This is a genomic window from Bradyrhizobium sp. JR3.5 (genome assembly GCF_054057015.1).
On record NZ_JBSRYV010000002.1, the window covers coordinates 2512400 to 2626717 of the forward strand.

92 protein-coding genes, 1 tRNA gene and 14 pseudogenes (2 of these 107 only partly in view) are annotated in these 114318 nt (G+C 64.5%); 40 read left to right on the forward strand and 67 right to left on the reverse strand.

Annotation, left to right across the window (positions count from 1 at the left end; translation table 11 throughout):
• The 5 genes from ACVWW1_RS28915 to pcaF form a co-directional block, all read right to left on the reverse strand.
• On the reverse strand, nucleotides 1-164 hold the 5' portion of the coding sequence (locus tag ACVWW1_RS28915) for an SRPBCC domain-containing protein (protein WP_456658252.1). It extends 157 nt beyond the left edge of the window; only the first 164 of its 321 coding nucleotides appear in the window; its start codon is at nucleotides 162-164; its stop codon lies beyond the left edge, outside the window.
• Between the two features lie 10 nt (nucleotides 165-174).
• Entirely contained in the window at nucleotides 175-498 is a 324-nt protein-coding gene (locus ACVWW1_RS28920; protein ID WP_207834457.1) for an ArsR/SmtB family transcription factor, read from the reverse strand.
• A 144-nt stretch (nucleotides 499-642) separates the two neighbouring features.
• Nucleotides 643-1245, reverse strand: a complete 603-nt coding sequence (gene pcaG, locus ACVWW1_RS28925) for a protocatechuate 3,4-dioxygenase subunit alpha (protein WP_456658253.1) — start codon at nucleotides 1243-1245, stop codon at nucleotides 643-645.
• A complete protein-coding gene (gene pcaH, locus ACVWW1_RS28930; protein WP_456658254.1) occupies nucleotides 1246-1947 on the reverse strand; it encodes a protocatechuate 3,4-dioxygenase subunit beta in 702 nt (233 codons plus the stop codon).
• A 106-nt stretch (nucleotides 1948-2053) separates the two neighbouring features.
• Nucleotides 2054-3262, reverse strand: a complete 1209-nt coding sequence (gene pcaF / locus ACVWW1_RS28935) for a 3-oxoadipyl-CoA thiolase (protein WP_456658255.1) — start codon at nucleotides 3260-3262, stop codon at nucleotides 2054-2056.
• Between the two features lie 214 nt (nucleotides 3263-3476).
• Here pcaF and mutS point away from each other — a divergent pair, with 214 nt between their 5' ends.
• The gene (gene mutS / locus ACVWW1_RS28940; RefSeq protein WP_456658256.1) at nucleotides 3477-6203 is read left to right on the forward strand and encodes a DNA mismatch repair protein MutS; all 2727 of its coding nucleotides are present in this window, start codon (nucleotides 3477-3479) and stop codon (nucleotides 6201-6203) included.
• Between the two features lie 99 nt (nucleotides 6204-6302).
• Here mutS and ACVWW1_RS28945 read toward each other — a convergent pair whose 3' ends face one another.
• Together ACVWW1_RS28945 and ACVWW1_RS28950 are read right to left on the reverse strand one after the other, a co-directional pair.
• The gene (locus ACVWW1_RS28945) at nucleotides 6303-7103 is read right to left on the reverse strand and encodes a hypothetical protein (protein ID WP_456658257.1); all 801 of its coding nucleotides are present in this window, start codon (nucleotides 7101-7103) and stop codon (nucleotides 6303-6305) included.
• Nucleotides 7104-7286: 183 nt separating this feature from the next.
• A complete protein-coding gene (locus tag ACVWW1_RS28950; RefSeq protein WP_456658258.1) occupies nucleotides 7287-7796 on the reverse strand; it encodes an OsmC family protein in 510 nt (169 codons plus the stop codon).
• Nucleotides 7797-8230: 434 nt separating this feature from the next.
• Between ACVWW1_RS28950 and ACVWW1_RS28955 the strand changes: the two are divergent.
• Nucleotides 8231-11028: pseudogene (locus ACVWW1_RS28955) on the forward strand ([protein-PII] uridylyltransferase).
• Between the two features lie 105 nt (nucleotides 11029-11133).
• On the opposite strand, the pseudogene ACVWW1_RS28960 reads toward ACVWW1_RS28955, so the two are convergent.
• The 3 genes and pseudogenes from ACVWW1_RS28960 to ACVWW1_RS28970 all read right to left on the reverse strand — a co-directional run bounded on the left by ACVWW1_RS28960 (nucleotide 11134) and on the right by ACVWW1_RS28970 (nucleotide 15038).
• Nucleotides 11134-13079 (reverse strand): annotated as a pseudogene (locus ACVWW1_RS28960) (glycosyltransferase).
• Nucleotides 13079-14446 carry an HlyD family secretion protein gene (locus ACVWW1_RS28965; protein WP_456658259.1) on the reverse strand — a complete coding sequence of 456 codons (1368 nt, stop codon included), beginning with the start codon at nucleotides 14444-14446 and terminating at the stop codon, nucleotides 13079-13081. Before ACVWW1_RS28965 ends, ACVWW1_RS28960 begins: the two are co-directional and overlap by 1 nt.
• Nucleotides 14447-14771: 325 nt before the next feature.
• Nucleotides 14772-15038, reverse strand: coding sequence for a hypothetical protein (locus ACVWW1_RS28970; RefSeq protein WP_456658260.1), 267 nt, complete (start codon nucleotides 15036-15038; stop codon nucleotides 14772-14774).
• Between the two features lie 386 nt (nucleotides 15039-15424).
• On the opposite strand from ACVWW1_RS28970, the gene ACVWW1_RS28975 reads away from it, so the two are divergent.
• The 4 genes from ACVWW1_RS28975 (at nucleotide 15425) to ACVWW1_RS28990 (ending at nucleotide 18836) form a co-directional block, all read left to right on the forward strand.
• Nucleotides 15425-17176 (forward strand): PAS domain-containing sensor histidine kinase, encoded by a 1752-nt coding sequence (locus ACVWW1_RS28975; protein ID WP_456658261.1) that lies wholly within the window; start codon nucleotides 15425-15427, stop codon nucleotides 17174-17176.
• Nucleotides 17170-17844 (forward strand): response regulator transcription factor, encoded by a 675-nt coding sequence (locus ACVWW1_RS28980; RefSeq protein ID WP_207834446.1) that lies wholly within the window; start codon nucleotides 17170-17172, stop codon nucleotides 17842-17844. Before ACVWW1_RS28975 ends, ACVWW1_RS28980 begins: the two co-directional genes overlap by 7 nt.
• Nucleotides 17845-17946: 102 nt before the next feature.
• Complete coding sequence (locus tag ACVWW1_RS28985) at nucleotides 17947-18321, forward strand: response regulator transcription factor (protein WP_176534787.1); 375 nt, start codon at nucleotides 17947-17949, stop codon at nucleotides 18319-18321.
• 329 nt (nucleotides 18322-18650) lie between these two features.
• Nucleotides 18651-18836 carry a hypothetical protein gene (locus tag ACVWW1_RS28990; protein ID WP_456658262.1) on the forward strand — a complete coding sequence of 62 codons (186 nt, stop codon included), beginning with the start codon at nucleotides 18651-18653 and terminating at the stop codon, nucleotides 18834-18836.
• A 243-nt stretch (nucleotides 18837-19079) separates the two neighbouring features.
• Here ACVWW1_RS28990 and ACVWW1_RS28995 read toward each other — a convergent pair whose 3' ends face one another.
• Complete coding sequence (locus ACVWW1_RS28995; RefSeq protein WP_456658263.1) at nucleotides 19080-19604, reverse strand: methylated-DNA--[protein]-cysteine S-methyltransferase; 525 nt, start codon at nucleotides 19602-19604, stop codon at nucleotides 19080-19082.
• Between the two features lie 286 nt (nucleotides 19605-19890).
• On the opposite strand from ACVWW1_RS28995, the gene ACVWW1_RS29000 reads away from it, so the two are divergent.
• Together ACVWW1_RS29000 and ACVWW1_RS29005 are read left to right on the forward strand one after the other, a co-directional pair.
• Nucleotides 19891-21111, forward strand: a complete 1221-nt coding sequence (locus tag ACVWW1_RS29000; RefSeq protein WP_173640048.1) for an ABC transporter substrate-binding protein — start codon at nucleotides 19891-19893, stop codon at nucleotides 21109-21111.
• Nucleotides 21112-21487: 376 nt separating this feature from the next.
• Entirely contained in the window at nucleotides 21488-22714 is a 1227-nt protein-coding gene (locus tag ACVWW1_RS29005; protein WP_456658264.1) for an ABC transporter substrate-binding protein, read from the forward strand.
• Between the two features lie 203 nt (nucleotides 22715-22917).
• Here the strand turns inward: ACVWW1_RS29005 and ACVWW1_RS29010 are convergent.
• A pseudogene (locus ACVWW1_RS29010) lies at nucleotides 22918-23347 on the reverse strand (DUF1330 domain-containing protein).
• A 139-nt stretch (nucleotides 23348-23486) separates the two neighbouring features.
• Between ACVWW1_RS29010 and ACVWW1_RS29015 the strand changes: the two are divergent.
• Nucleotides 23487-25721 carry a transglycosylase domain-containing protein gene (locus tag ACVWW1_RS29015; RefSeq protein WP_456658265.1) on the forward strand — a complete coding sequence of 745 codons (2235 nt, stop codon included), beginning with the start codon at nucleotides 23487-23489 and terminating at the stop codon, nucleotides 25719-25721.
• 230 nt (nucleotides 25722-25951) lie between these two features.
• On the opposite strand, the pseudogene ACVWW1_RS29020 reads toward ACVWW1_RS29015, so the two are convergent.
• From ACVWW1_RS29020 to ACVWW1_RS29035, 4 genes and pseudogenes are all read right to left on the reverse strand, one after another.
• Nucleotides 25952-26792: pseudogene (locus ACVWW1_RS29020) on the reverse strand (M48 family metallopeptidase).
• Nucleotides 26793-26990: 198 nt separating this feature from the next.
• Nucleotides 26991-28321, reverse strand: a pseudogene (locus tag ACVWW1_RS29025) (polyhydroxyalkanoate depolymerase).
• Between the two features lie 128 nt (nucleotides 28322-28449).
• Nucleotides 28450-29274, reverse strand: a complete 825-nt coding sequence (locus ACVWW1_RS29030; protein ID WP_456658266.1) for an ABC transporter permease — start codon at nucleotides 29272-29274, stop codon at nucleotides 28450-28452.
• Nucleotides 29271-30107, reverse strand: coding sequence for an ABC transporter ATP-binding protein (locus ACVWW1_RS29035; RefSeq protein WP_456658267.1), 837 nt, complete (start codon nucleotides 30105-30107; stop codon nucleotides 29271-29273). The genes ACVWW1_RS29030 and ACVWW1_RS29035 overlap by 4 nt, the downstream gene beginning before the upstream one ends.
• 106 nt (nucleotides 30108-30213) lie before the next feature.
• Here ACVWW1_RS29035 and ACVWW1_RS29040 point away from each other — a divergent pair, with 106 nt between their 5' ends.
• Both ACVWW1_RS29040 and ACVWW1_RS29045 read left to right on the forward strand, forming a co-directional pair.
• Nucleotides 30214-31533, forward strand: a complete 1320-nt coding sequence (locus ACVWW1_RS29040; protein WP_456658268.1) for an ActS/PrrB/RegB family redox-sensitive histidine kinase — start codon at nucleotides 30214-30216, stop codon at nucleotides 31531-31533.
• Between the two features lie 134 nt (nucleotides 31534-31667).
• Nucleotides 31668-32222: an ActR/PrrA/RegA family redox response regulator transcription factor gene (locus ACVWW1_RS29045; protein WP_016845514.1), complete on the forward strand. Its 555-nt coding sequence runs from the start codon at nucleotides 31668-31670 to the stop codon at nucleotides 32220-32222.
• A 282-nt stretch (nucleotides 32223-32504) separates the two neighbouring features.
• Here ACVWW1_RS29045 and ACVWW1_RS29050 read toward each other — a convergent pair whose 3' ends face one another.
• Nucleotides 32505-32987 (reverse strand): MmcB family DNA repair protein, encoded by a 483-nt coding sequence (locus ACVWW1_RS29050; protein WP_456658269.1) that lies wholly within the window; start codon nucleotides 32985-32987, stop codon nucleotides 32505-32507.
• A 130-nt stretch (nucleotides 32988-33117) separates the two neighbouring features.
• Here ACVWW1_RS29050 and ACVWW1_RS29055 point away from each other — a divergent pair, with 130 nt between their 5' ends.
• Nucleotides 33118-34809 carry an alpha-amylase family protein gene (locus tag ACVWW1_RS29055; RefSeq protein ID WP_456658270.1) on the forward strand — a complete coding sequence of 564 codons (1692 nt, stop codon included), beginning with the start codon at nucleotides 33118-33120 and terminating at the stop codon, nucleotides 34807-34809.
• Nucleotides 34810-34905: 96 nt separating this feature from the next.
• Here ACVWW1_RS29055 and ACVWW1_RS29060 read toward each other — a convergent pair whose 3' ends face one another.
• Nucleotides 34906-36513 (reverse strand): alpha-amylase family glycosyl hydrolase, encoded by a 1608-nt coding sequence (locus ACVWW1_RS29060; protein WP_456658271.1) that lies wholly within the window; start codon nucleotides 36511-36513, stop codon nucleotides 34906-34908.
• Between the two features lie 107 nt (nucleotides 36514-36620).
• Nucleotides 36621-37433: an RMD1 family protein gene (locus tag ACVWW1_RS29065; RefSeq protein ID WP_097671184.1), complete on the reverse strand. Its 813-nt coding sequence runs from the start codon at nucleotides 37431-37433 to the stop codon at nucleotides 36621-36623.
• 175 nt (nucleotides 37434-37608) lie between these two features.
• Between ACVWW1_RS29065 and ACVWW1_RS29070 the strand changes: the two genes are divergently transcribed.
• A complete protein-coding gene (locus tag ACVWW1_RS29070) occupies nucleotides 37609-38277 on the forward strand; it encodes an MBL fold metallo-hydrolase (RefSeq protein WP_176534776.1) in 669 nt (222 codons plus the stop codon).
• Between the two features lie 15 nt (nucleotides 38278-38292).
• Here the strand turns inward: ACVWW1_RS29070 and ACVWW1_RS29075 are convergent.
• Both ACVWW1_RS29075 and ACVWW1_RS29080 read right to left on the reverse strand, forming a co-directional pair.
• Nucleotides 38293-39469, reverse strand: a pseudogene (locus ACVWW1_RS29075) (extracellular catalytic domain type 1 short-chain-length polyhydroxyalkanoate depolymerase).
• Between the two features lie 210 nt (nucleotides 39470-39679).
• On the reverse strand, nucleotides 39680-41086 hold the full coding sequence (locus ACVWW1_RS29080) for an MFS transporter (protein WP_456658272.1): 1407 nt from the start codon (nucleotides 41084-41086) through the stop codon (nucleotides 39680-39682).
• A 269-nt stretch (nucleotides 41087-41355) separates the two neighbouring features.
• Here ACVWW1_RS29080 and ACVWW1_RS29085 point away from each other — a divergent pair, with 269 nt between their 5' ends.
• The gene (locus ACVWW1_RS29085) at nucleotides 41356-42597 is read left to right on the forward strand and encodes an LLM class flavin-dependent oxidoreductase (protein WP_456658273.1); all 1242 of its coding nucleotides are present in this window, start codon (nucleotides 41356-41358) and stop codon (nucleotides 42595-42597) included.
• Nucleotides 42598-42965: 368 nt separating this feature from the next.
• On the opposite strand, the gene ACVWW1_RS29090 is transcribed toward ACVWW1_RS29085, so the two are convergent.
• Nucleotides 42966-43985: an adenylate/guanylate cyclase domain-containing protein gene (locus ACVWW1_RS29090; RefSeq protein ID WP_456658274.1), complete on the reverse strand. Its 1020-nt coding sequence runs from the start codon at nucleotides 43983-43985 to the stop codon at nucleotides 42966-42968.
• A 21-nt stretch (nucleotides 43986-44006) separates the two neighbouring features.
• Nucleotides 44007-44852, reverse strand: coding sequence for an SDR family NAD(P)-dependent oxidoreductase (locus tag ACVWW1_RS29095; protein WP_456658275.1), 846 nt, complete (start codon nucleotides 44850-44852; stop codon nucleotides 44007-44009).
• A gap of 175 nt (nucleotides 44853-45027) precedes the next feature.
• Here ACVWW1_RS29095 and ACVWW1_RS29100 point away from each other — a divergent pair, with 175 nt between their 5' ends.
• Nucleotides 45028-45990 carry a sensor histidine kinase gene (locus ACVWW1_RS29100; RefSeq protein WP_456658276.1) on the forward strand — a complete coding sequence of 321 codons (963 nt, stop codon included), beginning with the start codon at nucleotides 45028-45030 and terminating at the stop codon, nucleotides 45988-45990.
• Nucleotides 45991-46203: 213 nt separating this feature from the next.
• A pseudogene (locus ACVWW1_RS29105) lies at nucleotides 46204-47977 on the forward strand (putative bifunctional diguanylate cyclase/phosphodiesterase).
• Between the two features lie 223 nt (nucleotides 47978-48200).
• On the opposite strand, the gene ACVWW1_RS29110 reads toward ACVWW1_RS29105, so the two are convergent.
• Nucleotides 48201-48839, reverse strand: a complete 639-nt coding sequence (locus ACVWW1_RS29110) for a carboxymuconolactone decarboxylase family protein (RefSeq protein ID WP_456658277.1) — start codon at nucleotides 48837-48839, stop codon at nucleotides 48201-48203.
• 264 nt (nucleotides 48840-49103) lie between these two features.
• On the opposite strand from ACVWW1_RS29110, the gene ACVWW1_RS29115 reads away from it, so the two are divergent.
• Complete coding sequence (locus ACVWW1_RS29115) at nucleotides 49104-49508, forward strand: YccF domain-containing protein (RefSeq protein WP_212312132.1); 405 nt, start codon at nucleotides 49104-49106, stop codon at nucleotides 49506-49508.
• Nucleotides 49509-49532: 24 nt separating this feature from the next.
• Here the strand turns inward: ACVWW1_RS29115 and ACVWW1_RS29120 are convergent, their stop codons facing one another.
• Nucleotides 49533-50573 (reverse strand): alpha/beta fold hydrolase, encoded by a 1041-nt coding sequence (locus ACVWW1_RS29120; RefSeq protein ID WP_456658278.1) that lies wholly within the window; start codon nucleotides 50571-50573, stop codon nucleotides 49533-49535.
• A 106-nt stretch (nucleotides 50574-50679) separates the two neighbouring features.
• The gene (locus ACVWW1_RS29125; protein WP_456658279.1) at nucleotides 50680-51759 is read right to left on the reverse strand and encodes an LLM class flavin-dependent oxidoreductase; all 1080 of its coding nucleotides are present in this window, start codon (nucleotides 51757-51759) and stop codon (nucleotides 50680-50682) included.
• 131 nt (nucleotides 51760-51890) lie between these two features.
• Between ACVWW1_RS29125 and ACVWW1_RS29130 the strand changes: the two genes are divergently transcribed.
• A tRNA-Arg gene (locus ACVWW1_RS29130) sits at nucleotides 51891-51967 on the forward strand.
• 76 nt (nucleotides 51968-52043) lie between these two features.
• Here ACVWW1_RS29130 and ACVWW1_RS29135 read toward each other — a convergent pair.
• The 7 genes and pseudogenes from ACVWW1_RS29135 to ACVWW1_RS29165 all read right to left on the reverse strand — a co-directional run bounded on the left by ACVWW1_RS29135 (nucleotide 52044) and on the right by ACVWW1_RS29165 (nucleotide 56548).
• The gene (locus tag ACVWW1_RS29135; protein WP_176534763.1) at nucleotides 52044-52463 is read right to left on the reverse strand and encodes a CBS domain-containing protein; all 420 of its coding nucleotides are present in this window, start codon (nucleotides 52461-52463) and stop codon (nucleotides 52044-52046) included.
• Nucleotides 52464-52587: 124 nt separating this feature from the next.
• The gene (locus ACVWW1_RS29140) at nucleotides 52588-53058 is read right to left on the reverse strand and encodes an aminoacyl-tRNA deacylase (protein WP_173640024.1); all 471 of its coding nucleotides are present in this window, start codon (nucleotides 53056-53058) and stop codon (nucleotides 52588-52590) included.
• A 121-nt stretch (nucleotides 53059-53179) separates the two neighbouring features.
• Complete coding sequence (locus ACVWW1_RS29145; RefSeq protein ID WP_456658280.1) at nucleotides 53180-53992, reverse strand: pentapeptide repeat-containing protein; 813 nt, start codon at nucleotides 53990-53992, stop codon at nucleotides 53180-53182.
• Between the two features lie 254 nt (nucleotides 53993-54246).
• On the reverse strand, nucleotides 54247-54594 hold the full coding sequence (locus ACVWW1_RS29150) for a PaaI family thioesterase (RefSeq protein WP_456658281.1): 348 nt from the start codon (nucleotides 54592-54594) through the stop codon (nucleotides 54247-54249).
• A 25-nt stretch (nucleotides 54595-54619) separates the two neighbouring features.
• Nucleotides 54620-55561, reverse strand: coding sequence for a CaiB/BaiF CoA transferase family protein (locus ACVWW1_RS29155; protein WP_456660699.1), 942 nt, complete (start codon nucleotides 55559-55561; stop codon nucleotides 54620-54622).
• Between the two features lie 28 nt (nucleotides 55562-55589).
• Nucleotides 55590-55859: pseudogene (locus tag ACVWW1_RS29160) on the reverse strand (CoA transferase); the annotation flags it as partial.
• Entirely contained in the window at nucleotides 55859-56548 is a 690-nt protein-coding gene (locus ACVWW1_RS29165; protein WP_456658282.1) for an HAD family hydrolase, read from the reverse strand. The gene ACVWW1_RS29165 and the pseudogene ACVWW1_RS29160, both read right to left, overlap by 1 nt.
• Before the next feature lie 96 nt (nucleotides 56549-56644).
• Between ACVWW1_RS29165 and ACVWW1_RS29170 the strand changes: the two genes are divergently transcribed.
• Nucleotides 56645-57547 carry a LysR family transcriptional regulator gene (locus ACVWW1_RS29170; protein ID WP_456658283.1) on the forward strand — a complete coding sequence of 301 codons (903 nt, stop codon included), beginning with the start codon at nucleotides 56645-56647 and terminating at the stop codon, nucleotides 57545-57547.
• On the opposite strand, the gene ACVWW1_RS29175 is transcribed toward ACVWW1_RS29170, so the two are convergent.
• Nucleotides 57544-58953, reverse strand: a complete 1410-nt coding sequence (locus ACVWW1_RS29175; RefSeq protein WP_456658284.1) for an MFS transporter — start codon at nucleotides 58951-58953, stop codon at nucleotides 57544-57546. The genes ACVWW1_RS29170 and ACVWW1_RS29175 overlap by 4 nt on opposite strands.
• 300 nt (nucleotides 58954-59253) lie before the next feature.
• Between ACVWW1_RS29175 and ACVWW1_RS29180 the strand changes: the two genes are divergently transcribed.
• On the forward strand, nucleotides 59254-60561 hold the full coding sequence (locus ACVWW1_RS29180; protein WP_456658285.1) for a hypothetical protein: 1308 nt from the start codon (nucleotides 59254-59256) through the stop codon (nucleotides 60559-60561).
• 118 nt (nucleotides 60562-60679) lie between these two features.
• Here the strand turns inward: ACVWW1_RS29180 and ACVWW1_RS29185 are convergent, their stop codons facing one another.
• The 4 genes from ACVWW1_RS29185 to bioB form a co-directional block, all read right to left on the reverse strand.
• Entirely contained in the window at nucleotides 60680-61942 is a 1263-nt protein-coding gene (locus tag ACVWW1_RS29185; protein ID WP_456658286.1) for an adenosylmethionine--8-amino-7-oxononanoate transaminase, read from the reverse strand.
• Nucleotides 61939-62571, reverse strand: coding sequence for a dethiobiotin synthase (bioD, locus tag ACVWW1_RS29190; RefSeq protein WP_456658287.1), 633 nt, complete (start codon nucleotides 62569-62571; stop codon nucleotides 61939-61941). Before bioD ends, ACVWW1_RS29185 begins: the two co-directional genes overlap by 4 nt.
• Nucleotides 62568-63722 (reverse strand): 8-amino-7-oxononanoate synthase, encoded by a 1155-nt coding sequence (locus tag ACVWW1_RS29195; protein WP_456658288.1) that lies wholly within the window; start codon nucleotides 63720-63722, stop codon nucleotides 62568-62570. The genes bioD and ACVWW1_RS29195 overlap by 4 nt, the downstream gene beginning before the upstream one ends.
• 66 nt (nucleotides 63723-63788) lie before the next feature.
• Nucleotides 63789-64784 carry a biotin synthase BioB gene (gene bioB / locus ACVWW1_RS29200; protein ID WP_456658289.1) on the reverse strand — a complete coding sequence of 332 codons (996 nt, stop codon included), beginning with the start codon at nucleotides 64782-64784 and terminating at the stop codon, nucleotides 63789-63791.
• A gap of 122 nt (nucleotides 64785-64906) precedes the next feature.
• Between bioB and ACVWW1_RS29205 the strand changes: the two genes are divergently transcribed.
• Nucleotides 64907-65545 (forward strand): GntR family transcriptional regulator, encoded by a 639-nt coding sequence (locus tag ACVWW1_RS29205; protein ID WP_456658290.1) that lies wholly within the window; start codon nucleotides 64907-64909, stop codon nucleotides 65543-65545.
• 17 nt (nucleotides 65546-65562) lie between these two features.
• On the opposite strand, the gene greA is transcribed toward ACVWW1_RS29205, so the two are convergent.
• The 4 genes from greA to ACVWW1_RS29225 form a co-directional block, all read right to left on the reverse strand.
• Complete coding sequence (greA, locus tag ACVWW1_RS29210) at nucleotides 65563-66045, reverse strand: transcription elongation factor GreA (protein ID WP_456658291.1); 483 nt, start codon at nucleotides 66043-66045, stop codon at nucleotides 65563-65565.
• Nucleotides 66046-66175: 130 nt separating this feature from the next.
• Entirely contained in the window at nucleotides 66176-69322 is a 3147-nt protein-coding gene (locus tag ACVWW1_RS29215) for an efflux RND transporter permease subunit (protein ID WP_456658292.1), read from the reverse strand.
• On the reverse strand, nucleotides 69319-70437 hold the full coding sequence (locus ACVWW1_RS29220; protein ID WP_456660700.1) for an efflux RND transporter periplasmic adaptor subunit: 1119 nt from the start codon (nucleotides 70435-70437) through the stop codon (nucleotides 69319-69321). Before ACVWW1_RS29220 ends, ACVWW1_RS29215 begins: the two co-directional genes overlap by 4 nt.
• Nucleotides 70438-70888: 451 nt before the next feature.
• Nucleotides 70889-72022, reverse strand: coding sequence for a hypothetical protein (locus ACVWW1_RS29225; protein ID WP_456658293.1), 1134 nt, complete (start codon nucleotides 72020-72022; stop codon nucleotides 70889-70891).
• 624 nt (nucleotides 72023-72646) lie between these two features.
• Here ACVWW1_RS29225 and ACVWW1_RS29230 point away from each other — a divergent pair.
• Nucleotides 72647-73759: a helix-turn-helix transcriptional regulator gene (locus ACVWW1_RS29230; RefSeq protein ID WP_456658294.1), complete on the forward strand. Its 1113-nt coding sequence runs from the start codon at nucleotides 72647-72649 to the stop codon at nucleotides 73757-73759.
• 3 nt (nucleotides 73760-73762) lie between these two features.
• Here the strand turns inward: ACVWW1_RS29230 and ACVWW1_RS29235 are convergent, their stop codons facing one another.
• The gene (locus ACVWW1_RS29235; RefSeq protein ID WP_456658295.1) at nucleotides 73763-74530 is read right to left on the reverse strand and encodes a dienelactone hydrolase family protein; all 768 of its coding nucleotides are present in this window, start codon (nucleotides 74528-74530) and stop codon (nucleotides 73763-73765) included.
• A gap of 220 nt (nucleotides 74531-74750) precedes the next feature.
• Between ACVWW1_RS29235 and ACVWW1_RS29240 the strand changes: the two genes are divergently transcribed.
• Genes ACVWW1_RS29240 through ACVWW1_RS29250 form a run of 3 tightly spaced genes read left to right on the forward strand, consistent with a single transcriptional unit; the run spans nucleotide 74751 to nucleotide 76240 of the window.
• A complete protein-coding gene (locus tag ACVWW1_RS29240; protein WP_456658296.1) occupies nucleotides 74751-75056 on the forward strand; it encodes a hypothetical protein in 306 nt (101 codons plus the stop codon).
• Between the two features lie 13 nt (nucleotides 75057-75069).
• Nucleotides 75070-75711 (forward strand): glutathione S-transferase family protein, encoded by a 642-nt coding sequence (locus ACVWW1_RS29245; RefSeq protein WP_456658297.1) that lies wholly within the window; start codon nucleotides 75070-75072, stop codon nucleotides 75709-75711.
• A gap of 7 nt (nucleotides 75712-75718) precedes the next feature.
• Entirely contained in the window at nucleotides 75719-76240 is a 522-nt protein-coding gene (locus tag ACVWW1_RS29250; protein ID WP_456658298.1) for a DUF1697 domain-containing protein, read from the forward strand.
• Between the two features lie 67 nt (nucleotides 76241-76307).
• Here ACVWW1_RS29250 and ACVWW1_RS29255 read toward each other — a convergent pair whose 3' ends face one another.
• From ACVWW1_RS29255 to ACVWW1_RS29310, 12 genes and pseudogenes are all read right to left on the reverse strand, one after another.
• The gene (locus ACVWW1_RS29255) at nucleotides 76308-77546 is read right to left on the reverse strand and encodes a threonine ammonia-lyase (protein WP_456658299.1); all 1239 of its coding nucleotides are present in this window, start codon (nucleotides 77544-77546) and stop codon (nucleotides 76308-76310) included.
• 66 nt (nucleotides 77547-77612) lie between these two features.
• A complete protein-coding gene (locus ACVWW1_RS29260; protein WP_456658300.1) occupies nucleotides 77613-77750 on the reverse strand; it encodes a hypothetical protein in 138 nt (45 codons plus the stop codon).
• A gap of 101 nt (nucleotides 77751-77851) precedes the next feature.
• On the reverse strand, nucleotides 77852-78007 hold the full coding sequence (locus tag ACVWW1_RS29265; protein WP_224943765.1) for a response regulator: 156 nt from the start codon (nucleotides 78005-78007) through the stop codon (nucleotides 77852-77854).
• A 54-nt stretch (nucleotides 78008-78061) separates the two neighbouring features.
• On the reverse strand, nucleotides 78062-78472 hold the full coding sequence (locus ACVWW1_RS29270; RefSeq protein WP_456658301.1) for an aminoacyl-tRNA deacylase: 411 nt from the start codon (nucleotides 78470-78472) through the stop codon (nucleotides 78062-78064).
• Between the two features lie 123 nt (nucleotides 78473-78595).
• Nucleotides 78596-80122 carry a magnesium-protoporphyrin IX monomethyl ester anaerobic oxidative cyclase gene (bchE, locus tag ACVWW1_RS29275; RefSeq protein ID WP_456658302.1) on the reverse strand — a complete coding sequence of 509 codons (1527 nt, stop codon included), beginning with the start codon at nucleotides 80120-80122 and terminating at the stop codon, nucleotides 78596-78598.
• A gap of 114 nt (nucleotides 80123-80236) precedes the next feature.
• Nucleotides 80237-80977 (reverse strand): di-trans,poly-cis-decaprenylcistransferase, encoded by a 741-nt coding sequence (locus ACVWW1_RS29280; RefSeq protein WP_456658303.1) that lies wholly within the window; start codon nucleotides 80975-80977, stop codon nucleotides 80237-80239.
• A 29-nt stretch (nucleotides 80978-81006) separates the two neighbouring features.
• Nucleotides 81007-81387, reverse strand: a complete 381-nt coding sequence (locus ACVWW1_RS29285) for a transcriptional regulator (RefSeq protein WP_176534737.1) — start codon at nucleotides 81385-81387, stop codon at nucleotides 81007-81009.
• Complete coding sequence (locus tag ACVWW1_RS29290; RefSeq protein WP_176534736.1) at nucleotides 81374-81991, reverse strand: hypothetical protein; 618 nt, start codon at nucleotides 81989-81991, stop codon at nucleotides 81374-81376. The genes ACVWW1_RS29285 and ACVWW1_RS29290 overlap by 14 nt, the downstream gene beginning before the upstream one ends.
• Nucleotides 81992-82119: 128 nt before the next feature.
• A pseudogene (locus tag ACVWW1_RS29295) lies at nucleotides 82120-82466 on the reverse strand (DUF1428 domain-containing protein).
• Nucleotides 82467-82577: 111 nt separating this feature from the next.
• Entirely contained in the window at nucleotides 82578-83315 is a 738-nt protein-coding gene (locus ACVWW1_RS29300; RefSeq protein ID WP_456658304.1) for a DUF899 domain-containing protein, read from the reverse strand.
• Between the two features lie 18 nt (nucleotides 83316-83333).
• Nucleotides 83334-83696, reverse strand: a pseudogene (locus ACVWW1_RS29305) (SRPBCC family protein); the annotation flags it as partial.
• Nucleotides 83681-84010 carry an ArsR/SmtB family transcription factor gene (locus tag ACVWW1_RS29310; RefSeq protein ID WP_456660701.1) on the reverse strand — a complete coding sequence of 110 codons (330 nt, stop codon included), beginning with the start codon at nucleotides 84008-84010 and terminating at the stop codon, nucleotides 83681-83683. The pseudogene ACVWW1_RS29305 and the gene ACVWW1_RS29310, both read right to left, overlap by 16 nt.
• Here ACVWW1_RS29310 and ACVWW1_RS29315 point away from each other — a divergent pair.
• On the forward strand, nucleotides 83991-84152 hold the full coding sequence (locus tag ACVWW1_RS29315) for a hypothetical protein (protein WP_456660849.1): 162 nt from the start codon (nucleotides 83991-83993) through the stop codon (nucleotides 84150-84152). The genes ACVWW1_RS29310 and ACVWW1_RS29315 overlap by 20 nt on opposite strands.
• A 117-nt stretch (nucleotides 84153-84269) precedes the next feature.
• Here the strand turns inward: ACVWW1_RS29315 and ACVWW1_RS29320 are convergent, their stop codons facing one another.
• Together ACVWW1_RS29320 and ACVWW1_RS29325 are read right to left on the reverse strand one after the other, a co-directional pair.
• Nucleotides 84270-84554, reverse strand: coding sequence for a DUF3551 domain-containing protein (locus tag ACVWW1_RS29320; RefSeq protein WP_456658305.1), 285 nt, complete (start codon nucleotides 84552-84554; stop codon nucleotides 84270-84272).
• Nucleotides 84555-84740: 186 nt separating this feature from the next.
• On the reverse strand, nucleotides 84741-85712 hold the full coding sequence (locus ACVWW1_RS29325; protein WP_456658306.1) for a Bug family tripartite tricarboxylate transporter substrate binding protein: 972 nt from the start codon (nucleotides 85710-85712) through the stop codon (nucleotides 84741-84743).
• 199 nt (nucleotides 85713-85911) lie between these two features.
• On the opposite strand from ACVWW1_RS29325, the gene ACVWW1_RS29330 reads away from it, so the two are divergent.
• Both ACVWW1_RS29330 and ACVWW1_RS29335 read left to right on the forward strand, forming a co-directional pair.
• Nucleotides 85912-86331, forward strand: a complete 420-nt coding sequence (locus ACVWW1_RS29330) for a VOC family protein (RefSeq protein ID WP_456658307.1) — start codon at nucleotides 85912-85914, stop codon at nucleotides 86329-86331.
• Nucleotides 86332-86549: 218 nt separating this feature from the next.
• A complete protein-coding gene (locus ACVWW1_RS29335; protein WP_456658308.1) occupies nucleotides 86550-88130 on the forward strand; it encodes an AMP-binding protein in 1581 nt (526 codons plus the stop codon).
• 96 nt (nucleotides 88131-88226) lie between these two features.
• On the opposite strand, the gene ACVWW1_RS29340 is transcribed toward ACVWW1_RS29335, so the two are convergent.
• The 4 genes from ACVWW1_RS29340 to ACVWW1_RS29355 all read right to left on the reverse strand — a co-directional run bounded on the left by ACVWW1_RS29340 (nucleotide 88227) and on the right by ACVWW1_RS29355 (nucleotide 93825).
• The gene (locus ACVWW1_RS29340) at nucleotides 88227-89516 is read right to left on the reverse strand and encodes a cytochrome P450 (protein ID WP_456658309.1); all 1290 of its coding nucleotides are present in this window, start codon (nucleotides 89514-89516) and stop codon (nucleotides 88227-88229) included.
• 142 nt (nucleotides 89517-89658) lie between these two features.
• Nucleotides 89659-90756, reverse strand: coding sequence for an HD domain-containing phosphohydrolase (locus ACVWW1_RS29345; protein ID WP_456658310.1), 1098 nt, complete (start codon nucleotides 90754-90756; stop codon nucleotides 89659-89661).
• A 295-nt stretch (nucleotides 90757-91051) separates the two neighbouring features.
• Nucleotides 91052-93337, reverse strand: a complete 2286-nt coding sequence (locus ACVWW1_RS29350) for a molybdopterin cofactor-binding domain-containing protein (RefSeq protein WP_456658311.1) — start codon at nucleotides 93335-93337, stop codon at nucleotides 91052-91054.
• Nucleotides 93334-93825, reverse strand: coding sequence for a (2Fe-2S)-binding protein (locus ACVWW1_RS29355; RefSeq protein WP_176534725.1), 492 nt, complete (start codon nucleotides 93823-93825; stop codon nucleotides 93334-93336). The genes ACVWW1_RS29350 and ACVWW1_RS29355 overlap by 4 nt, the downstream gene beginning before the upstream one ends.
• A 287-nt stretch (nucleotides 93826-94112) precedes the next feature.
• On the opposite strand from ACVWW1_RS29355, the gene ACVWW1_RS29360 reads away from it, so the two are divergent.
• From ACVWW1_RS29360 to ACVWW1_RS29370, 3 genes and pseudogenes are all read left to right on the forward strand, one after another.
• Nucleotides 94113-94886, forward strand: coding sequence for an alpha/beta fold hydrolase (locus ACVWW1_RS29360; protein ID WP_456658312.1), 774 nt, complete (start codon nucleotides 94113-94115; stop codon nucleotides 94884-94886).
• A gap of 23 nt (nucleotides 94887-94909) precedes the next feature.
• Nucleotides 94910-95248, forward strand: a complete 339-nt coding sequence (locus ACVWW1_RS29365) for a hypothetical protein (protein WP_456658313.1) — start codon at nucleotides 94910-94912, stop codon at nucleotides 95246-95248.
• A 48-nt stretch (nucleotides 95249-95296) separates the two neighbouring features.
• A pseudogene (locus tag ACVWW1_RS29370) lies at nucleotides 95297-95973 on the forward strand (dienelactone hydrolase family protein).
• A gap of 139 nt (nucleotides 95974-96112) precedes the next feature.
• Here the strand turns inward: ACVWW1_RS29370 and ACVWW1_RS29375 are convergent.
• The 3 genes from ACVWW1_RS29375 to ACVWW1_RS29385 form a co-directional block, all read right to left on the reverse strand.
• Nucleotides 96113-96862, reverse strand: coding sequence for a polysaccharide biosynthesis/export family protein (locus ACVWW1_RS29375; protein ID WP_176534721.1), 750 nt, complete (start codon nucleotides 96860-96862; stop codon nucleotides 96113-96115).
• A 200-nt stretch (nucleotides 96863-97062) separates the two neighbouring features.
• A complete protein-coding gene (gene msrA / locus ACVWW1_RS29380; RefSeq protein WP_456658314.1) occupies nucleotides 97063-97719 on the reverse strand; it encodes a peptide-methionine (S)-S-oxide reductase MsrA in 657 nt (218 codons plus the stop codon).
• A gap of 129 nt (nucleotides 97720-97848) precedes the next feature.
• Nucleotides 97849-98166 carry a hypothetical protein gene (locus tag ACVWW1_RS29385; RefSeq protein ID WP_092120555.1) on the reverse strand — a complete coding sequence of 106 codons (318 nt, stop codon included), beginning with the start codon at nucleotides 98164-98166 and terminating at the stop codon, nucleotides 97849-97851.
• A gap of 372 nt (nucleotides 98167-98538) precedes the next feature.
• Between ACVWW1_RS29385 and rpsT the strand changes: the two genes are divergently transcribed.
• The 8 genes and pseudogenes from rpsT to ACVWW1_RS29425 all read left to right on the forward strand — a co-directional run bounded on the left by rpsT (nucleotide 98539) and on the right by ACVWW1_RS29425 (nucleotide 110513).
• Nucleotides 98539-98805: a 30S ribosomal protein S20 gene (gene rpsT / locus ACVWW1_RS29390; protein ID WP_173639982.1), complete on the forward strand. Its 267-nt coding sequence runs from the start codon at nucleotides 98539-98541 to the stop codon at nucleotides 98803-98805.
• A 1239-nt stretch (nucleotides 98806-100044) separates the two neighbouring features.
• A complete protein-coding gene (gene dnaA, locus ACVWW1_RS29395; RefSeq protein WP_176534719.1) occupies nucleotides 100045-101475 on the forward strand; it encodes a chromosomal replication initiator protein DnaA in 1431 nt (476 codons plus the stop codon).
• Nucleotides 101476-101755: 280 nt separating this feature from the next.
• Nucleotides 101756-102874, forward strand: coding sequence for a DNA polymerase III subunit beta (gene dnaN, locus ACVWW1_RS29400; RefSeq protein WP_176534718.1), 1119 nt, complete (start codon nucleotides 101756-101758; stop codon nucleotides 102872-102874).
• A 75-nt stretch (nucleotides 102875-102949) separates the two neighbouring features.
• The gene (gene recF / locus ACVWW1_RS29405) at nucleotides 102950-104086 is read left to right on the forward strand and encodes a DNA replication/repair protein RecF (RefSeq protein WP_456658315.1); all 1137 of its coding nucleotides are present in this window, start codon (nucleotides 102950-102952) and stop codon (nucleotides 104084-104086) included.
• Between the two features lie 229 nt (nucleotides 104087-104315).
• Nucleotides 104316-106753: pseudogene (gyrB, locus tag ACVWW1_RS29410) on the forward strand (DNA topoisomerase (ATP-hydrolyzing) subunit B).
• 225 nt (nucleotides 106754-106978) lie between these two features.
• A complete protein-coding gene (murA, locus tag ACVWW1_RS29415; protein WP_207834360.1) occupies nucleotides 106979-108271 on the forward strand; it encodes a UDP-N-acetylglucosamine 1-carboxyvinyltransferase in 1293 nt (430 codons plus the stop codon).
• Between the two features lie 150 nt (nucleotides 108272-108421).
• Nucleotides 108422-109860: pseudogene (locus ACVWW1_RS29420) on the forward strand (MATE family efflux transporter).
• On the forward strand, nucleotides 109857-110513 hold the full coding sequence (locus ACVWW1_RS29425; protein ID WP_456658316.1) for a DsbA family protein: 657 nt from the start codon (nucleotides 109857-109859) through the stop codon (nucleotides 110511-110513). The pseudogene ACVWW1_RS29420 and the gene ACVWW1_RS29425 overlap by 4 nt, the downstream one beginning before the upstream one ends.
• 7 nt (nucleotides 110514-110520) lie before the next feature.
• Here the strand turns inward: ACVWW1_RS29425 and ACVWW1_RS29430 are convergent, their stop codons facing one another.
• Nucleotides 110521-111660 (reverse strand): FUSC family protein, encoded by a 1140-nt coding sequence (locus tag ACVWW1_RS29430; protein WP_456658317.1) that lies wholly within the window; start codon nucleotides 111658-111660, stop codon nucleotides 110521-110523.
• A gap of 147 nt (nucleotides 111661-111807) precedes the next feature.
• On the opposite strand from ACVWW1_RS29430, the gene ACVWW1_RS29435 reads away from it, so the two are divergent.
• The gene (locus ACVWW1_RS29435) at nucleotides 111808-113178 is read left to right on the forward strand and encodes an MmgE/PrpD family protein (RefSeq protein WP_456658318.1); all 1371 of its coding nucleotides are present in this window, start codon (nucleotides 111808-111810) and stop codon (nucleotides 113176-113178) included.
• Between the two features lie 479 nt (nucleotides 113179-113657).
• Here the strand turns inward: ACVWW1_RS29435 and ACVWW1_RS29440 are convergent, their stop codons facing one another.
• Complete coding sequence (locus ACVWW1_RS29440) at nucleotides 113658-113948, reverse strand: DUF1330 domain-containing protein (RefSeq protein WP_176534709.1); 291 nt, start codon at nucleotides 113946-113948, stop codon at nucleotides 113658-113660.
• A 128-nt stretch (nucleotides 113949-114076) separates the two neighbouring features.
• Nucleotides 114077-114318: pseudogene (locus ACVWW1_RS29445) on the reverse strand (serine hydrolase domain-containing protein) (it continues 1187 nt past the right edge of the window).

A 114318-nucleotide genomic window follows, 5' to 3' on the forward strand; every position in this document is an offset into this window, starting at 1 on the left:
TCGCTGACGCAGACCGGCATGGTCCAGCCTTCCGGGCCGAGCAGCCACTTCTGCAGCAGCTCCGGCTCGGTATGCGCGCGATACACCGCCTCGGGCGGCGCGACGAAGCGCCTGGTGACAACGATGTAGCGGTCGCCTTCGGTCTTCAGCGTCAACTTGCTCATGGGATACCCTTCACTTCTCAGGCTTCATGGCGGCCAGCACTCCGTCCAGCCGGTCGTAGTTGGTTTCCAGCGCCCGCCGCAGCATGCCGAGCCATTGATCGATCTCGGCGACCGCCGTCGGCGCCAGCCGGCACGGCCGCTTGGTGCCTTCAACGCGCCGGACGATCAGGCCCGCGCCCTCGAGCACCTTGAGATGGCGGGAGATCGCGGGCTGGGTCATCTCGAACGGCTCGACCAGCTCCATCACAGTCGCCTCGCCCAGCGCGAGACGCGCGAGGATCGCCCGGCGGGTCGGGTCGGCGAGCGCGGAGAAGGCGGCGTCGAGGCTGGCCATGCTTGACCTCATCTCAGTTATATAACTAAATTGCTATATAACCGGTTGTGCATAGTCAAGCGAAATCCGCTGCGGCGAGGGCGCGCAGCGGATTTGGGTCGTCCCTTCATGCTGGATTTGCGCGCCGCCGGGCGCGGTCAGCGGCTAGACGTCGAAGAACACCGTTTCGTTGTCGCCCTGCAGATGGACGTCGAACGTGTAGGTGTTGCCCGCGCCGGCCTTGCGTTTCGCAATCAGCGTGGCGCGGCGATCGGCCGGCACCAATGCGAGCACAGGATCGCCGGCGTTGCCGGCTTCGTCGTCGAAATAGATCCGGGTGTAGAGGTGCAGCAGCATGCCGCGCGCGAACACCGCGAGCACGATGTGCGGCGCCTGCGGCTTGCCGTCGGCGTCAGGCACCACGCCTGGCTTGATGGTTTCGAACGCATAGCCACCGCTCTTGTCGGTGCCACAGCGGCCAAAACCCTTGAAGGAGGAGTTCGGCAGCGCGCGCGCATCCTGCGGATCGGAGAAGCGGCCCTGGCTGTCGGCCTGCCAGATCTCCAGCATGCAGTCCGGGATCACGGCGCCGTCGCCATCGTAGACGGTGCCCTCGACGCGGATGCGCTTGCCCGAGACGTCAGGCGTTAGCAGATTGTTGCTGAAGGCGTCGTTCCACGCATATTCGCCGTTCGGCGTCAGGCCGTACTTGAAGTAGGGACCGACGGTCTGCGAGGGCGTGATTCCATCAGGACGCTGGTTCGACACTTACTTGGTCTCCATCGGCGTGGCGTTGCACCCGCGCAGCACGATATCGAAGCGGTAGCACAGCGCCCATTCCGGCTTGGTGTTCTCGAGATCGAACGACGAGATCATCCGCGCCCGCGCCTTCTCATCCGTCACCGAGTTGAAGATCGGATCGAACGGAAACAGCGGATCGCCGGGGAAATACATCTGCGTCACCAGACGCGAGATAAAGGAGTGGCCGAACACCGAGAAGTGGATATGCGCGGGCCGCCACGCATTGTGGTGATTGCCCCAGGGGTAGGCGCCGGGCTTGATGGTGATGAACTTGTAATAACCCTTGTCATCGCTCTGGGTGCGGCCGGCGCCGGTGAAATTGGGATCGAGCGGCGCCGGATGCTGGTCGACGACATGGATGTAGCGGCCGCAGGCATTGGCCTGCCACAGTTCGACCAGCGTGTTGGGCACGCCGCGGCCGTCCTCGTCGCGCACATGACCGTGCACGATGATGCGCTCGCCGAGCGGCTCACCCTTGGCCTGGATGGTGAGATCGTTGTCGTGCTCGCGCACCGTCTCATGGCCATAGACCGGCCCGGTCAATTCCGAGAGCGTGTGCCGCATCGGGATCAGCGGCTTCTGCGGCGAGCGCTTCACGGTGGAGCGATAGTCCGGCGACAGCCGCGCCGGATGGGCCGCAAGCGATTGCAGCGGATACAACAGGGTCATGGCGAATTTCCTCCGCGGCCCACGCGCCCGGTGAGCTCACATCAGATCATTATAATGCATAACCAAATTGGGGAAGGGCTGTTTTCAGCCCTTCCAGGTATTTGGATTAATTCAGCTTTTCGATCGCGACCGCGACGCCTTGGCCGACCCCGACGCACATAGTTGCCAAGGCAAGCTTCCCGCCCCGCTTCTCCATGCCGTGCACGGCGGTCAGCACCAGCCGCGCGCCGCTCATGCCGAGCGGGTGACCGAGCGCGATCGCGCCGCCATGCGGATTGACGAAATCGGCATCTTCCTTGACGCCGAGTTGGCGCAGGCATGCGATGCCCTGCGAGGCGAAGGCCTCGTTGAGCTCGATCAGATCGAAGTCCGACACCTTGATGCCGAGCCGCTCGACCAGCTTCCTGGTCGCGGGCACCGGGCCGATGCCCATGATGCGCGGCGGCACCGCGGCCGAGGCGAGACCGAGGATCTTTGCGCGCGGGGTCAGGCCGTGCTTCTTCACCGCTAGCTCGGAGGCGAGGATCATCGCGGCGGCACCGTCATTGACACCCGACGCGTTGCCCGCGGTCACCGTGCCCGGATTGCGCACGATCGGCTTCAGCTTGGCGAGAGCTTCGAGCGTGGTCTCCGGCCGCGGATGCTCGTCCTTGTCGACCGTGATGGGACCGGCCTTGCCGCCGGGCACCTGGATCGGCACGATCTCCTCGGCGAAATAGCCCGACGCGATCGCGGCACCGGCGCGCTGCTGCGAGCGGATCGCCATCGCGTCCTGATCGGCGCGCGAGACCTGGAATTCCTCGGCGACGTTCTCGCCGGTCTCCGGCATCGCATCGACGCCGTACTGCGCCTTCATCAAGGGATTGATGAAGCGCCAGCCGATCGTGGTGTCGTAGATCTCGGACGAGCGTGAGAAGGCTTCCGCGGCCTTGCCCATCACGAACGGCGCGCGCGTCATCGATTCGACGCCGCCTGCGATCGCGAAATCGATCTCGCCGGCGCGGATCGCGCGGCCCGCGGCACCGACCGCATCGAGGCCGGAGGCGCAGAGCCGGTTCAGGGTCTGGCCGGGAACCGATTCCGGCATGCCGGCGAGCAGGAGCGCCATGCGCGCGACGTTGCGGTTGTCCTCGCCGGCCTGGTTGGCGCAGCCGAAAAAGACCTCGTCGACCTGATTCCAGTCGAGCGTCGGGTGCTTGGCCATCAGCGCCTTGATCGGGGCCGCCGCGAGATCGTCGGCGCGCACCTTGGCGAGCGAGCCGCCGAAACGGCCGATCGGAGTCCGGACGGCATCGCAAATGAACACATCACGCATTGAATCTCTCCCTGAATGCCGCGACTTAGGCGCTGGATCGGCTGGAACTTGAGGTGAGTTTTAGGAGTGTGCCCGCGGCAGGTCAATTGACGTGGCTGCGTGGCATCAGCGCGTTCCCGTGAGGCCTCGTCATATTTCGAGCCGTGGAGAGGGTGGAAAACCCCATCCTCTTGGATAGGACCGCGCGACGAAATTTTGTAGTTTCCGCTCCCTCATGACCATTCAGCAGCCCATCCCCGTTCCGCCCGAAGCCACAGCCGCCGAGGCGCCGTCGCGCGTCACGCCGATGATGGAACAGTATCTGGAGATCAAGGCGGCCCATCCCGGCCTGTTGCTGTTCTACCGGATGGGCGATTTCTACGAGCTATTCTTCGAGGACGCGGAGATCGCCTCGAAGACGCTCGGCATCGTGCTGACCAAGCGCGGCAAGCACCAGGGCATGGACATCCCGATGTGCGGCGTGCCGGTCGAACGTTCCGAGGACTATCTGCATCGCCTGATCGGCGCCGGGCACCGCGTCGCGGTGTGCGAGCAGACCGAAAATCCCGCGGAGGCAAAGGCTCGCGGCAACAAGAGTGTGGTCCGCCGCGGCGTGGTGCGGCTGGTGACGCCGGGCACGTTGACCGAAGACACGCTGCTCGACGCCCGCACCAACAATTACCTGATCGCGATCGCTCGCGCCCGCGGCTCGGCCGGCGCGGATCGGCTTGGTCTTGCCTGGATCGACATCTCGACCTCGGAATTCATGGTGACGGAGTGCGCGACCGCGGAGCTTGCGGCAACGCTGGCGCGCATCAATCCGAACGAGGCCATCGTCACCGACGCGCTCTACAGCGACAACGAGCTCGCGCCGACCTTGCGCGAGCTGCCGTCGGTGACGCCGCTGACCCGCGACGTGTTCGACAGCGCCACCGCCGAGCGGCGGCTGTGCGACTATTTCGCGGTCGCGACCATGGACGGTCTCTCCGCGATGTCGCGGCTGGAGGCGACCGCCGCCGCCGCCGCCGTCACCTATATCGACCGCACCCAGGTCGGCAAACGTCCGCCGCTGTCGCCGCCGGCGCGCGAGGCCGCCGGCACCACGATGGCGATCGACCCGGCGACCCGGGCCAATCTCGAACTGACGCGCACGCTAGCCGGCGAGCGCCGCGGCTCGCTGCTCGATGCGATCGACTGCACCGTCACTGCGGCTGGCTCGCGCCTCCTCGCGCAGCGCCTTGCCGCACCGCTCACCGATGTTGCCGTGATCGCGCGGCGGCTCGATGCCGTGTCCGCCTTCGTCGCGGATTCCGCGGCGCGCGAGGACATCAGAACCGTGCTGCGCGCGGCACCCGATATGTCGCGCGCGTTGGCGCGGCTCTCGGTCGGCCGCGGCGGGCCGCGCGACCTCGCCAGCCTGCGTGACGGCATCCTCGCCGCCGACCAGGCGCTGGAGCTGCTGGCGCAGCTCGCTAGTCCCCCGGCCGAAATCTCGACCGTGATGGCGGCGCTACAGCGTCCGTCACGCGATCTGGCGCAGGAATTCTCCCGCGCACTCTCCGAGCAATTGCCGCTGATCAAGCGCGACGGCGGCTTCGTCCGCGAAGGTTATGAGGCCGCGCTCGACGAAAGCCGGAACCTGCGCGATGCGTCGCGCCTCGTCGTCGCCGCGATGCAGGCGCGCTACGCCGAGGACACCTGCATCAAGACGCTGAAGATCCGGCACAACAATGTGCTGGGCTATTTCGTCGAGGTCACCGCGCAGCACGGCGACAAGCTGTTCGCGCCGCCCCTCAATGCGACCTTCATCCATCGCCAGACGCTGGCCGGACAGGTTCGCTTCACCACCTCGGAACTCGGCGAGACCGAGGCCAAGATCGCCAACGCCGGCGAGCGCGCGCTCAATCTCGAGCTCGAGATCTTCGAGCGGCTGAGCGCGATGGCGCTCGCCGCCAGCGACGATCTGCGCAACGCCGCGCATGCCTTTGCGATGCTCGACGTCGCGACCTCGCTGGCGAAGCTTGCGATCGACGACAATTACGTGCGGCCCGACGTCGACGGCTCGCTCGGCTTTGCGATCGAGGGCGGCCGCCATCCGGTGGTCGAGCAGGCGCTGAAGCGCGACGGCCAGCCGTTCATTGCCAATGCCTGCGATCTGTCGCCCGCGCCCGGACAGAAATCCGGCCAGCTCTGGCTGATCACCGGTCCGAACATGGCCGGCAAATCGACCTTCCTGCGCCAGAATGCGCTGATCGCGCTGCTGGCGCAGATCGGCTCTTATGTGCCGGCGTCGCGGGCGCGGCTCGGCATCGTCGACCGGCTGTTCTCGCGCGTCGGCGCCGCCGACGATCTTGCGCGCGGACGCTCGACCTTCATGGTCGAGATGGTCGAAACCGCCGTAATCCTGAACCAGGCGAGCGAGCGATCGCTGGTGATCCTCGACGAGATCGGCCGGGGAACGGCGACCTTCGACGGCCTGTCGATCGCTTGGGCCGCGATCGAGCATCTGCACGAGAGCAACCGCTGCCGCACGCTCTTTGCCACCCACTATCACGAGCTGACCGCGCTCTCGGCCAAGCTGCCGCGGATGTTCAACGCCACGGTGCGGGTGAAGGAGTGGCAGGGCGACGTCGTGTTCCTGCACGAGGTGCTGCCGGGCTCCGCCGACCGCTCCTACGGCATCCAGGTCGCAAAACTCGCCGGCCTGCCGCCCGCCGTGATCACGCGCGCCAAATCAGTGCTGGCGAAACTCGAGGCCCAGGATCGCGGCCAGACCGCCCGCGCGCTTGCCGATGACCTGCCGCTGTTCGCCGTGCCCTCCCGCGCCGCAAGTGAGGACAAGCCGCCGAGCGAGGCGGATTTGCTGGTCGAGGCGGTGAAGGCGCTGCATCCCGACGAGATGTCACCGCGCGAAGCGCTGGATGCGCTGTATGCATTGCGGGCGAAACTGCCGAAGGGGTAGCGCTCTCCATCGTCATTGCGAGCGAAGCGAAGCAATCCATCGTTCCACATACGCGGAGAGATGGATTGCTTCGTCGCTGCGCTCCTCGCAATGACGTGGCTACGCTTTCCTGCTCTTCCTTCGCCCGATCTGCCACAGCGCCAGGTTCCACGCGATGCAGGTGGCGAGCGCGCAGCAGAGGCCGATGGGCGAGCCGAATTGCAGCACCGCGACGTGCAGCACGGCGATGCCGAGACCGAAGCCGAGCAGACCCCAGGCGCTATTGGCGAGCACGGCGGCGGTCGCGGGGCCGCCGATCCGCGGATGCAGGATCAGCATCATCGAGGAGAACACGATCGGAAATAGCGCGATCACGCCGGTAACGCGCGGACCGACCCAGGTCGACGCAGTGACGACCGTGCCGACCAGGCTTGCGACCAGCGCAGCGCGCAGCGGGATGTCGTACCAGCGCCGCGCGATGAGCGGCATCTTTGCGACGTGCCGATAAGGCCTCAGCAGCGGAATGCAGATCGCAAACGCTATGGCATTGAGGATCAGCCCGCCGGCGAGTGTCCACGCGAACTGGCGGATGATGGTGCCGAGCACGAGCCACAATGCGATCGCGCTTCCCGCGCTGATCCACATGCTGAAGCGCTGCGCCAGCACGACATAGGTGAGGCCCATGAAGATCGTCGCCGCATTGACCGGCAGGCTCGACAGCGCGCCCTCGGCGATGAAGGCGGCGTCATGGTCGAGCGCAAGGAAGGTGTAGGACGGCCCGGCCGAGATCGGCAGGGTTGCGATCAGCGCGCCGATCACCGGCCCCGAACGTTCCGTGATGATGGACGCGCTGACCACGAAGGCGGCGGCAACCGCCATGCGCAGCACAAGGAGCAGGACGAAGTGGAGTTCGGGGGACATTTCTTCTTTTCTTATCCTCCCCTGGAGGGGGAGGATCGTTTCGCATGTAGCGCAGCGAAATGCGAAACGAGGTGGGGTGATCTCTCAACACGGGTGCTGATCGGGTGGAGAGACTTTCACCCCACCCCGCCGCTCATTGCATTCGCGTCGACCCTCCCCCTCCAGGGGAGGGTAAGCGAGACATCACACCCGCTGCATCGTGACCGACACTTTCGGGCCGTTCTTGATGGTCTGGTAGACCACGCAATAACGCTCGGTGAGCTTCAGCAGCAGGTCGAGCTTGTCTTGCGGCGCGTCGGTGCCGACGTCGAAGCGCAGGCGGATCTCGCGGAAGCCGACCGGGGCCTCCTTGTCGACGCCGAGCGTGCCGCGGAAATCGAGATCGCCTTCGGCGAAGACGTTGCCGACCTTCAGCGGCACCTCGACGGCAGTCGCGACCGATTTCAGCGTGACGCCGGCGCAGGCGACCAGCGCCTCCAGCAGCATGTCGCCGGAGCAGAGCTCGAGCCCGGAGCCGCCGGTGGCGGGATGCAGGCCGGCGACCGCGAGCGCGCGGCCGGTTTCGACCTTGCAGGAAAGACTTTCGCTGTCGATCGTGCCCTTGGCCTTCAGCGTGATCACGGCGGCCGAGGGGTCGGCCTTGTAGCGCTCCTTGATCGGAGCCTGCATTGCGCGGAGTTCGGCGGAGTCCATGGACTTGTCTCCCGGCTATTCTTCTTGGTCTTCGGATGTAAGACCTTCAAGAGCGGATGTCACCACCACATCGCCTCGCTGGCGCTGGATTTAGCGGTGAGATCGCGCAAGCGGTCCGGTCAAGCCGAGATCGATCACACCGGCGTCGAGGAATTCGAGCGCCTTTGTTGGAGCTGGCCGGCTGCACCGAGATGATGCCGTCGTTGAGCTCCAAGCGCGCCGGGAAATTTCTGCATCGGCGGATCGGCTCGCGCGAACCAAGAAACAATCATTTAATTCAAGGAGTTAGACTTGCGATCATCGGGAAAATCTCTACCCTTCACCAGATGGCGCGGAAGTGGTCTTGCGCGAAGCGCCGCCACGAGAGCATGGAGCTGCTGTCCATATACTTTGGTCAGTGACAGCAACAGCTCCGTCCGATATCGGATGAACGTATGGACAGCGTCGTAGCCGAAGTCCGCCCTGAAGCGGATGGTCGTTTCGAGACCGAGCGGATCACCGCGGCGGTCAATGCACTCGCCGAACAGCATGCCGGCCGCGAGGACCAGTTCCGCGCCGCGATGGCGCAGCTGCTCAAGGCCGAGCTGATCACGGCGCGCGCCACGGCGCAGGAGCTGCTGCTGAAGGACCGCCACGGCCGCCGCTGCGCCGAACGGCTGTGCTTCGTGCAGGACGAGATCATCCGCATCCTCTACGCGGCGGCGACCCGGCATCTCTATCACTCGCCGATCCCCTCGGGCGCCGAACGCATGGCGGTGGTGAGCTCGCGACCGGCGGCTATGGCCGCGGGTTGATGGCGCCGGAATCCGACATCGATCTCTTGTTCATCCTGCCCTACAAGCAGACCGCCTGGGGCGAGCAGGTCGCCGAAGCCATCCTCTATTGCCTCTGGGACATGGGGCTGAAGGTCGGCCACGCCACGCGCTCGGTCGACGAATCGATCCGCCAGGCGCGCGGCGACATGACGATCCGCACCGCGATCCTGGAGACCCGCTTCCTGACCGGCGACCAGCCGCTCTATGACGAGCTGGTCGAACGCTTCGACAAGGAAGTGGTGCAGGGCACCGCTGCGGAATTCGTCACCGCCAAGCTCGCCGAGCGCGAGGAGCGGCATCGCCGCGCCGGCCAGTCGCGCTATCTGGTCGAGCCCAACGTCAAGGACGGCAAGGGCGGCCTGCGCGACCTGCATACGCTGTTCTGGATCGCGAAATACGTCTACCGCGTGCGCGAGACCGACGAGCTGCTGGAACGCGGCGTGTTCGACGCACAGGAGTACCGCACCTTCCGCCGCTGCGCCGACTTCCTGTGGTCGGTGCGCTGCAATTTGCACTTCTTCGCCGGACGCGCCGAGGAGCGGCTGTCGTTCGACATGCAGCGCGAGATCGCGGTGCGCCTCGGCTACACCTCGCATCCCGGCATGCAGGACGTCGAGCGCTTCATGAAGCACTACTTCCTGATCGCGAAAGACGTCGGCGACCTCACCGCGATCCTGTGCGCCAAGCTCGAGGAGGAGCATAACAAGCCGGCGCCGGTGCTGAGCCGGATGGTGGCGCGGCTGCGGCCCGGCACCAAGCGGCGGCGGGTGGCCGGCAGCGACGACTTCATCGTCGACAACAACCGCATCAACCTCGCCGCCCCTGATGTGTTCAAGCACGATCCGGTCAACCTGATCCGGATCTTCCGCCTCGCGCAGCAGAACAACCTCGCCTTCCATCCCGATGCGATGCGTACGGTGACGCGCTCGCTGAAGCTGATCAACACCCAGCTCCGCGACAACGAGGAAGCCAACCGCCTGTTCATGGAGATCCTGACCTCGAACGATGCGGAGACCGTGCTGCGGCGGATGAACGAGACCGGCGTGCTCGGCCATTTCATCCGCGCCTTCGGCAAGATCGTGTCGATGATGCAGTTCAACATGTACCACCACTATACGGTGGACGAGCATCTGCTCCGCTGCATCGGCTTCCTGCAGGACATCGAGCGCGGCGGCAACGAGGAGTTCACGGTCGCCAGCGACCTGTTCCGCAAAATTCGTCCTGAGCACCGCCCGGTGATCTATATCGCGACCCTGCTGCACGACATCGCCAAGGGCAGGCCGGAAGATCACTCGATCGCCGGCGCCAAGGTGGCGCGGCGGCTATGCCCGCGGCTCGGCCTCTCTGCCGCCGATACCGAGCTGGTGGCGTGGCTGATCGAGGAACATCTGACGATGTCGACGGTGGCGCAATCGCGCGATCTGTCGGACCGCAAGACCATCGAGAATTTCGCCGCCGTGGTGCAGTCGGTCGAGCAGATGAAGCTGCTCACGATCCTGACCACCGCCGACATCCGCGGCGTCGGCCCCGGTGTCTGGAACGGCTGGAAGGCGCAGCTCCTGCGCACGCTGTACTATGAAACAGAGCCGGTGCTGACCGGCGGCTTCTCCGAGGTCAACCGCGCCCAGCGCATCGCGGTGGCGCAGGCCGAGTTCCGCCGCGCCTTCACCGAATGGCCGGAGGTCGAGCTCAACGCCTATATCGGCCGGCACTACCCGGCGTACTGGCTCAAGGTCGAGCTGCAACGCAAGATCCGCCAGGCGCGCTTCATCCGCGCCAGCGAGCAGGCCGGCCACAAGCTCGCGATCAATGTCGGCTTCGACGAGGTCCGTGCCGTCACCGAGCTCACGATTCTGGCGACCGACCATCCCTGGCTGCTGTCGATCATCGCCGGCGCCTGCGCCTCCGCCGGCGCCAACATCGTCGACGCGCAGATCTACACCACGACCGATGGCCGCGCGCTCGACACCATCTCGATCTCGCGCGAATACGATCGCGACGATGACGAAGGCCGCCGCGCGACGCGGATCGGCGAGATGATCGAGCAGGTGCTGGAAGGCAAGCTCAGGCTGCCGGAGGCGGTGGCGAAGCGCGCGGTGCGCAGCAAGGCGCGGCCATTCGTCGTCGAGCCCGAAGTGACCATCAACAACCAGTGGTCCGACCGCTACACCGTGATCGAGGTCTCCGGCCTCGACCGCCCCGGCCTGCTCTACCAGCTGACCACCGCGATCTCGAAGCTCAACCTCAACATCGCCTCGGCGCATGTCGCGACCTTCGGCGAGCGCGCCCGCGACGTGTTCTATGTCACCGACCTGCTCGGCGCCCAGATCACCGCGCCGACCCGGCAGGCCGCGATCAAGAGCGCGCTGCTGCATCTGTTGTCGACCGAGGACCAGGCGGCGAAGCCGGCGGCTTGACGCGTCGCCTCTCTCCACTCGTCATTCCCCGTATGCGCAATTGCGCATCGGGGAATGACGACGGATGGAACTGCTGCAGGCCCACCTCATTCATACCGCTCTAGTCTAGCCGAACAGCCGCATCAGCAGGGCCTTGCCGACCGGCGCTGCGCGGACACTGCGGAAGGCGCGGACATATTCGCCGGCATAGAATGCGCGCACGACATTGATCCGCGTCGCAACCGCGTCCTCGAAACGGACGCCGAAGCCATCGCGGGTGCGGCGGACCACGAGCGCGGCCACGTTCTGTCCGTAGACATTGCACTTGATCGAGGCGCCGATTGCGGGAGGGGCGGGATCGATGAAGCGCGCGCCCGAGATCGAAATGTCGACCATCCGGACCAGCCGCGGCTCCGTACCTTCGTGAATCAGGATCGGCTCGTCACGTTCGAAGCGCTCGGCCTTGCGACGCCGCGGCTGCTCGATGCAAATGAAGCACACGATCGCGAGCACGACGCAATTATAGAGGCTCCAGGCCAGCGCCAGCCCGCCATAGGCGATGCTGTCGCCGCGCAGATGCAGGATGAATGCGTAGGCGATCGCCAGCAGCGTGATGAGCAAGGCGCTGCCATAGAGCCGCAGCAGCGGCCACTCGATGAAGCGGCGATTGCGGTCGCCGCCCTTGGCCGTCACCTTGAACTTGTGGCCTTGCGGCTTGGCGAGGCCGGTCACGACCGCCTTCAGGACCGCGGGGGCGGCGATGTATTGCGACACGTCGGTCATGATCGCGAGCGAGCGACCGCGCGAGATCCAGGCCATGGTGAAGGCGTGCCAGACATAGAACGGCATGAAGTACTTCAGAAGCTCGAACAGATCGGCGTGAACCGCCTTGATGCCGAACAGCAGATAGAGCCACGGCACGACGAGGCCGAAAACCTTGGTGCCATAGACCGCCGCCCAGCTCATGAAGGCGTCGACCAGCGACAGCCGGTCCATGAAGGCGAGCTTCGATTGCCGCGAGAACGGCCCGCTGCGACCCCTGAAGATCTGCATGAAGCCGAGACACCAGCGCCCGCGCTGCGTGATGTATTCCTTCAATCCCTCCGGCGCGAGTCCGATGGTCAGGCGCTCGTTGAGATAGACCGTGCGCAATCCCCTTTCCTTCAGGCGCAGCGTGACGAGATAATCCTCCGTCACCGAATCGGTCGGAAAGCCGCCGATCTGCATCAGGCCGGAAAAGCGGATCAGCGATGAGGTGCCGCAGCAAAATGCCGTGCCCCAGGCGTCCTTGGCCGGCATCAGGATGTCGAAGAAGAAACGCTGTTCGTCGGGCCAGACGTCGGTTGCGGCGAGATTGGTCTGGATCGGATCCGGATTGATGAAGTGCTGCGGCGTCTGCACGACGCCGACGGTGCCGTCCTGCATCAGGCTCATCGCCCGCGTCAGGAAGTCCGGCATCGGGACAAAATCCGCATCGAGGATCGAGATGAACTCCGGGCGGTCCGGCAGGGCGGATACGTGCTGGAGCGCATGATTGATGTTGCCGGCCTTTGGCGTGGCGGTTGTCCGGACGGGTCAGGTAATTGCAGCCGAGCTCCTGGGCGAGCCGGCGCAGCCAGACCCGCCGCCCGTCGTCGAGCACCCAGACGCGATAGTTGGGATAGTTCAGCCCGGTGGCGCCGATGATGGTGCGCTCGAGGATCGCTTTCTCCTCATTGTAGGTGCAGATGAAGACGTCGACGAGCGGGGCATCCGTCGGCGCCCTGGACCGGCGCAGGATGGCATTGACCTCGGGCGAGCGGTCGATGGTGCGGCTGAGGAACAGCAGCGACAGGCACACCGCGATCATCGAGGCCGCCTCGGCCGCCACGAAGGGATAGCCGACCACCGCGTCGGCGGTGAGCCCCAACGGCGGCAAGGTCTGGGTCACCCGCCAGACGAAGTAGTGCAACAGCAGCAGGAACGATATGCCGGTCATCATGACGCGCCCCAGCGTCTGCTCGCGCCGGAGCAGCGGCAGGATCGCAAGACAGGCGCCGAAGGCGACCAGCCTCGGGCGCGAATGCCGCCATCATGACTTTGCCGCGTCCGTGTTGAACACCACCCGCCCGGTGCGGCCGACTGCGCATTCCTTGCCCGTGGTATCGAGTTCCGGCATCGAGACCGTCACCCGGTACGGTTCCTTGTTCAGCGCATCCGGATTGATCGCAAGGTTCGCGGGCGCCCCCGATGCACCGGTGAGGTTGACGATCTCACCCTTGATCGAAGCGCTGCCGTCGTTCGGCTCAAAGCTCGCCTGCTCACCAAGCCTGAGGCGGTTATAGACGCCTTCGGTGACATTGGCGGTGACCACCGCACCGCTGCAATCAAGCAGCTTGAGCAGGGGCTGCCCGGCCCTGACGTCCTCGCCCGGCGACGTCATCATCTCCCAGATGCGTCCGCCGACCGGCGCCTTGATGTCGGCTTCCGCCCGGTTAATGTAGTGCAATTGCTCCGAGGCAATCTCGTGGGTGAGCCAGTCGATCTCCGCATCGGAATGCACCAGATCGGCGCGCAGATCGCTGACGCGCTGGCGCATCTCCTCTTCGCGTTGCACGGAACTCGGCCGGTCATTGTAGCTGTCGCCAAGATAGGTACCGTTCCTTGCCGCGGTGAGTTCGACCTTGGCGGCGTCGAGCCGGCGCTGCGCGCCTATCTCGGTCTGATGGGCGATCGCCTGCTCGCGCGTCAGCCGGGCCATTTCGACCGTCGAGACGCTGCCCGATTTGATCAGCGACGAGGCGCGTTCAACCGCCGCCGTCGCTTCTTCCCGTCGCGCGGCCGCGGCCTCGATCGCGGTCTGGATTTCGGCGATGCGCGCCTCGAGCTGGAGGATGCGGCCGTCGCGGAACTGGGCCGCCTGGCGCGCGAGGTCCTGTTGCGACGTCTCGGCGGCCGCAAGCTTTGCGGCGAGACTCGGGCGCTCATTCTCCATCCGGGACATCTGCCGCCGGAGATCGTCGAGCCGCACCCGATCGCCGCGCGCGTTGACGACATGAAGGATCGTATCGCCTTCGTGGACCACACTGAGCTGCGTGGAGCTCTGCGGCTTCGCACTCACGGTGCCGTCGATCGGCGAGCGCAGGGTCACGATCCTGGCATTGACCACGGCCTCGACGCTCGAGGTCTGCAGCACGGCTTTCAGCGGCAGCCATCCGAAGATCGCGACGAGGGCGAGGCCAATGCCGACCTTGAGCAGGCGTCGAACCCACCGGCCCGAGCCTGCAGGCGCTTCGGGATGGGGGGCGCTATCATTGACAGGCTCGCTGACCGGCTCGTCGTCCGCCGGCTGCAAGCGGCCCTGCAAGTCGCGCTGCAATCCCCGCGCGCCCGCTTCCTCGTCCTTGATGACGGAAATATCGCCTTCGGGAAGCGGCTTCTGCGGCTGTGCCTGATTCATGATGACCGGCCCCTGAACTGTCAGTGCGCAAACCAACGCACAACTCGGCGGAGCGATGTTGTGGCCCGACAGATCCAATAATCAGGTGCTTCAGAAGCGGCTAAAGCGAACCGGCCATCTTTCGGAAAAACTGCTGCAATTTGTCACGTTCAGGAGCTCAATGCACCTGCAGGGACTGAGCCCGGAATCCATCAGGGCCGGGGCTAGACGGGGAGTGGATTCCGGGCTCTCACGGAGGCTGTTGTCGGACCCACTTTGCGCGACCCAGGCGTGAGCAGCCAGCGCGTCGGTCCCGGCAGCCTGCCGGACTTAGATCCAGAGCGGGCTACGACCCTGGATCCGGCACGTTCAATTGCGGCTGCAGCGCCGCGAGGCTTGCCCCCAGCAAGGCCAGGTAGCTCGCCTGACAGAGCACAACGCTCAAATCGAAGACGTCGAGCAGATCGATCCACGAATTGTCAGCCTGCACGGGCGCTGCTTGCTTGCCGCCGTCGATCACGGAGGGCTGAAAGCTGCGGTTACGTCTCTGAGGCGTCGTCTCGCGCGCGACGTCGTCGGAGCAAAGGATCAGATGCAGGCGCGTGTTGGGCATTTCAATCTCCCGTCTCTGATTGGCGATTGTTGAACCCCGAAAGGCATCTACTGTCATCGAGTTACCCAATAAGCGTAGCCACCGGGAGGAAACGGGCCATTGAACGGAGGTTGATCCGGCCGTTACATTCGGATGGGGACGACATACCTTGGTTTAGCCGCAACCTGGGCCTGAGTTCGTCCGGCGATTGCGCTTTCCGCGCGATCTCACGCCACGCGAGTGGATCGCTAAAATCGCCCCCACGATCCCGTTCGGACGTCGAGAAAGCTGCTAGTATGCAGTTTGTTAGGAGGGCGACGTTGTCGCCGCTGATGGTAGCGGTCACCTAGCGACGCAGCGCGGCCCATGATGGCCAAGTGCTGAACGGCCAAGTGCTGGTGCTGCCAATGATGCGCATCCCGACCACGAGGCCCTGGTCGGCCGAGCAATGGCTGCTCGGCGGCATGGTGCTGGCTTTGGCCGCAACCTGCATCGGGCTGCTGCTTGGTCCGCAGCCTGCAGCTTCCGCCCATCTGATTGCCCTGGCGCTGCTGATCGCGTCGCTTGCCGCCGCGTTGCTGATGATGGGGGTGGTGGCGCGCACCCACAGGCAGATGGAAGCCATGTTGCGCGGCCGGGCCAGCGGCGAAGAGCGCGCGGTAGAGGCCCTGCGGAACAGCGAAGCTCAATGGAAGGAGGTGTTCGAGCACAACCCGGTCATGTACTTCATGGTCGACGCCACGGGTCTCGTGCTGTCGGTCAACACGTTCGGCGCGGCACAACTCGGCTACACCGCCGACGAATTGCTTGGACAATCCGTGCTGCGGGTCTTTGCCGCCGAAGACCATCAGACGGTCCAGCGCAACGTCGCGGCGTGCCTCGACAACATCGGCCAAACCCACAATTGGGAAATCCGGAAGGTCCGCAAGGACGGCTCAAGACTTTGGGTTCGTGAAAATGCCAAGGCCGTGCGGCGGCAGGACGATCGATTGATCGTCCTGATCGCATGCGAGGATATCACCGAGCGCAAACAAGCCGAAAACGCGCTGCAGCAGAGCGAGATGTACCTGAGCGAAGCCCAGCGATTGAGCCACACCGGCAGCTTTGGCTGGCACGTCGCCAGCGGTGAGGTGATCTGGTCGGAAGAGACGTTCAGGATCTTCGGATTCGACAGGGCTCCTTCCATCAAGCATGCCACGGTCCTTCAGCGCATCCATCCGGATGATCGCACCCGCGTGCAACGGACCGTCGACAGTGCCTCGCTCGACGGCAAGAACTTCGAGCACGGCTACCGATTGCTGATGCCGGACGGCGCGATCAAATATGTTCACGCCAGGGCGCATGCGGTGACCACCCCCTCGGGCGACACCGAATTCATCGGAGCGGTGACCGACGTGACCGCCCGCAAGCGAGCCGAGGCGGAGTTGCATGAAGCACAGACCAACCTCGCGCACGTCACGCGCGTGACGGCACTCGGCGAGCTCGCCGCATCGATCGCCCATGAAGTGAACCAGCCGCTTGCCGCCGTGGTCGCCAACGCTGCGGCATGCCTGCGCTGGCTCGACCGGGCGGCTCCCGATCTGAATGAAGCGCGCGGGGCGGTCAGGTCGATTATCAGCGACGGCAACCGGGCCGGCGAGGTCATCCAGCGCGTCCGCGCCCTGATGAACAAGACAACCGGTCAGATGGCGCCGCTCGACATCAATGAAGCCATCAACGAGGTGATCGGCCTGGTGCAGCATGAACTGCAGAGCCACCTTGTATCCCTGCAGCTGGACCTCGCTGCCGCGCTCCCGCCCGTCGTCGCCGACCGCATCCAGCTGCAGCAAGTCATCCTCAACCTCGTCGTCAATGGCATCGAGGCAATGCAGCCGGTCACGGACAGGCCACGGGAACTCGTGATCCGGACCCGCCATGACGATACCGGGCAGATCCTGGTCACGGTCACCGACTGTGGTGTCGGGGTTGCGACGGAGAATGCCGAGCGGCTGTTTGACGCCTTCTACACCACCAAAGCCAGCGGCATGGGAATGGGGTTGTCGATCTGCCGCTCGATCGTCGAAGCCCACCGAGGGCGCCTGTCCGTGTCCAGAAATATCGGCCCCGGCACGACGTTCCAGTTCACCCTGCCGCTGCGTCAGGAGGGTCATGCATGGTGATTGGACGCGCGGCATCGCCCTCCGCCCTCGCGAACGTCGAGGATCCGATCGTGTTCATCGTCGACGACGATTTGTCGGTGCGAGACTCGCTGAGCAATCTTTTCCGGTCGGTCGGCCTGCGGAACACGGCGTTCGGGTCGGCCCATGAATTTCTGCAGCAGACGCTCCCCGATGTTCCGAGCTGCCTGATCCTGGACATCAGGCTGCCTCGGCTGAGCGGCCTCGACTTCCAGGCGGAGCTGGCCAGGGCCGACATTCATATTCCGATCATCTTCATGACCGGCCATGGCGATATCCCGATGACGGTCAGAGCCATGAAGGCCGGAGCCGTCGACTTCCTGACCAAGCCGTTCCGCGATCAGGACATGCTGGATGCCGTCACGACTGCGATCGAACGCGACAGAACGCGCCGCCATGAGGCCAGGGCGGTCGCGAACCTGCGCGCAGCCTTCGCGACCCTGACCCCTCGCGAGCGCCAGATCATGAGCCTCGTCACCGCGGGGCTCATGAACAAGCAGGTCGCCGCCGAGATCGGCGTAGCCGAGATCACAGTCAAGATACACCGTGGGCACATTATGCGGAAAATGGCGGCGAAGTCGTTGCCTGATCTGGTCAGGATGGCGCAGATCCTCGGGATCAAGCAGGCATCCGGCGGCGCGCAAACCTAAGTATGATTCTCCGGCCGCGGCCGACGACGCACTGTGGCTCCGTGATCGCATGCACCAGAGGCCCCTCTGGCCGTTCCAGGAAAGCCCTTCTTGTCCAACCCGGTGATATCAATCGTCGACGATGATATGTCGGTCCGCACCGCAACCGACAATCTGGTCAGGTCGCTTGGCTACGCGGTCCAGACCTACGCGTCGGCCGAAGAATTCCTGCATTCGCCGCAACTGAACGACACCTCCTGCGTGATAGCCGATGTCAGGATGCCGGCCATGAGCGGGCTCGACCTGCAGGCGCGCCTGATTGCCGACGGCCGGCGCCTTCCGTTCATTTTCATCACGGCCTTCTCCGTCGAAGCCGATCGGGCCCGAGCCATGGAGGCGGGCGCGATCTGCTTTCTGATCAAGCCGTTCGACGGAGATGCGCTGGTCGAATGCCTCGATGCCGCTCTCGCACAGCATGGCACAGCGACGCGCGGGTGAGTTCAAATCGAGTATACGCAAGGATGATGCCGAGAAACATCTGGACAAGTTGCACATCGACGGTGGCAGCGCGAGATTTCGCGGCGCCGTCCCTCAAGAAGGCCGACGGCGACGACAGCATCAGACATTCTTGATTGGCAAATGGCAGTTCCTCGGAGGGAAGTCGCCATGCGTACGGAACCGCGCTGCGCCCAGTGTGACAGTGAAGATGCCAAGATCATCTGCTTGCGAAATCCGGCGGGTGAACGCTACTGCGGACGGCTCTGTCTTCACAAGGGTCAGGAGAACTTCATTCGCTGGCTTTGGCGAGCGAATGCGGAGGCAGCATCATGACCGGCCGTTGCGGGAATCCAGGATGCCGGCGGCCCTTCGGACTGATCCGGCACAGCTGGTATTTCGAGCAGTTCTGCTCGACGAAGTGCCGCGAGATCTACAAGCGGCAGCTGGAGCGCAACAAGGTCTATTGGAAGTGGCTCTATCCCCTCCGAGAACCGGCGGCTCATCGAAAAAGCTGATCTGACGGCGAACGCCAGATTTTGTTTGACGCGTTTTCTTCACGCGAACCGGCGGCCACTTCGTTCGAAAATGCGTGAACAACGCTCCAGGGAGCTCCGATGACGACGGTCGATGCGATGCTGGTAGGAGCGATCCTCGCGTGGGTGCCTTCGTTCGTTGTATTCCTCTACATCGTGCGTGATCTGCGCAACATGCCGCGCGAGGATCTCGATTGATCGTCTCGCTGCGGCCGAGGTCGGCCGCTATATCTCGACGCCCTCGTGGCGCAGCAGCCAGCGCTTGCGCTCCAGTCCGCCGCCATATTTGACCAGCGAGCCGTTGGCGCCGATCAGGCGGTGACAGGGCACGACGACGCTGATCGGGTTGGAGCCGTTGGCGTGGCCGACCGCGCGCATCGCATTCGGCACTTTCAGCCTCATAGCCAGCGCGCCGTAACTCATGGTGGTGCCCGGCGGAATTTTCGGCAACGCGTGCCAGACCTTCTGCTGGAACGGCGTGCCGGCGACGCGCCATTCGACATCAGTCAGGCGATCGAGATCACCGTTGAAGTAATCGCCGAGCGCCTTGCGCATCGCCGCCGGTGCGCGGCCGTCCCGTAGCGTCACGGCGCCATAGTGCAACCGCAGCAGGTCGAGCATTCGCCCCTCATAGTCGTCCCAGTCGAGCGCGCGCAGCACGCCGTCGTCATCGGTCACCAGCAGCGCGGCGCCGATCGGCGTCTTGAGGCGGTCGAGGTTGAACGTCTGTGCGGTCTTACGGTCGGCCATATCAGTCACTCTGGAACGTCATTGCTCTCGAAACAGGTCGCTCGGCATACAGTTCACCGTGCGCGTGCTAGCGTCCACCCGAATTCCGGTGAGGAGACCGCGATATGTGCAGGCGGCGCCCGCCGCACTCGCGCTGATCCTGCTCTGGCCCGCCTTGACGCGACATCGCGCGCAGGAGCATCGCCTTGCAATGCCCGCGCCCTTCCTCCATCATCCCTGATAACGGTGACATCCGCGGGTTTGAGCCTTGCGGACAAGATCACCGGCAACATGGGAGGTCACGGACATGAGGAGCGTGCAATTGCTCGCTGCGACAGCGCTTGCCATCGCGTTGTCGGTTACATCGGCCACCGCGCAGAAGAAATACGACATCGGCGCGACCGACACCGAGATCAAGATCGGCCAGACCGTCCCGTTCTCGGGCCCGGCATCCGCCTATGCCGGCATCGGCAAGACCCAGGCGGCCTACATCAAGATGATCAACGATCAGGGCGGCATCAACGGCCGCAAGCTGAACCTGATCCAGTATGACGACGCCTATTCACCGCCGAAGGCGGTCGAGCAGGTGCGCAAGCTGGTCGAGGGCGACGAGGTGCTGTTCACCTTCCAGATCATCGGCACGCCCTCAAATGCCGCCGTGCAGAAATACCTGAATGCCAAGAAGGTGCCGCAGCTGCTCGCCTCCACCGGCGCCTCGCGCTTCTCCGATCCGCAGAACGCACCCTGGACGATCGCCTTCAACCCGAACTACCAGTCCGAGGGACGCATCTACGCCAAATACATCCTGGCCAATCATCCCAACGCCAAGATCGGCATCTTCTACCAGAACGACGATCTCGGCCGCGACTACATCACCGGCCTGAAGAGCGGGCTCGGCGACAAGGCAGCGAGCATGATCGTCGCCGAGGTGTCCTACGAGCTGACCGACCCGACCGTCGATTCCCAGATCGTCAAGCTGAAGGCCGCCGGCGTCGACCTGCTCTATAACGCGTCGACGCCGAAATTCGCTGCTCAAGCGATCCGCAAGGTCGCGGACCTGGATTGGCACCCGGTGCACATCCTCGACATCAATGCGAGCCCGGTGTCGGCGACGCTGAAGCCGGCCGGCCTCGACATCTCCAAGGGCATCATCTCGACCAATTACGGCAAGGATCCCGCCGATCCGCAATGGAAGGACGATCCCGGCGTGAAGGCCTATTTCGCCTTCATGGACAAGTATTACCCGGAGGGCGACAAGCTCAACACCGTCAACACCTACGGCTATTCGACGGCCGAGCTCCTGATCCAGGTGCTCAAGCAGTGCGGCGACGACCTCACCCGCGAGAACCTGATGAAGCAGGTGACCAGCCTGAAGAAGTTCGTGCCGAGCCTGGCGCTGCCCGGCATGTCGATCACGACGGGACCGAACGACTATCGCATCAACAAGCAGATGCAGATGATGAAGTTCAACGGCGAGCGCTGGGAGCTGTTCGGCCCGATCATCGAGGACACCGGGCCGGCGGGTTAGGTCGCGGACGCGAAGAAGCTGCTTCCCCCTCTCCCGCTTGCGGGGAGGATTGGGGTGGGGGTCTATCCACGAATCATGTTGCGGAAGGAGCCCCCACCCGGATTGCATCTGCGATGCAATCCGACCTCCCCCGCAAGCGGGAGAGGTGAAGCAAGAGACAGCACTGGAGCCGGCGCAGCGCATCCCCGCTGCGCCGGTTCTTTTTGCGCCGCCCCCTACTTTCGTTGACTGAAATTGCTCGCCTTTTCGGCATCCGTCGTCTTGCGTCGCAGCAACGGTTCCTCCAGTATCCCGGCCCAGCGATGGCGACCGCGGGACCTTGAACCCGCGGACAAGATCATCGGTCAACCATCAGTCACGTGAGGGAAACAGCATTATGAGGAATGGGATTTTCCACCTGGTCACGGCAACGGCGCTCGCGATCGCGCTGTCTGCAACGTCGGCCTCCGCGCAAAAGAAATACGATCCCGGCGCGAGCGATACCGAGATCAAGATCGGCCAGACCGTCCCCTTCTCCGGACCGGCTTCCGCCTATGCCTCGATCGGCAAGACCCAGGCGGCCTATTTCAAGATGATCAACGATCAGGGGGGCATCAACGGCCGCAAGATCAACCTGATCCAGTATGACGACGCCTATTCGCCGCCCAAGGCCGTCGAGCAGGTGCGCAAGCTCGTCGAGAGCGACGAAGTGCTCTTGACCTTCCAGATCGTCGGCACGCCGTCGAACGCCGCCGTGCAGAAATATCTCAACGCCAAGAAGGTGCCGCAGCTGTTCGCCGCAACCGGCGCCTCGAAGTTCACCGATCCGAAGAACTTCCCGTGGACGCTCGGCTTCAATCCGAACTACTTCGTCGAAGGCCGCATCTACGGCCAGTACATCCTGAAGGAGCATCCGAACGCCAAGATCGGCGTGCTCTATCAGAACGACGACCTCGGCAAGGATTATCTGAACGGCATCAAGGCCGGCCTCGGCGACAAGGTGGCCAAGATGATCGTGGCCGAAGCCTCCTATGAGGTCTCCGACCCGACGATCGATTCCCAGGTGATCAAGATCAAGGACGCCGGCGCCGACCTGTTCTTCTCGGCCTCGACGCCGAAGCAAGCCGCGCAGGCGATCAAGAAGATCGCCGAGCTCGGCTGGCATCCGGTCCACATCGTCGACATCAACGCCACCTCGGTCGGCGCCGTATTGCAGCCGGCGGGCTTGGAGGCCTCCAAGGGCCTGATCTCGACCAACTACGGCAAGGATCCCGCCGATCCGCAGTGGAAGGACGATCCGGGCATGAAGCGCTATTTCGACTTCATGGCCAAGTACTATCCCGACGGCGACAAGAACTCGAACTTCAACACCTACGGCTACTCGACCGCCCAGCTGATGGTGCATGTGCTGAAGCAGTGCGGCGACGAGCTGACGCGCGAGAACGTGCTGAAGCAGGCCACCAACCTGAAGAACGTCGACCTCGACATGGCGCTGCCCGGCATCAAGGGCAACACCACGCCGAACGACTATCGCGTCAACAAGCAGCTGCAGATGATGAAGTTCAACGGCGAGCGCTGGGAGCTGTTCGGCCCGATCCTCGAGGATGCCGGCCCGGCGGGCTAGTCGTTCGAACAGAGTTGAGATGCAATCGGCGGCCTCCAGGCCGCCGATTTGTTTTTGGGCTTCGCCCGACCACTCCATCACCCTGAGGAGGCCGCGCAGCGGCCGTCTCGAAGGGTCGACGGCCACCAGCCGGGCCGTGCATCCTTCGAGACGCCGCTTCGCGGCTCCTCAGGATGACGGGATAGAAATCTCGCTTCGTGCGCTCACTCCGGAATCTCGCCGAAATTCTTCCCGACCGGCAGCACGGCATGTCGGATCAACCGCGAATCCTCCACGCCGGCCTGGCGATGCTTCACCGCCTCGCGATAGACGGGATCCCGGATCATTTCGACGAAAGCGGCAAGGCGCGCTTGGATACTCGGCGATGAAACAGTGATCCCAGCGCTCCTCTTGCGGACCGATCAGCATCAGCTCGAAGCGGCCCTGCCACACGATGCGGCCGCCGAGGCGTTCGAACACCGGCCCGCTCTCACGGCCGTAGGCGGCATAGGCCTCCGCGCCGGTCGCCTTGCGGCCGTCGGGATAGGAGGCCCATTCGCGTAAGCGCACCAGATTGAGCATGTGGATCGGGCCCGGCCGGTTGTTGTCCCGGAATTGCGCAAACACGTCCTTGGTCGGATCGATATGGCCCATGCGGTGCTCCTTTGTTTTGTTGTTCCATCTCTATTTAGCACGCGCCGCCTCACCTCCTAATCCCCCGTTAAGCTTTGCGTAACCGCCCCTTAAACCGGGAACGCTAGCGTGCGCCCCTGTCAGGGTGTGAGCGTTGCGGATGGCGTGGGGACGTAAAAAAGGCGGTGCGCGCAAGGAGCCGCTGTTCGGGCTTCCGGCCGCGCTTGCCGACCTCCGACTGTCGCCCTCCGATCGCGTTCCCGGCGGCGGCGACGATACGCCCGCCAAATCCAAACCCAAAAGCAGCGATTCCGGTAGTGAGAAACCGCGCCCGTCGCGCAGCGGCAGCAAGCGGCGGACCAAGTCGCGCGGCTTTGGGATCGGCCGGCTGTTCTATTGGACCGCGGTGCTCGGCCTGTGGGGGGGCATCGCCGCGATCGGTGTCGTGGTGTGGGTCGGCGCGCATCTACCGCCGATCCAGTCCCTGGAAATTCCCAAACGTCCGCCGACGATCCAGATCGTCGGGATCGACGGCAGCGTGCTGGCGCAGCGCGGCGAAATGGCCGGCGCCAACATCGAGTTGAAGGACCTGCCGCCCTATCTGCCGAAGGCGTTCATCGCCATTGAAGACCGCCGCTTCTATTCGCATTTCGGCGTCGACCCGCTCGGCATCTTACGCGCAGCCGTCACCAATGTGCTGCATCGCGGCGTCTCGCAGGGCGGTTCGACCTTGACCCCCCAGCAACTCGCCAAGAACCTGTTCCTGACCCAGGAACGCACCATGCAGCGCAAGCTGCAGGAGGCCGAGCTCGCGCTGTGGCTGGAGCGCAAGCATTCCAAGAACGAGATCCTCGAGCTCTATCTCAACCGCGTCTATTTCGGTTCCGGCGCCTACGGCGTCGAGGCCGCAGCCCAGCGCTATTTCGGCAAGTCGGCGAAGAACGTGACCTTGCCGGAAGCTGCGATGCTCGCGGGCCTCGTCAAGTCGCCGTCGCGGCTGGCGCCAAACCGCAACCCCGAGGGCGCCGAGCAGCGCGCGCAGGTCGTGCTCGCGGCGATGGCCGACGCCAAGTTCATCACCGAAGCGCAAGCAAAGGCCTCGATCGGCCAACCCTCGATTGCGGTGAAGCCGGCCGGCGCCGGCACCGTGAACTATGTCGCCGACTGGATCGGTGAAGTGCTCGACGATCTGGTCGGCCAGATCGACCAGGACATCGTGGTGCAGACCACGATCGATCCGAAGCTGCAGAACGTCGCCGAAGCCGCCGTGATCGACGAGCTCGCCGCCAAGAGCGTGAAGTTCAATGTCAGCCAGGGCGCGCTGGTGGCGATGACGCCCGACGGCGCGGTGCGCGCCATGGTCGGCGGCCGGAACTATGCCGAGAGTCAGTACAATCGCGCGGTCACCGCGAAGCGGCAGCCGGGCTCGTCGTTCAAGCCATTCGTCTATCTCACCGCGGTCGAATCCGGGCTGACGCCGGACACGATCCGCACCGACGCGCCGCTCGACATCAAGGGCTGGAAGCCGGAGAACTACACCCACGAATATTTCGGCTCGGTGACCTTGACCCAGGCGCTGGCGATGTCGCTGAACACGGTTGCGGTGCGGCTCGGCGTCGAGGTCGGCGCCAAGAATGTGGTGCGCACCGCGCACCGGCTCGGCATCTCCTCCAAGCTCGAACCGAACGTCTCGATCGCGCTCGGCACGTCGGAAGTATCCGTGATCGAGCTGGTCGGCGCCTATGCGCCGTTCGCCAATGGCGGCTACGCCGTGTCGCCGCATGTGGTGACCCGGATCAAGACCAGCTCCGGCAAGCTGCTCTATGACCGCCCGACGGAGCCGCCCAACCAGGTGATCGAGCCGCGCTATGATGCGATGATGAACAGCATGATGCGCGAGACGCTGATCTCGGGCACCGCGCGCAAGGCGGAGATCCCCGGCTGGACCGCCGCCGGCAAGACCGGCACCAGCCAGGATTATCGCGACGCCTGGTTCATCGGCTACACCGCCAAGCTCGTCACCGGCGTCTGGCTCGGCAATGACGACAATTCGCCCACCAAAAAGGCGACGGGTGGCGCACTGCCGGTGGAAGTGTGGACCCGCTTCATGAAGGCCGCGCATCAGGGCGTGCCGGTCGCGGCGATCCCGAACTCGCAGGGCAGCTGGGCGCCGGCGAACCTGATGCAGATCTCGTCGCAGATATCAGCACCTTCAGCACCGGCGGCGCCAATGCAGATTTCAACCGCCGATGCAGGCGCCACCGCCCGCGCCGGTCCCGCCCGGCGGCGGCTATTATCGCCAGCCACCGCCGACGCCGGCCCGCGCCTCGGCACCACCCAACCCGAACGCGCGGCCCGAAGCGGCGGCGGGGCTGGACGGCTGGCTGGCGGATAGGTTGTTTCGGTAGGCCGATATAGGCTTTAGCCGGGCCCAATTTCGGCTGTCATCCCCGCGAATGCGGGGAGATGGAGTGACGTTTGAAGTGCAACGATTGATTTGAGTTTGGAGAATGCCTCGGCGGATCCAGTACGCGCGGCTTTTCGGCTCAGTTACAATTGCCTCTGGAATACTGGATCGCCCGCTTTCGCGGGCGATGACAGCAATAACCGGGGCGAAGAGTTGGCCTACTCCTGAATCCCGTAGCGATGCAGGTCGTTGCCGTAGGTGTCGAGCCAGTTCTTGGCGCGCGTGACCGACGCGCAGACCTTGTCGACCACCCGCCAGAACCGCGCCGAGTGAATTCATCTCGACGAGATGGGCGACCTCATGCGCGGCGAGGTAGTCGAGCACGAAGGGCGGCGCCAGGATCAACCGCCACGAGAACGACAGCGAACCGGCCGAAGTGCACGAGCCCCAGCGGCTCGACTGGTCGCGGATCGTGATCCGCCGGACCCGCACCCCGAGTTCCGCGGCGTGCAACTGCGCCGCCTTCTGCAGATCCTTGCGCGCCTCGCGCTTGAGGAAGTCATGCACCCGGCGGTCCATGTGCTCGACGCCACCGGCGACGCACAGAATCTTCTCGCCGCTGTCGCGCGTCTCGGTCCAGACCGTGCCCCGCTCGCCCGAACGATGCACCAGACGATGCGGCACACCTCGCAACGGCACCACGGTGCCGGGCTGGAACGGCGCGGCCTTCGGCAAACGGCCAAGACGGGCGGCGATCCAGCCGCCATGGATATTGGCGAACTCCTTCGCCTCCACGATCGTGCCGCGCGGCGGCATGGTCAGGATCGCTTCGCGATCGGTTGGATGAATCCTGAGCGTATAGCGGCGCGCGCGCCTATGCCGGCGCAGCCTGACGGTGAAGAACTGGGAGCCGTGTCTGACCAATACGGTCGCGGGTTCGGCAGGCCGCCGATAGAGGAGCGCGCGAGTAGCCATTTCTGAGAGTCCGGGGAGCAGGAGTTCGCCCGAACTTTGCCATATCCGCCGCCAGGGAAAGCGCTCGGCGCAAAAACAAATCATTTGCCCAATATACAGGGGTTGGCCGTTAATTGACCTCTACCGGCAGGGGGCGGAACCGGATTTTTTCTGATGAATCGGAGTCACGAAAAAGGCCCAAGAGATGAAATTAAATTCATCACTTGAGCCTTGGCTGATTTGAGATTCTTTTAGTTAAATCAGCGACTTGCGCGACCGCGATAAACGCGGCCGGGGCGATACCTATTCGGCCGCGGCGACCAGGGAAAGACGCGTATTGGCGGCCGAAACCATGAAATCGGAGATCCGCGGCACGATTTCGGAGCGGAACCGCGAGCCGTTGAAGACGCCGTAGTGCCCGACGCCCTTCTGCACGTAGTGCACGCGGCGATGGTTCGGAATCGCGGTGCAGAGCGCGTGCGTTGCCTCGGTCTGGCCGAGGCCGGAGATGTCGTCCTTCTCGCCTTCCACCGTCATCAGCGCGACGCGGCGGATCTTCGACGGATCGACCGGCTTGCCGCGATGGGTCATCTCGCCCTTCGGCAGCGCGTGCTTGACGAAGACGAGGTCGACGGTCTGCAGATAATACTCGGCGGTGAGGTCCATCACCGCGAGATATTCGTCGTAGAATTCACGGTGCTTGTCGACGAGATCGCCGTCACCCTTCACCAGATTGGCGAACAACGCCTTGTGCGCGTCCATGTGCCGATCCAGGTTCATGCTGATGAAGCCGTTGAGCTGCAGGAAACCCGGATAGACGTCGCGCATCACGCCCGGATGCGGGAACGGCACCTTGGTGATGACATTGTTGCGGAACCAATTCGATGCCGCGCTCTCCCGCGAGGTTGTTGACCGCGGTCGGGTTGCGCCGCGTGTCGATCGGGCCGCCCATCAGCGTCATCGACAGCGGCACGAACGGGTCGTGGTTGGCTTCCATGACGGAGACGGCCGCAACGACCGGAACCGAGGGCTGGCACACCGCGACGACGTGCATGTTGCCGCCGAGCGCGTGCAGCATCTCGATCACGTAGTCGACATAGTCGTCGAGATCGAACCGGCCCTCCGCGAGCGGCACCATGCGCGCATCGGCCCAGTCGGTGATGTAGACTTCATGCGTCGGCAGGAACGCCTCGACCGTGCCACGCAGCAGCGTCGCATAATGGCCCGACATCGGCGCCACGATCAGCACGCGCGGCTGCGGCGAGCGCAGCGGACGCGTCAGCTTGCGATCGAAATGCAGCAGACGGCAGAACGGCTTTTCCCAGACGGTGCGAACCTCGACCGCCGTGCGGATGCCATTGACCTCGGTCGTCGGCAGGATTCCAATCCGGCTTGCCGTAGCGGCGCGTGGTGCGCTCGAACAACTCGCAGCCGGCGGCGACCGATTTGCCGAACTCGGTGTGCGTCCACGGATTGAGCGGATTCTGAAACAGGATCTTGGTGGCGTCGGTCACGGCGCGTACCGGATTGAGCGACGCATGCGCCATCTCGTACATCCAGTACAGCGGCGTCGTGAGTGCCGGGCTGCCTTCCGCCGCTAGTGGCGGGGCACCGCCAAATTCACCGATGGGCATAGTATTTTCAGACCCCTGTTTTGCGCCGCAGCATACTGACCAATGCGTAACAATGCGTCAATGCGCCGCGAGCCGAATATGGGGTCGATATCGGGCTAAAACACCGAGAATCCACGGGAAAGTGACATTTATTCACCACCCCCGAGCAGCGATCCGTTGCGCTTGGCGCTCTGCAAAAGGGCAAGGAAGACCGCAAAAGAGGCAACGAACAGGATGGCGTTGATGACCAGCGCCCAGGCCATCAGGTCGGCACGGAAGACGTGATCGATCAGGAGCGACCGCATGCCTTCGAACACATAGGTCGGCGGCAACGTCCAGGCGACATACTGTAGCCAGACCGGCAGCACGTCGACCGGATAGTAGATGCAGGCGAGCGGCATCACCGCGAACATCAGCGTCCAGACGATGCTCTCCGCGCCGAGCCCGTTGCGCAGCACGAGCCCCGAGGCGAACACGCCGACCGACCAGCTCGTGAAGATCAGATTGCAGAAGAACGCGATCAGCGGCAGCCCGATGGCGTAGAAATTGAAGCCGAAAAAGAACAGCGCCAGCAGCGTCATCGGGATCACGCCGATGGCGAGCCGGATCAGGCTCATGATCATCAGCGAGAGCAGGAATTCGATCGGCTTCAGCGGGCTCATCATCAGGTTGCCGAGATTGCGCGCCCACATCTCTTCCAGGAACGAGATGGAGAAGCCGAGCTGGCCGCGAAACAGGATGTCCCACAGGATCACGGCACCGATCAGCGTGCCGCCCGCCTTGGCGAAGAAGCCGGATGCCTGCGAGATGTAGTTCTGCAGGAAGCCCCATGTGATGATCTGCAAGGCCGGCCAGTAGACCAGTTCCAGCAGCCGCGGCCATGACGACATCAAGAGATACCAATAGCGCAGCACCATCGCGTTGATGCGTTGCAGTGAAATGCCGCGCAGCTGATGGCTGACGATCTCGCTCATGGTGTGCCCTCTGGCGCGCCCTCCCGGAGGCGGCCGCGCGCCACGTCGAGAAACACCTCTTCCAGCGTGTCACGGTTGTAGCGCGCCATGATCCCCTCGGGACTGTCGTCATCCTCGATCTTGCCGCGCTTCATGATGATGACGCGGTCACAGAGGCGCTCCACCTCCAGCATGTTGTGCGAGGCCAGCAGGATGGTCGCGTTGTGGGTCTTGCGGTAGGTCTCGAGATGCTGCCGCACCCAGTCGGCGGTATCCGGGTCGAGCGATGCGGTCGGCTCGTCGAGCAGCAGCAGGTCCGGCTCGTTGATTAGCGCCTTCGCCAGCGCGACGCGGGTCTTCTGCCCGGCGGAGAGCTTGCCGTTGGAGCGGTCGAGGAATTCGGTCAGATCGAGATCGGCCGCGAGCTGCTCGATCCGCTCGCGCAGATGCTTCACGGCATAGAGGCGGCCGAAAATGGTCAGGTTCTGCCGCACCGTGAGCCGCATCGGCATGTCGACATAGGGGCTCTCGAAATTCATCCGGCCGAGCACATCATAGCGCCGCTCGGGGATTCTTGCGCCCAGCACCGTGACGCTGCCCGAGGTCGGTAGCACCAGCCCCATGATCATCGCGATCGTCGTGGTCTTGCCGGCGCCGTTGCCGCCGAGCAGGCCGGTGATGCTGCCGCGCGCGATGCGGAAGGAAATATCGTCGACCGCGCGCGTGGTCTTGTAGACCTTGACCAGATGCGCAACGTCGATCGCGGTCGATCCGTCCCGATCGGCCGCGGGCGCCTGACTGGGCGCTTGATTGGCCGCAGGCGCTTGCGCCTGACCTGTCCCGCGCTGTTGCATATCGCCGTCATTGGGGCATTGCGACAATAAGCGCAAGGCTTGCCCGGCGTCCTTGCGCTAAGTCGCGAATTTGTGCGCCGCCCACGGCACAGCTAAAGTCCCTGAGATGACCGACTTCGCTTCCGATTTCCGCCAACCTCGCCGCTATGTCCGCCTGGATACGATCCTGCGGCTGCGCTGGCTCGCCGCGCTCGGCCAGCTCGTCGCGATCTTCATCGTGGCCCAGGGACTGGAATTCGATGTTCCGATCGTCCCCTGCGTCATCATCGTGACGTTCTCGGCGCTGCTCAACCTGGCGCTGCAGATCGCATTCAACCCGATGCAGCGGCTGGAGCCGGCCTATGCCGCGGCCCTGCTCGCGTTCAACATCGTCGAGCTCGGCGGCCTACTGTACTTCACCGGGGGCTTGCAGAACCCGTTCTCGTTCCTGTTCCTGGCGCCGGTCCTGATCTCGGCCACGGTGCTGCCGATCCGCCTGACGATCGCGCTCGGCTGCCTTGCGGTCGCCTGCGCCTCGGCGCTGTTCTTCTACCATCTGCCGCTGCCCTGGGACGGCGACGATCCGCTGGTGCTGCCGCCGATCTATCTGATCGGCGTCTGGCTTTCGATCCTGCTCGCGATCGGCGTCACCAGCCTCTACGCATTCCAGGTGACCGAGGAGGCCCGCCAGCTCTCCGATGCACTTGCCGCGACCGAGCTGATCCTGACGCGCGAGCAGCATCTGACCCAGCTCGACGGCCTCGCCGCCGCCGCCGCGCATGAACTCGGCACGCCGCTGTCGACGATCTTCCTGATCTCGCGCGAGCTCGAGAAGACGGTGCACGACCCGGCGATCGCCGACGACCTCAAGACCCTGCGCGAACAGGCGCAGCGCTGCCGCGACATCCTGAGCAAGATTGCGCAATTGTCATCGAGCGGCGCGCCGTTCGACACCATGAAGCTGTCGACCCTGATCGAGGAGGCGGTGGCGCCGCATCGCGATTTCGGCATCAACATCAAGGTGCGGCTTGCTGTCGCAGCAACGCGCGAACCGGTCGCCGCGCGCAATCCCGCGATCCTTTATGGCGTCGGAAACATCCTCGAAAATGCGGTCGATTTCGCGCACCAGACCGTCGAGGTGAACGCGTGGTGGAACGCCGAAACCATCGAGATCGTCGTCTCCGACGACGGCCCGGGCATCGCGCCCGACATGCTGAAACGGATCGGCGAGCCGTATTTGTCGCGCCGCCGGGGCGCAGACGAGGCCCAAAATGCCCGTGGCGGCCTGGGGCTGGGCGTTTTCATCGCAAGGACGCTGCTGGAACGCACCGGAGCCAAGGTGTCGTTTACCAATCGCACCTTCCCCGATCACGGCGCCGTGGTGCAGATTGTGTGGCCCCGCGAGCGCTTCGAAGAAGCCACGCCGGCCGACGAAACCGAAGCCTAAGAACGATTCTTAGTCGCAACTCTGGCATACCGGATGCATCGCTCTTTCCAGAGCTGCACGCGACTTTCGGCTGCCTTGGCAGCGCCGCAGTAGGACCCCATATAATAGGTGCCTGCCACAGGGAAAAATGGATCGTGAACGCCATCACTGAACTGAATGACCATGCCGACCGCTCGCTCCTCATCGTCGAGGACGACAAGCCGTTCCTGGAACGCCTGTCGCGCGCGATGGAGACGCGGGGTTTCGCGGTGAAGTCATGCGACACGGTGTCCGATGGTCTCGCCGAGATCGGCCGCGCCGCGCCCGCTTTTGCGGTCGTCGACCTCCGCCTCGGCGACGGCAACGGCCTCGACGTCGTCTCGGCGTTGAAACGCAAGCGCCCCGAGGCGCGCGCGATCGTGCTGACCGGCTACGGCAACATCGCGACCGCCGTGACCGCGGTGAAGATGGGCGCCGTCGACTATCTCTCGAAGCCCGCCGACGCCGATGACGTCGTCGCTGCGCTGCTCGCAACCGGCACCGAGAAGTCCGAGCTGCCGGCCAATCCGATGTCGGCGGACCGCGTGCGCTGGGAGCACATCCAGCGCATCTACGAGATGTGCAACCGCAACGTCTCGGAGACCGCGCGCCGCCTCAACATGCACCGCCGGACCCTGCAGCGCATCCTCGCCAAGCGCGCGCCGCGCTAAGCGATCGCTTCATATTGTTTTGCGATGGCCGGGCTCGTCCCGGCCATTTGCTTTTGTCCTTTCGTAGGGTGGGTAGAGCGAAGCGAAACCCATCGATTTATGCCCGCGGCGCCAATGATGGGTTTCGCTTCGCTCTACCGATCCTACAGCTCTATCACCGTCACCCTGAGGAGCGCGCTCTTGCGCGCGTCTCGAAGGGTCGACGGCCACCGGCCGGGCCGTGCATCCTTCGAGACGCCGCTTCGCGGCTCCTCAGGATGACGGATGACAATCGCGCTTGTCCTAGAATTCGTGCCCCTGCGGATCGACCAGCCGGTTGATCCGCTGCGCTGCCGCCATCGCAAAGCGCACCGTCATCACCTTGCGGGTGGCCGCCGGCAGGCGATGCTCCGGCGCCTCGCAATGCAGATGCGCGCCGTAAGCGTCGGCGATGATCAGGCCGGTGTCGGCCGGGAAGATCTCGCACGGCAGATCCTGCGTGAAGGCGAAGAACAACCGGTCGCAATGCATCCGGTAGTCCTGCCATTTCTGGTCGGCGCGCAGATCCTCGAGAGATGACTTGATCTCGACGATCCAGATCTCGCCGCGTTCATTCAGCGCGACCAGATCGGCGCGGCGGCCGGACGGCAGCGGCAATTCGCTGATGCAGGAAAATCCCAGCGACCTCAGAAGCCGCGCCGTCCCGCGCGCGATCGCCAGCGCGGTCTCCGACTGGCGTCGGTCGGGCGAGGGCACAAGCGCGATCTGGCGGGCGGGCAATTCCATCGCTGCAGAATAGCCGATTCCACGAGAGCATGATCCGGAAAAGTGGAACGGCGCTCCGGGCAGGAACCCACCGCCGCCTCGCCGCTTATTCCACGGCCGCCGCTACGGGCGGACCGATGAGGGCTGCCTGGTGATCGACGACCTCTGGTACAAGAACGGCGTGATCTACTGCCTCTCCGTCGGCACCTACATGGATGCCAATGGCGACGGCATCGGCGATTTCAGGGGTCTGCTGCGCCGTCTGGATTATCTGCATGGGCTCGGCATCACTGCGATCTGGCTGATGCCGTTTCAGCCGTCACCCTGCAAAGACGACGGCTACGACATTTCAGACTATTATGGCGTCGATCCCCGCTACGGCACGCTAGGCGATTTCGTCGAATTCGCCCATGGCTGCCGGCAACGCGGCATCCGCGTGATCATTGATCTCGTCGTCAATCACACCTCGGACCAGCACGCCTGGTTTCGATCAGCGCGCAGCGCAAAGGACTCGCCTTACCGCGACTGGTATGTCTGGTCGGACAAGAAGCCCGCCAATGCCAACACGGGCATGGTGTTTCCGGGGGTGCAGAAATCGACCTGGACGCGCGACAAGCAGGCAGGAGCCTGGTACTTCCATCGCTTCTACGATTTCCAGCCGGACCTCAACACGTCGAACCCGCACGTACAGGCCGAGATCCTCAAGATCATGGGGTTCTGGATCCAGCTCGGCGTCTCCGGCTTCCGCATGGACGCCGTGCCCTTCGTGATTGCAACCAAGGGCGCCTCCGTGCGCAAGCCGGTCGAGCAATACGACATGCTGCGATTGTTCCGCGAATTCCTGCAATGGCGCCAGGGTAACGCGATCATCCTCGCCGAAGCCAATGTCTTGCCTGAGACGGACATGGAGTATTTCGGGCGCGACGGCGACCGCATGCAGATGATGTTCAATTTCCACGTCAATCAGCATCTGTTCTACGCGCTGGCGTCAGCGGATTCGAAGCCATTGGCGAAAGCCTTGACGGCGACCAAGCCACGGCCCGCGACCGCACAATGGGGCCTGTTCCTGCGCAATCACGATGAGCTCGACCTCGGCCGCCTCACCAAGGCCCAGCGTGAGGCGGTGTTCAAGGCATTCGGTCCCGACAAGAGCATGCAGCTCTACGACCGCGGCATAAGGCGCCGCCTCGCGCCCATGCTGGGCGGCGATCGGCGGCGCCTGGAGCTCGCCTATAGCTTGATGTGCACGCTGCCCGGCACGCCCGTGATCCGCTACGGCGATGAACTCGGCATGGGCGACGATCTCGACCTGCCCGAGCGCACTTGCGCGCGCACGCCGATGCAATGGTCAACCGAGCCGCACGGCGGCTTTACCGAGAGCGATCGGCCATGCGTACCCGTGATCGACAAGGGGCCCTACGGCTATGAGCACGTCAACGCCGCCAAGCAGCGGCGCGACCCCAATTCGATGTTGAACTGGACCGAGCGCATCATCCGCATGCGCAAGGAAGTCCCCGAGGTCGGCTGGGGGGACTTCAAGATCATTGCAACCCGAAATCCTGCCGTCCTGATCATTCGTTACGACTGGCGCAACAACTCGGTGCTGTTCGTGCACAATTTCGCGGAAAAGCCACTCGAGATTTCGTTCGATGCTGGGCTGCCCGACGACGCCGGCAATCACCTCGTCAACCTTCTGACCGAGGATCACAGCCGCGCCGACGATAGCGGCCGTCACAAGCTTCTGATCGAAGCCTACGGCTATCGCTGGTACAGGGTCGGTGGGCTCGATTACCTGCTCAAGCGTAGCGATATCGACACCAAGGAACCCCGCACGTCGCGTTAGGCATGATCCGGAAAAGTGTGAAGCGGTTTTCCGAAAGGATCATGCCCAAACACGAAGCTAAAGCGCGACGATGATTCAACCTGATCTCATCGCGCTTTAGTCGTCCTGATGCGGCCCGAGGATCACGCCCTCATTGCCGCGCAGATCGAGTACGCCTTCGACCTTCTCGCCCTGCCGGTCCATGAAGGTCGAGAGCAGAACCTCGTTGCTGAAGCCGATCGCGCTGGAGGAGACCGATGCGGGCGCCGCGCCGAAGTTCAGCGCGATCACGGCCACGCCCTCGGCGCTGCGCCGCCGGTAGAGCAGGACATCGCCGTGCGCCGTCACCGGCTCATAGCTGCCATGGACGAGCTGCGGCAGCTTTCGCCGCAACGAGATCAGCGCCTTGTAAAGGTTGAGGATCGACGCTCGCTCCGCCTCCAGGCTTGCGACATTGTCGCTTACGAAATCCTGCGCAAGCGGCAGCCACGGCCTTGCGGTCGAGAAACCGGCATAGCGCTCGGCGCTCCATTGCATCGGGGTGCGGCAGCCGTCGCGGCCGACGCCGATATCAGGCACGTTCTTCTCGAAGGGATCACGCACCTCGTCCGGCGCAACCGCAACCTGGTGCATGCCGATCTCGTCGCCGTAATACAGCGTCGGCGTGCCGCGCAGCGTCAGCAGCAGCATCGCGGCGACCGGTGCCTGTGCAGGCCCCACCCGGCTCGCCACCCGCGGCCGGTCGTGATTGCCGAGCACCCAGTTCGGCCATGCGCCCGGCGGCAGCGCCTTTTCGTAATCGGCAATGATCTGCTCGACCGAGCGCGCGCTCCACAAGGTCGACAGCAGCGCGAAATTGAACGGCATCTGCGCGCCGCGCAGATCGTTGCCGTAATAGGCGACCAGCCGGTGCAGCGGCAGATAGACCTCGCCGATCAGCACGCGGTTGTCGAACTCCTCGGTGACGCGGCGCATCTCGGTGATGACCTCATGCACTTCGAGTTGATCAGTCGAATATTGCGTCAGCACCTTCTCGTGCGGCGGCCGGCCCTCACGATAATGCGGGTTCGGCGGATTGTCGCGGAATTCGGCATCCTTGATCAGGTGCCAGATCACGTCGACACGAAAACCGTCGACGCCCTTGCGCAACCAGAAGCGCATCACGTCATAGATCGCGGCCCTGACCTCGCGATTGCGCCAGTTCAGATCGGGCTGCTGGGTCAGGAACGCGTGATAGTAGTACTGGCCGGAAGCCTCGTCATACGCCCAGGCGCTGCCGCCGAACTCCGACAGCCAATTGTTGGGTGGGCCGCCATCCGGCGCCGGGTCGCGCCAGATGTACCAGTCGCGCTTCGGGTTATCGCGCGAGCTCTTCGCTTCGATGAACCACGGATGCTGATCGGATGTATGGTTCGGCACCAGGTCGAGGATCAGCTTGAGGCCGGAATCGTGCGCCGCCGCGACCAGCGCGTCGAAATCCTCCATCGTCCCGAACAGCGGGTCGATGCCGGTGTAATCCGAGATGTCGTAACCGAAATCGGCCATTGGCGAGGGGCAGATCGGCGACAGCCAGACCGCGTCGACGCCAAGCCGCGTCAGATAGGGCAGCCGCGCGATGATCCCCTTGAGATCGCCGACGCCGTCGCCATCGCTATCCCCGAACGAGCGCGGATAGACCTGATAGAAGATGCCGCGCCGCCACCAGTCCCTGTCGCCCCGATCCATCCCGTCCCCCCAAGCTCGCAGCCCGGTTGAGGCCGCTCCGCGCCCCGGGGCGGCCTGTCGGTTCAGGGATGACGCACAATTCGGGACGGAAAAATGGCTGCAATGCGTCAGTGGCGGGCGATCGCGAGCTGATAGATCGTGATCAGCACCTCGAACAGGATCAGGAAGACGATGATCAGCTCCAGCCGCAGCGAGCGGCTGGTGTCGATGATATCGGTCAGCACCTGCGCGGTTTCAGCCACGACTGCGAGTTTGCGATTCAGCGATTCCGCACGCTCCTTCAATTCGTACTCGTCCTCGAGGCGGGCATAGAGCCGCTCGAGATGTGGCTTGTCCCAGAGGATGTCGGGCTTCTCCGACACTTCGACCGGTCCGGCCACGCGATGCCGCACCAACAGCGCGTTGCCGATGTGCTTGAGGATCGCGACGCGGCCGCCACGAACCTGGCCGCCCTTGGCGAGTTCGCGCGCCAACGGCTCGGTCGTGTCGAAGACGGCCCGGACCTCACGCTCATGCCTCGCCAGCACCACGCTCTTGGCCAGCGCCTCACCGACCAGGATCAGCCGCTCCGGCGACAGGCTTTGCAGATAGATCGGGCCGCCCGGCGGAATCTGGTCCTCCTTCTCGGCCGCGAGCTCGATGATCGCGATCTCCTCCTCGCGCCGCGTGAATAATCCGGTCATGCGCGACTGCAGGCTGCGCAGGAATTCATCCTCCTCCAGCGCGTTGAGACCGATCAGAACGACGACGCCATAGCGGAACAGGATCGCCACACCATTGTCATTGACACGAAACGCCAGCGGCGTCGTGGCCAGCACGTCGCCGCGCTCGAGGCCGGACGTGTTGATGCGGTCCGCGACGAAGAAGGCGCGGGCGGTGGTCCGGGGTCCGCCGAGCGGTGAATTGGGGGCTTGGGTCATGAAGTTCCGGACTGCGAGGACTTAGATCGTGATCAAGAGCAACCGCGTACCGGCCTGCTCACGAACATGTTCTGCTGGAGGCGACCTTATCACGGTCCGTTTTGGGATCACACGCCGGGGCCGACGCATTTCCCGAGCGTGTTGACGGCATTTTCCGGTAGCCTATGGTGCCCCCATGAACGAGACAACCGACACCAAACCGAAGGCCGGCGCGATCATCGTGCCGGTGACGCTGTTCGAGCAGAACTGCACCATCATCTGGCACGAGCCGACCAAGAAGGCCGTGGTGATCGACCCCGGCGGCGACGTACCGAAGATCCAGGCCGCGATCGAGCAGACCGGCGTGACGGTCGAGAAGATCTGGCTGACCCACGGCCATATCGATCATGTCGGCGGCGCCGCCGAATTGCGCGATGCGCTGCAGGTCAAGATCGAGGGCCCGCATATCGCGGACAAATATCTGCTCGACAACGTCGTCTCGAGCGGCGAGCGCTTCGGCATGACCGGGGTGCGCAATTTCGGGCCGGATCGCTGGCTCGATGAGGGCGATCAGGTCTCGATCGGCGACCTCACCTTCGACATCCTGCACTGCCCCGGCCATTCGCCGGGCAGCGTGGTTTTCTTCAACAAGGAGCTGCGCTTCGCCCATGTCGGCGACGTGCTGTTTGCCGGCTCGGTCGGGCGCACCGACCTGCCGGGCGGCAGCCATCCGACGCTGATTCAGTCGATCAAGCAGAAGCTGCTGCCGCTCGGCGACGATGTCGGCTTCATCTGCGGCCACGGCGCGGGATCGAGCATCGGCCAGGAGCGGATGACGAACCCGTTCCTGACCGGCGAGATGTAACTACTTCATCAACCGTTACTTCATCAGGCCTGCGGCGGTCAGCGCCCGCGTGATGACGGCGCCGACGTCGACACCCTTGCTCCGTCGCTTGCGCGGCCGGTCGCTCTTGCGGCCGGATACTGCCTCGGGCTCGGCCGCAGGCACCGGGATCGTCATCGAGATCGTGTCAGCGCGCTCGCGCGGGATTCCGGTCGGCGCGATATGCGGCTGACGGACCTTGTCGGTCAGACCGAAGAAGCTCGCGATGTGATACGACGAGGAAATCCCGACCTCGATCAGAAATCGCGCCCTCCACGCCATAGCGCTCGTCATTGTCGGCGAGCCCGAGCGGCGTGCCATGCGCCATGTCGGTGATACTGAAGGATTCGACCAGCGTTTCGCCGTCGGCATTCCACCAGACCTCGCGCGGATGGCCGTCGACATCCGCCTTCGACATTGCCGCCAGCGGCAGGCCGTGAACGTCGAGCCACTGCCGGACGATCGCATCGGCATTGCCGGGATGTACGGTGCGGTCGGCGCTGCCATGCCACACCGAAAGCCTCGGCCATGCGCCGTCATGCGTGGACGCGTTGCGGACGAAACCGCCGAGTTCGGGCGCGGACAGTGCGCTCGCATGCATCATCGCATGCAGCGCTTCGCGCAGATCGGTGGCGACGCCGAACGGAAGGCCGGCAATGATGGCGCCGGCCGCGAACACGTCCGGATAGGTCGCGAGCATGACCGAGGCCATCGCGCCGCCGGCGGACAGTCCCGTCACATAGATGCGGCGCGGATCGATCTGATGCGCGCCGGCCATGTGCGCGATCATCTGCCGGATCGAACAGGCTTCACCCTGCCCGCGCGCGATGTCCTGCGGATTGAACCAGTTGAAGCAGGTGTTGCCGTTGTTGACGGCCTGCTGCTCAGGCATCAGCAACGCAAAGCCGTAATGCTTCGCCAATGTCGACCAGCCGGCGCCGAGATCATAGGACGCAGCCGTCTGGCCGCAGCCATGCAGCACCACGACGAGCGCGGGCGACCGCGCAAGCTGCGGGGGCACGAACGAGAACATCTTCAGATCGCCGGGGTTGACGCCGAATTCGGTCGTCTCGACGAGCGGCGTCGGCACGGCCGGCGCAAGCGCGCCGAGGCCGCTGAACGCGTTCATCTTGGGCAGATGACGCAAAAATTCGACGTTGTTGACCAGGGACAACAGCAACTCCTGAGGGTGATTTATTCTTCTGTGTCAGCTGACCAGATAATTGCTGCACCGCAAAATGAAAAGGCCGTGTGCTGTCTTTGCCTGCGGAATTGTGAGAATCGGCGTTAACACGTGATCGCACCGAGGACCGATCGAAATAGTTGCCGTAGCACCTTGCTCGAACGTGAACTTTTCGAAAATCGGCGCCAGATCCCTGCGGATTCACGCTGTGGCACGGCGCATCCATGACAGAAATGCGGCTGAAATAATAATCGACAGCCCAAACAATGCGCATGCCGCAAACAGCGCCAGATGCGTTGATGTTGCGCTCTCCACCGCAAAGAACACCGCGCCGATCGCGGCGACGCCGGCCGCGTTACCGATCTGCGTCGTCGTGCCATACATGCCGGAGCCGGCACCGGCGCTGGCGGGCTTCACGCTCGACAGCACCGCGCTCGACAACGGCGCCATCACCAGTCCCTGACCATAGCCGAAGATGACAAGCACCAGCGCGAGCAGCAGTGCCGATGGTGATGCGATCGCCTGAACCGTCGTAACGAGCACGGCGAGGCCAACGATTTGCACGGCGCAGCCCTCGATCAGCACCAGCGTGCCGCGCTGCCTCGCGCGCATGCCGCTGTGGCGCGAGGCAATCACGAAGGTCAGCGCCAGCGGCACGAACACCAACCCGGCCTGCAACGGCGGGATCTGCAAGCCCTGCTGCATGAACATGGTCATGACCAGGTAGAAGGACAGGTTGGCAAAGAAGAAGAAAAACACCGCGACCAGGCCGCGCATGAAGGCGCGATCCGACAGCAGCGACAGGTCGATCAGGGGCATGCCGCCGCGGCGCGCGACGCTGTGTTCGAGACGCACGAAGGCCGCGATGATCGCAACACCTGCGGCCATCGCCAGCCACACCCACGCCGTCCAGTTGAGATCGTGACCGAACAGCAGCGGCCCGATCAGGCACAGCAAGCCCGCAAACAGCACGACCGCGCCCGGGATATCGAGCCGCGTGCCGGCGCGGCGCGGCACCGTCGGCATGATCTTCAGCGCGGCTGCGATGATGATGACGCCGAACGGCACGTTGACGAAGAACACCGCGCGCCAGCCGAGGCCGGCGAGATCGAGCGTCACCAGCACGCCGCCGAGCATGAAGCCGGCCGCGCCGGCCAGCCCCAGCACGATGCCGTAGATGCCGAACGCCCGTGCACGGGCGGCATCGGAGAACAGCAGATGCAGCGTCGCCAACACCTGCGGCACCATCAGCGCCGCCGTCGCGCCCTGTGCCAGCCGTGCGACGATCAGCTCGGGTCCGGACTGCGCGAGACCGCACCACAGCGAGGTCACCGAGAAGCCGGCGACGCCGGCGATAAACACGTTCCTGGTGCCATGGATATCGCCGAGCCGGCCGCCGGTGACCACCAGAGTGGCATAGGCGATCAGGTAGATCGCAATCACGGCCTCGATCTGCGCCGGCGTCGCGTGCAGCTCCGCCGCGATCGTCGGGATCGCGACGTTGACGATGAAGGCATCGACGCCGAACATGAACTGCGCGGCGACGACGATCGCAAGCACCCACCAGCGGCGGGAGGTCTCCGCGCGCGTCGATACGATCTGGTGCATGCCCTGTCCTGCCCGAAATGACGTTGCGGCAGACATCAGCAGATTCCGGTCATCGCTTCGATTACCTGTGAGGTAGGTAGAGGATCACAGACGCTCGACCCGGCTCCAATTTGCGTTGACGCGCTGGGAAACATTCCGGAGGGCGGCAATCGCCGCCGATTTGCGCAACAACCATGCGGGCGCCGCAGCCCCGGAGCATTGCCTTGCACCGGGCCACCCCGTAGGTTGGCGGAAAGCCCCCGACAACAATAATCCGGAGAGAACGACCCATGGCGCGCCTCAAGTTCGGAGCCTTCCTCGCCCCGCATCACCCGATCGGCGAGCATCCGATGCTGCAATTCCGCCGCGACCTCGATTTCGTCGAACAGCTCGACGCGCTCGGTTACGACGAATTCTGGTGCGGCGAGCACCATTCCTCGGGCTGGGAGACGATCGCCTCGCCGGAAATGTTCCTGGCCGCCGCCGGCGAGCGCACCAAGCGCATCAAGCTCGGCACCGGCGTGATCTCGCTGCCCTATCACCATCCCTTCAACGTCGCGCAGCGAATGGTACAGCTCGACCACATGACCGGCGGCCGTGCCATCTTCGGCTCCGGCCCGGGCGCGCTCGCCTCCGACGCGCATACGCTCGGCATCGACCCGATGACCCAACGCGACCGCCAGGACGAGGCGATCGCGGTGATCCGCCGCCTGTTCAACGGCGAGCGCGTCACCGCGAAGACCGACTGGTTCGAGATGCACGACGCCGCGCTGCAGATCCTGCCGCTGCAGGAGGACATGCCGTTCGTGGTGGCCTCGCAGATCTCGCCGTCCGGCATGACGCTCGCCGGCAAATACGGCATCGGCATCATTTCGCTCGGCTCGATGTCGACCCAGGGCCTGATGGCGCTGCCGCAGCAGTGGCAATTCGCCGAGGACGCCGCCAAGAAGGCGGGCACCACGGTGAGCCGTTCCAACTGGCGCGTGCTGCTGTCCTGGCACATCGCCGAGACGCGCGAGCAGGCGCGGCGCGAGGCCGGCGCCGGGCTGCTGCGCTGGCACAACGAATATAACGTCGGCACCTTGATGCGGCCGGGCCTGACCGCGTTCGCCTCGCCGGACGAAGCCGTCGACAAGACCGCCTTCGTCGAAGGTGCTGCCTCCACCATCGGCACGCCGGATGATCTGATCAAGATGATCAAGAACCTGGTCGACGTCTCCGGCGGCGTCGGATCGATCATCGGCTTCGCCCATGACTGGGCCAATCCCGAAAACACCTGCCGCAGCTGGGACATGGTCGCGCGCTACGTCGTGCCCGAGATCAACGGCTATATCGACGGCCTGCGCAAGTCGCGTCAGTTCGTGATCGACAACCGCGCCGTGTTCGAACGCGCCGGCCAGGCTGTCATGGCCAAGATCATGCAGAACGACAAGGCCGCCGCCGCGCTTCAGCATACCGGCACCGGCCGCGTCGCGATCCCGGCCGTGAATGCGCCCGACCTCGCAAAGGAAGCGGCGAAGCAGAAGGCGTGATTTGCTACCCTCGCCCCGAGGGGCGAAGGTAACGCACGTCGCGCAACACCACACCGTCGTCCTGGCGAAAGCCAGGACCCATATCCACTGCACTCGGTGATGAACGGGATCGCGGCCCCAGCATCGCGCAACAATTGGGATTTGGGGTAATGGGTCTTGGCCTTCGCCAGGACGACGTCGAATTTGTTGCGCGGCCGGTGCGTCATACTTCCGCGTTCTCGCGACATGATCTGTCCGAGCTTTGCCCTTTGTTTACACCCGCTTCACAGAGAGGGCGCAGGGAAAGCCGGGTGCCGATCACACCCATGGGCTCCGAGCAAAAGGTAGAAGCTCGGCGTCGCCGCTCCGCTTGCGTAAGAGGTTAATGGCTACGCCACCGCCCCGATCCCCACTACATCGATGCCGTCGACACGGCCGCGGATTGGAAGCCGGCCGAGATCGCTCACCGGAAACGGCGGCGGCACAGCGAAGCGCGCCATTGCCGCGCGCGAGGCGAGGAAGCCGCCGTCGACCTTGCGGCTCAGCTCCTCCAGCCGCGCCGCGGTGTTCATGACGTCGCCGTTGAACACGATGGCCGGCTTGATGTCGCCGATCTCGCCAACGATCACCGGCCCGAAATGCAGGCTGCCCCGGATCTGCGGCGCCGCGCCGAACTCGCGCTCGAATTGCGACGCCGCCTTCCGCAGCGCTGCGCGCATCGCCACGAAGCAGCGCAGCGGCCGGCAATCAATCGCCCCATGGTGTTCCGGCCAGGTCACAATGATTTCGTCGCCGACATAGTTCAGCACCTCGCCGCGATAGTCCACGACAGATTCCGTGAGCAGACGAAAGGTACGATCGAGAAAGCGGTGAATGCCGATGCCGCCGAGCCGTTCGGCAAGCCCGGTCGACCCTGCGATATCGACGAACAGCACGAAGCGGTTCTCCTCGACCGGGGAGTGATAGCGGCCGGAGACGAAGTTCATGAAGACGCGCGGGCCGATCAGATTGGCGATGCTGAAACCCAGGTTCAGCAGCACAGAGACCGCGGCAGAATAGGCGATGCTGACACCGAAATCCGCGATCGAGGTTTGCAGTGGAAACCCGGCAACCCGTTCGCCGACCTGGAGCAATTGTATGACGATGATGATGACAGCGTAGATCGTGCTGCGTACAGCGAGAAGCCCGACGAAGGACAGGCGATTGAGCCGTTCCATCATCGGGCCCTGAAGGATGAAGAGTTCGACCCCTCCGATCGCCACACAGGTGACGAAGGCATAAGCGAATCCCGCAACCAGCGGCCCAAGCGTATGACGGCCTTGCACGAGATTGATTCCGATGCTCGCCACCGCGCCCGCGACAATGACGGCGACCAGATAGCGCAGCCGGCGTTCAAGCTTCGCGTTCATGCTCCCGCCCCGGTGACGGCGTCACCCCGCCCCCTGATCGAACGCCTTGCGCAGCGCGACGTAGCCCGCCGCCTGCTGCTGGCTCCAGTTGCGGCCGCCGGTCATGGCGCCGTCGACGACGAGGTCATGGCCGTTGATGAAGCTCGATTCGTCGCTCGCCAGGAACACCGCGGCATGCGCGATGTCGTCGGGCAGGCCCGCGCGCGGGATCGGCTGCGCCGCCTTGTAGACATCGCGCATCACGGCCGAAGTCTTCTCGGCGGCTTCGGTCGGCAACCCCAGCGCCTTGCCGAAAATGCCGGTGGCGATCGCGCCGGGCGAGATCGAGTTGACGCGGATGCCGGACTCGCCGAGCTCCATCGCCACGCATTTGGTGAAATGAATCACCGCGGCCTTCGCGGCGCCGTAGACCATCGACGACGAGAAGCCGGCGAGCCGTCCGGCGATGCTGCCATTGTTGATGATGCTGCCGGAGCCCTGTTGGCGCATGATGGGCGCAACATGCTTCATGCCGAGCATGACGCTGCGTACCAGGGTTGCCATCGCGGCGTCGAACCGCTCGACGTCGAGGCCCTCGATACCCCCGGTCTGCGCCGGGCCGCCGGCATTGTTGAACAGGCAGTCGATCCGGCCGAACTTCTCCACCGCAAGCGCGATCAGCGCCTGCATCTGCTGCTCGACCGTGACGTCGGTCTGGCTAAAGATGCAGTTGCCGCCGAGCCGGCGCGCCAGTGCCTCGCCCTCTGGCGCGCGGCGTCCGGCGATCACGATCCTCGCGCCCTCCGCGACAAAGATCTCGGCGGTGCGTAACCCGATGCCGCTGGTCGCCCCAGTGATCACCGCGACCTTGCCGTCCAGCCGTCCCATGCCGACCCCCCTGACGTTCGATGTTGCGGATATTCCTCAGCCGCTCCTGACAACGCAAGCGCAGGTGCGGTTAACGGCCGGCGAGGTCCGCCTGTGGCCAGAAGGCCACAACTGCGGTTTTTCGGTCGCAGCGGCCTTATTTTGGATCGCCTGTTCACGTGAACTGGAACGACCGATGGTGAAGTGGATCGACGATTTCAGGGCGAGTTGGCGGGGCGATGCGCAGCCATCGCTGCTGCTTGCGGTCAGCTTCGCCGTGCTCTGTCTCGTTTTGGCCACGGCCGCCCGGTTCGGGCTCGCCCAGATCAGGCCGGACGTGTTCTTCACGCCCTATTTCCCGGCGGTGTTCTTCGCGACCGCCCTTGGCGGCTTCCGGATCGGGATCGCAACCGCGCTGGCCAGCGGCCTGCTCGGCGTCGTGCTCAATTTCAGCAGCGCGCACGCCGACCCGGCGCGCTTTGCGCTGCTGATGATCTTCTGGGTGGTGTGCGGCATCGCGATCTGGGGGGTGGAGCACTACCGTTCCCTGGTCGCGCAGCAGCGCGAGGTTTCCAAGCGGCTGATCGAGGAGGAGCAGTACCGCAAGATCGTAGTCGATGAATTACAGCACCGGCTGAAAAACAAGTCCTCGACCATTCATGCGGTCCTGCATCAAGCGCTACAGGACCGGCCCGATGTCTGGCAGCGCATCGACCATCGTATCCGCGCGCTCGCGGCGACCGACGATCTGATCGCGCGGGTCGACGGCTATGGTTGCGATATCAAGGATTTGCTGCGCTCGGAGCTCGGGCCCTACGGCCACGTGCGGTTCAATCTCAATGGCGAGCAATTGTTCCTGCCCGCCAAGCTCGCCGTCTCGCTGGCGCTGATCTTCCATGAGCTCGCAACCAACGCCGGAAAATACGGCGCCTTCTCCTCGCCGCGCGGATTTCTGCAGGTGTCATGGACGGTGGACGATGGGCGTCTCAACGTGATCTGGGACGAAACCGAGGGACCGGTGGTCGAGGTCATCGGCGAAGCCGGATTCGGCACCAAGCTGTTGAAGTCAGCGCTGCGGCCGTTCGACGGCAAGACCGAGATCAGTTACCTGAAGACCGGTGTTCACTGCACCATGCAGTGCAATCTCCCCAGCTGTTGATAAGTCTGCTTTTCGGCACACGCGCTTTGTTCGCGCGTGCCGATGCAACCGCGCGCGCCGCAATCGCTTTCATCGGCGGCCGATGCCGACATTGATACTCTGTTAATGACGATTGCCGCGACGGCTTGCGAAAGCAGCCCGGGTCTCATTCTGTCACGGCATTTCGCAAGTCCGCTTAACCAAAACTACAACGGACTTTGCCAAGGTCGGCGCATGCATAGTTTCACCAAAAACGATTTTCAGGCGGGCGCGGCAGCGACCGGGCAGGACGACAGTTCCAGCAATGAATTGCGCATCCTGCGCGATCTTCTCCAACTGCTGCCGGCCGGCGTGACCGTCCAGGACGAGCAGGGCCAGTTCATCCTGGTGAACGAAGCGGCAGCGAGCCAGTTGCAGCTGGCCGCGGGCGCCAGCCAGCCATCGCCGGTCGACGAGCGCCACGCCGCCAATTTGGACCTGTTGCGCAGCGGCCGTCCGGTGGTGCTCGAGGAAGTCCTCGCCTGCGGCGCATCCAAATACGTGTTCCTCACCGCGCACCGGCCGGTCCAGATCGCCGGGCGCAATCTCCTGATTTCGACCTCGACCGACATCAGCGAGCAGAAGGCGTTCGAGGATCAGCTGTTCCGCTCGGCCTATTACGATGAACTGACCGGCCTGCCGACCCGGCGGGTGATCGAGCATCGCGTCAACGGCCTGATCCGCGACTCCGCGCAGAGCCATTTCGCGCTCGCCTTCCTCGATGTCGACAACTTCAAGCACATCAACGACTATTACGGCCACGCGATCGGCGATGCGCTGCTGGTCGAGCTGTCCAAGCGTCTCGGCCACGCGCTGCGCGAGACCGATATCCTATCGCGGATCTCCGGTGACGAATTCCTGCTGCTGCTGAACCCGATCAGCGGCAACGACGAGGTCGCCGAATTCATCCACGTCATGCAGGAACGGCTGAAGGCGCCGTTCTTCATCGAGGACTCCGAGATCTTCGCCTCGACCTCGATCGGCGTCAGCCTCCACCCCATGCATGGCAGGAGCTACGAGGCGCTGCGCCAGAACGCCGACATCGCGATGTACCGCGTCAAGAACAACGGCAAGGGTGCGACCGCGTTCTTCGACAACAGCATGGAGCGCGAGGCGCTGGCGCGGATGAAGATCGAGCAGTCGCTGCGGCTCGCGATCCTGGAAAAGCGCTTCTGCTGCGCATTCCAGCCCAAGGTCGATATCCGCACCCAGGAGATCAAGGGCATCGAGGCGCTGGTGCGGCTGCGCGACGACGAAGGCGTGATCCAGGCGCCAGGCACCTTCATCAACCTCGCCGTGGAGCTCGGCCTGATCGACGAGCTGACGTTTCTGGTGCTGGCGGAGATCGTCAAGTCAATCGACCTGATCAACGACACGTTCGGCCCCACGGCGACGATCAGCATCAATATCGCCGCCAAGCAGGCCTCCAACGTCGAGTTCATGCGCCGCTTCGCGCGCGCGATCGAGGAGACCGGCTTCCCGAAACGATTCATGATCGAGGTGACCGAGGACGCGTTCGTGACCCGGTCGCATTTCCAGGAACCAGATCCTGCCGATCCTGCGCGGCATCGGCGTCGGCATCTCGATCGACGATTTCGGCATCGGCTATTCGTCGCTGTCGGCGCTCGCCGACATCACCGCCGACGAGATCAAGATCGATCGCTCGTTCATCACCGACATCCATAAGCGCCCGCGCAGCCAGGGTATCCTGCGCGCGATCGAATCGCTGAGCGAGGCGCTCGGCATGACCGTGATCGCCGAGGGCATCGAATCCTACGAGGAGCTCACCTATCTGCAGGCGGCGACCAAGATCCGCTACGCCCAGGGCTATTACTTCGCCAAGCCGATCTTCCTCGAGGACCTGAAGCCGGCGACCCCGGTCGCCAGCGAGGCGCGCGCCAGCATGGCGGCACGCCCGGCCCAGGAAGGCCGCCAGAGCTACTCGCGCGCCAGCGGCTTTCGGCGATAAAAGACCGCTTCGTTTCGAACAAGCAGACGCCGCTTGCCACCTCGCCCCGCTCGCGGGAGAGGTCGGATCGCATCGTCAGATGCGATCCGGGTGAGGGGGAGTCACCGCGAATCCATCTGCCACCGAATCTGTGGAGGGAACCCCTCACCCCAACCCTCTCCCCGCAGGAGCGGGGCGAGGGAGCGCAGTCCCGTCGCGGCCAAGGCTCGACAAACCTACCGCCCTACTTCTCCAGCACCGGCAACGGCGGCACGCTGTCATTGGCGGAGCCGGCCTGCATCGTGATCAACGTCATCGAGACCAGGTCGTAGTAGCCCATGATGCCGATGATATCCATGATGCCGCGCTCGCCGAATTTCTCCAGCGCGACCTTGTAGACGGCGTCGCTGACCTTCCGGTCGCGATAAAGCGCGATGCCGAGATCGTAGAGCGCGGCCTCGTCGTCCTTCATGCCGTCGGGCCGCGTGCCCTTGGCGATCGCATCCGCGATCTTCGGATCGAGCCCGCCCTTCATCGCCAGCGGATAGTGCGCGGACCATTCGTATTGCGCGGTCCAGTGCCGCGCCGTGATCAGGATCGCCATTTCGCTGAGCCGCGCCGGCAGCGAGGTATTCCAGCGCAGATAGTCCGACAGGTTCGACAGCTTCGGTGCCAGATCGGGATTGCGGATATAGGCGCGGTAGGGCGGCACGGTGAACTTGGCGTTGCGCGGCGGCGCGCTGATCAGGTCGGCCCAGGCCTTTTGCGGCGGCGACAGTTCCTCGGCCTTGAGCGGCGCGAACCGCACAGCGTCCTCGCTGCGCGCGGCCGGCGCGGCCAACGCCAGGACCGCCAGAGCGCCCGCCCCAAGTAATTTTCTCATTGTTGCTCTCCCTTTCCGATGCAGGCTTCTTGTGTCCTGCACGACCGCGCGAGCTTAGAGCGTTTTCGAGCGAAGTGGACCCGGTTCGCGTGAAGAAAACGCGTCAAAACAAGAATCTAGAGCTTCGGTTCAATCAGAACCGAAAATGCTCTAGTCGCGATCGAGGGAGATGCAACGAGGTCGGCGCGCGTTTGGCCGCACCTACCGCCACGCCCAACATCAGCCTATATTGGGGGCGTCCGAAGCGGCGCGAAGGTGTCAGCCATGCAGCCTGTGTCTATCCTCCTGAACATCCTCTGGATCCTGATCGGCGGCGCCTGGATGGCGTTCGGCTGGCTGATCGCCGCGGTGATCATGGCGGTCACCATCATCGGACTGCCCTGGGCGCGCGCCGCCTTCAACATCGCGGTCTACACACTGCTGCCATTCGGCTCGCGTGCGGTACGGCGCGATGAGGTCACCGGCATGTCCGATATCGGAACCGGACCGCTCGGCGTGATCGGCAATCTGATCTGGTTCATCCTGGCCGGCTGGTGGCTTGCGATCGGCCATGTGATCACCGCGATCCTGCTCGCGGTGACCATCATCGGCATCCCCTTCGCCTGGGCGCATCTCAAGCTTGCTGGCATCGCGCTGTGGCCGATCGGCAAGGTGATCGTGCCGGCGTAAGGCGCTACGCAACGTCGCGGAATCCTAGCGCGCCGCCTCGCAGCCCGGGATGTCGAACACCGCGGTCAGGCCGCAGGACGAGTTGAGCATCTTGCCGCCCTCATGGCCGACGCCGGGCACATCCCACACGCTGTGGTTCGGCGTGCCGTTGTCGCGGGCTCGCATCGCTGCGACATAGGAATGGCCGCGCGCATAGCGATATGGCCCTTCCGCTTCCGCCATGCAGGATTTGTCGAGCGCGGGATGCTTGGGGTTGGTGTCGAGCGCTCCCAGGAGATAGATCACGCGGCGCGCGATATAGGCCTGCTCCAGCGCGGCCGGGGTCGGCTCGGCGAGATAGGGCGGACGGTCGTCCATGCCGAACTTCCAGCTGTTATAGCCTTCGCACTTCGCCGCGATCGCAGGCTCCGGCCGCTCCTTAGTGAAATAGGCGTAGGAGGACGGATTGGCGACGACGTAGCGCACGCCGATACCCTCGCGCAGCAGCACCTGGTCGCCCTTTACCGCGATCGCATAGCGCTGCACCACCTGGCCGCCGCCGGAATGGCCGAACACGACGACCTGCTTCAGGTTGGGAAACAGCTTGCGGTCGCCAAGCCTGGCCAGGATGGCGTCCAGCGCCTCGAACGAGCTCGCAGGGCTTGGCGCGATCGCGGGCTCGCCGCCCTGCCAACCATAGAGGCTCCAGCGCAGCGTTTCCGCCGGCAGCTTGAACGCCTCGACATCGGGCTCGATCAAGAATTGCGGCGCGATCATCAGCGTGCTCTTGCCGATATCGCCGGCCGCGGCCTGCGCGCTGAGCGCCGCGCGGAAATAGTCTTCGGCGTTGCGCAGCACCCCGTGCAGCACCAGCACCGCGCGGGTGACGTCCGGCAGCGGATTGGACCAGTCGGCCGAGAGGTAGACGGGAAACGTTGCGCTGCCGACGGCAATGCGACCGCTGGCGATCTCCTTGACCGGCTTCCGGTCACGCTCGATCCGCGTCTGCGTTGCCGACGCGATCGGCGCGTGAGCCGCCGTCATGGCGAGCAGCGCCAGTGCCGCAAGCCAAGCTTGACGATGCATGGTTCAAACTCCGTTAGCGCAGCCAGGCGCGATGCGATGAAGCTGGATCATGCCGCGTCAGGCGCCGATTCACCCATGAATTTTCGGAAAGCTTCCGGACCGCATCTCAGGCGGCGAACCGCCCGCGATTGTTCGCGGCAAGGATCGGGCGGATCAGGCGGCCGAACCGCTCGGCCTCCTCGTCATGCAGATAGCCGGACAGGCAGAACGAGTGGCAGCCGGCGTCGATGAACTGCTGCAAGGTCGCGGCGCATTGTGCGGGATTACCGACCACAGCGATGCCGGCGCCGGGCCGCACCTTGGTGATCCCGGTCCACAGATGCGGCATCAAGAGGTCGCCATAGTCGCGCGCGAGCTGTTGCACGCGCTGGTTGGCCTCGGACCTGACGTAGAGCGTCTTCATCTCCTGCTTCTGCCGCTCGGTGGCGTGGCGCACCAGCTGGTCGGCGGCCTCCCAGGCATCCGCCTCGTTCTCGCGGCAGATCACCTGCAGCCGCATGCCGAAGCCGATCGCATCCTCGCGGTCATGCGCCCGCGCCATCCGCCGGATCACGGCGATATTCTCCGCGATGCGCTCCGGCAGATCGCCCCAGAACAGATGAACGTCGGAATGCTTCGCCGACACCTCCCAGGCCTGCCGCGAGCCGCCGCCGAGATAGAATTTTGGAAACGGCTGCTGCAGCGGACGCGGCCGGATATGCGCGCCCGAGATGGTGTGAAACTTGCCCTGGAAGTTGACCGGGCCGCGCGTCGTCCACAGCGCCTTGAGGATCGAGACCTCCTCCTCCATCAACGCGTAGCGTTCCTCCTTGGCGTAGCGCACGCCTTCGGCCTCGACCTCGCTCTCGTTCTGCCCGGCGATCAGGTTGATGCAGATCCGCCCGCCCGACATCTGGTCGAAAGTCGAGATCATCTTGGCCATCAGCACCGGGTTGATATAGCCCGGCCTCGCTGCAATCAGCGGCTTGATCCGCGCCGAGCGTGCCGCCATGAACGCGCCGGATATCCAGGCCTCCCAGCACACCGAGCCGACCGGAATCAGGAGATATTCGAACCCGGCGTCTTCGGCCGCCTTGACCACGCGGTCGCAGAGTTCCGGCGATCCCGCGATCTGCGCCTCCATCAGCCCATAGGCCGTGGTGTCGCCATGCGTGGGCAGATACCAGCCGAATTCCAGCGGACGCATGGGCAAACTCCCTCGAAAGACAGCCTTTTTCCGCAAGGCCTGTCATAATGGCGCAGGGCAGTTTACAGCCCTTAACCGGCCGGACAACGCCGTTGCCGACCCGGAGCCAATCAGCTAAATGGTGCCTGCACGCACCCGTAGCTCAGCTGGATAGAGCGTTGCCCTCCGAAGGCAAAGGTCACACGTTCGAATCGTGTCGGGTGCGCCACTTCGATTTTTTGTCCGCTTCGATGTCCGGCCATAGTGCCGGCCGATCTGCCGGTTTCCGGCAGACCGGCCTCGCCTCAATGATGAGCCGACACGCCCTTCATGTATTGGGACATCAGATCGGCACCGGCAAAGTGGCCTATATCCCCCAGGCTGACCATGCCGACCATCCGTTTGCTCTTGTTGATGACAGGCAGCCTGCGGATCTTCAGCGTCTCCATGTGATGCACCGCTTTCGCCAGATCGTCGTCTTCCCGGCAGCAGTGGATGCCTTCGGTCATCACATCGCGCGCTGTCGTGCGCGTAGAGTTGAAGTCCTTGCTCGCAAGACCTTTGCAGACGAGGTCGCGATCCGTCACCATCCCGATCAGACGATCGTCTTGCCCGACCGGAATGCACCCGACGTCGTGCCCTTGCATCAATTTCGCGATTTCAGTGATCGGGGTATCGGGGCTGACCCAATCGACGCCCTTGTGCATCACATCCTTGACCTTCATGGAGGACCTCCTTGCAAGGCAGCAGCCCCCTCGCTTGCAACTATACAGCAGATCGGGCGTGACCGCATGCGTGCGTGCTGCGCCTCGGTCAAGGCGCAGCGACAGGTGGCTCGGCATCATGCCCTCAGTCGTGCGTACTGAAGCGGCCGTGCAGGGAACCGGCGGTCAAGCGCGCGAATTGCGCACGACCGAGATGAAGCAACGTCTCATGATCGCCGGCTTCGATATAGATCTCGGGCTGCATCTGGATGCTGTCATCAACAATGACGTCGAGCCCGTAGCAGATGCCGGCGGCGGGAACCGCCCCATGCGCACAGTCCGCGAACAGCCGATCGATTTCGCTTTCAGCGGCCATGGCGATATCGTCGCCGAAGCTCGCCCTCAGATCCGCCAGCCTGAGGTGATGCGATGCCGGCAGCACGGCGAGCAAGTAGCCGCCATTGCGGCGCAACACAATGGCCTTGGCCAGGCGATCACCCGGGACGTGACATGCTTGGGCGGTCAGGGCTGACGACAGCGTCAGCACATGCGGGATCTCGTCGTACGCGATGTTTTCGGCGGCGAGATATTTGTGCAGTGTGGGAGAAATGGTCATGGCGTTACCTCCGGTGCGACATGCAACCATCCACCGTGGTCCCTGCCTGCCGCACGATGAGCGGCTGCGTGGTTCTCAACGCAAAATATAAGCCCTGCTGCAGGACACTGCAATTCGATCGCTAGTTTGGGCGCCGCGCCAGGTCCAAGTTCCGGGCCTTGTCCAGATTGCGGGCCTCGGCCAGCGCGGTCGCACCCGGCAAGAGGGCCGACGCAAGGTCGGTCTCGGTGAAATCGGCGCCGGCGAGATTGGCGCCAGATAGATCGGCTCCCGCAAGGTCAGCCTTGCTGAGGTTGCAGTTCGCCAAATTGGCATTCTGCAAATGCGCGAATTCGAGATCGGCGCGCGCAAGATTGGCGCCGCTCAGATCCGCATTCCGGAGATCGGCGGATTTGAGCACGCCACGCATCAGGCCCATCGATTGGTTGCGCATATCGGCGCTCAAATCCGCGCCCGCGAGCTTGGCCCCGATCAGGCTGGCACCGGATAGATCGGCGGTGATGCGAGCGCCGCTCAAATCGGCGCCGCCAAGCTTGGCGCGCTGCATCTGCGTGCCGAGCAGCGATGCCTTGACGAGGGACGCCCCCGTCAGATCTGCGTCGATGAGCCAAGCCTGGTTCATTATGGCCCGATCGAAGCGCGCGGCTTTCAGGTTGGTTCGGTTGAGCTTAACGAGATGAAGGTTGCCACCGGAGAAGTCGATGCCCGAGAGATCGAGGTGCGACAGCCGCTTTCCTTCCAAATCTGCGCTGCGTCGGTCCCCTTGAGGCACGGCCTTGAGGAGTGCGTCGACTTCGGCGCGTGTCATCTCCGACGTCGTCATCTCGGGACTGTCGAGGTCGACGCTGCGCAACATGTCCTGCGACATGGCGGCAATCGGATCAACGAGCAGCGCCGCCATCGATACAAGGGCAAATGCGAGATGAGACCGCATCGCCGTCTTTCCGCTTTTGAGGTATCGCCTATCGCATCTTCGCTCCGGCCGCGCCGTGGAGATGCGCTTCCAGCTTCAGAGTATGAGACCGGATCACGATCCTGGCAATGCTCGTGACCGTTTCGTGCGAAGGAACGGGGCTTCGGGAGGTCGTGCTTTCACGACATCGGAGATTCGCGTCAGGGGTCCGCTCCGCCGCGAAACCGACAGTTTTGGCAGCGAGACAACGGGCCGACGCGAACCGGCCGCGCTTCTCAGCCTCGGCTCAGCAGTTGCCAGGTCGACGTGGCATGCGCGATCGGCTCGCCGGACGCGGCGGATGCCTGGGATTGCACGAAGAAGGTCTTCCGGCCGCGCTTCAGGAAGGTCGCGTGACAGGTCACGCGCCCTTCGCGCACCGCGACGAGATACTGCACCTTCATCTCGAGCGTGGTGCCGGCACCCGCGACGTGGTTGACCAGATGCCCCATCGAGATGTCGAGCGCGGTCGCGAGAACCCCGCCGTGCAGCGTGCCTTGCGGGTTGTACAGCGGCGTCACGACATCGAAGGAGACGATGCACGCCTCGCCCTGGTAGGCGATCTCCTCGGCGATATCTCTCATGACGACACTCACTTGATTGCGATCCTCACCTGGGCGATCGCACGAAGCTCCGTCCAAAGTCTCCGAACGCGCCTTCGAGGGCGAATCTCTCGAGCCGATCGTCGGTCCAGCCGCGCCATTCCGCAAGCACCTCGCCTGTGTGTTCGCCGAGCATCGGCGGCGGCGTGGAAGGTGCCGGCGGTTCGTCGCCGAACCGCGTCGGCCTCGCGATGAACCTCACATCTCCTGCAGCTGGATGGTGGACGGTCTGGACCATTCCGCGCTGCGTGAGTTGCGGCGTCTCGCAGACCTCGCCGACCGACTTGATCGCGCCGCAGGGGATGCCGGCCACGCCCAGCGCCTGTAGCCAATCGGCGCGACTCCTGCCGGCGAAGATGGGGGCGAGGATCGCAACGAGATCGTTGCGGCTCGCCGCGCGCTTCGGGGCGGTTGCGAAACGCGCGTCCTCGCGCAGGTCCGGCCGGTGGATGACGTCGCAGAAGGCTGCCCAGAACTTGTCGTTTGCGACCCCGACATTGATCCAGCCGTCACTCGCCTCGAACGGCTCGTACGGGCTGATGGTCGGATGGACGTTGCCACGGCGCCTCGGGCTTTCTCCCGTGGCGAAGTACATGCCGGCGTTGAACGTCAGCAGCGATGCCATGGCGTCGAGCATGGCGACGTCGACCCGGCCGCCCTCGCCCGTCCGGCTCTTCCGCATCAGGGCGGCGAGCACCGAATGCGACGCATACAGGCCGGTGACGAGATCGGCGATCGAGGTGCCGACCTTGGTCGGCGGCCCAATCGGATCGCCGGTGATGTCCATCACGCCGGATTCGCCCTGCAGGATCAGGTCGTAGCCGGGGCGCCCGGCGTCCGCACGGGTGCGGCCAAACCCCGAGATGCTGCACAGGATGATGTCGGGCCTGCGGGCGCGCAGCGCGTCGAAGCCGAGGCCCCATTTGTCGAGGGTACCCCGGGCGAAAATTCTCGATCACGACGTCGGCGGCGGATGCAAGATCAAGCACCGCGTCGCGCCCCGCCGGCGACTTCAAATCGATGGCGCAACTACGCTTGTTGCGGTTCACCGACAGGAAGTATGCGCTCTCGCCGCCGACGAAGGGCGGTCCGTAGCGCCGGCTTTCATCGCCCTGCCGCGGATCCTCGATCTTGACGATGTCGGCGCCGAGATCACCGAGCTGCATCGTGGCAAAGGGGCCGGAGACCACCCGGCAGAGGTCGAGAACCCTGATGCCCGACAGCGGTTCGCGATCAGACGATCGCATCAGCGAGGTCCTTCATCGACGGCACCAGGATATCGGGCTGGTGCGGCGTGATGCCGAACGGGCGACTGCGCCGGTCGATGAAGGCCGTCCGCATGCCGGCGGATTTGGCGCCGATGCAGTCGAAGGCATGATTGGCGACGAACAGCACCTCGGCGGGCTTCACGCCCATGATCTCGGCCGCTTTCGTATGAGGTCGCGACATGCGGCTTGAACGAATTGGCCTCGGCCACCGAGATCACGCGATCGAACGGGACCTTGTGATACTGCTTCGCGGTCTCGAGCATGTCGGGATCGCCGTTCGAGAGCACCACCAGCTTGTACTTGGCTTGCAACCGTGTGAGCGCTTCCGGCACTTCCGGAAACGGCACCAGCTTCTCGATCTCGCCGACGAGATAACGCACGTCATCCATCGTGTAGTCGATCTTGGCGCGGTCCATCACGTGCGACACCGCGCGATGCCCGATCTCGCGATAGGGCGTGTGCTCGCGATGCAGCAGCGCATCGATCATCGAGTTCTCGAAATGCGTGCGGCGCCACCATGTGACGAAGGAATTCGGATCGCCCTTCCAGCCCTTCTTCTGAAGGAACGGCGCCGCGATCCTGGTCAGGCCGCCCTGCATGTCGACGACCGTGCCGTACTGATCGAACATGCAGATCTTCACTTCGCGTTTGATCGTCTCAGAATTCATTGGTGCCTCCTTGGTTCAGATCGATTGGATACGCGCCGCACTGCCATAGATGAAATGGATTTGTGATCTCTCACTATTCACGATATGAATGACGACATGAACCTCCGATCCATCGACCTCAATTTGCTCGTCGCGTTGGACGCACTGTTGACCGAGCGTCATGTCACCAAGGCGGCCGACCGCGTCGGCCTCAGTCAACCGGCCATGAGCAACGCGCTCAACCGGCTGCGCGCGATGTTCGAGGACGAACTCCTGGTGCGGACGACGAGCGGGATGAAGCCCACGCCCCGCGCCACCGAACTGGCGGAGCCGCTGCGTCAGGTGCTGCGCCAGGTAGAACGCGTGATGGCGAGCGACACCGGCTTCGATCCAGGCCGGACCGAACGCACCTTCACGATCAGGATGTCGGACATTCTCGCGTGCCTGCTGTTGCCGCGACTCGCCGCAGCGCGGCCGCTGGAGTCGCGGATATCCTACAACACGATCCATCTGCCACCGTCCTTGACGATCGATGCGCTGGAGCGGGACGAGATCGACGTCGCGGTCAGCATGGGCCTCGAGCATTCCGCGTCGATCCGTTCGGAGACGCTGCTGCGCGACCGCATGGTCTGCCTGATGCGGAGCGGTCACCAGGTCAAGCGCGGACGGCTGACCTTCGACGGCTTCATCGCGCAGGAGCACATGAAGGTCTCGATGAGCCCGACCGACCTTCGCTTCGTCGACGACGTGCTCGCCGAACGCGGCCATCGAAGACGCATCGCGCTGAACGTGCCGCATTGGCTGGTCGTACCTCATGTTCTCAAGCAGACCGACCTGCTCGCGGTGATGCCGCGGCACCTCGCCGCCGTGCTCATGGACGACGGCCTACGGATGGAGGAACTGCCGTTCGAGTCCGCGCCCTTCGACTGGATGTTGTACTGGCATCGCAGATACGATCAGAGCAATGCCAACGGCTGGCTCCGCGATCGGCTCAGGGCTGCGTGCTCCGATCTGAGCTAGGCGCCGATGTCCGCCGGCCTCCGCGCGATGGACGGCTCGCTTCCTGCCTCGGCTTCCGTGACGGCCGACGCGTCCTCCAGCGAGCGTCCCTTGGTCTCGAATCCGAACACGAGAAACACCACAGCCTGGAACACGAGGATGCCGGCCAGGGTCGTCAGCACGCCGGTCAACCCTTGCCAGGCGAAGATCGCGACCACGACGTACTGCACCAGCGCGGTCGCGATCCGCCCGGACGTGGCGCAGATTGCCGTGCCGCGAAGCCGGTAGCGCGTCGGGAACAGTTCGGGGACGTGCATCGCGAACCCGGTCGCCAGCATGACGTAGATCGCGGTGACCAGCAGGAAGCCGACGCCCGCGAGCGCAACACCATCCGCCATGTACGGATAGGCGATGCCGAGCACTGCCGCCGCAATCGACGAGCAGACGATCGAGAGCCTGCGTCCGAGCCGGTCCGCCAGCACGAGCCCGATCAGCGATCCGACCGGCCCACCCAACGCCATCACGGTGGTGTAGCCCAGCGAAGAGACCACGCTGTGGCCGCCCTTGACCATGAAGGTCGGCAGCCAGCCGATGAACCCGTAGAGACTGAAGCCGACGACGATGTGCAGCAGGCTGCCGAGCAGCGTGCGCGCGAGATATGGCGGCTGGAACAGGCGCCAGACCGCGCCGGGCGATTCCTGCGCCGGGGCGCTCGCAGCGATGGGAGCCAGTGCTCCCTTGCGCGCGGCCTCCGCTTCGATCGCGGATAAAATTTTCTCGGCTTCATCGGCGCGGCCGTTGGCGGCCAGCCAGCGCGGCGATTCCGGCATCGACTTGCGCAAGAACCAGACGATCATCGCGAGCAGGCCGACGAGGGCGAACATGTAGCGCCACCCCAGCGTCGGGATCACCCACAGGCCGATCATGGACGACGCGAACAGCGAGAAGTTGGTGATCACGGCCAGAAGCCCGATCCAGCGTCCTCGCGAAGCAGCCGGCACGAACTCCGTCAAGGTCGCGTAGCCGACCACGATCTCCGCGCCGAGGCCAATGCCGATGATGAAACGGAGACCGATCAGAACCGTCATGCTGGGCGCGAAAGCAGCGGCGATCGACGCGAGGCCGAAGATCGCAAGGTTCATCTGGTAGGAGAAGCGGCGACCGAAGCGGTCGCCGAGGATGCCGGAGAACCACGCACCGATCGTCATACCGACAAAGGTCGCGGAGACGAATGCCGCGTTGAGCTCGAGCGTCGACCAGCCTTCCTTGAGCACTGCGCCCAGCACGCCGCCGGCGAGATAGATGTCGAATGCATCGAGGAACATGCCGGCGCCGATCAGGGCCAGGATGCGCCAGTGGAATCCGCAGATCGGCAGCCTGTCGAGGCGCGCGCCCGCGTTGATGTCGATGTCGGCGGATCGCGCCATTCCAAACCTCCCTGCCCGGCCTTGTGCGAGCCGGATGCTCCGATCACCGATTGATGACGCGCAGGGGGGCGCCGTCCAATTCAAAACAAAAATTCGACTATTTGGCGCAGTGATGAAGCCGCCGAAACCGCACGGATCGCGTTCCATCCTGACACCGAGCTGACTTGCACTCGCTGTCGTTAACGCTTCCATCGAAGCGCGATCGCGAAATCACGATGTCAGCACAAACATTCACAGCGGGTTCATGTCGGCGCCACTATTCAGCTCCAACGCTGGGGGAAGAAGATTGGAGTATGTGCCATGCGCCGCATCGCCGGACTGCCTTTCGCCTTAGCTCTCAGCCTCTGCTGTCTCTCACCACCGCACGCTGCGCGCGCGCAGCTCGCCATCGGCATCGGCATCGGCATCAGCGTCGATGCAGCACCGCCGCCACTGCCCGCCTACGAACAGCCGCCGATCCCAGGCGACGGCTACATCTGGACTCCCGGCTATTGGGCGTGGAGCGACGATATCGGTTACTACTGGGTTCCCGGCACATGGGTGCTTCCGCCCGCGCCTGCATTGCTATGGACGCCCGGCTATTGGGGCTGGAACGATGGCGTCTACGCGTTCCACGCCGGTTATTGGGGAGCGACCGTCGGTTTCTACGGCGGCATCTCTTATGGCTTCGGCTACACCGGCATCGGCTATGAGGGCGGCTACTGGCGCGGCGGCAACTTCTTCTACAACAGTTCCGTCAACAACATCTCGAATGTCTCGGTCACCAACGTCTACAACAAGACCGTCATCAACAACACGACCAACGTCAGCTACAACGGCGGCACCGGCGGCACCACGGTGAGGCCGACGCCGCAACAGCTCGCCGCCTCGAACGAGCGCCATGTGGCTGCGACCGCCGAGCAAACCCGGCACGCGGAAGCGGCGATGAAGGATCCGGCGCTGACGCTCGCCAACAACCACGGTCATCCGGCGATCGCCGCGACCCCGCACGCGGCACGGTTCAGCGGCGCCGGCGTGATCGCCGCGCACCCGGGCAAGCCAGTCGCGGCGCCGCCGCCTCATCATGCGCAATCCACCACAGGCCACGCTCTGCCGACAGGAAATGCCCTGCCGCCGGGACACGCTCTGCCGAGCGGAAACGCTCTGCCGGCTGCACACGCATCGCCGACGGGGCACGCCCTGCCTTCCGGAAACGCGCTGCCGACGGCACAGGCAACGACGACAGGACACGCTTTGCCCACCGGAAACGCGCTCCCGCCGGCACATGCATCGACAACGGGACACGCCTTGCCTGCGGCAAGCGCTTCGCCGGCTGCACACGCGCTGCCGACGGGACACGCTCCGCCTGTCGCCGTCAACCATCCCGCTCCGGCACCGCACGTCGCAGCGCCAGCCGTGCACGCGCCGAGACCGCAGATCGCACAGCACGCACCAGCGGCGCCACGCCCGGCCGCGCATCCGCCGGCGCCGCGCGTCGCGCAAGCGGCTGTGCACCGGCCGCCGCCCCGGCCCGCAGCACCGCATGTGTCGCGGCCGGCTCCGCGGCCTCATCCCGCGCCACGGCCGCAGCATCCCGCTGCGAGGCCGGCGCCACACAGGCACGCGTGATCCAGCTCATCGGCGTGCCCGCAACGGCACGCCGATTTCACTTGGGAACCCATCGCGCGCAGAACGGCACGCGATGCAAATCGTCAGTCACGGGATTTCAGGCGCGCAAGGCGTACCGTCAGGCCAGCTCGTCAGCTGCATCCGCGATCGCGGCATAAATCTCAACGAGATCAGCCTCCGTCACGCAGTAGGGCGGCATGACGTAGACCGTGTTGCCGAGTGGGCGCAGCAGCAGGTTTCGACGCGTGAAGAAGGCCTGAAGTTTTGGGCCGATGCCTGCGAGATAGCCGGCATCGCTTGCCTTCAGGTCAAGCGCGGTGATGGTCCCGGTGCGGCGGACGTTTTCAAATCGTGTGTCGGTGCGGAATGGTGCGATCAGTCGCTCCTGCATCGCGGCGAGCGAGGCTGTGCGCTCGCCCGCGCCGCGTTGCCAGAGTTCGAGGTTTGCCCTTGCGGCGGCGCAGGCGACCGGGTTCGCCGTGTAGGAACTCGAATGGAAGAAGGTTCGCGAACGATCGCTGGAATAATGCGCGTCGTAGATGTCGGCGCGGCAGAGCGTCACTGCGAGCGGCAGCGATCCGCCGGTGAGGCCCTTCGAATAGCAGGCGATGTCCGGCGTGATGTCGGCCTGCTCGCACGCGAACAATGTGCCGGTGCGGCCCCAGCCGGTCATCACCTCATCAGCAATGAACAGCACATCGGAGGTCTCGCAGATGCGCTTCATTTCCTTCAGCACCGAGGGCGGATACATCAGCATTCCGCCCGCGCCCAGGATCAGCGGCTCGACGATGAATGCGGCCGCGGTTTCCGTCTTGCACGCGGCTTCGAGCGCATCGAGTGTCGCCTGCTCGTGGCCGGCGGCCGGAAACGGGATCGACACGACGTCGAACAGCAGCGGCTCATAAGCTTTGTTGAAGACGCCGCGCGCGCCGACGGACATCGTGCCTACGGTGTCGCCGTGGTAGGAGTGCTGCATCACGATGATCCGCGTGCGCGGCACGCCGATATTGTGCCAGTAGCCGAGCGTCATCTTCAGCGCCACTTCAACGCTGGTCGATCCGGAGTCGGAGAAGAACACATAGTCGAGGCCACGCGGCGCCAGCTTCAGGAGCTGCGCGGCAACGTCTTCGGCCGGATCGTGGGTATGGCCGGCAAAGATGATCTGGTTGAGCTGTTCCGCCTGATTCTGGATCGCGCGTACGATATGTGGATGGCAATGGCCGTGGGTCACCACCCACCAGGATGCGATCGCATCGATGATCCGGCGGTCATCCGCGGTGTAGAGATAGGCGCCCTCCCCGCGCACGATCCTGGTCATCTGATCGTGCAGCGCGTGCTGGGTGAACGGGTGCCAGATCGGCGATTTCCGAGCTGATGTCATGGGTTGAAATCGTCGCGGCGGAACGAAGCGTTGAAGGCCGCTTGCAGCGTGTCTGCCGCGAGCGGAGACAGCCAGGGCAACCGGCCCAGCCGGCGGACTTGCCCGATCTCGCAGATGGCGCGCTCGCTCTCGGGATTGCTCTCGCCGATGAAAGCGATCCCGAGAGTAACGATCCGGCGCTTGCGCAACGCCTCGACCGACAGCAGCGAATGATTGATGGTGCCGAGTGCGGTGCGGGCGCAGAGCACGACCGGAAGCCGCCACCGCTCGAACATGTCGATAAAGAGCGTGTCGTCATTCAGCGGCACCATCAGTCCGCCGGCGCCCTCGATCACCAGCGACCGGTCCCCCGTGTCGGGCACGTCGAGCACAGCAGGATCGATGCGCACGCCGTCGATCGCGGCGGATTGATGCGGCGAAGCCGGCGTTCGAAGCCGGTAACGCTCCGGCACGATGCGATCGGCCGCAAGACCTGCAAGCCGCGCCACCAGTTGTGCATCAGTCTCTTCCTCAAGGCCGGACTGAACCGGCTTCCAGTAGCTTGCGCCGAGGAAACCGGCAAGGCCTGCGGAGAAGATCGTCTTTCCGATCCCGGTATCGGTGCCGGTCACCACGATGCGGCTGATCATCGCGACCAGCCCTTCGTTTCCTCGACGAGCGCATCGATCAGCGCGCGCACGTCGTCCTCGTCGACATTGAGGGTCAGCGCAATCCGCAGCCGCGCGGTGCCCGCCGGCACGGTCGGCGGGCGGATGCCGCGGATGTCGAAACCGCGCGCCTGCAACGCTGAGGCAAGCCGCATCGCGCGCGCATTGTCGCCGACGAGATAGGGCACGATCTGCGAGCGCGACGGACTGCGCCGACCGCGCAGATCGAGTTCGCGATGCGTGAACGCAACCAGCTTTGCGAGGCGCTGCTGGCGCTCGGGCTCCTCTCGCAGGATCAGGAGTGCTTCACGCACGGCGACGGCCACAAGCGGTGACGGCGCGGTGGCGAAGATGAACGGGCGGCAGCGATTGACCATGAAGTCGCGCAGCACGGTCGAGGCCGTGACCAATGCGCCGGCGGCGCCCAGCGCCTTGCCGCAGGTATGCACGATCACGAGATTCTCGCGCCCTTCATAGGGCGCCGTCAGCCCCCGCCCCTGTTCGCCGTAGACGCCGGTGCCATGCGCCTCGTCCACCATCAGGAACGCGTCGTGCCGCTCGGCGAGGGCTATGAGGTCGTCGAGCGGCGCGGCATCGCCGTCCATGCTGTAGACGCTTTCGACCACGATCCAGACCCGGCCCGTTCCGCCCTCGGCGCGCCAGCCGCGGATGGTGTCCTCGACCGACCCGGGATCATTGTGCGCACTGAAGCGGAACGCGGCCCGACCGGCCCGCGCGCCTTCATGGATGCTGGCGTGCACCAGCGAATCGAGTACGAGCAGATCGCCGCGCTGCGGCAACGTCGTCAGCACGGCGAAATTGGCGACATAGCCGGTGCCGAAGAACAGCGCGGTCTCGGCGCGGAAGAACGCGGCGGCCTCGGCCTCCAGTCTTTCGTGCTCTTCGCAATTGCCGCGCAACAGGCGCGACCCGCCGGCGCCGATCGGCGTGCCTGCCTCGAGCGCGGCCGACACGGCCTGTTTGATGCGTGGCGCGCTCGCGAGCGCCAGATAGTCGTTCGACACGAAATCGATGCCCGCGCGCGGCTTCAGACCGCGCAGCCGATCGTCCTTGCTCAGGGCGCGCAAGGCCGCGGCGTAATCAGCGGCCTTGGCCGCATGGATTGCGCTCATGCTTTACTCTCAGGATGGTGGTTGGTCGCGCGGCGAATCACGCCGCGCGCGTGCCGGAAGGTACGGTCAGGCGAGACGGGATGTGATGCCGAGCCGGTCGAGCAGATCGGCGTCGCGATCGCGCTGCGGGTTCTTGGTGGTCAGCAGTACATCGCCGATGAAGATCGAGTTCGCGCCGGCGAGGAAGCACATCGCCTGCAGTTCATCGGTCATGTATTGCCGTCCGGCCGACAACCGCACCACGCTCTTCGGCATCATGATCCGCGCGGTCGCAACCAGCCGCACCAGCGCGATCGGATCGGGCCGCTCGGCGGTGTCGTTGACCGGCACGCCCTTGACCTCGTTCCACAGATTGATCGGCACGCTTTCGGGATGGCTGGGGAGATTGGCGAGCAGCATCAGCATGCCGAGCCGGTCCTCGACCTGCTCGCCCATGCCGATAATGCCGCCGCAGCAGACCTTGATGCCGGCGTCGCGCACATGCGCGAGCGTATCGATGCGATCCTTCAAGGTGCGGGTGGTGATGATCTTGTCGTAGAACTCGGGCGAGGTATCGACGTTGTGGTTGTAGAAATCGAGCCCGGCGTCGGAGAGGCGTTCGGCCTGGTTCGGCGTCAGCATGCCGAGCGTGACGCAGGTTTCCATGCCGAGCCCCTTTACCGCGCTGACCATGTCGCAGACCTGATCGAGATCGCGGTCCTTGGGACTGCGCCAGGCCGCGGCCATGCAGAAACGGGTTGCGCCGGCGTCCTTGGCGCGCTGCGCGACCGCGACCACCTCGTCCCGCGGCATCAGGCGGGTGGCCTTCAGGCCGGTGTCGTAATGCGCGCTCTGGGAGCAATAGCCGCAATCTTCCGGACAGCCGCCGGTCTTGATGCTGAGCAGGCTCGCGGTTTCGACGTGGTTCGGATTGAAATTGGCGCGGTGGATGCCCTGCGCCTGGAACATCAGGTCCGCGAACGGCAGGTTGTAGAGCGCCTCGGCTTCGGCACGCTCCCAGAGCTTGTGGAGCGGTGCGTTGCTGCTTCTGTCGGTCCGTTCGATCTCAACGACATCAACCATAGGCTTGCCTTCTCGATTGTTGCAGATCATAGATAATATGGTGTATTATCTATGATTATGGACTTCGAATGATGCTAGCCGAGCCCACGCCGAAGCGCACCCGTTTTTGTGATAGATAATCTATGACTGACGTTGGCGAGAACACGACGACCGCGAGACGCATCGCCGTGGCGATCGGCGAGCGCATCATCAGCGGCGCGTTGCCGCCGGACGCCCCGCTCCGCCAGGATCATGTCGCGCGGGAATTCCATTCCAGCCACGTCCCGGTGCGCGAGGCGTTCAGACAATTGGAGGCGCAGCATCTCGTCGTTGCTGTGCCACGGCGCGGGGTGCGGGTTGCGCCGCTCGACACCAGGTCGGTGAAGGAGATCGCCGAGATGCGCGCCGCGCTCGAGGTGGTCGCGCTGCGCAATGCGGCGCCGAAATTCACGTCGGCCCATCTGGCACGGATCGAGGTCGCGTTGATCGAAGGCGACAATGCCGAGACGGTGCAGGATTTCGAGTTGGCCAATCGCGCCTTCCATCATGCGCTGGTGGCGCCCTGCGCGATGCCGCGGCTGCTCGCCAGCCTCGACGGCCTGCAGCTGGCAAATTCGCGATTGGTGTTCGCGATGGCGCGCAATGCCGGCTGGCGGCCGCGGCCCAGCCAGGATCATCGCGTGATCCTGCAGGCGCTGCGCGCCCGCAACGTCGAGCAAGCCTGCAGCCTGCTCGCGCGGCATATTCAGACGATCGAGCGACTTGCCCTGCCGGCGGCGTGACCGGGATCTGCGATCCGCTAGGCGATCGCCACGATCTCCAGCTCCTGGGCGCCCGACCCGACGACGTCGCCCACGGTTTTGCCCATCAGCGACCTCGCCACCGGCGAGACGAAAGAGATCGAGCCAGCCTTTGGATCGGCTTCGTCCTCGCCGACAATGCGATAAGTCTGCACGCGGCCATCGGCGCGGCTGAAGGTCACGGTGCTGCCGAAGGCAACGGTTTCGGCCGAGGCAGGGTCGGGCACGACCTGCGCGGTGCGGAGCCTTTCCGTGAGATAGCGTGTGTCGCGCAACGGCACCGCCGACTGCCGTCGCCGTTCGTTGACGTCGTCCAGCTGCTGCGCGGTCTCGTAGGCCTCGCGTGCCTCCTGGAGCTGGCGCTCCAGCGCCTTGCGTCCTGCTTCGGTCACCAGATTGGGATGTGGCGATATCGGACGGTCCGGCAACAGCGTTTCGGACGCGGTCTCGGCACTCTCTTCCTTGGTAAAGGCAACGCTCAATCCGGAACTCCATCGATGGGGCGGGTAGTATAGCCCCGCCGCACCCGCGCCGCTAATGCGCGATGGGATTAGGCTGGATCGTCATCGCAGATTAGCTCGTTGTTCACGCATGATCCTTCCGGATCATGCGCTAATGCGACGCCGGCTGTTCCGCCTTGCCCCGACGACCAAACCGGTTCTTTACACCCTCGCGCCACCCCTGGAATGTGACGAACAGCATCGGCACCAGGAAGATGCCGATCGAGCTCGCGGCCAGCATGCCGCCGAACACCGCGGTGCCGACCGCACGGCGGCTGATTTCCGCGGCGCCGGTCGCGACCACCAGCGGCACCAGGCCGAGGATGAAGGCGATCGATGTCATCATCACGGCGCGGAAGCGCATTTGCGCGCCCATCGTCGCGGCCTCCGCGATCGGCCGGCCGGCCTCGCGCTGCTCCTTGGCGAATTCGACGATCAGAATACCGTTCTTGGCGGCGAGCGCGATCAACACCACGAGGCCGATCTGGCCGTAGAGATCGAGATTGAGGCCTGCGAGCTTGATGCCGAGATAGGAGCCCAGCACGCCGACCGTGACCGACAGCAGCACCGGAATCGGGATCGTCCAGCTCTCATACAGCGCCACCAGAAACAGATAGGCAAACAGCACCGCGAGCGCGAGGATAATACCGGTCTGGCCGGACGCCGCCTGCTCCTGATAGGCTGTGCCGGTCCATTCATAGGAATAGCCTGAAGGCAGAGTCGTCTTGGACAGGTCGGCCATCGTCGCAATCGCGGTGCCCGAGGACACGCCCGCCGCCGGGCTGCCGTTCACGGTGACCGAGCGATAATTGTTGTAGCGCGTGATCACCTGCGGGCCGGTGACGATCCGCAAGCTTGCGATCGAGCGGATCGGCACCATCTCGCCGCCGGTGTTGCGCACATAGATCTGCCAGATGTCGGGGATGTCACCGCGGTCGGCCGCGTCGCCCTGCACGTTGACCTGCCAGGTACGGCCAAACAGGTTGAAATTGTTGACATAGATGCCGCCGAGCGTGGCCTGCAGCGCAGTGAACACGTCGGCCATGTTGAGACCGAGCGCCTGCGCCTTGGCGCGGTCGATATCGAGATAGACCGATGGGTTGGTCGCGGTGAAGGTCGAGAACACGCGGGTCAGATTTGGATTGCGGTTTGCAGTACCGATCAACCCGCCCATCACGCTGCTGAGGGCAGCCGGATCCTGCCCTTCCAGCGCCTCGAGCTGATATTCGAAGCCACCGGAGGTCGAGAGCCCGATGATCGGCGGCAGGTTGAACGGCAGCACCGAGGCCGAACGGATCTGCGATCCCGCGATGAAGGTCTGCCGGATCGCGGCCTGCACCGAGTCGGTGACAGCCTTGCGATCGGCGAACGGCTTCATGCGTGCCACCATGAATGTCGAGTTGGGCTCGCTGGCGCCGTCGAGCAGCGAGAAGCCGATGATCGACAGCACGTGGTCGACCGCCGGGTTCTTCTTCAGGATCGCTTCGACCTGCTTGGTGACCTCGCTGGTGCGCGCCACCGACGCGCCGTCAGGCAGTTGCACCGCGATGAAGAAGGCGCCCTGGTCCTCCTCGGGCAGGAAGCCGGTCGGCGTGATCTTCGACACGCCGAACACCGCGCCGGCAAACACCAGCACCGCGACCAATGACAGCACCGCCACGCGGAGCAGCCGCTGCACGATGCCAGCATAGCGGTCGCGGACCCAGTCGATGCCGCCCAGCACCCGTCCCATGATGCCGCGGCGCGGCCCGCCGTGACGCAGGAACACGGCGCACAACGCCGGCGACAATGTCAGCGCGTTCAGCGCCGAGATCACCATCGCGGCGCTGATCGTCACCGCGAACTGGCGGAACAGCGTACCTGATATGCCGGGAATGAACGCGATCGGCACGAACACCGAGAGCAACACCAGCGAGATCGCGATGATCGGCGCCGTGATCTGCTCCATCGCCTTCTTGGTGGCATCGGCCGGTGACAGCTCCGGCTCCTCCTCCATGACGCGTTCGACGTTCTCGACCACGACGATGGCGTCATCGACGACGATGCCGATCGCCAGCACCATCGCCAGCAGCGAGACCGTGTTGGCGGAATAGCCGAGCGCCAGCAGCACCGCGAAGGCGCCGATCAGGCTGACCGGAACCGCGACCGCAGGAATCACGGTGGCGCGCAGATTGCCGAGGAACAGGAACACCACGATCACGACCAGCACGAAGGCCTCGCCGAGCGTCTTCATCACTTCCTTGATCGTATCGGAGACGAAGGTCGTGGAGTCGTACTGCACGAGGTAGGTCAGCCCCGGCGGGAACCGCTCCGACAACTTCGCAAGCGTGGCCTGCACGGCCTTGGCCGTGGTCACGGCGTTGGCGCCGGGTGCGAGATAGATGCCCATCGGCACGCCGGGATTGCCGTCGATCCGCGATTCCGAATCCATGTTCTGCGCGCCGATTTCGACGCGGGCGACATCCCTGATCCGTAGCACCGATCCGTCCGGATTGGCCCGTAGCACGATGTCTCCGAACTGCTTGGATGTCGTCAGGCGGCCCTGGGTCTGCACGTTGAACTGGAATTGCTGGTCGTTGCTGATCGGACGCGCGCCGATGCGGCCGACCGGCGCCTGCACGCTCTGGGCACGGATCGCGGCGATCACGTCCGACGGCGCCAAATTGAGGCTGGTCAGGCGCTGGGTGTCGAACCAGATCCGCATCGAATAGTTCAGCTTGGCGAACAGCGAGGCCTGTCCGACGCCGGGCGTGCGCGAGATTGCGTCCAGCACGTTGATGATGGCGTAATTAGTGATGAACAGCGGGTCCTGCTCGCCGCTCTTGCTGTACAGCACGATGAACTGCAGCACCGCCGAGGATTTCTTCTGCACGGTCAGGCCCTGCGCCTGCACCTCGGTCGGCAGCTGCGCGAGCGCGCTCTGCACCCGGTTGTTGACGTTGACGGTGTTGATATCGGGGTTGGTGCCGAGCGCGAACGAGACCGTCAGCGTGTAGCTGCCGTCATTGCCGCTGGTCGACTTCATGTAGAGCATCTTGTCGACGCCGACGACCTGCGCTTCCAGCGGCTGGGCGACGCTCGATTCAACGACTTCGGCCGAAGCGCCGGGGAACACGGCGGAGACCGTCACCTGCGGCGGCACGATGTCCGGGAACTGGGCGACAGGGATTTGCATCAGCGCCAGCGCGCCCGCGATCGTGATCACGAACGCGATGACGATCGCAAGCCGCGGACGATCGACGAAGACAGCGGAGATCATGGGTTATTGCCCGTCGATTTCGACGTGCTGCTGGCGCCGCCGTCCGCAGAAACCTTCATGCTCGACTGGATCAGCGCGCTGGCGGGCCCCGGCGCGACCACCTCGCCCGGCTTCACCTTCTGCAATCCCTCGACGATCACCTTGTCGCCGAGCGCGATGCCGCTCGTCACCGCGGCAATCGTCGATGTCGATTGCCCCAGCTGGATCCGCTTTTGCTCGGCCTTGTTGTCCGCGCCGACGACGTAGACATATTCGCCCTGCTGGTCCGACAGCACCGCCGAGCGCGGGATCGCCAGCACCTCGACCGGCTGCACGCCTTCCAGCAGCACGGTCACGAACTCATTGTCGGTCAGCTCGCGGACCGCACCGCCTGCTGCGACGGATGTGTACGTCGACGGGTTAGGGATGGTGCCGCGCAAGGAGATGGTGTCGGTGTTCTGCGCGATGGTGTTGTTGACGAAGTTCAGCTCGCCGACCTTGTCGTAGAGCCGGCCGTCGGGCAGGCGCACCCGGATGACCACGGCCTTGAAGCCGCCGCGCGTCGCATAGCGTTCGCGCAGATCGAGCGCCTCGCGCACCGGCACCGGGAACGTGACATACATCGGATCCTGGCTGACGATGGTCGTCAGGGTTCCCGAACTCGGCGTCACGACGTTGCCCTCCGTGACTGCGGTGCGTCCGATCCTGCCGTCAATCGGCGAATGGATCTCGGTGTAGTCGAGATTGATCTGGGACAGGTCGACCTGCGCCTGCGCGGCCTGCACCTGTGCCTCGAGGCTCTGCTGGTTGGCGACCGCGGCGTCGACGCTCGATTGCTGGCCGGCCGGTCCGCCGAGCAGCGATTTGGCGCGGTCGGTGGTCAGCTTGGCGTTGACCAGCGTCGCCTGCAACTGGGCGACCTGCGCCTTCTTCGATGCCAGGTCGGCCTCGAACGGGCCGCGCTCGAGTTGATACAGCAGGTCGCCGGCCTTGACCTCGGCACCCTCGACGAAGCTCCGCTTCTCGAGAAACGCCGTGACGCGCGCCACCACGTTGACGCGGTTGGGGGCCTCGATGCGTCCCAGGAATTCACTGGTTTCGGTGACCGGCCGCTTCACCGCCTCGAACACACCCACCGCAGGAGGCCCGGGCGGTCCCGCCTGAGCATGGGCCGCCGAAATCCCGAGAGCCGCCAATCCCGCCGATACCAGAAGCCCTGCCAAGCCACCGAGCATTCGTTCCGTACCACTCATGCTGTCCAACCCTTCGGCTACCAACAAGCTCTACGAGACGGATATGACGTCGAGTTCCCTCAGACCGGGAAGGTCAAGATAGGCAAGGTGCATTGCAGGAGATCATAACGCGGCCAATCCGACAATCCTGTAACCCGATCGCCCCGCTTCGCTGATCCCGGCAACAGGTAGCTTGGAGAAACGTCGCGACGCTGCGATGCCATGGCGATTGCAATCATGCCGTCCGCCTCGCGGCACGTCGCGGCCGCCGAAAGCTCTCATGAATGTGATGCGCGCTACTTCCGCATGGTCGAGGTCAGCGGCGCGATGACCTGCGGCCGGCGGCCCGCATGGTTCATAAAGCGATCGCATTCTTCAAACGCGACGTCTCTTGATAGGCCGGCGACGCCAGATGGCCGTTCAGCCATGGCCTTGCGCGCTTGCCGCCGGCCTCGTGCACGCCGTCGAAGACGTCCATGTCGATCAGATGCGGATGGGCCGATGATGCATAGACGGATCGCATTTCCGCGAATTTCTCATCCCGCCCGAGATCGATCGCGTTTGCAGCATCGCGGCTGCCGATCTCGACGAACAGCGGACACGGACAGAGCAGATACGCGAGCTCCGCGCCGGTGTATTTGGCGCGGCTGTTGGCGAAATGAATGTAGGCCGCAAGTTCGATGCCGAGGTTCTTGCTGATGGCGGACGACGTCAGAAACTTCTTCTCGTCACGCATATATCCGGAGGCGACGGTCGGCCGCATCCGCCCGGTGGCGGCTTCCAGGTGCAGCGCGAGAAAGGCGCCCGAGGACACCCCATAGACGCCGACATTCAGACCGGACGCTCCGGTCAGCTTCCGGCAGACGGTTTCGCCGGCGTCGATCGATGCACACGACACGTTGTGCACGGAGATGCCATGGGATGCCAGCATCGCGGCGATGTTGTTCTGGCTCTCCTGATTTCCGATCTGGACGATGTAGGGGCACCACAGGACATAGCCGTCCTGGCAAAGCTGCTTGCCGAGCGCGTTCATGTAATCCTTGTCGGCATCATCGAAGCACCGCTCCGGCGTGCTCGCCATACCATGGCCGAGCAGGATCAATCCCTTGAACGCGCCGTCGGGAATCCCGAGACATCCGCGCACCGGCACGCCGCATTCCAGATCGAACTCGACCTTCACGACCGAGAATCCATCCGCGGTGCCGCGCCAGAGAATCCGGATCTCGTCGCGCGACGGCCGATACAGCCGCCGCTCCCGAAACAGCGACCGCATTTCCCTTCGGATGTCAGGGCCGGTGGCGACTGCGCGCAGCTTTCCTCGCGTCGCGATATCGAAGAACGACCGGCAGAACGTATCGTAGCCCAGCGCCGGCAGATCGACATTCGCGCATGATCCCTGGCAATGACTCAGCGTCAGCGTGTTGCCGGTGACCGACGAGGGACCGACCAGTGTCATCAACAATCCGGAAAGCGCCCTGCGGCTGATCATCGGCCCTCCCCCGAGCCGGCGATGGCTCGACTGCATGTCGCCGCTTAGCAGGCGCGACAAGTCGTGCGGATACAAATTAAAGGATGTTCATGGTCGAAGGATCGCGCGCAGCGTTGCAAACGTGTGACGCTTGCGGGCCACGCGCCGCAGCGATTCATGCTGAATACGTTTCGAGACGCTTCGAAAGTATTTCTGACTGTCACGCGGGATCAATTTCGCCACACGCGGCGGCGATCGTCAGGTCCCGATCATCAGGCCTTGACCATCAACTCTTGATCTTCACGTCTTGGGCTTGACCTCGGTGACCTTGGCGTCGGCGGCTTCGGCGCGTCGCCGAAATCGAGCTTCTTCTGAAAGCCGATCTGCACGTTCAGCGCCCAGGGCTGAACCTCGTCGGGCCGCCGGACCTGCCGGATGGAGGCGCCGGCCGTGCCGATATATCCGTCGCCGAAATCATACGCGAAAATCCCGAACGAGCCCCGGCGAAACGCCGCAATTCCCCTTGATGCGCGCTGACGTGCACCGGGAAAGCCCGGACTCGTGGCTTGGGCTGAATTGCTCTACGCAATACTTACGCGGTCGAGGGGTTAATCTGTTGGGCAGCAATATTTCCTGGAATGACCGATGGCGAACGACCTGCACGAGCATCTGATTGACCTGGCCTACGAGGCCGCGGTCATCCCCGAGTTGTGGCCGAACGTGCTGCATCAGGTCGGCGCGATCGCGCGGGCGCGCGGTATCGTGCTGCTGACGGCAGCCCCGCACGATGTCCGCTGGGTCGCATCCCCCGGCATGCACGACGACACGGTAGCCTATGTCGAAGGCGGCTGGCACGAGCGCAACGGGCGGTTGCCACGCCTGCTCGCGGCCAATCATGCCGGCTTCCTGCGCGACATCGACGTGTTCGATACGCCCGAGGAAGTGCAGCAGGATTTCCAGATCCGCGAGTTCTTCCGCCCGCGCGGGCTCGGATGGGGCGCCGGTACCGCGATCCCGGTGCCGAGCGGCGACGTGCTGATCTATAGCGTCGAGCGCGAATACCAGCACGGACCGATCGAGCGGGAAGCGATCGAGCAGCTCGACGCGCTGCGCCCGCATCTGGCGCGGGCGGCGCTACTGTCGGCCCGGCTCGGGATGGAGCGCGCCAGGGCGGCAACCGAGTCGCTGGCGATGCTTGGACTGCCCGCAGCGGTGCTGCGGCGCGGCGGCCGTCTGATGACGGCCAACACGCTGTTCGACCGCCTGGTGCCCGACGTGATGCAGGATCGCACCGATCGCCTGACGCTGGCGGCAACCGCCGCCGACGCGCTGTTCGCGCAGGCAGTGGCGGCGCTCGATCAGGGGCTCATCGGCGTCGAGGTCCGCTCGGTGCCGATCGCCGCACAGGACGATCGGCCGCCGCTGATCGTGCACCTGGTCCCGATCCAGGGCGCGGCGTGCGATCTGTTCGACCGCGCGCTGGCGATCGTGATCGCGACGCCGGTGGTACCATCGGAGGTGCCGACCGCGGAGGTGCTGCAAGGCCTGTTCGACCTGACGCCGGCCGAGGCGCGCGTTGCGCGCGGCATCGGCGAAGGACGAACCGTCGAGGCCATCGCCGTCGCATTCGGCATCTCCCGCGAGACGGTGCGCAACCAGCTCAAGGCCGTGCTGGCGAAGACCGGGCTTGGCCGACAGGTGGAATTGGCCGGACTGCTCGCCGGCGCCAAGGTGCCGCCGGGTTCGTCTGCCGACTGAGACTCAAGCCACGTTCAGACGGGCCTGGAAGAAACCGGCAACACGGTTAACTGCATCGGCCGTCATCGGATCATTGTCGGCGAAGTCGAAGTCGTGGGCCTTGCCCGGATATCGGACGATCTCCGCCGCGGCGCCGACCGACTTGCCGAGCCTGACCAGCGCCTCACCGCTGGCAAGCGGCACGTTGCGGTCGGCCTCGCCGTGCAACTCGGTCATCGGCGGTAGATGTTTCACCTGCGGCGCGATCTTGTCGGGCATGCCGCCGTACAGCACGGCGAGCGCAGACACCCGCTCGTCACGGGCCGCCGCGGCCGCAGCAACGTAGCCGCCAAGCGAAAACCCGAGCAGTCCGATCCGGCAGGAACTGTACGCGCCCGACAGCACCGCCGATAGCACCAACGAGACGCGCGCGGCCCGGGCCTCGAAGCGCCCGGTCTCGTAGGCCTCGCGGGTTTCGCGCGTGTTCAGCGTCCCGAATGCCTGCTCGTCGGCCGGGGTGTAGTAACGAACGAAGTAAGAGTCGATGCCGTCTGCCGTCAGCACTTTGGCATAGCGCTCATAGGCCTGCGGCCTGAGATCGAAGCCGCGCGAGCCGTGCAGGACAAGCACGGCCGGCCGCTTGCCGCTGCGCTCCGAGGCAAACCGGCTGACCGTGATGCGGTCTTCGCCGGCATCGACGGTCAGCTGCTCGGCCGTCGCCGCTGCAAGCGAAGACGCCGTCGCCAGCAGGGCAACGCCGCCAAGCAGGCTCCTTCGGCTGATCGCTTGCATCGAAACCTCGCCTGGACTGCGCGGCCCCCGGCCGGGCCGCGCCGCTATATCATGCCAAACCGCACGCCCGATAGAGCATGCAACCATCCGCCGGGCCACACCCCTCGGCGGCATCGCAAAGGATCGCATGTTCAAACGGCGCGGGTTGCGCTAGTGATACCTCCCCCTCCTCCCACCGTGCGCCCACCCCGGCGCACGTCCAGTCAATGAGTGTATCTGAATGGCCGAAGCCGACCTCGACGCCGTCATCCGGCAAACCGCAAGAGCGCAGACCAAGGCCGTGATGGCGGCTGCCAAGAAGCGCCAGGCCGCCTGGGTCGCGCGCGCCGCCAAGGCCAAGGACAAGGAGACCAAGGCGCGCTTCCGCTTCCTGGCCAAGAGCACGATCCTGAACGCGACTGCGACCGCCAAGCGGTTGCAGAATTCCGCGGAAAACGCCGCCGACGCCTATGCCCGCGCCATGAAGAAGGCGATGGAAGAGCCGCCGCCGGCCAGCAAGCCTGCGAAGAAGAAAGCGGACGCCTAGTTAAGGAGCGCGCATGCTCACCGTTCACCATCTCGGCAAGTCGCAATCGGAACGGATCGTCTGGCTGTGCGAGGAGCTTGCGATCCCCTACGAGCTGAAGCACACCACGCGCGATCCGGTCACGATGCTGGCGCCGGCCGACTACAAGGCGCTGCACCCGATCGGCGCCGCGCCCGTCCTCACCGACGGCGCCCTGGTGCTGGCCGAATCCGGCGCGGTCGTCGAGTATATCGTCGCCAGGTATGGCAATGGACGGCTGACGCTGACATCGGACCATCCCGACTTCGCACAGTTCCTGTACTGGTTTCACTTCGCCAACGGCACGCTGCAGGCGCAGATGGGCCGCAGCATGATCCTCAACCGGCTCAACCTCGCGGCCGACAATCCGGTGCTGGTCGCGGCCCGGGCGCGGGTCGACCGCTCGTTCGATCTGATCGAGGCACGGGTGCGCGACGCCGAATATCTCGCGGGCGAGGCGTTCACCACGGCCGATATCATGATCGGCTTTTCGCTGACGACGATGCGCTATTTCCTGCCCTACGACCTCGGCCGCTGCCCCAACATCAGGAATTATCTCGGCCGCATCGCCGCGCGCCCGGCCTATCAGCGCGCGATGCAGAAGGGCGATCCTGGCATGGCGCTGTTGCTGACGTGAGATCGTGATGCCGCGTTACGTCGCTCTGTTGCGCGCGGTCAATGTCGGCGGTACCGGCAAGCTGCCGATGACCGAGTTGAAGGCGATGTGCACCGACGCGGGATTTGCCGACGTGCAGACCTTTATCGCCAGCGGCAATGTCGTGTTCTCCTCGAAGCTCGGCGCGCCCAAGGTCAAGGCCGCGCTGGAGAAGCGGCTGCACGCCTATGCCGGCAAGCCGGTTGGCGTCGCAGTGCGGAGCGCGGACGAGGTCGCCGCGGTACTGAAAGCCAATCCGTTTCCGAAAGCGCCGCCGAACACGACCGTCGCGATCTTCCTCGACGAGCCGCCACCCAAAGACGCCCTGAAGGACATCAAGGGCCAACAGGACGAGCAAATGCGCCTCGGCAAGCGCGAGATCTATGTCGCCTATGGCAGCGGCATGGGCCGCTCGAAGCTGAAGATCCCCGCCGCCGCCAACGGCACCGCGCGCAACCTCAACACGATCGCGAAGCTCGCCGAGCTGGCGGCCCAGGACCCGTCATCCTGAGGTGCGAGCGGAGCGAGCCTCAGGATGACGGGTTAGGTGCTTCGACTCGCGGATAGGAGCAGCGTCGCTAGCTCTCCCGCACCGCGAATCCTTCGGCGCCGAGCCTCGCCAGCACCTCTTCCAGATGGGCGCGGTCGCGGGTTTCGATTACGAGTTCGAGCAGCGTCGCCTTCGCCGGCAGGTCGGAGAAGGTGCGCTGATGCGAGACCTCGATGATGTTCGCGCCGGCGTCCGCAAGCAGGATCGACACCGCCGCGAGCTGGCCGGGCCGATCGACGATGTCGAGCGCCAGTTGCGTCAGCCGCCCCTCGCGTGCCAGCTCGCGGGTCAGGACCGAAGCGATCAGCCTGGTGTCGATATTGCCGCCGGTGAGCACGAGGCCGACATTGCGGCCGGCAAAGCGGCCAGGTGCCGCGAGCACCGCCGCGAGGCCGGCGGCGCCGGCGCCCTCGACCACCGTCTTCTCGATCGAGATCAGGGTCGCGACCGCGCGCTCGATCTGGTCCTCGCTGACCAGCACGATGTCGTCGACGAGATCGCGGACGATTCTGGTGGTGATCTGCCCGGGCGCCTTGACCGCGATGCCCTCGGCAAGCGTGTCGCCGCGAATCGGCAGCTGCTCGCCTTTGACGGCATTGTACATCGACGGATAGAGCTGGGCCTGCACGCCGACGATCTGCACCGACGGCTTGATCGCCTTGGCGGCGGTGGCGATGCCTGAGATCAGCCCGCCGCCGCCGATCGGCACCACCAGGATATCGAGCTCCGGCACCGCCGCGAGCATTTCGAGCCCGATCGTGCCCTGTCCGGCAATGATCAGCGGATCGTCATAGGGATGGATCAGGATCAGGCCGCGCTCGGCGGCATGCGCGCTGACGAACGCGAAGCATTCTTCCAGCGTCTGCCCGGTGATGATGACCTCGGCGCCGTGCCGCCTGGTGTTTTCGATCTTCACCATCGGCGTGCCAATTGGCATCACGATGGTGGCGGGGATGCCGAGCCGCTTGGCGTGATAGGCGACGCCCTGGGCGTGATTGCCGGCCGACATCGCGATCACCCCGCGCTTGCGCTCTTCGGGGGACAGCGCCTGCAGCCTGTTCAGCGCACCGCGCTCCTTGAAGGTCGAGGTGAACTGCAGGTTCTCGAATTTGAGGAACAGGCGGCAGCCGCAGATCTCGCCCAGCGTGCGGCTCTCGTTGCACGCCGTGACCATGACCGAATCTCGGATCACGTCGGCGGCACGGCGCACGTCGGCAAGAGTGACGTCAGCAGGAGTTACGGCGGTAGTATCGGAAGGATGCGGCATCGGGTTTCGCTTTGGACCGTCTCGTCAGACGGAACCTAGCGTGTTTCGGCGCCGAAAACGACCGCGCTATCGCTCGGTCAATGCCTCTTCCTCCGGCTTGGCCGGTCCGGCCAGCTCGATCTCATCGCATTTGGGGCAAACCAGCGCGGTCCGGAAATGCTTGTCGAGCACAATGGTGCGCGTCCTGCCGCACCGGCAGCGCATCGGCTTGTCCATGGAAGATCGACCCGGGTTCGAGATGCAAGGAAAGCGTGCGCTTAGCTATCCCGGTCCGGTTAATCCAATATGACGTGCCGCTGGAAAAATCAGAAGAAACCCGCGCTGAGATCGAGGCCATAGCTCGCCCTGAGCACCGCGACGAACAGGACCGCGAAGCCGAACAGCAGGACATGCCGGGCGATGCTGCTCCGAAGCGAATTGGCCGGAAACACGCGTGCGATCGATTGAGCCAAAGCAGTCATTTGCGACCTCCAGAGCCACGTCCCGAAGTTAGGTCGCGCGCAGAGCTATGAGGTTCAACGCGGCTCGCGGAACGGCCGGCGGCGCACCGATGCGCTCGGCTCCGGGTTACGCTGTGGCCGTGCCCTGTTCCTGAAGCGGTGACCGACCACGATCAGCTTGCCTTCTTCGCGGATCGCGGCCTCGGCCAATGGCTCAGGCGGTAGATTGTCTTGGGTGACGGCCTCCAGCGCGCGCAGGAACTCACGACCGGCCGCTGTGATCTCCCAGCCTTCGGCGTCACGCAGCACGTAGCCATTGCTAAAGATGTCGAGTTCGGGAACCCGCGACGCGAGGCGCTTGATCCGCGCATGCCAATCCTCGCCGCTCGACGAGAGGATAGCGAGGTCGTGCTTGAGTGAATCGAGCGTGGCTCTGCCGCTGACGTGACTGGCCAATATTTTTAAGATCGCAACCTGTATGCTCAACTCAACGCCTCGACCGCCACGGTTCTTTTTGTTCTGCGCAGCCGATCTGGAAATTATCGCGCCGATGACTCAGGCGTCCAGTCATCAGCGCCAGTTATCCAGAGACGGCATGACGGTATCGATTTACGCTGCGCGTGATGTGCCGACGCGGCGCTCGGGCCGCTGCGACGACATCGACTCCTCTTCCATATCCTGGGGCGCGCCCCAAAATTCCCGCACCGTCGGCCCGTGCTTCAATCTGCGGGCGCGCAGGAAGCCGAGAATCTCGTGCGGCCAGACCCGGCGTCCCATCTGCGTGTACCAGCGCATCGCATGAAGAAGTCCGGCGTCGCGATGCAGCAGCACGCGGAGCAAGGCCTTCGGGCGGCACTGCAGCACCATCTCGGTGAACTTGAACCAGAGCAGCACCCGCCACGGCGGCATGTGCCGTGTCGCCAGCACCTGATGCTTGTAGTCCCAGAGCCTGCGATCGGTCTGGATGACGCGCCGTTCTGCCGCGAGACGGAAATACGGCGTCCAGCGATGCGGCGTGACGTAGAGCATCTGGATCTGATCGGGATCGTAGGACAACAGCTGGCGCAAACCGCGCCAGTGATCGCGATCGGTCTCCTCCTCGAAGCCGACCACCCAGGTCGCCATCGACAGGATGCCGTGCTGGCGCATCAGGCGGATCGCCTCGCGATCGATCGTGGTGGTCGCGCCCTTGCGGATCAGCTGCAGCGTCTTTTCGTCGGTGTTCTCCATGCCGAGCAGGAAGCGCTGCCAGCCCGCCTTCTTGTAGAGATGCAGGATGTCGGCATCGCGGACGATGTCGTCGGCGCGGGTGGAGCCGACCAGGATCAAATCGACATTCTCCGCGATCAGGGCCTCGAGGAAAGCTCGCCAGACCTTCTTCGAGACGGTGGGATTCTCGTCGGCGAAATTGATCACCTTGACGCCGTGCTCGCGATGGAGCCGTGCCAACTCCCTGGCGAAACGCACGGGATCGCGGTGCCGCCATCGCGTCCAGAAGCCGCGCTGGCCGCAATAATTGCAGAGATGCGGACAGCCACGCGAGAACTGCATCACGACGGCGCGCAGCCCGCCCCAGTAGCTGTAGCGCGCGTGATCGATCAATTCCCAGCCGACGCGATAGGCATCGAGATCGCGGATGACCGGCGCGGGCCGCGTGGCGCGTGGCCCCCCATCGTCGCGGAATGCGATGCCGTCGATGCTGCCGAGATCGCCGCCATATTCCAGCGCCCGCATCAGGCGGCGCGCGATCTCCTCGCCCTCGCCGCGCACGATCGCGGTGACGTAGGGCTCCTCGCGCAGAATCTCGCGCCAGTGATAGGTCGGGAACACGCCGCCGTAGACGATCAGCGTCCCGGGCACAGCCCTGACGACCGCCTGCGCCACCTCGGCGATGACGGGATGGCCCGAGGTCGAGCCGGAGTGGCCGAACAACACCGCATCCGGCGAAAACCGCGATGCCTCCGCCAGGATAGTAGTCAGCGACATCGGCCCGAACTCGGCATCGAGAAGACGGACTTCATGTCCGTCGTCGATCAGCGGACCGCCGATCGACAGCAGGCCGAACGGCGGCAAATGATCGTCGGGGATCCGGCTGCCGATCGCCGGATGAGGCACGTTGATGAGAAGAATGCGCATGGATGATCGCTCCCGCTTTGGTTGGCGTGATCGTTCGTCCCCGCATCTTGTGTAAGGAGAGCCCAACCCCCCGGCCGGGCTTTGAGAAGAGAGCAGCTTGCGCGGCTTGACGCGCTAGAGGTTCGGCACCTCCGCCGGCGCGATCGCGGTCAGCCCGCCGAAACGGCGCTCGCGGCGATGGAACGAAGAGAGCGCGTCGGCGAGATCGTCGGCATCGAATTCCGGCCACATCCGCTCGGTGAAATGCAGTTCGGCATAGGCGCCTTCCCAGAGCAGGAAGTCCGACAGCCGCTTCTCGCCCGAGGTGCGGATGATCAGGTCGACATCGCGCAGGCCGGCCTCGCCGGTGATCAGATCGGCAAAAGCCTCGCGGCTCACCTGGCCTGCGCCGGCGACGCGCGCGGCGGCGTTCAGGATGGCGTCGCGCGCCGAATAGTCGATCGCGATGCGCAGGTGCAGCGTGGTGCCGTCGGCGGTCTCGGCCTCGGCGCGCGTGATCGCGGCGGCGATGCCGTCGGGCAACCGGTCACGGCGGCCGATCACGGTGAGGCGAACGCCGTTGCGCACGAGGGCTGCGATCTCGTTGGCGAGATAGAACCGCAGCAGCCCCATCAGCGCCGTGACTTCGGCTTTCGGGCGGCGCCAGTTGTCGCTCGAGAACGCGTAGAGCGTCAGCGTGCCGACGCCCTGGTCCGGTGCGGTCTCGACGATACGGCGGATCGCCTCGACGCCGGCCTCATGTCCGCGCAGGCGCGACAGGCCGCGCCGTGTCGCCCAGCGGCCGTTGCCGTCCATGATGATGCCGACGTGGAGCCGTCCGGCTACCTCCGGCTTGAGCGCGACGTTACTTTGCATCACAAAGTCTCCGGACAAAAATGGGATGATCAAATCGGCTGGATACCAAGGCGGCGAGACCTGCCTTCGTCTTTGCCGGCGGCGCTGGCCGCGTCGCGCACCAGCTGCTCGAGCACGGCGAGATAGTCGAGGAAGCGGCGGCGGCCGCTCTTGGTCAAACGGCAGGTGGTGTGCGGGCGATTGCCTTCATAGCCCTTGATGACGTCGACGAGGCCGGCCTCCTGCAGCACCTGCAGATGCCGGCTGAGATTGCCGTCGGTCAGGCCGCAGAGCTGCTTGAGATCGGCGAAGGCGAGCCCCTTCGGATGCGCCATCAGCGAGGTCAACAGGCCGAGCCGTGCCTTCTCGTGGATGACGCGGTCGAGGCCATCATAGGCGAATGGCGCGGTGGTCAGGTCAGTCTTCGGCATCATTGCCTCCGGAAGCGAAATACAACAGTGCCGCGAGCAGCAACTGGCCGATCGCGAACGGCAGTCCCATGGTCCAGGGCGACAGCGCGTGACTCTGGCTTGCGATCAACAACACCGTGAAGCCCGAGAGGAAGTACCAGGCGCCGCCGAGCGCGATCGTGCGCGGCAGCAGGCGGACCGAGGCGAACACGCCGAGGCTGACCAGCACCTGCCACAGGCCGGGCAGCATCCACAGCGTCTCGGGCGCGAATTTCCATTGCAGGATCGCGAGCAGCACGCCGGCGATCACAGCGGGAACGAACTGCTCGATCGCCTGCTGGACCATCGCATCCGCAAGGCCCGAATGATGCCGCCGCGAGCGCGCCTGCATCTCGATCCAGATCAGCAACGCGGACAGCAACGCGGCGGCCGCCCAGCCCGCGAGAAACACAATCGGATGGCCGGTGGGATTGTCGAGCCAGAGATATTGCGCAAGCGCCGTGACCAGCGCGATGCCACTGGTGGCGGCGACCGTCGCCGGACCGTAGCCGCGGAACGCGGTTCCGGCCGCAATCTGGCTGCGGATCGCGAGAATATCGGCCAACGCCTTGTCGAGGTCGCGCATGTTTTGCCCGCACTTTGTAATGCAAAGTATACGGGATTGCCAAGTAAACGCAAGCGGCATCGCGCGGCGTGCCGAGCGTGATGTTTAACGGCCGGTTACCGCGCGGATTGCGGCGAAACCGTGCCGCCTCAGACCTTCACCAGACTCGCAAAGCCGCCATAGATCATGCGCTTGACGTCGAACGGCACGTCGCCCGTGCCCATCGACGCCAGCCGAGGATCGGCCATCACCTTGGCGTTGATCCTGTCGCGCTGGGCGCGTGACTTGTAGGTGATCCAGGCAAACACGACGGTTTCAATTTCACGCTCTGCGGAAACGAGGTCAGCTTGCCCGGCTTGACGTCGTCGGCGACCCATTCGCGATAATCCAGCGCACCGTGCGCGCGCCAGACCTTGCCGGCCTTCTTGGAGAGTTGCGCGTAGGCCTTGAGATTCTTCTTCGGCACGGCGACGACGAAACCATCGACGTAAGGCATGGGCGTTTCCTGTTGTTTGGTTTCGCCGTCATTGCGAGGAGCAAAGCGACGAAGCAATCCATCTCGACGCTTGCGGCGCGATGGATTGCTTCGCTTCGCTCGCAATGACGATCAGGAGTGACAACAGGATGCCTGAACCGGCGTCGGTTGGTATTGGTCACGTAGCCGCACCCAATCCATCGGATAGGGCAAGCCCTCCTCGTGGCGGCCGATCGGCGTCAGATCGAGGTAGTGATAGGCCGCATTCATCATGTCGAGGCCGCGCGCGAAGGTCGAGTAAGTGTGGAACACGCTCCCCTTCTCGTCGCGGAAGAACACGCTGATGCCAGGCAGTTCAGGACCATAGAGCGGGGTGGTTCCGTAATTGTATTTCGCGTCCCCCGCATCGATCTGCGCTTGGGTGAACGACACACCGTAATCGTAATTGAAGTCATTGGTGCCCGACGACACCCAGTCGAAGGTCCAACCCATCCGCTGCTTGAAGGCCTCGAGCTTGGCCAGCGGCGCCCGCGAGACCGCGATCATCGTGGTGTCGCGCGCGGCGAGATGCGGAACCATGCGTTCGAAGCCGTCGACCCAGAACGAGCAGCTCTTGCAGGCTGCATCCCACTCCGGCGCGAACATCACGTGCTGCACCACGAGCTGCGGCCTGCCCTTGAAGAGATCGCCGAGCGTCACCTTGCCGTCAGGCCCGTCGAACACATAGTCCTTGTCGACCTTCACCCAGGGCAGTTCACGGCGCTGCCGGCTCAGCGCCTCGCGGGCCTGAGTCAGCTCCTTCTCACGGGTCATCAATGCCTTGCGGGCTGCGATCCATTCTTCGCGCGAGACGATCTTGTGCTGTTGCATGAGATGCTCCTTTGCGGTTCAGGCGTCGACATACTGTGCCAGATTGCCGAGGAATTCGGTCCAGCCGCGCTGGTGGTTGTCGCGCGCGGTCTCGTCGACGAACTGCGCGTGATGGAAGGTGAGCAGTGTGCCGCCGGCATCGGGCTTGATCGACACGGTCACCTCGGACTCGCGTTCCGGCGTCGAATGCCAGGCCCAGCTGAACACCAGTCTCTCGTTTGGCACCACCTCGCGATAGACGCCGCCGACCTCGTGATATTCGCCGTTGGTGCCGGTGAACTTGATCCGGTAGCGGCCGCCGACACGGACGTCGAGCTCGGCCTGCGTCGTGCCGGGCTTGACTTGGCCCGGGCCGAACCACTGCACTAGGTTTTCCGGCTCGGTCCACGCGGCGTAGACTTTTTCCGGCCGGGCGCGGAGGCGCCGCGTGAGGGTGAGGCTTGGACGCGCGGCAAGGCCGGCGTCGGCTGCGGATTGGTTTGCCGATTTAATTGCCATGGGTCTTCCTCCACAAAAGCGGCAAGGCGGTCGAGATTGTCGGACCAGAATTGCGCATAGCGATTGAGCCAGTTCATCGCCTGCTCCATCGGCCTCGCGGTGAGCCGGCACGCCACCGTGCGGCCGGTCTTTTCGCGGGCGACCAGGCCGGCATCCGTGAGCACGTCGAGATGTTTCATGATCGCCGGCAACGACATCGCGAATGGCTGCGCCAGCTCGCTCACCGACAGGCTTTTCCCGCTCGCCGAGCCGCGCCAGAAGCGCGCGGCGGGTGGGATCGGAAAGCGCAGCAAAGGTGCGGTCCAGCGCCTCGTCCTGATACTTAACCATACGGTTTAGTATAGACGCAAACGGCTCGGCGTCAAGCGCAGCGCTTCACGATTGCGTCAATGCCGGAGCATCATCATGCCAGATGGTTGGAATGACCGAGAGCGGAAGCGCCCTCACGTCAAACCGCTAGCGCCGGTGGTGGTGATGCCGGTGCCGGTACGGCCGCGATTCCGGCTGCAGCTGCTGACCGAACAGGAAGCGCGGATTTTCGCCGCAGGCGAGATAGCGTCCGGACACGCTCGCAAGGCACTGATCATAGGTCTGGTAGCCGCATTCACCGGGATAGCCGAGGCTCGGGCCCTGTGCGCACCACGGGTAATCATAGGGATCGGCGGACGCGCGATCGATGCTCGCCGCACCGGCAAGCGTCATCGTTCCCAACACAAGCACTGCCAATCGCGATGTGCGCATGATCCCACCCGTTCCGACTCTCAAGATGCCGCAATCAATCAACCGCGACATATCGGGTCAAGTTCCTGAACGCCATCTTATTCGGCGTCAGGGCCGGTCAATTCTTAGAGTCCCGGTCTTGGAGCCCGGGCGCAAGACAAGTCCGCCCCTTGCGGCCGGACCTGTCCCGCATTTGCAGCCCGAAGACTACTCGACCTTGAGGCCGGCGAACTCGACCACCTTCTTCCACTTGTCGGTCTCGGCCTTGATGTCGTTGCCAAAGGCGTCCGGCGTCTGGATCAGCGAGTCGCCGCCGAGCTCGACCAGGCGCTTCCGCATATCGGGTTCGGCGAGAACGGCGTTGATCTCGGTGTTGAGCTTGGCGATCAGCTCCTTCGGCGTGTTCCTCGGCGCGCCCATGCCGAACAGCGCGCTTGCTTCATAGCCCTTCACGGTCTCGGCGATCGCCGGCACGTCCGGCAATTGCGAGGAGCGCTCCGTCGTGGTCACGCCGAGCGCGCGCAGCGAACCGGAGCGGATGTGCTGGATGATCGAAGGCATGTTGTCGAAGATCACCTGCACCTGGCCACCGAGCATGTCGGTGATCGCAGGCGCGGCGCCGCGATACGGCACGTGCTGCATCTTGCAACCGGTCATCGACATGAACATCTCGCCGGAGAGGTGTACCGAGGTGCCGTTGCCGGAAGAGGCCATGTTCACCTTGCCGGGATTGGCCTTCACATACTCGATGAACTCGGCGACGTTCTTCGCCGGCACGTCCTTGTTGACGGTCATCACGTTCGGCACGCGGTTGAAGGAAGCCACCGGCGCGACATCGCGCACGAAATTGAACTTCAGATTCGCGTAGAGCGAGGCGTTGATGTAGTTCGCCGGATTGACCAGCAGCACGGTGTAGCCGTCCGGCTCGGCGTTGATCGCAGCTTCGGTGCCGATATTGTTGCCGGCGCCCGGCTTGTTCTCGATCACGAACTGCTGGCCGAGCTTCTCCGACAGCCGCTGCCCGATCAGGCGCGCGATGATGTCGGTGGCGCCGCCCGGCGGATAGCCAACAATCCAGCGCACCGGTCGCGCCGGATAGTCGGCAGCCGAAGCGCGGCCGATCGCGAATGTCGAAATCCCCGACCCGATCAGGCCCAGCGCGGCGCGGCGTGAAATCATGAAGTCTCTCCCAATCCCGCAGGGTTTGACCCCTGCCCGTTTCTGTTGCGTTGCGTGCGGCGCGGTTTTAACAAACAATGTCTGAAGCGGCCAGTGCGACACGTGCGACACCGACCGCGACGAAAGGCTAAGCCTCGGCTCTGCATCAGGCCGAAGCGTTGAATTCTTGTCTAAGACTCTGGACCGAAGAGGATCGATCATGTCCGTCAAGGTGAATGGGCTCGACCATTTCGTGATCAACGTCACCGATGTGGTGCGCTCGGTTGCCTGGTACAGCAGGATCCTCGGCATGGAGGTGAAGGTGTTCGACCCCGGCAAGGGCAAGACACCGCGCACCTCGCTGGTGTTCGGCAACCAGAAGATCAATGTGCGGCCGCGCGACGCCGACAAGGTGGAATGGTTCACCGCCGATCATGAAGCGGCCGGCAGCGACGATCTCTGCTTCCTCACCTCGAGCACGCCCGAGGCGGTGGTCGCGCATCTGAAGGCCCATGGCGTCAAGATCGAGGAAGGCCCAGTCGCCAAGCAGGGCGCGCGCGGCACGCTGCGCTCGGTCTATTGCCGCGACCCCGACGGCAGCCTGATCGAGATCTCGTCGTATGAGAGGGATCCAAGCTAGCCATCGTTCGTCATTGCGAGCGAGCTGTTCGCGCGAATGCGCGCCCGACGACAGGCAGCGCGAATGGATCCATCCGTTCCGTGCGGCGGAACGGAATTGCTTCGTCGCATCAGCGCAAAATGACTTTGCAAATCCCGATTTGCTCTCGGCGCACGCCGGTGGCAGAACTGATCCCAACCAAGATCAATGGCGGCCGGCAAGGCTGCGCGGGAGGACATATGACGACTTCACAGCCAGTGCCGGGCATCGTCGGACCGTTTGCGGGGCTCGACGTGCCATGGCTGCTCAGGATGCGCGCCGAGGTACGCCGCGATCATCCGTTCCTGATCTGGGCGCCGTTCGATGCGCCGGCGCGGCGCTGGAGCTACGGCGAATTCCATGAGCGCGTCGGCGCGCTCGCGGCGGGCCTCGCCAAGCGCGGCATCAAGCAGGGCGACTATGTCCTGATCCATCTCGACAACTGCGTCGAGGCGATCATGTCGTGGTTCGCCTGTGTCGAGCTTGGCGCCATTGCCGTCACCACCAACACCCGCTCGGCTGCGGCCGAGATCGACTACTTTGCCGGCCATTGCGGCGCGGTCGCCGCGATCACCCAGCCGGCCTATGCCGAACTGCTATCGGCCAACTGCAAGGGGCTGCGCTGGATCGCGGTGACCTCGCACGATGCGGGCCAGGCGCCGACACAGGCGCCCGCGCGCGGCGACAGCTTTGACGCGCTATTCGCCGACAGCGCCGACCGGCCGAAGCGCCCGATCGATCCGCTCGCACCGTGCAGCGTGCAATACACCTCGGGGACCACGTCGCGGCCGAAGGCGGTGCTCTGGACGCATGCCAACGCGCTATGGGGCGCCAAGATCAACGCCGCGCATCAGGATCTGCACGCCTTTGATGTGCACCAGACCTATCTGCCGCTGTTCCACACCAACGCGCTGGCCTATTCGATGCTGGCAAGCCTGTGGGTGGGCGCGACCTGCGTGATCCAGCCGCGCTTCTCGGCGAGCCGCTTCTGGCCGGTGGCGCTCGAGCACGGCTCGACATGGACCTCGACAATCCCGTTCTGCATGAAGGCGCTGCTGGAGCGCGAGGTTCCGAAGAACCACAAATTCAGGCTCTGGGGCACCGCCGTGAACGAGCCGCCGGCATTCGCCGTATTCGGCATCAAGATCATCGGCTGGTGGGGCATGACCGAAACCATCAGCCACGGCATCATCGGCGAGGTCGACCAGCCGAACCCGCCGATGTCGATCGGCCGCGCCGCGCCCGAATATGAAATCCGCATCACCAACGATGATGGTACGCCGACCGGCGTCGACGAGACCGGCAATCTCCTGATCAAGGGCATTCCCGGCCTGTCGCTGTTCGCCGAATATCTGTATAACGAGAAGGCGACGCGCGAGAGCTTTGACGAACACGGCTATTTCATCACCGGCGACCGCGTCACGATGCTGAAGTGCGGCTATGTCAGGTTTGGCGATCGCTCCAAGGACATGCTCAAGGTCGGCGGCGAGAATGTCGCGGCCTCCGAGATCGAGCAGGTGATCGCGGTGGTGCCGGGCGTGCGCGAGGCCGCCGTCGTGGCGAAGAAGCATCCGATGCTGGACGAGGTGCCGGTCGTCTTCATCATCCCGCAAACCGGCGTCGCGGCGCTCCCCGCCGATCTGCACGACAAGGTCATGACCGCCTGCCGCTCCGCGCTCGCCGACTTCAAGGTGCCGCGGGAAATCCGCTTCGTCGACGAGATGCCGCGCTCGACGCTGGAGAAGGTTGCGAAGGCGGAGCTAAGGAAGATGCTGGAGTAGACCCTTATCAATCATTGCGAGCGAAGCGAAGCAATCCATGGTTCAGCGCATGCGGGACAATGGATTGCTTCGTCGCTTCGCTCCTCGCAATGACGCTCAATTCACCTCAAACCGGATCGGCAGCTTCTTCGGGCCACTGACAAAATAGGCCTGCGTCATCTTCACCTCGCCGGCGAGGCTGAGTGATTTCAGGTGCGGCAGCAGCTCCTCGAACAGGATGCGCATCTCGAGCTTGGCCAGATACTGGCCGAGGCAGAGATGCGCGCCATAGCCGAACGCGACGTGGCGATTGGGCTTGCGGTCGCTGCGGAAGCGATCGGGATCCTCGAACACGTCCTCGTCGCGATTGCCCGAGGCGTAGCACAGCATCAGCCAGTCGCCTTTCGCGATTCTGCGGCCGCCGAGCTCCGTATCCGCGGTGACCGAGCGCATGAAATGCTTGACCGGAGTCATCCAGCGGATCGCCTCGTCGACCAGGCCCGGGATCAGTTCCGGGTTGGCCTTCACCTTGGCAAACTCCGCGGGGTCCCTGGCCAACGCCCAGATCGCGCCCGCGGTCGAGGACGAGGTGGTGTCATGGCCCGCGGTCGCGACGATCATGTAATAGCTGGTCTGATCGTGCTCCGGCATGTAGTCGCCGCCGATCTTTGCGTTGGCGATGACCGTGGCGAGATCGTCGCGCGGGTTCCGGCGGCGATCCTCGGTGATCTTGCGGAAGTACGCGGAGAAGTCGGCGATGATCGCCTGCAACATCGCCGAGACCTGTTCCGCGCTCAACGCCTCACGGACGCGCGCGGTGTCGGGATCCTGAGGGCCGAACAGCTCCTGCGTCAGCTTGAGCATGCGCGGCTCGTCCGCCTCGGGCACGCCGAGGATCTCCATGATGACGTGCAGGGGATAGCCGAGCGCGACGTCCTCGACGAAATCGCAGGCGCCGCCGCGGTCGAGCATGCGCTGCACTGTGGCACGCGCGATCTCGCGGACGCGGCCCTCGAACTTGCCGAGATTGGCCGGCATGAACCAGCCCTGCGTCAGCGCGCGGTATTTCGGATGGTCGGGCGCGTCCATCTGCACCAGCGAGCGCACCAGATTGGGCCCGCCGGTGATCTTGCGCACCCGCTCCTCGAGCGCCTGCGTCGTCAGCGTGGTCGGGCGGTCGGCATTGTGGAACAGCTCGTTCTGCCGGCTGATCGCCTGGATATGCGCGTGCTTGGTCACCACCCAGAACGGATCGAAGCGGTCGGGCCGCGCGATGCCGAGCGGGTTATTGGCGCGCAGCCAGCGATAGCTGTCGTGGATACGGTCGTCGGCATAGGCGACGGGATCGACGAGGGTTTCCGCGATGTTGGCGGGGATGTCGAGATCCCCGGTCGTTGTCGTGTCCATGATCGTCCTCACCTGCCCAAGCACCGGTCGCGCCGATGATCGCCGAAATCTAGGCGGAGGTAAGGAGGACGACTTGCGTTGATTGGCTAGGCGCCGCGCCGCACACGCTATTGCGCGGCATAGCGGAGCAATGACGGCGGGCTCAATAATGCCCGAACGCCACCGGGCGGAACGCCTGCAACAATTGCTGGTCGAGCTTGCCGCCCATCTCCTCCATCATGGAGAACGCCTTGGCGTGGGTGAATTGCAGCCGGTAGGCGCGCTTCTCGACCAGGGCGGCATAGACATCGACGATCGTGGTGACGCGGACGATGTCGCTGATCTGGTTGCCGCTGAGACCGTTCGGATAGCCGGTGCCGTCGAGGAATTCGTGATGGTGCAGGATCACGTCGAGCATTTCCGGCGGGAAGCCGCCCTGCGCCGACAGCGCCTCGTAGCCGCGGCGCGGATGTTCGCGCATCTCGGCCATTTCCTCGACCGTGAAAGCGCCGGGCTTGTCGAGCAGCGCGACCGGAACGAACGCCTTGCCGACATCATGCAGCAGTGCGGCACGGGCGAGCCGGCGCTGGTCGTCTTCGCGCATGCCGAGATGCTGCGCGAACGCCACTGCAAAGCCGGTCACGAACAGGCAGTGGCGATAGGTCTCCTGGTGATGGCAGCCGACCGTGGTCAGCCATTCACGCAGCGAGTTGTGCTTGATCGCCTTGAGGATCTTGTTTTCGGCGGCAACGATGTCCTCGAACCTGAGCGGCTCGCCGGCGCGCATCCGCTCGAACATCTTGACCATGACGCCGTGCGCAGCTTCGACGCCGCGATTGAGCGCCTTGCCGCGGTCGGTTTCGTCATAGCCGCTGTTGTCGGGAAACGCGGCGCGGATGCGTTGCAGGATGCCCCGCGCATCGAACGGCCGCGAGATCGTGTCGGTGGCGCCGAGCGCCCAGGCCTGCATCGAGGCGTGATGCAACGCATCCGCCAGCACGAACAGCCGCGGCATCTCGCGATAGGCGTCGGTCTGCAGCTTGGCGCGGACCAGTTGCACGGCTTCGGGCGAGCGCAAATTGATGTCGACCACGATGCCGGAGAGATCGCGGGCCGGCTGCTCGGGAATATCCGAGGTCGGAACGGTATCGACCTCGCCCACCGAGCGCAGGATGCTGGCGAGTTCGTTGCTCTGATCGCTTCGATCTGACGCCAGCAGCAGGCGGCGCTTCGAAGTCTGGTTATTGGCCAAGGCAGTCATGACATCCCCGTCGCGGTAACGACCGACAGTGGACGCTACCTGACGATGCGTTCCCTCCGGCTTAATGGGGATGCTGAACGGCGGTTAAGCGCAATGGATACAATTTGAGGAACCGCCAAATCCGCCAGCAGAATCAGGCCCGCCGAAAATGCGTGGGGGCGGCCGCAGCGCCGGCGAATCATGAATTTTTGCAGCGTCAAAGGCATCGACGCCGCCAGCATCCGGCGGACGCTTGGGGCAAAGAAAGACGCCGGAGAGCGGTCAAGCTCTCCGGCGTCTTCATTGGTTCAGGCCGTTACGCCTTCATCGCAGCCTTGACGGCCTCCGCGGTGATTGGCAGGCCGCGGACGCGGGCGCCGACCGCGTTGAAGACGGCATTGCCGATCGCCGGCGCCACCACCGTCACGGCGGGCTCGCCGACGCCGGTCGCCTTCTCGCCATTGGCGATGACGTTGACCGCGACTTCCGGCAGCTGGCTCATCCGAAGCGGCGTGTAGGTGTCGAAATTGGTCTGCTCGATGCCGCCGTCCTTCAACGTCGCCTTCTCGAACAGCGCCAGTGACATGCCCCACAGCGCCGCGCCCTCGACCTGGGCCCGGATGCCGTCGGGATTCACCTGCGTACCAACGTCGGTCGCAACCGTCAGCTTCTTCACCGTCACCTCGCCCGACGGGGCGACGGCGACGTGGGCGACGCAGGCGGTCCAGCTCGCCGTGGCGCGCTCCTGCGACGACACGCAGGCAACGCCCATGCCTTCGCCCTTGGGCAGCTTCTTGGTGCCGTAGCCGGCGAGACCCATCGCGGCGAGCAAGGTGTTACGGAGACGCTGCGCGCCGCCGTCATTCTTGCCCTTGCCGTCGAGCAGCTCGACGCGAAGCAGGGCCGGGTCCTTGCCGGTCGCATGCGCGATCTCGTCGACCATGCTTTCGACCGCCCAGAACGTCCAGCCCGGCGCCACCGAACGGAGCTGACCCGACGGGGTGGCGTTGTGCGCCATCTCGTTCTTGATCGCCCGCACATAGTGGTTGGGGACAGTGTAGAAGAAGTCCGAACCGTTCACCGTGAAAGCATCGAGCGGTCCCTTCTTGTCGACCGAGGGCGACAGGAAGTCGGGGATGCCCCAACGCTGGGTCGGCCAGGCAGAGACGACATCGTGGCTCAATGCGACGAGCTTGCCGTCGCCGTCCACGCCAGCCTTTACTTTTTGGTAGGTCAGCGGACGCGAGAAATCCATCGTCATGTCGTTCTCGCGCGTGTAGATGACCTTGACCGGCTTGCCGACGGCCTTGGCCGCCTGCACCGCGGGCACCATCATGTCGGCGTCGAGACGCCGGCCGAAGCCGCCGCCCAGCCACATCTGATGCATCACCACGAACTTCGGATCGATCCCGGCGGCGCCGGCCGCGATCGCGCCGGAACGCGTCGCAAACTGGTTGCCGGAATAGATGTGCAGGATATCGCCCTTGAACTCCGCGGTGGCGTTCATCGGCTCCATCGGCGCGTGGATGTTGATGTTGGTGGTGTATTCCGCCTCCAACACCTTGGCCGCCGTGCCGAAGGCTGCGTTCGGATCGCCGTCCTTGACGAAGAACTCGCCGGAATCGCTCAACCCCTGAAGCCGCTTGGCCTCGGCGAACAGCGACTCGCTCGACAATTTGGCGTTCGGGCCGCCATCATAGCTCACCTTCAGCGCCTCGGCCGCTTTCTTGGCCTGCGCATAGGTGTTGGCGACCGCGACGACCCAGCCGGTCGTGGTCGTGGTCTTGTCGTCCAGGGTGACGGCCTTGATGAAGCCCGGCACCTTCTTCGCCGCGCTATCGTCCACCGACTTCACGGTGGCGCCGTAGCGGACCGGCGGGGTGACCAGCGCGCCGTAGACCATGCCCGGCAGCATCACGTCGATGCCGTACTTGGCCGTGCCGTTGACCTTCAACGGAATGTCGAGCTGCGGCACCGAGACGCCGATCATGGTGTACTGGTCGGCAGACTTCAGCTTGATCGCCTTCAGATCATCCGCCGTGAAGGTCTTGGTCGCCTTGCCGCTCTTCACCACTTCGGCAAACGACATCGACTTCTTCGACTTCGGATGGCTGATCGTCGACGCACGCACCACCAGCTCGCTGGCCGGCACGCCCATCGAGGCCGCCGCCGCCTCGGTCAATGCGATGCGGCCGGCAGCGCCGGCGCGGCTCATGGCGTCGAAGTTCATCATCGTCGACCAGCTGCCGCCGGTGATCTGCGCGCCCAGCACGGGATCGTTGAACTTCGGATCGTTGGAGGCGAGCTGGACCCGCATGTCCTTCCAGTTCGCGCCGAGCTCTTCGGCCACGATCTGCGCCATCGTCGAGGCGACATGCTGGCCCATGTCGGCCTTGCCGCAGGTCACGGTGACGAGACCATCGGGCGCGATCGAATACCAGACGCTCGGCTCGAAGTTGGCGGGTGCCGGCGCCGCGAGCGCCTCATCGATGCCGGACGCGGCGTAGCCGAGCACGAGGCCGGTTGCAGCGGTGCCGACCAGGAAGGAACGGCGGCTGAGATCGGTCGTCTCGGGAGCGAGGTTTTTCACGTGCTTGTTCATGTGGCCCTCCGCTCGGATCCGGTGGCCGATGCGGTGCGCATGTCGGACGCAGCGCGCATGATCGCCTTCTGGATTCGTGAATAGGTCATGCAACGGCAGAGGTTGCCGTCCATATGCGCGACCACTTCTTCCTTCGTCGGATTGGTGTTCTTCGACAGCAGCGCTGCCGCCTGCATGATCTGGCCGGACTGGCAGTAGCCGCATTGCGGCACCTGCTCGGCGACCCAGGCCTTCTGCAAGGGATGTTCGCCCTTGGCGGAGAGGCCTTCGATGGTGGTGATCTTCTTGCCGACGGCGTCGGCGAGCGAGGTCTGGCAGGACCGCACCGCTTCGCCGTTGACGTGAACCGTGCAGGCGCCACAGAGACCGGCGCCGCAACCGAATTTGGTGCCCGTCATCTGCAATTGCTCGCGGATGACCCAAAGCAGCGGCGTGTCATTGGCCGCCTCGACGGACATATTCCGTCCGTTGATATTGAGATTTGGCATCTCTCTCCCCTTCCGGTGTAGGAAGCCGCTTACGGCGGCAACTCACTGTTGGGTCATGGCTGGCGCCCACCGGGTAAGCGGCAGTTGCCGAAACAATGATCCGGTTCCTGGCTGGAGGCAATCCAATTTGGAATTGCTCGAAAGGAATAAATTTCGGAAACTACCTGTTGTGCGATGCGGCAACGGCATGAAGCTTTTGAAATGCCAGTATTGATGCCGTATCGATCACTCCTACCAAGGTCGGTAGCGCTGCCGGACCTGACATCGACAACAGAAGGAGCCCGTCAATGGCCAAGCTCAACCGCAGCGGCGTCGATATCTATTACGAGATTCACGGCAGCGGCCCGTCTCTGATCCTCACCCACGGCTATTCGTCGACGTCGGCGATGTGGCACGGCCAGATCGAGGCGCTGTCGAGGCGGCACAAGCTCATTCTCTGGGACATGCGCGGGCACGGCCAGTCCGACTATCCCGACAATCCGGATGCTTACAGTGAAGCGGCGACGGTCGGCGACATCGCCGCCCTGCTCGATGTTGCCGGCGCCGACAAGGCGATCGTCGGCGGCCTGTCGCTCGGCGGCTACATGTCGCTTGCCTTCCACCGCGCCCATCCGGAGCGGGTGCGCGCGCTATTGATCATCGACACCGGCCCGGGATTCAAGAAGGTCGACGCCCGCGAGGTCTGGAACACGCGCGCCCGCGACACCGGCGACCGCTTCGACCGCGAAGGGCTCGAGGTGCTGAAATCCCTGAGCGCCGAGCGCGCGTCGGTCACGCATCGCAACGCCAGGGGCCTGGCGCTCGCCGCGCGCGGCATGCTGGCGCAGCGCGATGCGCGGGTGATCGAGTCATTACCCGGGATCAAGGTCCCGTCGCTGGTCGTGGTCGGGGCCGACGACACGCCGTTCCTGGCGGCGTCCGACTACATGGCGGCGAAGATCCCGGGCGCGCAGAAGGCGGTGATTCCGAACGCCGGCCATGCCGTCAACATCGACCAGCCGCAGGCCTTCATCGCCGCCGTGCTGCCGTTCCTGGATCGTCTCGAAACCGGCGCAGCGTGAAAGGCCAAATGAAGGATCAGGCCATGAAGACGATCGCCGTCGTCCTGCTGCTGACTGGGGCCGCCACGGCCGCCAGCGCGGAGAAGCTTCCGCCGTTCGGCGGACCCGCATCGGCTTTCACCGCGACGCTGTCGAACAACACGCCGCTGGTGTTCGGCATGGGCGTCGCGGCCGCGCAGCGCGCGCTCGGCACCCCCTTCACCCATGTCAGCGGACGGCCTGGCAACGAGATATTCCTGACCTTCCGCGACCTCGGCGGCAGCGGGCTGTTTCCGCACCATGACCGCCTCTTCCTGCAATTTCGCAAGCACCGGCTGACTGGCTGGAAGGCTGACTGGGGCGAGAACTGGATGTGGCGCTAAACCTCATCGATGAGCTTCATGCAACCCCCAACATGACAAGGATGGACCATGGGACAAGACATCAAACTGAAGGCTTCTGATGGATTTGAACTCGGCGCCTATCGCGCCGATCCCGCTGGCGCGCCGAAGGGCGCGATCGTGGTGATCCAGGAGATCTTTGGCGTCAACCACCACATCCGCTCGGTTTGCGACCGGCTGGCGAAGGAAGGCTATGTCGCGGTTGCGCCGTCGATCTTCGACCGCATCACGCCGAACTTCCAGAGCGGCTACTCCCCCGATGAGGTGGCCGAAGCGCGCAAGAGTTCGTCGCCAATCCGGACTTTGCCGCGATGCTGCGCGACAGCCAGGCAGCGATCGACGCGGCGAGGTCGGTCGGGCCGGTCGGCATCATCGGCTTCTGCCTCGGTGGCAGCATCGCCTATGCGGCCGCCACCAAGCTGACCGGGCTCTCGGCCGCGATCGGGTATTACGGCGGCGCCGTGATCCGCTTCGCCGACGACAAGCCGACCGTGCCGACGCAACTGCATTTCGGCGAGAAGGATGCCGGCATTCCCTTGAGCGATGTCGAGACCATCAAGTCGAAGCGGTCCGAGGTGGAGGTCTTCATCTATCCCGGCGCGCAGCACGGCTTCCATTGCGACGAGCGCGCAAGCTACGACAAGGCGAGCGCCGACATCGCCTGGCCGCGCAGCATGGAATTTTTCGGAAAGCATTTGAAGAGATAGGGCGCCGCCTTCTCCAACTCGTCATTCCGGGGCGCGCAAAGCGCGGGCTGCAGGTGCGCAATTGCGTAGTGGGGAATCTCGAGATTCCGGGTTCGATGCTGCGCATCGCCCCCGGAATGACGAAGGAGGTTGTCCTTCGTCAAAACCAGCGCTCGCCGACGAACACCGTATCGCCTGGGCTCATCGGCGTGCCCAGCGGCACCACGAAGCGGCCGGAGCCGGACGCATCGGTATGGGTGAGGGTGACCTGGTCGCGCTTGGCGCGCGGCGAGAAGCCGCCGGCGATCGCGACCGCGCTCTCGACGGTCATGTTCGGCACGTAGGGATACTGGCCGGGAGCCTGGACCTCGCCGAGGATGAAGAACGGCCGGTAGGACTCGATCTCGACCGCCACCGAAGGATCGCGGATGAAGCCGTTGCGCAGCCGTGCCGAGATTTCACCGGCGAGCCCAGCCGGCGTGCGGCCGCGCGCCGGCACCGAGCCGATCAGCGGCATGGTGATCGAGCCGGCGGCGTCGATCGCATAGGAGTTGGTCAGGCCTTCCTGACCGTACACCACGACGCGGAGCTTGTCGCCCGGGCCGAGATGATAGGAGTTGTCGTAACCGGCGGGCCCACCCGGTGCGGCGGCATAAACCACCGGGGCGGTCCCCGGCGCGGCATAGCCATAACCAGGAGAAGTACTGGCAAAGGCGGAACGCAGTGCGCTGATCGCACCACCACCGCCGGCATCGGCAACCGGGCCGGATGCGTAATCCGGTCCATAGGTGACGGCATCGACACCTTGCGGGCCGACAGCAACCGGACCCGACGTGCTCATGCAGCCAGACAGCGCGAGCGCAGCCACAACGGCAGTGATCGGCAATCGTAACGCGCGTGCAACCGGCACCGGACCTATCCCTCAACGGCGAGACAAGCCCAGTCTTGCACCACTTATGGTTAATAAAGGGTTTTCGAGAACCGAATGGGGAGCCGGAAAGCCGGCCTCCCCCTCGATTTGGAGCATGATCCGGAAAAGTGGGAACCGGTTTTCCCTCGCGACAGACGCGAAAGCGTTTGCGCGGAGATCATACTCAACAGAAGCAGCGATCAGGCGGTGACGCCGACGCCGATCGGGCAGGACACGCCGGTGCCGCCAAGCCCGCAATAGCCCGCCGGATTCTTGGCGAGGTATTGCTGATGGTAGTCCTCCGCGAAGTAGAACTCGCCGGCCGGTGCCACTTCCGTCGTGATCGCGCCGAGGCCCTTGGCGGCGAGCGCCTTCTGATACATCGCCTGCGACGCATCGGCGGCTTTGTGCTGCGCGTCGCTGAACGCGTAGATCGCGGAACGATACTGCGTGCCGATGTCGTTGCCCTGGCGCATGCCCTGCGTCGGGTTGTGGTTCTCCCAGAATGTCTTCAGCAGCTTCTCGTAGGAGAGCTTCTTCGGGTCGAACACGACCAGCACGACCTCGGTGTGGCCGGTGCGTCCCGAGCACACCTCTTCATAGGTCGGGTTTGGCGTGTGGCCGCCGGCATAGCCGACCGCCGTGGTGTAGATTCCGTCGCCGAGTTCCCAGAACTTCCGCTCCGCGCCCCAGAAGCAGCCCAGCCCGAACACGGCCTGCTCGAGGCCTTGCGGATAGGGCGGCGTCAATTTGCTGCCATTGACGAAATGCGTGGTCGCGGTCGGGATCGGCGTCGCGCGGCCTGGCAGCGCCTCGGCGGCGCTTGGCAACGCGGTGGTCTTGCGCATGAACAACATGGATACCTCCGGGCGGGACATCGGCCGACGCGGCAACGGCCTGCGGGCCGGCTGTCACCTATATATGTCCTTACGCGGATGATGGCAGCCCCGTTACTGACGGCCGCGGCCAACAGGGTTGTAGCCAACTCAGTCGCGTGCGTAGCCGATCAGCGGCTTGCGCGGCCGGAACAGGATCATCAGCAGGATGCCGGCAATGCCGAGCACCGCGAACACCGGCTGCTCAAGAAGCACGCGGATCACGCCGTTCCAGAGCCAGGGCGCGAAGCGATCCACCCAGGCATGGAACGCTTGCTGGCTCGACTGATGGATATCATTCCAGAACTGGCCGAATTGGGTAAAGCGCAGGCTCTGGTCGGCGACGTAGCGGGCCCCGTCATAGACCATGAAGATGAAACTGCCGGCCAGCAGCAAAAGGCCGATCAGGCGGAAAAAGCCGCGGATCATGCGTCACCCTAACTCCCTGTCGCGCCCCACGCGTCGACAGGCCTTACCGGGCGCCCCCCGGAAATTCAACCTCTTCAGCGGCTTATCCGGCCCTTGCGAGGCCGATTTCGGGCCCTTTTTCGGTCCCGAAAGCGTTGACGGTTAAGCCTGTGCCATCTATAAGACCGGCCGATGGCGGCGGGCGCAATCCTGCCGCCGCTGTTCTTTGGACAGTGCCGCATGCGGGGGCCGCATTATGCGCCTTGGCATGGCCGCCTCAAGGACACCCAAGAAAACCACCTTGGACAAATACATCAGAGTTGAGATTTGAACCGGCCGGTGCGCGCAAGCCCGACCACCGAGCGATCACCGCCGAAGGACAGTTAGAGAACCATGGCCAACACCACCTCCGCCAAGAAGGCGACCCGCAAGATTGCCCGCCGCACCATCGTCAACAAGTCGCGCCGCACGCAGATGCGTGGCGCGGTGCGCACCGTCGAGGAAGCAATCAAGAGCGGCGACCGCGAGGCGGCACTCAAGGCGATGAGCCACGCCGAGCCCGAACTGATGAAGGCAGCGCAGCGCAACATCATTCACAAGAACCATGCGAGCCGTAAGGTGTCGCGCCTCACGCAGAGCATCGCCAAGCTCGCCAAGTAAGCTCAGCGAGTACAGCTCGCCGCGTGAGCTGACCGAAGAACACATTCGTCACGAAGCCCGGCTCGCGCCGGGCTTTTTGTTTTGGTCTCGCATTTTGTCGTGGAAGTCTCATAGCGCGAGAAGAGTCGGCGTTGCCGCGCAACGAACTGCGTGTCATGTTTCGTCGCGTCCGTAGTTCTACCGGCTCATTATGCTTAATGCGCCGCACTCGCGCACAGATTGTTCTGCACTAAGCTAGATAGATGGAATAGTGCGCGAATATCTCGCGTTGAAAATTGCGCAGCGGGGTTACCCTGCAAAAGTAATCGCGAAAAATGACGTCTCGCGAATTACTTATGCACATAGCGCTGAACAGCGATTGGAAAAATGACCGGCGCGAGACCAAATGTAAATTTTCTATGAAAAAATTTTGGTATTGCACCGTCGTTTGTGACACGCGTGAATCTGTGCGCTGATTCAAAACCTTGCTTTCGCAACTCAGCGTCGGCAACACCGCAACAGTCGCGAAGAGTCTCGATCCCCGTCGAATCCACGGATTGTCAGAAAATGCGCTTGGTGTATTTATTTCTTGTTCGCGACGCCCACGGATCTCCAGATCAGCGCGGTTTGAGACCCAAGGGCGGACGTGCAAATCGGCGGCGGTGTGCGCGTTAGCGACGCTTTCCAAGCGAAGCTAGATTGACGGCTCATAGCGATATGAGGACGGTCGACCTGTGTCAAAATATCTCCGGCGGTGTCCCCGACAATTTGGGGGATCGAACAAGAGAGACCAGGGCGTCAGTCGGAATCTGGCAACGGGAACGCGGCGCGAGCGAACGGGTTGACGACGACACGCGGCGGCGAAGCGCCGGGCATCTCGGTGTTCGGTAGCGGCAGTTCGATTTTGAAGACACGAGCAAGCTGGCAACTTGCCGCGATACGTCGCGGCGGGAGGGGGAGGACTTATGCCTTACGGTATCATCACTGCAGTCGAACCAACGACGGCCGAAGTGCAAATTTCCTGTGGTGCCGTAATCAACCCCTTGGACGCTGGCTCTTACCCGCAGAGACCGTCGAGTACGCGCTGACCTCGCGGGACGCATCTTCTCCAAACAGCTGACCTGTCGCGTGGCGCATGGCCGCCACACGGGAGAGCTTTGTCCGGAGCAGACCGCGCCCGCTAGAGGTCGCGTCGTGGCAGGACCCCTGCACGGCGCTTTCGCAATCATCATCTCTCAGTTTTGGAAAAGTACGAAGGCAATGACGAACACGGAACAGGATCGCTGGTCGCGGGTAAAGGGACGTTTGCGGACGAGCGTTGGCGAGGACGTCTACACGAGCTGGTTCGCGCGGATGGATCTCGAGAGCGTGCACGATGAGAGCGTGCATCTGTCGGTTCCGACCCGGTTCCTCAAGAGCTGGATCCAGGCGCATTACGCCGAACGCGTGCTGTCCTGCTGGCAGGCCGAGATGCCCGAAGTACATCGCATCGACCTCACCGTGCGCTCGGCGATCCGCGCGATGGCCCCAGTGAAGGAAGCGGCTGCGCCGGTCGAAGTGCGCCGTGTCGAGCGCAATGACGGCCGTTCTGCGCCTGAACTGCGCTCGTTCGCGACGGCGCCGGTGTCCGCCAGCCATGACGCGCTTGGCGGCTCGCCGCTCGATCCGCGCCTGACCTTTGCAAGCTTCGTCGTCGGCCGTTCGAACACGCTGGCCCATGCGGCTGCGCGCCAGGTCGCGGAAGGTCGCCGCGGCGATCCCGTGATGTTCAACCCGCTCTACATCCATGCCGGCGTCGGCCTCGGCAAGACGCACCTGCTGCAAGCCGTGACCTGGGCCGGCAATTCCGGCGGCGAGCGCAAGGTGCTGTATCTCACCGCCGAGAAGTTCATGTACGGCTTCGTCGCGGCGCTGAAGACGCAGACGGCGCTGGCGTTCAAGGAGGCGCTGCGCGGCATCGACGTGCTGGTCATCGACGATCTGCAGTTCCTGCAAGGCAAGTCGACGCAGGCCGAGTTCTGCCACACGCTGAACGCGCTGATCGACGCCGGCCGCCAGGTCGTGATCGCCGCCGACCGTCCGCCGTCCGATCTCGAAAGCCTCGACGACCGCGTGCGCTCGCGGCTCGCCGGTGGCCTGGTGGTCGAGATGGGTTCGCTCGGCGAGGAACTGCGGCTTGGCATCCTGAAGTCGCGCGTCGCCGCGGCCCGCGCCCACCATGCGACCTTCGACGTGCCGGAGGAAGTGCTGGACTATCTGGCGCGCACCATCACTCACAACGGCCGCGACCTCGAAGGCGCGATCAACCGCCTCTTGGCGCACTCCAAGCTCAACAACCAGCCGGTGACGCTGGAGATGGCCGAGCGCGAGGTGCGCGACCTGATCCGCCCGCAGGAGCCGAAGCGGATCAAGATCGAGGACATCCAGCGCGTGGTCGCCCGGCAGTACAATGTCAGCCGCTCCGACCTCTTGTCGTCCCGCCGCACCGCCAACGTGGTGCGTCCGCGCCAGGTTGCGATGTATCTGGCCAAGACGCTGACCCTGCGTTCACTGCCGGAGATCGGCCGGCGCTTCGGCGGCCGCGACCACACCACGGTGTTGCACGCGGTGCGCAAGATTGAGGCACTGGTCGCCAAGGACACGACGCTGTCAGAGGAAGTCGAATCGCTGAAGCGTCAGCTGCAGGAATAAGACTGCAGGAATAAGGCCGCCTCATTTGGCTGGCTCGTTCCATAGCCCTCCCCTTTATCAAGAGGGGAGGGCTAAACTTTTTTCCGGCCCAAAACGTGGGGAACGGGGCCCGTTTCGCGCCCGTATCCCTTGCACCGGCCGCCCATCCGCGCCACCTTGCGGTCCCCCCGTGGGTTTGATCAAATCCGGTATTGATCCGGCTTATCGGGTTTCCAATGCCGCGGTGCTGCCCTGAACGGCCGCCCGGCTTTTCCATCTGAGGGATCTGGCGGGTATTGCAATGAAGGTCACCGTCGAGCGCGCGCAACTCCTGAAATCGCTGGGTCACGTTCACCGCGTGGTCGAGCGCCGCAACACCATCCCGATCCTGGGCAACGTGTTGATCCGCGCCGAGGGCGCCAAATTGTCGCTGAAGGCAACCGACCTCGATCTCGAGGTGACGGAGACCTTGGCCGCCGAGACCGGAACCGCCGGCTCGACCACGGTGCCCGCGCACATGTTCTATGACATCGTCCGCAAGCTGCCCGACGGCTCGCAGATCGTGCTGGAGGCCGACGGCGACCGCTCGGTGCTCGCGGTGCGCGCCGGCCGCTCGCGTTTCACGCTGCAGACGCTGCCCGAAAGCGATTTCCCGGGCCTTGCCGCCGGCGACATGACGCATTCGTTCTCGCTGCCGGCCTCCGACATCAAGCGGCTGATCGACCGCACCCAGTTTGCGATCTCGACCGAAGAGACCCGCTATTACCTCAACGGCATCTATCTGCACGCCGCCGGCAGCGCCAAGGCTGCGACCTTGCGCGGGGTTGCGACCGACGGCCATCGTCTGGCGCAGATCGACCTCGCGCTGCCCAAGGGCGCGACTGGCATGCCCGGCGTGATCGTCCCGCGCAAGACGGTCGGCGAGGTGCAGCGGCTGATCGAGGGCGACGACGCCGAGATCTCGATCGAGCTGTCGGATGGCAAGATCCGCTTCACGCTCGGCAATGTGGTGCTGACCTCGAAGCTGATCGACGGCACCTTCCCGGACTATGGCCGCGTCATTCCGCAGAACAACGACAAGGAACTGGTGGTCGACAAGAAGGATTTCGAGGCCGCCGTCGATCGCGTCTCGACCATTTCCAGCGAACGCGGCCGCGCGGTGAAGCTGGCTTTGTCCCCCGGCAAGCTGGTGCTCTCGGTCACCAACCCGGATTCCGGCAGCGCCACCGAAGAGCTCGAGGTCGAATACGCCTCCGACGCGCTCGATATCGGTTTCAACTCGCGCTATCTGCTCGACATTGCTGCCCAGATCGAGGGCGAGGTCGCGGTGCTGAAGCTTGCCGATCCCGGCTCCCCGACCCTGGTGCAGGACCGCGACAGCAAGGGCGCGCTCTACGTGCTGATGCCGATGCGGGTGTGACGCACTTCTCTTGGCGCGCATCGGCACTAGATTGCGTCGTGGCTGGGCACGACTGCCCGGCAATGACGAGCTGAGATGACCCCGTCCCGCATTCATCGCCTGTCGCTGACGCATTTCCGCAATTACCGGGCGGCGACGCTGCAGGTCGCGGGCGACATGGTGGTGCTGGTCGGGCCGAATGGCGCCGGCAAGACCAATTGCATGGAGGCGGTCTCGTTCCTGTCGCCGGGCCGCGGGCTGCGCCGCGCGACCTTGGAGGACGTCGCCGACAATCAGGGCGACGGCTCCTGGGCAGTCTCGGCCGAAGTCGAGGGCGCGCTCGGCCTCGCCACGCTCGGCACCGGCATCGATCCCCCGACCGGCGAGGCGAGCAACAGCCGGCGCTGCCGCATCGATCGCGAACCGGTGGGGTCCGCGACCGCCTTCGGCGACCATCTGCGCATCGTGTGGCTGACGCCGGCGATGGACGGCCTGTTCATGGGCGCCGCCTCCGAGCGGCGGCGCTTCTTCGACCGCCTGGTGCTGGCGATCGACTCCGAGCATTCCAGCCGGGTCTCGGCGCTGGAGCGCTCGCTGCGCTCGCGCAACCGGCTGCTCGAGGTGCGCAACTACGACGACCATTGGTGTGATGCGATCGAGCGCGAGACCGCGGAGCTTGCGGTCGCGGTCGCCGCATCGCGCGGCCAGACCGCCGCTAAGCTCGCCGCGATGCTGCACGAGCGCGGCGCCGCCTCGGCCTTCCCGTCCGCCGAGATCATGCTCGACGGCTGGATGGAGAACGCGCTGCTGCAGGAGCCTGCGACCGCGGTGGAGGACCGCTACCGCGAGATCCTGCGCGCCAGCCGTCCGCGCGACGCCGCCGCCGGGCGCACGCTCGACGGACCGCATCTGACCGATCTGCAGGTGGTCTATGCGCCGAAGAACATGCCGGCGCGCGATGCCTCGACCGGCGAGCAGAAAGCGCTCTTGATCGGGCTGGTGCTGGCGCATGCCACGATGGTCGCGGAGATGACCAGCATCGTGCCGCTGCTGCTGCTCGACGAGGTCGTCGCCCATCTCGATCCCACTAGGCGCAAGGCGCTGTTCGACGAACTCGCCAAGCTCGGCGCACAGGTTTGGATGACCGGCGCCGATCCTGCCGCCTTTGTCGATATCGGCCCGACGGGAGAGGTTTTCGACGTCGAATCCGGCTGCGCCACACGGCGCGGCTAAGCGCGCGGAATCGCCTCCGAAAGGGGGGCAAATCTGCCTTCGAATCGGGCTTTTCAGAGCCTCCGGAATCGGCCTTTGAGAGCCTTGAAACAGGCCGAAAAAATCCTATTTATTCAATAGTTTGTAGACAGAGACTTTGCGCTAGGCGCAACTGCTCTTTCATGGCACAAATAGCGGAATCAGCGCCTCATTTTGTGCAGCTGATTCGGGACATCCTCGAAGGCCTCACATGACTGAACCTGCCCGGCAGACCCCTGCCGAATCTGAGCATCCCATTCCGGCTGAATATGGTGCGGAATCGATCCGGGTGCTGAAGGGCCTCGACGCCGTCCGCAAGCGGCCCGGCATGTATATCGGCGACACCGACGACGGTTCCGGCTTGCACCACATGGTCTACGAGGTGGTCGACAACGCGATCGACGAGGCGCTGGCGGGCCATGCAAGCCGCGTCCTAGTCACCCTCCCAACGCCGACAATTCCGTCACCGTGTACGACGACGGCCGCGGCATTCCGGTCGGCATCCATAAGGGCGAAGGCGTCTCCGCGGCCGAGGTCATCATGACCCAGCTCCACGCCGGCGGAAAGTTCGACCAGAACTCCTACAAGGTCTCCGGCGGTCTGCACGGCGTCGGCGTCTCCGTCGTCAACGCGCTGTCCAGCAAGCTCGGGCTGCGGATCTGGCGCGACGACAAGGAGCACTACATCGAATTCGCGCACGGCGATGCCGTGGCGCCGCTCAAGGTGGTCGGCGATGCCCCGGGCAAACGCGGCACCGAGGTCACCTTCCTCGCCTCGCCCGAGACCTTCAAGAACATCGAATATGATTTCGCGACGCTCGAGCACCGGCTGCGCGAGCTCGCCTTCCTCAATTCCGGCGTCCACATCGTGCTCTCCGACATGCGCCACGCGGTCGAGAAGCGCGAGGAGATGCACTATTCCGGCGGCGTCGAGGAATTCGTCAAATATCTCGACCGCAACAAGAAGGCGATCGTGCCGGCGCCGATCATGGTGCGCGCGGAAGCCAACGGCATCGGCGTCGAAGCCGCGCTGTGGTGGAACGACAGCTACCACGAGAACGTGCTGTGCTTCACCAACAACATCCCGCAGCGCGACGGCGGCACCCATCTGGCCGGCTTCCGCGGCGCGCTGACGCGCCAGGTCAACGGCTATGCCGAGGCCAACGCGAAGAAGGAAAAGATCGCGCTGACCGGCGACGATTGCCGCGAAGGCCTCACCGCGGTGCTGTCGGTGAAGGTGCCCGATCCGAAATTCTCATCGCAGACCAAGGACAAGCTGGTGTCCTCGGAGGTTCGACCGGTGGTCGAGAACGTCCTGAATGAGGCGCTGGCGGCCTGGTTCGAGGAGAATCCGAAGGAAGCCAAGGAAATCGTCGGCAAGGTGATCCAGGCCGCCGCAGCCCGCGAGGCTGCGCGCAAGGCGCGCGAGCTGACCCGCAAGAATCCGCTCAGCGTCTCCTCGCTGCCCGGCAAGCTCGCCGACTGCCAGGAGAAGGATCCGGCGAAGTCCGAACTGTTCATCGTCGAGGGCGACTCGGCAGGCGGCAGCGCCAAGCAGGGCCGCAACCGCGAATTCCAGGCGGTGCTGCCGCTGCGCGGCAAGATCCTCAATGTCGAGCGCGTGCGCCCCGACAAGATGCTGTCGTCGGAGCAGATTGGCACGCTGATCACCGCGCTCGGCACCGGCATCAGCGACGACTTCTCGGTCGACAAGCTGCGCTACCACAAGATCATCGTGATGACCGACGCCGACGTCGACGGCGCCCATATCCGCACGCTGCTGTTGACCTTCTTCTATCGCCAGATGCGCTCGATCATCGATGGCGGCTTTCTCTATATCGCCCAGCCGCCGCTCTATAAGGTCTCGCGCGGCAAGTCCGAGCAATATCTGAAGGACGAACGCGCGCTCGAGGATTACCTGATCTCGACCGGGCTCGACGAATGCGTCTTCAAGCCGGCCTCCGGCGAAGACCGCTCGGGCCGTGACTTGCTGTCGCTGGTCGAAGACGCCCGGACGATCCGCTCCGTGCTGCGCAACCTTCACAGCCGCTACAATCGCGCGGTGATCGAGCAGGCCGCGATCGCCGGCGTGCTGACCCCGAGAATCACCAGTGATATCGCGACCGCCAACTCCGCGGCTGATTACATCGCCAAGCGGCTGGACGCAGTTGCCGACGAAGTGGAGCGCGGCTGGATCGGCACCTTCACGGAAGGCCAGGGCTTCCAGTTCGAGCGCACCGTGCGCGGCGTCAAGGAAGTGGCCGTGATCGACGACGCGTTTCTCGGCTCGGCCGATGCACGCAAGCTCGACGAGTATGCGACCAGGCTGCAGGAGATCTACGTGCGGGCGGGCAAGCTCCGGCGCAAGGATGCCGAACAGACCATTCACGGCCCGATCGACCTGTTCGAGGCGGTGACCGATGCCGCCCGCAAGGGCGTCTCGCTGCAGCGCTACAAAGGTCTCGGCGAGATGAACCCGGAGCAGCTGTGGGAGACCACGCTGGACACCGAGGCGCGCTCGCTGCTCCAGGTGAAGATCAAGGAGGTCGACGAGGCCGACGATATCTTCACCAAGCTGATGGGCGACGTGGTCGAGCCGCGCCGCGACTTCATCCAGGAAAACTCGCTCAGCGCCACCATCGACATCTAGGGACCTGCTCCCTGCGGCCAGGCGGACATGCGCTTTCCGAGGCGACGGCTCGGCCAAGATGACGTGTCCGTGACCGCGCGCTCCGCACCGTCGCGCGGCTACCTTTCGTGTGGAAGCTGCGCCGGGAGTCGTGTTACGGTGCCGGACAGCCATTGATTCCGCTACGGAATTTCGCGTGGCCCAATTCGAATCCAAGTCTGGATGATGCGTTAGGGGACATTCCGCGTGCCGCCGATCCAATACATCGTCGAAGGCGGCCGCCGCCTTTCGGGCACCATCGAGCCGTCGGGCAACAAGAACTCCGCGCTGCCGATCATCGCAGCTGCCCTGCTCACCGAGCATCCGGTCACGCTGACCAACGTGCCGCGCATTCGCGACACCGAAACGCTGGTCGAGCTGTGCCGCTCGGTCGGCGCCAGCGCCGAATGGACCAAGCGCAACACGCTGCAGATCCATGCCAAGGAGATCCGCGCCGCCGATCTCGATCCGGCTCTGTGCGCGCGCATCCGCGCCTCGATCCTGCTGGCAGGTCCGCTGCTCGCCCGCTGCGGCGAGGTCGCGTTGCCGCCGCCCGGCGGCGACGTGATCGGCCGTCGCCGGCTCGACACGCATTTTCTGGCCTTCGAGCAGCTCGGCGCCACGGTCACCGCGACGCACCGGCTGGAATTCCGCGCCGCGCGCCTGAAGGGCGCCGATGTGTTCCTCGACGAGCCCAGCGTCACCGCGACGGAGAACGCGCTGGTCGCCGCCGTCGCCGCCCGCGGCACCACCTATCTGCGTAACGCAGCCTCCGAGCCGCATGTGCAGGATCTCGCCAATTTCCTGGTCGCGCTTGGCGCAAAGATCGAAGGCATCGGTACCAACACCATCATCGTGCACGGCCAGGCGACGCTCGGCGGCACGACCTATGCGATCCAGCCCGACCATATCGAGGTCGGATCGCTGATCGGCCTTGCGGCGGTGACCCGCTCGCCGCTGCGCATCGCGCGCGCCGGCGTCGAGCATCTGCGCTCGATCCGGATGGGCTTTGAGCGGCTCGGCATCGTCTGCGGCGTCGAGGGCGACGACCTCGTCGTGCCGTCGAACCAGACCATGAAGATCCAGGACGATTTCGGCGGCCACGTGCCGAAGCTCGAGGACCAGCCCTGGCCCGCCTTCCCGGCGGACCTGATGTCGATTGCGATCGTCACCGCTACACAGTGCGACGGCGTCATCCTGATGCACGAGAAGATGTTCGAGTCGCGGATGTTCTTCGTCGACAACCTGATCGCGATGGGTGGCCGGATCGTGCTGTGCGACCCGCACCGCGCGATCGTGGCCGGTCCGAGCCGGCTGCGCGGCGCGCCGATGAATTCGCCCGACATCCGCGCCGGTATGGCGATGCTGCTGGCCGCGGTGTGCGCCAACGGCACCTCCACCATCAACAATGCCGACCAGATCGAGCGCGGCTATGAGCGGATCGACGAACGGCTCAACGCGCTCGGCGCCAAGATCAAGCGGATACCAGCGCGATCGTGATCCGGGCGTGATCCAGAAAAACGTGACGCGCCTTTCCCGTCGGACCATGCTCAAACGACAATTTGGGAGGCGATGATCTCTGCGTGAGATCGTCGCGTTTGGGCAGTTTGGCCATCCTTCCGGCCGGTTTGCCGTGCTAAGCGTGCCGTCATGACCTGCATCGACAAGATCGATCCGGCCGCGTCGCACGCGGCCGTCGTCCCCTCTCGCGAGCTGCTCACGGCCGAGCTCGCCGAAACGCTGAAGCTCGCGGTGCCGCTTGCGCTGACGCAGCTCGGGCTCAGATCGCGATGATGACGACCGACCTCGCCTTCATCGGACGGCTCGGCAGCGAGTACGTGGCTGCGGCGGCGCTGGCGCATACCGTGTATTTCGTCAGCTTCACCATCGGCATGGGCATGATGGCGGCGGTCTCGCCATTGGCCGCGCAGGCGTTCGGCGCCCGCAACCCGCGCGTGATGCGGCGTTCGCTGCGCGTCGGGTTGTGGGCCGCCTTCTTCATGGTGCTGCCGCTGATGGCGCTGCCGTTCCAGGGCGAGCGCATCCTGCTCGCGCTCGGCCAGACCCAGGCCACCGCGCATCTGGCGCAGCAATATCTGTTCGGGCTCGCCTGGGGCATCCTGCCGGCGCTGTGGTTCATTGCGATCCGTGGCTTCATGAGCGCGGTGAACCGGCCGGAGCCGGTGCTGTGGATCACGCTCGCGGCGATCCCGGCCAATGCGCTGATGGTCTACCTGTTGCTCTACGGCAAATGGGGCATGCCCGAACTCGGCATGTTCGGCGCCGGGCTTGCGACCACGATCGTCAATCTCGGCACCTTCCTCGCCGGGATGTGGTTCGCGGCGCGGCGCCGCCCGTTCCGCAAGTACCATGTGTTCAGCCGCGTCTGGCGCATCGACTGGCCGTTGATGGGCAAGCTTGTCGCCATCGGCGCGCCGATCTCGATCGCCTTCCTCCTGGAATACGGCCTGTTCGGCGCGGCCGGCCTGCTGATGGGGCTGATCAGCACCACGGCGCTGGCGGCGCACCAGATCGCGCTGCAGATCGCGGCGATCCTGTTCATGGTGCCGTTCGGCGTCAGCATGGCCGCCACCGTGCGGGTCGGCCAGGCGGTCGGCCGCCGTGACACCGACGCGGTGCAGCGGGCTGGCTTTGTCGCGGTCGCGCTCTCCGGCGTGTTCATGAGCATCATGACGCTCGCGGTGATCCTGGCGCGCTTCGAGATCGCGGCGCTGTTCCTCGGCGAAGCTTCTGACGCCACCGCGCAGCTCACCGCGATGCTGCTCCTGATCGGCGCGACGTTCTTCATCGCCGATGGCGTGCAGACCACCACCGCCGGCGCGCTGCGCGGTATGCACGACACCCAGGTGCCGCTGCTGTTCGCGACCATCAGCTACTGGCTGATCGGATTCGCGTCCGCCTACGCGCTCGCCTTCTGGGTCGGGCTCAAGGCGCCCGGCGTCTGGATCGGGCTGTCGCTCGGCACTGCGGTCTATGCGACCCTCCTGATCTTGCGTTTCCGCCTGCTGGCACGCAGACTGGTTGGACGCAGGTCGACGAGGTCGCACCGAACGGAGGCTAGTCCATGACCTTGGCGGTCGACCTGTTCTTCTCGTTCCGCAGTCCGTACAGTTACCTGGCGCTGCCGGAGACGCTGAAGATGGTCGCCGACTACGACGTCGCGGTGAATTTGCGGCCGGTCTATCCGCTCGCGGTGCGCGTGCCCGGCTTCTTCAGGAAGACCAATCCGCAATTCGCCCGCTATGTCGTGCTCGATTCCAGCCGCGTCGCCAAGCACGAGAACATCCCGTTCCGCTTTCCGCGCCCGGACCCGATCGTGCAGGACATGACGACGCTCGACGTCGCCGAACACCAGCCCTACATCCACCGCCTGACCCGGCTCGGCGCTGCCGCCCAGCTTGAGGGGCAGTCGCTTACCTTCACCTCCGCGATCAGCCGCGTGCTGTGGGACGGCTCGGTGAAGGGCTGGAACGAGGGCGATCATCTGGCACGAGCAGCCGATGCCGCCGGATTCGATCTCGCTGCGATGGATGCGGCGATCGCCGCCGACCCCGATCGCTATGAAGCGGTCATCAAGGGCAACGAGGAGGCGCATGCGGCCTCCGGCCATTGGGGCGTGCCGACCTTCGTGTTCGCCAACGAACCGTTCTTCGGTCAGGACCGTATCGATCTCCTGATCTGGCGCATGGAGAGCAAGGGCCTGACGCGCCGCACGGCGTAGCCAAAGGTCATGCCGCGCTCTTCTCCGATGTTTCCGCAACGATCTTCTCGGAAGCATCTTCGTTCGTGCACCAATTGCCGTGGCAGCGCTTGAGGTCGTTCAGGTTCTGCCGCATCTGGTCGAGCGAAAATCCAAGCGCGAAGAACCGCTCCATGGCATCGACCGGAAGGCCGCGGGTCAGGCCCTCGCTGCGCACCGCGGCAACCTCCTCGCTGTAGGCATGCAGCGCGGCATCGACCGGCGCTATGTCGGCCGGGCCGCTGCCGGCGCGCAGGGCCGTCGCGACCGCCACCATATAGGTCACGATGGCATTGCTGACGTCGGCCAATGGCCGCGCCAGCCTGGCCTGGATATCGGCCGGCAGCGGCACGACGCAGGCGCGCCCGATCATCACGACGTCGTGCCGCAGCCGCTGGATCGTCCGCAGCAGCGGACCGGTGTCCGGCCCGGATGACAGATGCATGGTGCGTTCACGCTCGGCCTCGAGGCCGGTTGCGTGCAGATTGGTCACCGCGCTGCCGATGCCATCCTGGATCCGGTGCAATGCGTCGTTGTCGAGCCCGCGCGTCAGGCCGGCGAGCAATTCGGCGAATGCTGCCGAGAGCAGTTCCAGCAGCTTCGACGCATTGACCCTGATCTGGCTGACCGCGCGCGACGGCAGCACCAGGAACGAGATCACAAGGCCGGTCAGCGCACCGACCGTGACCTCGAGGACGCGGTCGATGGCGGAGTCCAGCGGATTGGAATGTTGCATCGTCGGCAGCAACAGCACGATCACGGCCGTGACCGTCGCCGAGTTCAGGCTGGGATTGAGCGCGGCGATGAACGCTAGCGGCACGATCGCCAAGACCAGCAGCGCCAGCAGGCTGCCCTCGCCGGAATGCGGGATCAGCACCGCGATCGCGCCGCCATAGATGGCGCCGCCGATGGTGCCGAGCATGTAGTCGCGGGTTGCCTTCAGCGAGCGGCCGACGCTCATCTGGGTCACGATCAGCGAGGTCAGCACCGCCCACAGCGGCAGCAGCAGGTGCAGCGCCAGCGCTATGGCGTAGGCCGCCACGCCGGCGGACGCGATCCGGACCGCCAGCGCCAGCTGCGTCCTGCGGGTCCAGAGCTGCTCGAACATGCGTTTTGCGAAGGTCCTCATGCACCCTGATCCGCAATCAATGGAAAGGCCCGTGTTACATGACTTGACGTCCAGCGACCGGAAGCATGGCTGCTGCCCGCGGCGGCAAGGTGGCTTGAAAGGCCAAACCCGCCCGCCTACCCTGCGCCGCAAAATTGAGGAAACACGATGGCCCACGAAACCGCAACGCTCGCCGCCTACGTCGCCGACCTGAAATATTCCGATATCCCACCGCAGGTGCTGGAGCGCGCCAAGGTTTTGACGCTGGATTTCCTGGGCAGCACCATCCGCGCCCGCCGCGATGCGGAATCGACCCCGTCGCTGATGAAGATGCTGGAGGCGCTGGCGCTGGACGGCAAGGGCGAGGCCACGGTGTTCGGCGACACCAAGACCTGGACGCCGGCGGTCGCGGCGCTGCTCAACGGCGCGCTCGGCCATTCGCTCGACTTCGACGACACCCACGCCGATTCCTCGCTGCATCCGAGCGCGCCCGTGGTGCCCGCCGCGTTTGCGATCGGCGAGATGGTCGGCGCCTCCGGCCGCGACGTGCTGACCGCGATCGTCGCCGGTTATGAAGTGTGCTGCCGGCTCGGCAACGCCCTCGATCCGACCTCGCATTACGCCCGCGGCTTCCACCCGACTGCGACGGCCGGCACCTATGGCGCGGCGGCGGCGGCGGCCAAGCTGTTCGCCCTGTCGAAGCAGCAGATCGTCTCCGCGTTCGGCGTCTCCGGCAGCCAGGCTGCGGGCTCGCTGCAGTTCCTGGTCAACGGCGCCTGGAACAAGCGCTACCAGGTCGGCGCCGCCGCGATGAACGGCGTGATCGCCGCGACGCTCGCACGCAACGACTTCATCGGTTCGAGCGAGTCGGTCGAGGGCAAGCACGGCCTGCTGGTCGGCTATACCGATGACGCGCATCCGGACAAGGCGGTGGCGGGCTTGGGCCACACCTACGAGACGCTGAAGATCGGCGTGAAGCCGTATCCGAGCTGCCGCTATACCCATGCCGCGATCGACGCGCTGATCGCGATGCGGCGCGAGCACAATCTGACGCCGGACCAGATCAGGAAGGTCGAGATCGGCCTCCACCGCAACGGCATCACGCTGACCGGCGACGCCGCCACCAAGCGTCACCCGACCTCGGTGGTCGGCGGCCAGTTCTCGATGTTCTTCACCGGCGCAATCGCGCTCGACCAGGGCCATTTCGGCTGGGACGATTACGACCGGCTGGGTGATACGGCGATCGACGCGCTCGCCGACAAGTTCGACGTGGTGCAGGACGACCGCCTCGAGGTCGGCCGCACCCATCCGTTCGGCGCCCGCGTCTCGATCACCACTGATGACGGCACCCACGAGCGCCTCTATGCCGATCCATCCGGCGAGCCGACCTCGTTCCCCGATGCGCAGGCGATGCAGCAGAAGTTCTTGACGCTGGCCCGCCCGGTGCTCGACAAGCGCGCCGATCAGCTCGCCGACGCGATCCTGACGCTGGAGCGCTTCGACCGTGTGGAGAAGGCGACGCAGTTGGGACGGCAGTAAGCCGGGCGTCGTCGAGGCCCAGGCTGCGCGCCGCATCTACCACTGTCGTTCCCGCGAAAGCAGGACCCATAACCACAGGGTTGCGTTGTGAGATTGAGCTGCGGCCCCAGCTTCGCGCAACAATGCGCATTCGGGGTAATGGGTCCTGGCATTCGCCAGGACGACGATGAGGATGGGTCGCGCAATTCAAGGCGTCAAACAGCTTGTTCGGTGTCATCACCCGCGCATGCGGGTGATCCAGTATTCCAGAGACAGCTGTGCTTGAGCCGAGAGGCCGCAGCGTACTGGCTCGCCCGGTCAAGCCGGGCGATGACAGGTGTGGTTGACGACGCAGCTTCGCATTTTCACGACATGATTCGTCCGAACCTCACTGTCATTCCGGGGCTCGCGAAGCATGAGCCCGGAATCCATCAAGCCGCATCACGCGTGGCAAAATGGATTCCGGGCTCATGCTTCGCATGCCCCGGAATGACGGAGACCTACTCCGCTCCATCAATGATCACAAAATCCCCGTCCGAGTATTTCTGCCGGATCGCTTTCGCGGCCTGATAGTCGGGGCAGGTGTAGCATTCCATCGCGGTGGCGCGATCCTTGAACTCGATGACGAAGTTGCGCTCACGCGTTGCGCCTTCCATCACCTCATAGGGGCCGTTGCGCACGATGAAATTGGCGCCGTATCTGGCGAATACCGGCATCGCGGCGGCGAGATATTCGGGATAATGCGCTTCGTCGTGAACCGTGACGTGCACGATCCAGTAGGCTTTCGGCATGATGGTCTCCGGCTGAGGCGCGTTTCAAGAAGCTGTGGCGCATCTCCTGCGAGATGCGCCACAGCATCAGAAAATTCCGGAGGCCGGGATTCAATTCACGATCGCGCGGGTGTTGTGTGACGTCTCCGTCAATTGCCGCCAGCGAGCCGCGCGCCTGTCGATGTCGCCGCGACGACATCGCGAACCAGATCGAACACGCCGTCCGCCTCGGGCGGCATGTTCGGCGAGCGACCGAGCCGCACGATGACGAGCCGCTGTGACGGCACGATGATCACATACTGCCCGATCGTGCCCTTGGCGAAATACGCATCGCGCGGCCAGCCATGCGCGATGCGATGGTTGGCGCCGAAGCTGTCGCCGAGATTGGTCC

What these genes read in the sequence shown, in the direction of transcription:
- pcaH (WP_456658254.1), bottom strand. Translation starts at nt 1,947, where the DNA reads ATGACCCTGTTGTATCCGCTGCAATCGCTTGCGGCCCATCCGGCGCGG.
- ACVWW1_RS29140 (WP_173640024.1), bottom strand. Translation starts at nt 53,058, where the DNA reads ATGACCATTTCTCCCACACTGCACAAATATCTCGCCGCCGAAAACATC.
- ACVWW1_RS29100 (WP_456658276.1), top strand. Translation starts at nt 45,028, where the DNA reads ATGGTGAAGTGGATCGACGATTTCAGGGCGAGTTGGCGGGGCGATGCG.
- ACVWW1_RS29315 (WP_456660849.1), top strand. Translation starts at nt 83,991, where the DNA reads ATGATCGCCGGCAACGACATCGCGAATGGCTGCGCCAGCTCGCTCACC.
- ACVWW1_RS29240 (WP_456658296.1), top strand. Translation starts at nt 74,751, where the DNA reads ATGGCCGAAGCCGACCTCGACGCCGTCATCCGGCAAACCGCAAGAGCG.
- ACVWW1_RS29205 (WP_456658290.1), top strand. Translation starts at nt 64,907, where the DNA reads ATGACTGACGTTGGCGAGAACACGACGACCGCGAGACGCATCGCCGTG.
- mutS (WP_456658256.1), top strand. Translation starts at nt 3,477, where the DNA reads ATGACCATTCAGCAGCCCATCCCCGTTCCGCCCGAAGCCACAGCCGCC.
- ACVWW1_RS28950 (WP_456658258.1), bottom strand. Translation starts at nt 7,796, where the DNA reads ATGGACTCCGCCGAACTCCGCGCAATGCAGGCTCCGATCAAGGAGCGC.
- ACVWW1_RS29230 (WP_456658294.1), top strand. Translation starts at nt 72,647, where the DNA reads ATGGCGAACGACCTGCACGAGCATCTGATTGACCTGGCCTACGAGGCC.
- ACVWW1_RS29435 (WP_456658318.1), top strand. Translation starts at nt 111,808, where the DNA reads ATGGCCCACGAAACCGCAACGCTCGCCGCCTACGTCGCCGACCTGAAA.
- ACVWW1_RS29060 (WP_456658271.1), bottom strand. Translation starts at nt 36,513, where the DNA reads ATGGATCGGGGCGACAGGGACTGGTGGCGGCGCGGCATCTTCTATCAG.
- ACVWW1_RS29195 (WP_456658288.1), bottom strand. Translation starts at nt 63,722, where the DNA reads ATGAGCGCAATCCATGCGGCCAAGGCCGCTGATTACGCCGCGGCCTTG.
- ACVWW1_RS29080 (WP_456658272.1), bottom strand. Translation starts at nt 41,086, where the DNA reads ATGCACCAGATCGTATCGACGCGCGCGGAGACCTCCCGCCGCTGGTGG.
- ACVWW1_RS29340 (WP_456658309.1), bottom strand. Translation starts at nt 89,516, where the DNA reads ATGGACACGACAACGACCGGGGATCTCGACATCCCCGCCAACATCGCG.
- ACVWW1_RS29035 (WP_456658267.1), bottom strand. Translation starts at nt 30,107, where the DNA reads ATGCAACAGCGCGGGACAGGTCAGGCGCAAGCGCCTGCGGCCAATCAA.
- ACVWW1_RS29345 (WP_456658310.1), bottom strand. Translation starts at nt 90,756, where the DNA reads ATGACTGCCTTGGCCAATAACCAGACTTCGAAGCGCCGCCTGCTGCTG.
- ACVWW1_RS29015 (WP_456658265.1), top strand. Translation starts at nt 23,487, where the DNA reads ATGGCGTGGGGACGTAAAAAAGGCGGTGCGCGCAAGGAGCCGCTGTTC.
- ACVWW1_RS29095 (WP_456658275.1), bottom strand. Translation starts at nt 44,852, where the DNA reads ATGGGACGGCTGGACGGCAAGGTCGCGGTGATCACTGGGGCGACCAGC.
- ACVWW1_RS29290 (WP_176534736.1), bottom strand. Translation starts at nt 81,991, where the DNA reads ATGCGCGACCTCGACAAGGCGTTGGCCGATATTCTCGCGATCCGCAGC.
- ACVWW1_RS29050 (WP_456658269.1), bottom strand. Translation starts at nt 32,987, where the DNA reads ATGGAATTGCCCGCCCGCCAGATCGCGCTTGTGCCCTCGCCCGACCGA.
- ACVWW1_RS29170 (WP_456658283.1), top strand. Translation starts at nt 56,645, where the DNA reads ATGAACCTCCGATCCATCGACCTCAATTTGCTCGTCGCGTTGGACGCA.
- ACVWW1_RS29070 (WP_176534776.1), top strand. Translation starts at nt 37,609, where the DNA reads ATGAACGAGACAACCGACACCAAACCGAAGGCCGGCGCGATCATCGTG.
- pcaF (WP_456658255.1), bottom strand. Translation starts at nt 3,262, where the DNA reads ATGCGTGATGTGTTCATTTGCGATGCCGTCCGGACTCCGATCGGCCGT.
- ACVWW1_RS29135 (WP_176534763.1), bottom strand. Translation starts at nt 52,463, where the DNA reads ATGAAGGTCAAGGATGTGATGCACAAGGGCGTCGATTGGGTCAGCCCC.
- ACVWW1_RS29300 (WP_456658304.1), bottom strand. Translation starts at nt 83,315, where the DNA reads ATGCAACAGCACAAGATCGTCTCGCGCGAAGAATGGATCGCAGCCCGC.
- ACVWW1_RS29280 (WP_456658303.1), bottom strand. Translation starts at nt 80,977, where the DNA reads ATGCAAAGTAACGTCGCGCTCAAGCCGGAGGTAGCCGGACGGCTCCAC.
- ACVWW1_RS29235 (WP_456658295.1), bottom strand. Translation starts at nt 74,530, where the DNA reads ATGCAAGCGATCAGCCGAAGGAGCCTGCTTGGCGGCGTTGCCCTGCTG.
- ACVWW1_RS29265 (WP_224943765.1), bottom strand. Translation starts at nt 78,007, where the DNA reads ATGACTGCTTTGGCTCAATCGATCGCACGCGTGTTTCCGGCCAATTCG.
- ACVWW1_RS29260 (WP_456658300.1), bottom strand. Translation starts at nt 77,750, where the DNA reads ATGCGCTGCCGGTGCGGCAGGACGCGCACCATTGTGCTCGACAAGCAT.
- ACVWW1_RS29250 (WP_456658298.1), top strand. Translation starts at nt 75,719, where the DNA reads ATGCCGCGTTACGTCGCTCTGTTGCGCGCGGTCAATGTCGGCGGTACC.
- ACVWW1_RS28990 (WP_456658262.1), top strand. Translation starts at nt 18,651, where the DNA reads ATGACCGGCCGTTGCGGGAATCCAGGATGCCGGCGGCCCTTCGGACTG.
- rpsT (WP_173639982.1), top strand. Translation starts at nt 98,539, where the DNA reads ATGGCCAACACCACCTCCGCCAAGAAGGCGACCCGCAAGATTGCCCGC.
- ACVWW1_RS29355 (WP_176534725.1), bottom strand. Translation starts at nt 93,825, where the DNA reads ATGCCAAATCTCAATATCAACGGACGGAATATGTCCGTCGAGGCGGCC.
- ACVWW1_RS29165 (WP_456658282.1), bottom strand. Translation starts at nt 56,548, where the DNA reads ATGAATTCTGAGACGATCAAACGCGAAGTGAAGATCTGCATGTTCGAT.
- ACVWW1_RS29440 (WP_176534709.1), bottom strand. Translation starts at nt 113,948, where the DNA reads ATGCCGAAAGCCTACTGGATCGTGCACGTCACGGTTCACGACGAAGCG.
- bchE (WP_456658302.1), bottom strand. Translation starts at nt 80,122, where the DNA reads ATGCGCATTCTTCTCATCAACGTGCCTCATCCGGCGATCGGCAGCCGG.
- ACVWW1_RS29115 (WP_212312132.1), top strand. Translation starts at nt 49,104, where the DNA reads ATGCAGCCTGTGTCTATCCTCCTGAACATCCTCTGGATCCTGATCGGC.
- ACVWW1_RS29425 (WP_456658316.1), top strand. Translation starts at nt 109,857, where the DNA reads ATGACCTTGGCGGTCGACCTGTTCTTCTCGTTCCGCAGTCCGTACAGT.
- ACVWW1_RS29125 (WP_456658279.1), bottom strand. Translation starts at nt 51,759, where the DNA reads ATGCGTCCGCTGGAATTCGGCTGGTATCTGCCCACGCATGGCGACACC.
- bioB (WP_456658289.1), bottom strand. Translation starts at nt 64,784, where the DNA reads ATGGTTGATGTCGTTGAGATCGAACGGACCGACAGAAGCAGCAACGCA.
- recF (WP_456658315.1), top strand. Translation starts at nt 102,950, where the DNA reads ATGACCCCGTCCCGCATTCATCGCCTGTCGCTGACGCATTTCCGCAAT.
- ACVWW1_RS29430 (WP_456658317.1), bottom strand. Translation starts at nt 111,660, where the DNA reads ATGAGGACCTTCGCAAAACGCATGTTCGAGCAGCTCTGGACCCGCAGG.
- ACVWW1_RS29120 (WP_456658278.1), bottom strand. Translation starts at nt 50,573, where the DNA reads ATGCATCGTCAAGCTTGGCTTGCGGCACTGGCGCTGCTCGCCATGACG.
- dnaA (WP_176534719.1), top strand. Translation starts at nt 100,045, where the DNA reads ATGACGAACACGGAACAGGATCGCTGGTCGCGGGTAAAGGGACGTTTG.
- ACVWW1_RS29245 (WP_456658297.1), top strand. Translation starts at nt 75,070, where the DNA reads ATGCTCACCGTTCACCATCTCGGCAAGTCGCAATCGGAACGGATCGTC.
- ACVWW1_RS28995 (WP_456658263.1), bottom strand. Translation starts at nt 19,604, where the DNA reads ATGGCCGACCGTAAGACCGCACAGACGTTCAACCTCGACCGCCTCAAG.
- ACVWW1_RS29385 (WP_092120555.1), bottom strand. Translation starts at nt 98,166, where the DNA reads ATGATCCGCGGCTTTTTCCGCCTGATCGGCCTTTTGCTGCTGGCCGGC.
- ACVWW1_RS29335 (WP_456658308.1), top strand. Translation starts at nt 86,550, where the DNA reads ATGACGACTTCACAGCCAGTGCCGGGCATCGTCGGACCGTTTGCGGGG.
- ACVWW1_RS29185 (WP_456658286.1), bottom strand. Translation starts at nt 61,942, where the DNA reads ATGACATCAGCTCGGAAATCGCCGATCTGGCACCCGTTCACCCAGCAC.
- ACVWW1_RS29085 (WP_456658273.1), top strand. Translation starts at nt 41,356, where the DNA reads ATGGCGCGCCTCAAGTTCGGAGCCTTCCTCGCCCCGCATCACCCGATC.
- ACVWW1_RS28920 (WP_207834457.1), bottom strand. Translation starts at nt 498, where the DNA reads ATGGCCAGCCTCGACGCCGCCTTCTCCGCGCTCGCCGACCCGACCCGC.
- ACVWW1_RS28975 (WP_456658261.1), top strand. Translation starts at nt 15,425, where the DNA reads ATGATGCGCATCCCGACCACGAGGCCCTGGTCGGCCGAGCAATGGCTG.
- ACVWW1_RS29040 (WP_456658268.1), top strand. Translation starts at nt 30,214, where the DNA reads ATGACCGACTTCGCTTCCGATTTCCGCCAACCTCGCCGCTATGTCCGC.
- ACVWW1_RS29175 (WP_456658284.1), bottom strand. Translation starts at nt 58,953, where the DNA reads ATGGCGCGATCCGCCGACATCGACATCAACGCGGGCGCGCGCCTCGAC.
- dnaN (WP_176534718.1), top strand. Translation starts at nt 101,756, where the DNA reads ATGAAGGTCACCGTCGAGCGCGCGCAACTCCTGAAATCGCTGGGTCAC.
- ACVWW1_RS29285 (WP_176534737.1), bottom strand. Translation starts at nt 81,387, where the DNA reads ATGCCGAAGACTGACCTGACCACCGCGCCATTCGCCTATGATGGCCTC.
- ACVWW1_RS28970 (WP_456658260.1), bottom strand. Translation starts at nt 15,038, where the DNA reads ATGCCCAACACGCGCCTGCATCTGATCCTTTGCTCCGACGACGTCGCG.
- ACVWW1_RS29110 (WP_456658277.1), bottom strand. Translation starts at nt 48,839, where the DNA reads ATGAGAAAATTACTTGGGGCGGGCGCTCTGGCGGTCCTGGCGTTGGCC.
- ACVWW1_RS29030 (WP_456658266.1), bottom strand. Translation starts at nt 29,274, where the DNA reads ATGAGCGAGATCGTCAGCCATCAGCTGCGCGGCATTTCACTGCAACGC.
- ACVWW1_RS28965 (WP_456658259.1), bottom strand. Translation starts at nt 14,446, where the DNA reads ATGAATCAGGCACAGCCGCAGAAGCCGCTTCCCGAAGGCGATATTTCC.
- ACVWW1_RS29255 (WP_456658299.1), bottom strand. Translation starts at nt 77,546, where the DNA reads ATGCCGCATCCTTCCGATACTACCGCCGTAACTCCTGCTGACGTCACT.
- ACVWW1_RS29215 (WP_456658292.1), bottom strand. Translation starts at nt 69,322, where the DNA reads ATGATCTCCGCTGTCTTCGTCGATCGTCCGCGGCTTGCGATCGTCATC.
- ACVWW1_RS29350 (WP_456658311.1), bottom strand. Translation starts at nt 93,337, where the DNA reads ATGAACAAGCACGTGAAAAACCTCGCTCCCGAGACGACCGATCTCAGC.
- ACVWW1_RS29150 (WP_456658281.1), bottom strand. Translation starts at nt 54,594, where the DNA reads ATGAGAGATATCGCCGAGGAGATCGCCTACCAGGGCGAGGCGTGCATC.
- ACVWW1_RS29360 (WP_456658312.1), top strand. Translation starts at nt 94,113, where the DNA reads ATGGCCAAGCTCAACCGCAGCGGCGTCGATATCTATTACGAGATTCAC.
- ACVWW1_RS29005 (WP_456658264.1), top strand. Translation starts at nt 21,488, where the DNA reads ATGAGGAATGGGATTTTCCACCTGGTCACGGCAACGGCGCTCGCGATC.
- ACVWW1_RS29330 (WP_456658307.1), top strand. Translation starts at nt 85,912, where the DNA reads ATGTCCGTCAAGGTGAATGGGCTCGACCATTTCGTGATCAACGTCACC.
- ACVWW1_RS29180 (WP_456658285.1), top strand. Translation starts at nt 59,254, where the DNA reads ATGCGCCGCATCGCCGGACTGCCTTTCGCCTTAGCTCTCAGCCTCTGC.
- ACVWW1_RS28980 (WP_207834446.1), top strand. Translation starts at nt 17,170, where the DNA reads ATGGTGATTGGACGCGCGGCATCGCCCTCCGCCCTCGCGAACGTCGAG.
- ACVWW1_RS29320 (WP_456658305.1), bottom strand. Translation starts at nt 84,554, where the DNA reads ATGCGCACATCGCGATTGGCAGTGCTTGTGTTGGGAACGATGACGCTT.
- ACVWW1_RS29090 (WP_456658274.1), bottom strand. Translation starts at nt 43,985, where the DNA reads ATGAACGCGAAGCTTGAACGCCGGCTGCGCTATCTGGTCGCCGTCATT.
- ACVWW1_RS29000 (WP_173640048.1), top strand. Translation starts at nt 19,891, where the DNA reads ATGAGGAGCGTGCAATTGCTCGCTGCGACAGCGCTTGCCATCGCGTTG.
- ACVWW1_RS29225 (WP_456658293.1), bottom strand. Translation starts at nt 72,022, where the DNA reads ATGATCAGCCGCAGGGCGCTTTCCGGATTGTTGATGACACTGGTCGGT.
- bioD (WP_456658287.1), bottom strand. Translation starts at nt 62,571, where the DNA reads ATGATCAGCCGCATCGTGGTGACCGGCACCGATACCGGGATCGGAAAG.
- ACVWW1_RS28945 (WP_456658257.1), bottom strand. Translation starts at nt 7,103, where the DNA reads ATGTCCCCCGAACTCCACTTCGTCCTGCTCCTTGTGCTGCGCATGGCG.
- ACVWW1_RS29310 (WP_456660701.1), bottom strand. Translation starts at nt 84,010, where the DNA reads ATGTCGTTGCCGGCGATCATGAAACATCTCGACGTGCTCACGGATGCC.
- ACVWW1_RS29365 (WP_456658313.1), top strand. Translation starts at nt 94,910, where the DNA reads ATGAAGACGATCGCCGTCGTCCTGCTGCTGACTGGGGCCGCCACGGCC.
- msrA (WP_456658314.1), bottom strand. Translation starts at nt 97,719, where the DNA reads ATGTTGTTCATGCGCAAGACCACCGCGTTGCCAAGCGCCGCCGAGGCG.
- ACVWW1_RS29065 (WP_097671184.1), bottom strand. Translation starts at nt 37,433, where the DNA reads ATGACCCAAGCCCCCAATTCACCGCTCGGCGGACCCCGGACCACCGCC.
- ACVWW1_RS29325 (WP_456658306.1), bottom strand. Translation starts at nt 85,712, where the DNA reads ATGATTTCACGCCGCGCCGCGCTGGGCCTGATCGGGTCGGGGATTTCG.
- ACVWW1_RS29145 (WP_456658280.1), bottom strand. Translation starts at nt 53,992, where the DNA reads ATGCGGTCTCATCTCGCATTTGCCCTTGTATCGATGGCGGCGCTGCTC.